Annotated in this window: 76 protein-coding genes and 6 pseudogenes (1 of these 82 running past the window's edge); 37 read left to right on the top strand and 45 right to left on the bottom strand. The window is 62.2% G+C overall.

The annotated features are described in order from the left end of the window. Positions 1-18: 18 nt before the first annotated feature. Complete coding sequence (locus ACY4LX_RS23345) at positions 19-717, bottom strand: glutathione S-transferase family protein (protein WP_463257974.1); 699 nt, start codon at positions 715-717, stop codon at positions 19-21. Positions 718-1,021: 304 nt separating this feature from the next. On the opposite strand from ACY4LX_RS23345, the gene ACY4LX_RS23350 reads away from it, so the two are divergent. Together ACY4LX_RS23350 and ACY4LX_RS23355 are read left to right on the top strand one after the other, a co-directional pair. Further along, positions 1,022-1,696: a histidine phosphatase family protein gene (locus ACY4LX_RS23350; protein WP_149661933.1), complete on the top strand. Its 675-nt coding sequence runs from the start codon at positions 1,022-1,024 to the stop codon at positions 1,694-1,696. Positions 1,697-1,788: 92 nt separating this feature from the next. Continuing rightward, positions 1,789-2,844 (top strand): permease, encoded by a 1,056-nt coding sequence (locus ACY4LX_RS23355; RefSeq protein WP_463257975.1) that lies wholly within the window; start codon positions 1,789-1,791, stop codon positions 2,842-2,844. A gap of 134 nt (positions 2,845-2,978) precedes the next feature. Here ACY4LX_RS23355 and mnmH read toward each other — a convergent pair whose 3' ends face one another. The 3 genes and pseudogenes from mnmH to ACY4LX_RS23370 all read right to left on the bottom strand — a co-directional run. Then, positions 2,979-4,082: a tRNA 2-selenouridine(34) synthase MnmH gene (gene mnmH / locus ACY4LX_RS23360; RefSeq protein ID WP_463257976.1), complete on the bottom strand. Its 1,104-nt coding sequence runs from the start codon at positions 4,080-4,082 to the stop codon at positions 2,979-2,981. Continuing rightward, positions 4,082-5,116, bottom strand: a complete 1,035-nt coding sequence (gene selD, locus ACY4LX_RS23365) for a selenide, water dikinase SelD (protein ID WP_463257977.1) — start codon at positions 5,114-5,116, stop codon at positions 4,082-4,084. The genes mnmH and selD overlap by 1 nt, the downstream gene beginning before the upstream one ends. A gap of 226 nt (positions 5,117-5,342) precedes the next feature. Continuing rightward, positions 5,343-5,768 (bottom strand): annotated as a pseudogene (locus ACY4LX_RS23370) (autotransporter-associated beta strand repeat-containing protein); the annotation flags it as partial. A 174-nt stretch (positions 5,769-5,942) separates the two neighbouring features. On the opposite strand from ACY4LX_RS23370, the gene ACY4LX_RS23375 reads away from it, so the two are divergent. Both ACY4LX_RS23375 and ACY4LX_RS23380 read left to right on the top strand, forming a co-directional pair. Then, positions 5,943-6,899: a nucleoside-specific channel-forming protein Tsx gene (locus ACY4LX_RS23375; RefSeq protein ID WP_463257978.1), complete on the top strand. Its 957-nt coding sequence runs from the start codon at positions 5,943-5,945 to the stop codon at positions 6,897-6,899. A gap of 63 nt (positions 6,900-6,962) precedes the next feature. Continuing rightward, entirely contained in the window at positions 6,963-7,997 is a 1,035-nt protein-coding gene (locus ACY4LX_RS23380; RefSeq protein ID WP_149661928.1) for a purine-nucleoside phosphorylase, read from the top strand. A gap of 124 nt (positions 7,998-8,121) precedes the next feature. Here the strand turns inward: ACY4LX_RS23380 and ACY4LX_RS23385 are convergent, their stop codons facing one another. From ACY4LX_RS23385 to ACY4LX_RS23395, 3 genes are all read right to left on the bottom strand, one after another. Further along, entirely contained in the window at positions 8,122-9,078 is a 957-nt protein-coding gene (locus ACY4LX_RS23385) for a quinone oxidoreductase family protein (protein ID WP_149661927.1), read from the bottom strand. Between the two features lie 31 nt (positions 9,079-9,109). After that, positions 9,110-9,283: a DUF1427 family protein gene (locus ACY4LX_RS23390; RefSeq protein ID WP_133840606.1), complete on the bottom strand. Its 174-nt coding sequence runs from the start codon at positions 9,281-9,283 to the stop codon at positions 9,110-9,112. A gap of 105 nt (positions 9,284-9,388) precedes the next feature. Further along, entirely contained in the window at positions 9,389-10,180 is a 792-nt protein-coding gene (locus ACY4LX_RS23395; RefSeq protein ID WP_463257979.1) for an AraC family transcriptional regulator, read from the bottom strand. Positions 10,181-10,325: 145 nt separating this feature from the next. On the opposite strand from ACY4LX_RS23395, the gene ACY4LX_RS23400 reads away from it, so the two are divergent. Beyond that, a complete protein-coding gene (locus ACY4LX_RS23400; RefSeq protein WP_133840608.1) occupies positions 10,326-10,553 on the top strand; it encodes a DUF6555 family protein in 228 nt (75 codons plus the stop codon). Between the two features lie 75 nt (positions 10,554-10,628). On the opposite strand, the gene ACY4LX_RS23405 is transcribed toward ACY4LX_RS23400, so the two are convergent. The 3 genes from ACY4LX_RS23405 to ACY4LX_RS23415 form a co-directional block, all read right to left on the bottom strand. Beyond that, positions 10,629-10,793 (bottom strand): metallothionein, encoded by a 165-nt coding sequence (locus ACY4LX_RS23405; protein WP_133840609.1) that lies wholly within the window; start codon positions 10,791-10,793, stop codon positions 10,629-10,631. Between the two features lie 76 nt (positions 10,794-10,869). Beyond that, the gene (locus tag ACY4LX_RS23410; protein ID WP_149661924.1) at positions 10,870-11,322 is read right to left on the bottom strand and encodes a DMT family transporter; all 453 of its coding nucleotides are present in this window, start codon (positions 11,320-11,322) and stop codon (positions 10,870-10,872) included. 2 nt (positions 11,323-11,324) lie between these two features. Beyond that, complete coding sequence (locus tag ACY4LX_RS23415) at positions 11,325-11,819, bottom strand: DMT family transporter (protein WP_149661923.1); 495 nt, start codon at positions 11,817-11,819, stop codon at positions 11,325-11,327. 270 nt (positions 11,820-12,089) lie between these two features. Between ACY4LX_RS23415 and ACY4LX_RS23420 the strand changes: the two genes are divergently transcribed. Continuing rightward, complete coding sequence (locus ACY4LX_RS23420; RefSeq protein ID WP_463257980.1) at positions 12,090-13,025, top strand: LysR family transcriptional regulator; 936 nt, start codon at positions 12,090-12,092, stop codon at positions 13,023-13,025. A gap of 144 nt (positions 13,026-13,169) precedes the next feature. Here ACY4LX_RS23420 and ACY4LX_RS23425 read toward each other — a convergent pair. The 3 genes and pseudogenes from ACY4LX_RS23425 to ACY4LX_RS23435 form a co-directional block, all read right to left on the bottom strand. After that, positions 13,170-13,682: pseudogene (locus ACY4LX_RS23425) on the bottom strand (methyl-accepting chemotaxis protein); the annotation flags it as partial. Between the two features lie 393 nt (positions 13,683-14,075). Beyond that, positions 14,076-14,852: pseudogene (locus ACY4LX_RS23430) on the bottom strand (cache domain-containing protein); the annotation flags it as partial. Positions 14,853-15,107: 255 nt separating this feature from the next. After that, complete coding sequence (locus tag ACY4LX_RS23435; protein ID WP_463260638.1) at positions 15,108-16,427, bottom strand: Na+/H+ antiporter family protein; 1,320 nt, start codon at positions 16,425-16,427, stop codon at positions 15,108-15,110. A 1,386-nt stretch (positions 16,428-17,813) separates the two neighbouring features. On the opposite strand from ACY4LX_RS23435, the pseudogene ACY4LX_RS23440 reads away from it, so the two are divergent. From ACY4LX_RS23440 to ACY4LX_RS23450, 3 genes and pseudogenes are all read left to right on the top strand, one after another. Further along, positions 17,814-17,960, top strand: a pseudogene (locus ACY4LX_RS23440) (HAMP domain-containing protein); the annotation flags it as partial. 102 nt (positions 17,961-18,062) lie between these two features. Continuing rightward, the gene (locus ACY4LX_RS23445) at positions 18,063-18,818 is read left to right on the top strand and encodes a methyl-accepting chemotaxis protein (protein ID WP_372242375.1); all 756 of its coding nucleotides are present in this window, start codon (positions 18,063-18,065) and stop codon (positions 18,816-18,818) included. A 286-nt stretch (positions 18,819-19,104) separates the two neighbouring features. Continuing rightward, entirely contained in the window at positions 19,105-20,787 is a 1,683-nt protein-coding gene (locus ACY4LX_RS23450) for an MFS transporter (protein WP_149661918.1), read from the top strand. 102 nt (positions 20,788-20,889) lie between these two features. Here ACY4LX_RS23450 and ACY4LX_RS23455 read toward each other — a convergent pair whose 3' ends face one another. Genes ACY4LX_RS23455 through ACY4LX_RS23470 form a run of 4 tightly spaced genes read right to left on the bottom strand, consistent with a single transcriptional unit; the run spans position 20,890 to position 23,485 of the window. Further along, positions 20,890-22,203 carry a sensor histidine kinase gene (locus ACY4LX_RS23455; RefSeq protein ID WP_463257981.1) on the bottom strand — a complete coding sequence of 438 codons (1,314 nt, stop codon included), beginning with the start codon at positions 22,201-22,203 and terminating at the stop codon, positions 20,890-20,892. After that, positions 22,200-22,868 carry a response regulator transcription factor gene (locus tag ACY4LX_RS23460; RefSeq protein ID WP_123409931.1) on the bottom strand — a complete coding sequence of 223 codons (669 nt, stop codon included), beginning with the start codon at positions 22,866-22,868 and terminating at the stop codon, positions 22,200-22,202. Before ACY4LX_RS23460 ends, ACY4LX_RS23455 begins: the two co-directional genes overlap by 4 nt. A 3-nt stretch (positions 22,869-22,871) precedes the next feature. Beyond that, the gene (locus ACY4LX_RS23465) at positions 22,872-23,177 is read right to left on the bottom strand and encodes a PepSY domain-containing protein (protein ID WP_463257982.1); all 306 of its coding nucleotides are present in this window, start codon (positions 23,175-23,177) and stop codon (positions 22,872-22,874) included. Then, on the bottom strand, positions 23,177-23,485 hold the full coding sequence (locus ACY4LX_RS23470) for a PepSY domain-containing protein (RefSeq protein WP_149661915.1): 309 nt from the start codon (positions 23,483-23,485) through the stop codon (positions 23,177-23,179). Before ACY4LX_RS23470 ends, ACY4LX_RS23465 begins: the two co-directional genes overlap by 1 nt. Positions 23,486-23,728: 243 nt before the next feature. Between ACY4LX_RS23470 and ACY4LX_RS23475 the strand changes: the two genes are divergently transcribed. The 6 genes from ACY4LX_RS23475 (at position 23,729) to codA (ending at position 29,560) form a co-directional block, all read left to right on the top strand. Next, the gene (locus ACY4LX_RS23475) at positions 23,729-24,808 is read left to right on the top strand and encodes a patatin-like phospholipase family protein (RefSeq protein WP_463260639.1); all 1,080 of its coding nucleotides are present in this window, start codon (positions 23,729-23,731) and stop codon (positions 24,806-24,808) included. A gap of 75 nt (positions 24,809-24,883) precedes the next feature. After that, entirely contained in the window at positions 24,884-25,240 is a 357-nt protein-coding gene (queD, locus tag ACY4LX_RS23480) for a 6-carboxytetrahydropterin synthase QueD (RefSeq protein WP_123409926.1), read from the top strand. Positions 25,241-25,351: 111 nt separating this feature from the next. Further along, positions 25,352-25,804 carry a GNAT family N-acetyltransferase gene (locus tag ACY4LX_RS23485; RefSeq protein ID WP_463257983.1) on the top strand — a complete coding sequence of 151 codons (453 nt, stop codon included), beginning with the start codon at positions 25,352-25,354 and terminating at the stop codon, positions 25,802-25,804. Positions 25,805-25,915: 111 nt separating this feature from the next. Continuing rightward, positions 25,916-26,728: an alpha/beta fold hydrolase gene (locus tag ACY4LX_RS23490; protein ID WP_463257984.1), complete on the top strand. Its 813-nt coding sequence runs from the start codon at positions 25,916-25,918 to the stop codon at positions 26,726-26,728. A gap of 302 nt (positions 26,729-27,030) precedes the next feature. After that, positions 27,031-28,302 (top strand): cytosine permease, encoded by a 1,272-nt coding sequence (gene codB / locus ACY4LX_RS23495; RefSeq protein ID WP_463257985.1) that lies wholly within the window; start codon positions 27,031-27,033, stop codon positions 28,300-28,302. A 13-nt stretch (positions 28,303-28,315) separates the two neighbouring features. Continuing rightward, on the top strand, positions 28,316-29,560 hold the full coding sequence (codA, locus tag ACY4LX_RS23500; protein ID WP_149661325.1) for a cytosine deaminase: 1,245 nt from the start codon (positions 28,316-28,318) through the stop codon (positions 29,558-29,560). 103 nt (positions 29,561-29,663) lie between these two features. Here the strand turns inward: codA and ACY4LX_RS23505 are convergent, their stop codons facing one another. Both ACY4LX_RS23505 and ACY4LX_RS23510 read right to left on the bottom strand, forming a co-directional pair. After that, positions 29,664-30,656 carry a diaminopimelate epimerase gene (locus ACY4LX_RS23505; protein ID WP_463257986.1) on the bottom strand — a complete coding sequence of 331 codons (993 nt, stop codon included), beginning with the start codon at positions 30,654-30,656 and terminating at the stop codon, positions 29,664-29,666. Between the two features lie 45 nt (positions 30,657-30,701). Further along, positions 30,702-31,481, bottom strand: a complete 780-nt coding sequence (locus ACY4LX_RS23510; protein WP_149661331.1) for an AraC family transcriptional regulator — start codon at positions 31,479-31,481, stop codon at positions 30,702-30,704. A gap of 92 nt (positions 31,482-31,573) precedes the next feature. Between ACY4LX_RS23510 and ACY4LX_RS23515 the strand changes: the two genes are divergently transcribed. Next, complete coding sequence (locus ACY4LX_RS23515) at positions 31,574-31,825, top strand: hypothetical protein (protein WP_463257987.1); 252 nt, start codon at positions 31,574-31,576, stop codon at positions 31,823-31,825. Positions 31,826-31,962: 137 nt separating this feature from the next. After that, a complete protein-coding gene (locus tag ACY4LX_RS23520; RefSeq protein ID WP_463257988.1) occupies positions 31,963-33,114 on the top strand; it encodes an MFS transporter in 1,152 nt (383 codons plus the stop codon). Between the two features lie 98 nt (positions 33,115-33,212). On the opposite strand, the pseudogene ACY4LX_RS23525 reads toward ACY4LX_RS23520, so the two are convergent. From ACY4LX_RS23525 to ACY4LX_RS23545, 5 genes and pseudogenes are all read right to left on the bottom strand, one after another. Continuing rightward, positions 33,213-33,401, bottom strand: a pseudogene (locus ACY4LX_RS23525) (hypothetical protein); the annotation flags it as partial. A 34-nt stretch (positions 33,402-33,435) separates the two neighbouring features. Next, the gene (locus ACY4LX_RS23530; protein WP_463257989.1) at positions 33,436-33,813 is read right to left on the bottom strand and encodes a c-type cytochrome; all 378 of its coding nucleotides are present in this window, start codon (positions 33,811-33,813) and stop codon (positions 33,436-33,438) included. A gap of 253 nt (positions 33,814-34,066) precedes the next feature. Then, the gene (locus tag ACY4LX_RS23535) at positions 34,067-38,566 is read right to left on the bottom strand and encodes a hemagglutinin repeat-containing protein (protein WP_463260640.1); all 4,500 of its coding nucleotides are present in this window, start codon (positions 38,564-38,566) and stop codon (positions 34,067-34,069) included. Between the two features lie 92 nt (positions 38,567-38,658). Then, positions 38,659-40,371: a ShlB/FhaC/HecB family hemolysin secretion/activation protein gene (locus tag ACY4LX_RS23540; protein WP_463257990.1), complete on the bottom strand. Its 1,713-nt coding sequence runs from the start codon at positions 40,369-40,371 to the stop codon at positions 38,659-38,661. Positions 40,372-40,491: 120 nt separating this feature from the next. Continuing rightward, entirely contained in the window at positions 40,492-41,613 is a 1,122-nt protein-coding gene (locus ACY4LX_RS23545; protein WP_463257991.1) for an MFS transporter, read from the bottom strand. Positions 41,614-41,714: 101 nt separating this feature from the next. Here ACY4LX_RS23545 and ACY4LX_RS23550 point away from each other — a divergent pair, with 101 nt between their 5' ends. The 3 genes from ACY4LX_RS23550 (at position 41,715) to ACY4LX_RS23560 (ending at position 45,280) form a co-directional block, all read left to right on the top strand. Further along, the gene (locus tag ACY4LX_RS23550; protein ID WP_463260641.1) at positions 41,715-42,479 is read left to right on the top strand and encodes an AraC family transcriptional regulator; all 765 of its coding nucleotides are present in this window, start codon (positions 41,715-41,717) and stop codon (positions 42,477-42,479) included. A 96-nt stretch (positions 42,480-42,575) separates the two neighbouring features. Then, positions 42,576-43,694: an HlyD family secretion protein gene (locus tag ACY4LX_RS23555; protein WP_463257992.1), complete on the top strand. Its 1,119-nt coding sequence runs from the start codon at positions 42,576-42,578 to the stop codon at positions 43,692-43,694. Further along, a complete protein-coding gene (locus tag ACY4LX_RS23560) occupies positions 43,691-45,280 on the top strand; it encodes a DHA2 family efflux MFS transporter permease subunit (protein WP_463257993.1) in 1,590 nt (529 codons plus the stop codon). The genes ACY4LX_RS23555 and ACY4LX_RS23560 overlap by 4 nt, the downstream gene beginning before the upstream one ends. On the opposite strand, the gene ACY4LX_RS23565 is transcribed toward ACY4LX_RS23560, so the two are convergent. From ACY4LX_RS23565 to ACY4LX_RS23575, 3 genes are all read right to left on the bottom strand, one after another. Then, positions 45,281-45,721 (bottom strand): carboxymuconolactone decarboxylase family protein, encoded by a 441-nt coding sequence (locus ACY4LX_RS23565; protein WP_149661315.1) that lies wholly within the window; start codon positions 45,719-45,721, stop codon positions 45,281-45,283. Between the two features lie 303 nt (positions 45,722-46,024). Next, positions 46,025-47,467: a mechanosensitive ion channel domain-containing protein gene (locus ACY4LX_RS23570; RefSeq protein WP_463257994.1), complete on the bottom strand. Its 1,443-nt coding sequence runs from the start codon at positions 47,465-47,467 to the stop codon at positions 46,025-46,027. 149 nt (positions 47,468-47,616) lie between these two features. Continuing rightward, the gene (locus ACY4LX_RS23575) at positions 47,617-48,483 is read right to left on the bottom strand and encodes a pirin family protein (RefSeq protein ID WP_463257995.1); all 867 of its coding nucleotides are present in this window, start codon (positions 48,481-48,483) and stop codon (positions 47,617-47,619) included. Between the two features lie 107 nt (positions 48,484-48,590). On the opposite strand from ACY4LX_RS23575, the pseudogene ACY4LX_RS23580 reads away from it, so the two are divergent. Continuing rightward, positions 48,591-48,761, top strand: a pseudogene (locus ACY4LX_RS23580) (PaaI family thioesterase); the annotation flags it as partial. 306 nt (positions 48,762-49,067) lie between these two features. Further along, a complete protein-coding gene (gene dkgB / locus ACY4LX_RS23585; RefSeq protein ID WP_463257996.1) occupies positions 49,068-49,871 on the top strand; it encodes a 2,5-didehydrogluconate reductase DkgB in 804 nt (267 codons plus the stop codon). Positions 49,872-49,878: 7 nt separating this feature from the next. On the opposite strand, the gene ACY4LX_RS23590 is transcribed toward dkgB, so the two are convergent. The 8 genes from ACY4LX_RS23590 to ACY4LX_RS23625 all read right to left on the bottom strand — a co-directional run bounded on the left by ACY4LX_RS23590 (position 49,879) and on the right by ACY4LX_RS23625 (position 61,461). Beyond that, positions 49,879-53,082 (bottom strand): transporter substrate-binding domain-containing protein, encoded by a 3,204-nt coding sequence (locus tag ACY4LX_RS23590; RefSeq protein ID WP_463257997.1) that lies wholly within the window; start codon positions 53,080-53,082, stop codon positions 49,879-49,881. A gap of 12 nt (positions 53,083-53,094) precedes the next feature. Next, complete coding sequence (locus ACY4LX_RS23595; RefSeq protein WP_149661310.1) at positions 53,095-53,715, bottom strand: response regulator transcription factor; 621 nt, start codon at positions 53,713-53,715, stop codon at positions 53,095-53,097. 143 nt (positions 53,716-53,858) lie between these two features. Further along, positions 53,859-54,293, bottom strand: a complete 435-nt coding sequence (locus tag ACY4LX_RS23600) for a response regulator (protein ID WP_463257998.1) — start codon at positions 54,291-54,293, stop codon at positions 53,859-53,861. Between the two features lie 76 nt (positions 54,294-54,369). Next, positions 54,370-55,575 carry an EAL domain-containing response regulator gene (locus ACY4LX_RS23605; RefSeq protein WP_463257999.1) on the bottom strand — a complete coding sequence of 402 codons (1,206 nt, stop codon included), beginning with the start codon at positions 55,573-55,575 and terminating at the stop codon, positions 54,370-54,372. Positions 55,576-55,700: 125 nt separating this feature from the next. Then, entirely contained in the window at positions 55,701-56,090 is a 390-nt protein-coding gene (locus ACY4LX_RS23610) for a hypothetical protein (RefSeq protein WP_149661307.1), read from the bottom strand. A 218-nt stretch (positions 56,091-56,308) separates the two neighbouring features. Then, positions 56,309-59,014, bottom strand: coding sequence for a magnesium-translocating P-type ATPase (mgtA, locus tag ACY4LX_RS23615; RefSeq protein ID WP_463260642.1), 2,706 nt, complete (start codon positions 59,012-59,014; stop codon positions 56,309-56,311). 495 nt (positions 59,015-59,509) lie between these two features. Next, positions 59,510-60,847, bottom strand: coding sequence for a lysine N(6)-hydroxylase/L-ornithine N(5)-oxygenase family protein (locus ACY4LX_RS23620; RefSeq protein ID WP_463258000.1), 1,338 nt, complete (start codon positions 60,845-60,847; stop codon positions 59,510-59,512). A 131-nt stretch (positions 60,848-60,978) separates the two neighbouring features. After that, the gene (locus ACY4LX_RS23625) at positions 60,979-61,461 is read right to left on the bottom strand and encodes a sigma-70 family RNA polymerase sigma factor (RefSeq protein ID WP_429515590.1); all 483 of its coding nucleotides are present in this window, start codon (positions 61,459-61,461) and stop codon (positions 60,979-60,981) included. A gap of 319 nt (positions 61,462-61,780) precedes the next feature. Between ACY4LX_RS23625 and ACY4LX_RS23630 the strand changes: the two genes are divergently transcribed. From ACY4LX_RS23630 to ACY4LX_RS23640, 3 genes are read left to right on the top strand one after another with little or no spacing between them, the layout of a single operon-like run. Next, positions 61,781-62,944 carry an efflux RND transporter periplasmic adaptor subunit gene (locus ACY4LX_RS23630; RefSeq protein ID WP_463258001.1) on the top strand — a complete coding sequence of 388 codons (1,164 nt, stop codon included), beginning with the start codon at positions 61,781-61,783 and terminating at the stop codon, positions 62,942-62,944. Beyond that, positions 62,945-64,918 (top strand): MacB family efflux pump subunit, encoded by a 1,974-nt coding sequence (locus ACY4LX_RS23635; RefSeq protein WP_149661302.1) that lies wholly within the window; start codon positions 62,945-62,947, stop codon positions 64,916-64,918. It begins immediately after the preceding gene. A gap of 7 nt (positions 64,919-64,925) precedes the next feature. Further along, on the top strand, positions 64,926-66,320 hold the full coding sequence (locus tag ACY4LX_RS23640; RefSeq protein WP_149661301.1) for an efflux transporter outer membrane subunit: 1,395 nt from the start codon (positions 64,926-64,928) through the stop codon (positions 66,318-66,320). Positions 66,321-66,386: 66 nt separating this feature from the next. Here the strand turns inward: ACY4LX_RS23640 and pvdP are convergent, their stop codons facing one another. Continuing rightward, entirely contained in the window at positions 66,387-68,012 is a 1,626-nt protein-coding gene (gene pvdP, locus ACY4LX_RS23645) for a pyoverdine maturation tyrosinase PvdP (protein ID WP_463258002.1), read from the bottom strand. Positions 68,013-68,222: 210 nt separating this feature from the next. Here pvdP and pvdM point away from each other — a divergent pair, with 210 nt between their 5' ends. The 5 genes from pvdM (at position 68,223) to ACY4LX_RS23670 (ending at position 76,185) form a co-directional block, all read left to right on the top strand. After that, the gene (gene pvdM, locus ACY4LX_RS23650) at positions 68,223-69,593 is read left to right on the top strand and encodes a pyoverdine-tailoring dipeptidase-like protein PvdM (RefSeq protein ID WP_463258003.1); all 1,371 of its coding nucleotides are present in this window, start codon (positions 68,223-68,225) and stop codon (positions 69,591-69,593) included. After that, positions 69,590-70,876: a pyoverdine-tailoring periplasmic protein PvdN gene (gene pvdN / locus ACY4LX_RS23655; RefSeq protein ID WP_463258004.1), complete on the top strand. Its 1,287-nt coding sequence runs from the start codon at positions 69,590-69,592 to the stop codon at positions 70,874-70,876. Before pvdM ends, pvdN begins: the two co-directional genes overlap by 4 nt. 68 nt (positions 70,877-70,944) lie before the next feature. Further along, positions 70,945-71,832: a dihydropyoverdine dehydrogenase gene (gene pvdO / locus ACY4LX_RS23660; protein ID WP_463258005.1), complete on the top strand. Its 888-nt coding sequence runs from the start codon at positions 70,945-70,947 to the stop codon at positions 71,830-71,832. Between the two features lie 108 nt (positions 71,833-71,940). Beyond that, on the top strand, positions 71,941-73,590 hold the full coding sequence (locus ACY4LX_RS23665; RefSeq protein ID WP_463258006.1) for a cyclic peptide export ABC transporter: 1,650 nt from the start codon (positions 71,941-71,943) through the stop codon (positions 73,588-73,590). Between the two features lie 114 nt (positions 73,591-73,704). Next, complete coding sequence (locus tag ACY4LX_RS23670; RefSeq protein ID WP_463258007.1) at positions 73,705-76,185, top strand: TonB-dependent siderophore receptor; 2,481 nt, start codon at positions 73,705-73,707, stop codon at positions 76,183-76,185. 193 nt (positions 76,186-76,378) lie between these two features. On the opposite strand, the gene ACY4LX_RS23675 is transcribed toward ACY4LX_RS23670, so the two are convergent. The 7 genes from ACY4LX_RS23675 to ACY4LX_RS23705 all read right to left on the bottom strand — a co-directional run bounded on the left by ACY4LX_RS23675 (position 76,379) and on the right by ACY4LX_RS23705 (position 105,423). Further along, positions 76,379-77,335 (bottom strand): alpha/beta hydrolase, encoded by a 957-nt coding sequence (locus ACY4LX_RS23675; protein ID WP_463258008.1) that lies wholly within the window; start codon positions 77,333-77,335, stop codon positions 76,379-76,381. Positions 77,336-77,414: 79 nt separating this feature from the next. After that, positions 77,415-90,992 (bottom strand): non-ribosomal peptide synthase/polyketide synthase, encoded by a 13,578-nt coding sequence (locus ACY4LX_RS23680; RefSeq protein ID WP_463258009.1) that lies wholly within the window; start codon positions 90,990-90,992, stop codon positions 77,415-77,417. Between the two features lie 13 nt (positions 90,993-91,005). Further along, positions 91,006-98,847 carry an amino acid adenylation domain-containing protein gene (locus tag ACY4LX_RS23685; RefSeq protein WP_463258010.1) on the bottom strand — a complete coding sequence of 2,614 codons (7,842 nt, stop codon included), beginning with the start codon at positions 98,845-98,847 and terminating at the stop codon, positions 91,006-91,008. Further along, on the bottom strand, positions 98,844-102,245 hold the full coding sequence (locus tag ACY4LX_RS23690) for an amino acid adenylation domain-containing protein (RefSeq protein ID WP_463258011.1): 3,402 nt from the start codon (positions 102,243-102,245) through the stop codon (positions 98,844-98,846). Before ACY4LX_RS23690 ends, ACY4LX_RS23685 begins: the two co-directional genes overlap by 4 nt. 142 nt (positions 102,246-102,387) lie before the next feature. After that, a complete protein-coding gene (locus tag ACY4LX_RS23695) occupies positions 102,388-103,371 on the bottom strand; it encodes a TauD/TfdA family dioxygenase (protein WP_463258012.1) in 984 nt (327 codons plus the stop codon). A 39-nt stretch (positions 103,372-103,410) separates the two neighbouring features. Further along, positions 103,411-104,151: a thioesterase II family protein gene (locus ACY4LX_RS23700; RefSeq protein WP_463258013.1), complete on the bottom strand. Its 741-nt coding sequence runs from the start codon at positions 104,149-104,151 to the stop codon at positions 103,411-103,413. Positions 104,152-104,250: 99 nt separating this feature from the next. Further along, positions 104,251-105,423 carry an MFS transporter gene (locus tag ACY4LX_RS23705; RefSeq protein WP_149661288.1) on the bottom strand — a complete coding sequence of 391 codons (1,173 nt, stop codon included), beginning with the start codon at positions 105,421-105,423 and terminating at the stop codon, positions 104,251-104,253. A gap of 186 nt (positions 105,424-105,609) precedes the next feature. On the opposite strand from ACY4LX_RS23705, the gene ACY4LX_RS23710 reads away from it, so the two are divergent. The 5 genes from ACY4LX_RS23710 to ACY4LX_RS23730 all read left to right on the top strand — a co-directional run bounded on the left by ACY4LX_RS23710 (position 105,610) and on the right by ACY4LX_RS23730 (position 111,034). After that, positions 105,610-106,410 (top strand): SDR family oxidoreductase, encoded by an 801-nt coding sequence (locus tag ACY4LX_RS23710; RefSeq protein ID WP_149661287.1) that lies wholly within the window; start codon positions 105,610-105,612, stop codon positions 106,408-106,410. After that, positions 106,403-108,229: a glycoside hydrolase family 15 protein gene (locus ACY4LX_RS23715; protein ID WP_463258014.1), complete on the top strand. Its 1,827-nt coding sequence runs from the start codon at positions 106,403-106,405 to the stop codon at positions 108,227-108,229. The genes ACY4LX_RS23710 and ACY4LX_RS23715 overlap by 8 nt, the downstream gene beginning before the upstream one ends. A gap of 216 nt (positions 108,230-108,445) precedes the next feature. Further along, complete coding sequence (locus ACY4LX_RS23720; RefSeq protein WP_149661285.1) at positions 108,446-109,327, top strand: PI-PLC domain-containing protein; 882 nt, start codon at positions 108,446-108,448, stop codon at positions 109,325-109,327. Between the two features lie 248 nt (positions 109,328-109,575). Then, positions 109,576-109,965, top strand: coding sequence for a hypothetical protein (locus ACY4LX_RS23725; RefSeq protein WP_149661284.1), 390 nt, complete (start codon positions 109,576-109,578; stop codon positions 109,963-109,965). Between the two features lie 166 nt (positions 109,966-110,131). Beyond that, positions 110,132-111,034: an alpha/beta fold hydrolase gene (locus ACY4LX_RS23730; protein ID WP_463258015.1), complete on the top strand. Its 903-nt coding sequence runs from the start codon at positions 110,132-110,134 to the stop codon at positions 111,032-111,034. Here ACY4LX_RS23730 and ACY4LX_RS23735 read toward each other — a convergent pair. Beyond that, the gene (locus ACY4LX_RS23735) at positions 111,003-111,986 is read right to left on the bottom strand and encodes a GlxA family transcriptional regulator (protein ID WP_463258016.1); all 984 of its coding nucleotides are present in this window, start codon (positions 111,984-111,986) and stop codon (positions 111,003-111,005) included. The genes ACY4LX_RS23730 and ACY4LX_RS23735 overlap by 32 nt on opposite strands. A 92-nt stretch (positions 111,987-112,078) precedes the next feature. On the opposite strand from ACY4LX_RS23735, the gene inhA reads away from it, so the two are divergent. Next, positions 112,079-112,762, top strand: a complete 684-nt coding sequence (gene inhA, locus ACY4LX_RS23740; RefSeq protein ID WP_463258017.1) for an isonitrile hydratase — start codon at positions 112,079-112,081, stop codon at positions 112,760-112,762. Positions 112,763-113,269: 507 nt separating this feature from the next. Next, positions 113,270-114,277, top strand: a complete 1,008-nt coding sequence (locus ACY4LX_RS23745; protein WP_463258018.1) for a hypothetical protein — start codon at positions 113,270-113,272, stop codon at positions 114,275-114,277. 382 nt (positions 114,278-114,659) lie between these two features. Here the strand turns inward: ACY4LX_RS23745 and ACY4LX_RS23750 are convergent, their stop codons facing one another. Continuing rightward, a protein-coding gene (locus ACY4LX_RS23750; RefSeq protein ID WP_463258019.1) for an aminoglycoside phosphotransferase family protein crosses the window boundary here: on the bottom strand, positions 114,660-115,343 show its 3' portion. It continues 117 nt past the right edge of the window; 684 of the gene's 801 nt are visible here — the last part of the coding sequence; its start codon lies beyond the right edge, outside the window — the gene reads right to left on this strand; it ends in the stop codon at positions 114,660-114,662.

The following is a 115,343-nucleotide window of genomic DNA, read 5'->3' on the forward strand; positions in this document are numbered from 1 at the left end:
TTCCTTGGCTCTAAAAACTTACTTGGGAATTTCCAGACCGCGCATGACCGCCGGCCGCGCCAGGAAGCGCTCCAGCACCCGCGTGATGTTCGGGAAGTTCTTGATACCCACCAGATCCCCGGCCTCGTAGAAGCCGATCAGGTTGCGTATCCACGGAAACGTCGCGATGTCGGCGATGGTGTAGCGCTCGCCCATGATCCAGTCGCGTCCTTGCAAGCGCTGGTCGAGCACGTTGAGCAGGCGCTTGCTTTCTTCGACGTAGCGCTCAAGGGGCCGCTTGTCTTCGTAGTCCTTGCCACCGAATTTGTTGAAGAAACCGACCTGGCCGAAGATCGGCCCGATACCGCCCATCTGAAACATCAACCACTGGATCGTCTCGTAGCGCGCCGCCGATTCCTGGGCCAGCAACTGGCCACTTTTGTCGGCGAGGTAGATCAGGATCGCCCCGGACTCGAACAACGGCAGTGGCTGATCCCCTGGGCCGTGGGGGTCGATGATCGCCGGGATCTTGTTGTTGGGGTTCAACGACATGAACGCCGGCGACAACTGATCATTGGTTTCGAAGCCCACACGATGCGGCTCGTACGGCAGACCGATCTCTTCCAGCATGATCGAAACCTTGACGCCGTTGGGGGTCGGCAAGGAGTAGAGCTGAATCCACTCGGGGTACTGGGCCGGCCATTTTTGGTGGATCGGGAACGCAGAGAGATCGGTCATGGGGTGATCCGCGCAGACATTGGAGCGCTGATCATAATGGAGGACCGGCCGATGCGGCATACGCAATCGTGCCAGCGTCCATAAATCCGCAACATCCTGTCGATAACCTTCGGCCAACCCAGCGAAGGTTGCGGCTAAAGTGCTGCGAACCCGCCGTCATCGAACCAATGGGCTTCAGAGGACTCTGAACATTGCCTTTTACGAAACGGACCGGCTTAACGACATGGAAAACACCCGCTGCTGGGAGCGCGCGGTGTAAAGGTTTGTCAGCCTTAATCGAATGCGCTGAAGATCCCTTTATTCAATGATGAACCTTTCGAAATTTGTCCAACGCTTCAAACGTCGCGCGTATGTCTTTCTGCCCTCGTTATTGGCGGCCAGCGCGCTGTTCCTGTCGCTTGAGTCCAGCGAAAGCCGCGCCCAACCGGCCGACGGCACCCAGACGCTGGTATTCCTGCGCCACGCCGAAAAACCCGACGGCGGCCTGGGCCAGCTCAATTGCCAGGGTTTGAACCGGGCGATCAACCTGTCCACCCTGCTCCCGGAAAAATTCGGCAAGGCCGATTACGTGTTTGCCGCCAACCCGACACGCAATGTCGAGGAAGGCGAACTGGACAATTCCTACAGCTACATTCGTCCGCTGATGACCATCAGCCCCAGCGCCATCAAGCTCGGCCTGCCGGTGAACATCGAATACTCGGCCAACGACACCAGTGATCTGGCGGACGAATTGCTGCACGACAAGTATCACAACTCGATCATCTACACCGCCTGGTCCCACGGCTACCTGCCGGAGTTGATCAACAAGGTTGCCGGCGACGCGGTGGGCAAGAAACAGAACATCACCGACGACTGGGAGTCCAGTGACTACGATTCGCTGTACGTGCTGACTCTGACATGGCACAACGGCAAGGCCAGTCTGGTCAGCCACACCTATAAACAAGGGCTGGATAACGGCTCGCAGAACTGTCCTACATAACAGGTCCCCCAGGTCCCACGCACTGTCGGGGCCACACGTACGAAGGCGCTGGGCTATCATGAACCCATCTCTCCTTTGTCCGGAACCTCGCCATGTCGCTCTCATCCACAGCCGTCCCCGCCCGGGGCTGGTCGTTCTGGTGGAAACCCGCCCTGTTCCTGCTGGTCGCCTGCGTCGGTCTCTACTACGTCAAGTGGTCGCCCTACTACCTCAAGGCCTTCGTCGCCGCTGACAACCACAGCATCGGCGCCTCGATCATCAATGACCAACTGTCCGATCCCCTGAGCGCCGCCCTGGCCTACGCCAAGGTGTATTTCCTGGCGATCTGGAAAGCCGCCGTCCTGGCGGTCATTCTCGGTTCCCTGCTGCAAGTGTTGATTCCCCGCGACTGGCTGCTGCGCCTGTTCGGTCGCGCCGGGTTTGCCTCGACCCTGCGCGGTGGCCTGTTCGCCCTGCCCGGCATGATGTGCTCGTGCTGCGCCGCCCCGGTGGCCGCCGGCATGCGTCGGCAGAACGTCTCGGTGGGTGCGGCGCTGGCCTTCTGGATCGGCAACCCGGTGCTCAACCCCGCCACGCTGGTGTTCATGGGCTTCGTGCTCGGCTGGGGGTTCACGGCGTTGCGCCTGGTGGCGGGCATCGTGCTGGTGTTCGGCGTGTCGCTGGTGGCCCAGCGGATCGCCGGCCCGGAGACCTTGCCTGAAGCCGCCGTCGAGGCCGTGGTCGATGCCAGCGAAACCAATACGCAACCGTTCCTGACCCGCTGGGGCCGGACGATCTGGCAATTGTTCTGGAGCACCATTCCGATCTACATCGTGGCGGTGCTGGTGCTGGGCGCGGTACGGGTCTGGGTGTTTCCGCACATCGATGGCGCCATGGCCAACAGCCTGCTATGGCTGGTGCCGCTGGCGATCATCGGTACGCTGTTCGTGATTCCGACTGCCGCCGAAATCCCGATCGTGCAAACCATGATGACCCTGGGCATGGGCACCGCCCCGGCGGTCGCGCTGCTGATGACCCTGCCGAGCATCAGCCTGCCGTCGCTGCTGATGCTGCGCAAGGATTTCGATACGCGGGTATTGGTCAGCGTGGCGCTGATGACGATGGGGATCGGGGTAATCAGCGGGTTGATCGGGGCGGCATTGCTTTAGGGCCGTTGGCGTCTGTGAGGACGCCTTCGCGGGCAAGCCTTGCTCCTACAGGTTCTGCGTCGGTCACATGATTCGGCACGACGCATGACCTGTAGGAGCATGGCTTGCCCGCGATAAGGCCGGCAAAAACACCCTCAAACCCGCTGACTGCCGCGCTGGCGCAGATATTCAAACACCGCCCCCCGCTCCCCGGCAAACTCGATCCGCGCGCCTTTCTTCTCGCGCTGGAACGCATACATCGGGTCGTAATACTCGCTCAACAATCCCTCGATCCAGCCCCGGTGCAAGTCCACCGCGCCACTGCGCGCCTGCTCGGCCAAGGCGTCTTCCATCAACAGCAACATCCGCCGATGACGCTCCCCGCCCAGGCGTTTCTGGACGTTATTCAGACTCTCCAGCAAGCGCTCGGAAAACAGCCCGAAGCCTTCCTCGCCGTGCACGCCGATAAACTCGGCACACAGGTCCACCACGTAATCCCGCAGGATCCGCTCGACCCGCCCTTCCAGGCTGTCTTCCAGCCAGACCATCGGAAACTGCTGCATGCCCTGATACAACGGCAACGGCAAGGCACAACTGCCCACCGCGCGACTCTCGTCTTCCAGCACGAATTGCTCGATGCCCCGGGCGCGCTTTTTCAGCAGGTCCACGGCCAGGCGGTTTTCAAAGTCGATGTTGGAGGGCTGGCCGGTGGCGCGTTTGCCGAAGCTCGACCCCCGGTGATTGGCGTAGCCTTCCAGGTCCAGGCCGTTGCTCAACTGCGTCAGCACTTCGGTTTTACCGGTGCCGGTCATGCCGCCGAGCAAGACGAAATCGCACTGGGCCACGGCCTGATCCGTGGTGTCCAGCAAGAAGCTGCGCATGGCTTTGTAGCCACCGCCGACCCGTGGATAGTCGATGCCTGCCTCGTCCTTGAGCCACTGCTGGACGATCTGCGAGCGCAAGCCGCCGCGAAAACAATACAAATACCCGTCAGGATGAGCCCGGGCAAAGTCGGCCCAGGCCTGGATGCGTTCGGCCTTGACCGCGCCGGACACCAACTGATGCCCCAACGTGATGGCCGCTTGTTGACCGTGTTGCTTGTAGCACGTGCCGATCCGTTGCCGCTCGTGGTCGTTCATCAGCGGCAGGTTGATCACGCCGGGGAACGAGCCCTTGAGGAACTCGACCGGCGCGCGCGCATCCATCATCGGCCGGTCGTTGAGAAAGAGGTCGCGGTAATCGGTGTAGTCGATAGACATCAAAACACCTCGACCGCGTTGGTCTGTCGCTCAACCAGTTCACCGATCGGCTCAAGGTTCAGGCCCAGCTCGGCGGCGACGGCGAGGAACTGTTCGTTACCCCCAGGCGTGACCGCAATCAACAGGCCACCGCTGGTTTGCGGATCGCACAGCACGCGTTTGTGCAGTTCCTGCAAGCGCCCGAGTTTGCTGGCGTAGCTGTCGAAGTTGCGCAAGGTGCCGCCGGGCACACAGCCCTGTTCGAGGTAATACTCGACGCCGGCCAGGCGCGGCACGCGGTCGTATTCGATGCGCGCGGTGAGCTGGCTGCCATCGGCCATTTCCACCAGGTGCCCCAGCAAGCCGAAACCGGTGACGTCGGTCATCGCGGTGACGCCGTCGAGTTTGCCGAAGCGGCTGCCGGGTTTGTTCAGGGTGCACATCCAGTCGCGGGCCAGGCCGATGTCGGCGTGGCGCAACTTGCCCTTCTTCTCGGCGGTGGTGAGGATGCCGATGCCCAGGGGTTTGGTCAGGTACAGCAGGCAGCCGGCCGTGGCGGTGTCGTTGCGTTTCATGTGTTGCTTTTGCACCAGCCCGGTGACGGCCAGGCCGAAGATCGGTTCCGGGGCGTCGATGGAATGCCCGCCGGCCAGGGGAATGCCCGCCTCGTCGCAGATCGAACGGCCGCCGCGAATCACTTCCCGGGCGATTTCCGGGGCCAGCACATTGACCGGCCAGCCGAGGATCGCAATCGCCATCAACGGATCGCCGCCCATGGCGTAGATGTCGCTGATCGCATTGGTGGCGGCGATGCGGCCGAAGTCGAACGGATCATCGACAATCGGCATGAAGAAGTCGGTGGTCGAGACCACGCCGCGCTCGTCGTCGATGGCATACACCGCCGCGTCATCGCGCGAGGCATTGCCGACCCAGAGCTTGGGGTCGAGGTTCTGCGCGCCGCTGCCGGCCAGGATCACTTCCAGGACTTGCGGTGAGATTTTGCAACCGCATCCTGCGCCGTGGCTGTATTGGGTCAGGCGAATCGGCTCGCTCATGGGGGTGCACCTCGTGGGATCAATGCGGGCGATTCTAGCAGAGCGCGGAGTGCCACCCATTAACGGTGGCGAGGGGGCTTGCCCCCGTTCGGCTGCGCAGCAGTCGTGAAACCAGTACAGGCGGTATGTCTGAATAAATGGCGTTTCTGGTTTTAGGGTCGCTTCGCAACCCAACGGGGGCAAGCCCGCTCGCCACAAAAAACCACATATCGCGGGGCAAAAAAACCGCCCCGGCGCCGCTGAGGTTGACGATCTGGTTCTGCAACTCGGCACCGGCCAGGCCATTGCGGCTCAAGGCCGAAGCCACGCCACGCTGATTGCCGGTCGCCGCGACGTCGGCGAAGGAAGCCTGGTTGCGACTGACGGTCAGATCCACTTCGTTGGCGCGGTAGATCAGCGCGGTATCGAGGAACGCGGTATCCGGCAGATCGGCAGCGCTGAACGCATGATCGCCCTCTAACAGCAGCGATCCGGCGCCTTGCTTGACCACATCACCGGTACCGCACCCGTTGCCGGTCTGGGCAAACATCACCCGCGCATTGTTGAGGATGCGACCCTGCAAGCTGGTGGTGTTACCGACCAACGTACCGCCGCTGACGGTGGTGCCGCCGCTGTAGGTGTTGGCGCCACTGAGGACCAGAACGCCGGAATCTCGTTAGCTGATCGAGAGGACAGAAAAAACCCCGATTTCTTCGAGTTTTCATGGAATTGAAACAATTGGTATGAGATGTGCAAACGTTTGCGAGTCGCCGATAACGGCATTTTCGCTACCTAACCGCGCAAGCCCGAAAAACCGGGCCTTCGATCCGCACGAAAAGGGACTTTTATGCATCGCACGTCCAGCCGCGTGACTTGCTCGCGCTCGTTTGCTGTTTCCTTGCTACTGGCCAGCGTTACAGGACTACTCAGCAGCACCGTTTTGGCGCAACCCGTCCTCCCCGAAGAGTCAGCCCAGGGCGAAGCGCTTAGCCCGGAAGCCAACCCGCCGAAAAAAGGCGCGTACCTGTCGGACTGGTTCAACCAGGACCTGACGGTCATCGGCAGCAAGGACATCAGCTTCGGCCCGCAACCTTCTGACGATGTGTACCTGGAGTACGAGTACTTCGGGCGCAAGGGGCCGTTTGAGCTGTATGGCTACGTCGACATCCCGAAGATTTTCGACATCGGCAACAGCCACGACAAAGGCGCGTGGGACCACGGCTCGCCGCTGTTCATGGAGCACGAACCACGGATTTCCATCGATTACCTGGCCGGCCGCAGCCTGGCCGTCGGGCCGTTCAAGGAATGGTACGTGGCGTTCGACTGGATCTATGACCACGGCAGCAACACCCGCAACCGCGCCAACACGCTGTACAGCGGTTTGGGCACCGACATCGACACCCACTCGCGGGTCTACCTGTCGGCGAACTTCTACGGGCGCTACCAGTGGGAAAACTACGGGGCGAGCAACGAATATTCCTGGGACGGCTACCGCGCCCAACTGAAATACATCGTGCCCATCAGCAGCTTCAGCAATGGCGCGTCGCTGACCTACATCGGCTTCACCAACTTCGACTTCGGCTCGGACCTGCACAAGGACAACCCGGCCCGCACCGCCAACGCCACCGTGGCCACCAACGTGTTGCTGTATTCGTTCACCCACCTGCGCTTCACCCTGGTCGGCCGTTACTTCCACAACGGCGGCAACTGGGAGGATGGCAGCGAGTTGAATTTCGGCGATGGGGACTTCAAGGCCCGTTCCAACGGCTGGGGTTACTACGCCGGCATCGGTTATCAGTTTTAAGCGGCAAGTTTCAAGCGACAAGCTGCAAGCGGTTTGTCATGCGTTCAGTCATGGAGATTTTTTATGCACGCAATTACTCGTCTTTCCCTGTCCGTTGGCTTGGCCTGCGGCACCCTGCTTTCTTCTGCTGTTTGGGCCGCCGAAGCACCGATCCAGCCGAAAGTGATGCTGATCACCATGTTCGCCCCCGAGGCGCAGCACTGGATCGAGCGCCTGGAACTCAAGCAGGAAATCCGCGTGCCGGGGCTGTCCGCCGAGTACCCGACGATTCGCTGCAACGCGCAGCAGGTGTGCTTGATGGTTACCGGCATGGGCCAGACCAACGCCGCGGCATCGACGTTGGCCCTGGCGCTGTCGTCGAAATTCGACCTGCGCAAAAGCTACTTCCTGATCGCCGGGATTGCCGGCATCAGCCCCAAGCACGGGACCATCGGTACCGCCGCGTGGGCGCATTACCTGGTGGAGTTCGGCACCCAGTGGGAGATCGATTCCCGGGATGCGCCAAAAGACTGGCCGACCGGTTACATCGGCATCAACACCAAGGGCCCGAACGAAAAACCGCCGCTGGACTACAAGACCGAAGTCTTCGAGCTCAATCCGAAGTTGCAGGCCAAGGCGTTTGCCCTGTCTCATAAAGTCGAGCTGGCGGAGAGCAAGGAGTCGGCGGCGTGGCGTTTGAAGTACCCGTCGGCCCCGGCCAATCTGGCGCCGGTAGTCACGAAGTGCGATACCGCGGCGGGCAATACCTGGTTCTCCGGCACGCGTTTGAGCGAGCGCGCCGAGGTCTGGACCAAGCTGCTGACGGATAACAAAGGCGAGTACTGCACGACCCAGCAGGAAGACAATTCCACCTACGAAGCCCTGCTGCGGGCCAGCCGTGAGGGGTTGGTGGATGTGCAGCGCCTGGCGGTGGTGCGCGCCGGTTCCGACTTCGACCGCCCGGCGCCGGGGCAGAGTGAAGTGGATAACTTGCTCAAGTACGCGGACCAGGGCGGGTTTGTGCCGGCGCTGGAGAATCTCTATCGCACCGGGAATCCGTTGGTGCAGGAGATTTTGAAGAATTGGTCGGCTTGGGAGAAAGGGGTGCCTGAGGCTTGAGTCCGGCTTGAGTCCGGCTTGAGGACGCCTTCGCGGGCAAGCCTCGCTCCTACAAGGGTTATGTGATCCCTGTAGGAGCGAGGTTTGCCCGCGAAGGCGCCAGACCCTTCAACACATCTATCGGCTATGGCAACAAAATCACCTTGTCGCCACCGCCCGCATTCACCTCGGCATAACGCTCCAATCCCTGCGCCAACGGCGACTCAACCAACCCCTGGGGCAACGGCAACAGATCCTGATCGAAGAACTGGCCAAACTGATCCAGCATCGCGGCACAGGCTTGAACGCCGTACAGCAGTGAATTGATCCCCACCACCGAACCGCCCTTGCGATACAACGCCAGCGCCGGCAATTGCACGTGACCGTCCACCGGCGCGGCGATGATCGCAATGCGGCCGAACGGCGCCAGTGCCGCAACCGAGGCCGGCAGCCAGAAACCGGTGGTGTCGAAGATCACATCGGCGCCGCCGGCATACACGGCATTCACCTGGGCGCCGAGGTCTTCGGGCTTGTCCAGTTGCAGGGTCTGATAACCCTGGGCCTGCAACTCCTTGACCTGCTCCACCCGCCGCGCCGCCGCCAGCACCTGGGCGCCGCGCACCTTGGCCAGCGCCAGCGCCGCACTGCCCACCGCCCCGCCACCGATCACCAGCAAGCGCGTACCGGACGTCACCAGGCTGCGTTCCAGTGCATCCCACGCCGTGGTGTAGGGCACGCCGAGGCTGGCGGCCTGGGCGAAACTCAGGTGCGTCGGTTTCAGTGCCACGCCGTTGGCCGGCAACTTGACGAATTGCGCATGGGAACCATCGGCGAAAAAGCCCAGCTCACGCCCGGTGCCCCAGACTTCCTGGCCGATCAGCGCCTGCGGTCCTTGCACCACCACCCCGGCGAAATCCCGACCGGGAATCCGTGGCAACGTGGTGTAGGGAAAACGCCCGAGCACGTTCTTCACATCGCTGGGGTTCAGGCCGGCAGCCTTGATCTGCACCAGCACTTCACCATCGCCGGCCACGGGGGTGGGGACCTCGACGTAGCGCAGGGCCGAGAGGTCGCCGGTTTTGTCGAATTGCAAAGCTTTCATGGGGACACGTCCATTGAAGGGTTGAAGGGTTTCAGGCGAACCAGCCGGCGATCAACTGCCGGCCCATGGGCCACAACTGCTCGCCAGCGAGCATGCCCAGCAGCCCCACCAGCGCGATGGCCGGGGGTGCCGGCGAGCGAAAATCCAGCGCGCCGTAGAGCAGACCGACGCCCAGGCCGATGGCCAGTGAGATGAGGTAGTTCATGGTGGACTCCGTGGCACAGGGGGTATGTGCAGAGTCTAGGGAAAGGCTGCGAAACCAATCGGCCAAGGGCTTCTGAATATCGGCCAAAGACCCGCAAACACCACCCTACCTGTAGGAGCGAGCGGTGCGACGATTCGCGTTGAATTGCGAAGGCGCAATGCCCAGTTCCCGGCGAAACATGTCGCTAAAGCTGCTCGGCGAGTACCCCAGTTCCCGGGCGATGGCACTGATCGACACTCCCTGGATCAACTCGGCCACCGCCGTCGCCAATTGCACCTGGCGTCGCCATTCGGCGAAGCCCATGCCCAAGCCGTCCTTGAACAACCGCGCCAGGGTGCGCACGCTGGCCCCGGTGTTTTCGGCGTGTTGTTCGAACGCGATGTCCAGGGACGGCGCGGCCATGACCGCCTGGCACAGGTTCAACAAACGTCGATCAGAATCGTCCGGCAACGGGATTTTCAACAGCGAGCGTTTGGCCCGCTTGAGTTCCAGCAGGGCCAGGCCGACCAGCGCCTCGTAGTATTCAGGCGCACCGTCGTCGCCCTGCTCCACCAGCCCGATAATCAACTCACGCAGCAGCCCGCCGACCTCGATCACCTGCACGCTGTCATCCAGGGTCGCCGCCAGCGTCGGTCGCAGGTAGATGTTGCGCATCTGCAAGTCCGACACCACCCGAATCCCGTGGGGCACGCCCGGCGGCAGCCACACCGCCCGTTGCGGCGGAACCACCAGGGCTTCGTGCGGCGTTTCGACCCACATCACCCCGCTCATCGCATACAACAACTGGCCCCAGACATGCTCATGGGGCTCAATGAACAAGCCGCGCGGGTAGGTCCGCGCCAGCGGTTGCACGGGCACATCGGTGTCAGTCAGGTCAGGCGGTGCGGCGAGGGCCATGGGCAGCGTTCATTGGGGTTGGCGGAAGTCGCCATGGTAACGAGGCGTCTGGCGCGCCGCCAGTGACACCGCCGTCTGACAATCCGAGTGAATTTTCCGCGCCGCCCGCGATCCCTCTATTACCACAGGGAGGAATACGGGCTTTATGAACAACGCAAAACTCTTCGTCATTGAATACACCCTTCATGGCGTCCCCAAGTCTTTCATTATCCGCCAGGACAAGATGGACAACGCGGAGGCTTGGCATTGGGCAAGTTGCGACGCCGGGGTCGGGCGAATACCACGATTCGGTCGTGAAAAAGTACAAAAAACCAGCAAACCGCTGGCGGAGAAATTTGGCGTCGAGAACGTCAAGTGGCGACCGGCGAGCTAATTTTCATAGGGAGGACAAGGAACGTCTGAAGCAAAAAATGGAGCCCAGTGGCTCCATTTTTTTTGCGACGAAGCGTCAGCCGTGGGCGCATTTGCAGCCCTTGCCGGTACATTCTTCACCGCCGGCGTGGTGCTTGGCGCAGGCTTCGCAGCAGTAGTGCTTGCCGTGGCGCGCAATGGGATGTTGGCCCAGTTTGCAGGAGCATTTGGGGCAGTCGCAGGTACTTTCGCTGTCGATCATGGGACGGACTCCAGGGTTGTGGTCGTCCAGTGCGACGGGGCCGCACCGTATTAACCAGTGTAGGAGTTGACCGCCGTTATGCCTGGCGAGTGCTGCTGCGATACATGAACACCAACGCCAACGCCAGGCACACCATCGCCAGGACCCGGCTGCCGGACAACTCAATCGCCGGGTTGCCGAGCCAGCCGAAGTTATCGATCAGCATGCCCATGCCCAGTTGCCCGACGATCACCGCCACGGTCGCCACCGCCGTCCCGACTCGCGGCACCGCGCCGACCATGACCATCATGTACACCACGCCGAACAGCGCGCCGCTGAGCTGCCATTTCGGCACATCCAGCAGGCTCACGGCATGGGCCGGTTCGAAAAACAGGATCAGCAACCCGGTGACAATCGCGCCGACCACAAAGGTCAGCAAACTGCTGCGCAACACGCCGACGGTTTCCCCCAGGCGCCCGTTGATCGCCGCCTGGACACTCAACACCGCGCCAGCCGCCACGACCACCGCCAACAAAATAATCAGATTCATCATCAACCCCTTGCGATCAAAACGAGTGCCGCGACGATCAGCAGCAAGGCGAGCCAACGTTCACCGTTGACCTTTTTGCGTGTCGCACCGAACCAGCCGAAGTGGTCGATGAGCACGCTTTTACCGACCTGCCCGGAGAGGATCGCGATCATGGTCATGGCGATGCCGATAGAGGGCGTGGCCAGGGTCAGCACCACCACGTAGATCGGCCCGAGAAAACCGCCGATCAACTGCCAGCGCGGCAATTCACTCAGCGCCGGCCCTTGCTGCGGGCCGCTGAACAACAACAGCAGAAACAGAATCGCCGAGCCGACGCCGAAAATGCTCAGGGTTGCCCACAGGTGCCCGACCTGAACCCCGAGCGGCCCGAGCAAACCGGCCTCCACGGACAGGCCCATGCCGGCCAGGATGACCAGGGGCAGCAGCAACAGGCGCAACCCGGGTTTGGTGGTTGGCGCTGTAGCAACGCCGATGTCATCGATTGAAGAAGATTGCATAAGAAAAACCTGCGAGTTTTCAGTTAAGACGCGGTCCATGTGGGAACGGGCATTTGTGGCGAGGGGGCTTGCCCTCATTGGACTGCGCAGCAGGCCTGCTTTTTCAGGACCGCTTCGCGCTCCAACGGGGGCAAGCCCCCTCGCCACAAAAGCTCACTTCCACAGGATCCGCGGCGTTAGAAGTGGCGCGCATTATCGGCTGGCGATCCTTTGCGATAAATGGGATCATCCAGACAACACTTTTGCGCAACCCGCACAGCAGGAATAACCATGCACGGCCTCAACGAGCTGGGATTCAAGGCACTTCGGCTATTTGTCGCGGTGCTCGACCACGGCAGTTTTTCCGAAGTCGCCCGCCGCGAAGGCCTGGCGCCCTCTTCGATTTCCCGGCAGATCCAGTTGATGGAACAGGCGCTGAACCAGCAATTGCTTTACCGCCACACCCGCGCGGTCACGCCGACGGAAGCCGGACGCATGCTCGGCCATCACGCGCGGCTGGTGCTGGTGCAACTGGAAGAGGCCGAGCAGGCGTTGCAGGAACAGCAAAGCGAACCCAGCGGCCTGGTGCGGATCAATGCGCCCGTGGTGTTTGGCCAGCGGCATCTGACGCCGTGGCTGGGGCAACTCTGCGAGCGTTACCCGAAGCTGCAACTGGATATCCAGCAGACCGACAGCTATGTCGACCCGTTGCAGGAAGGTGCTGACCTGCTGTTCCGCATCGGCCCGCTGCACGATTCGAGCATGCAGGCGCGGATCCTCGCCCCCCATCGCTTTCAAGTGGCCGCCAGCCCCGCGTATTTAGAACGCCATGGCATCCCGCAACACCCCGAAGACCTCGCCACTCATCAATGCCTGGCCTACAAAGGCGTGACCGGGCAGCAGCGCTGGTTCTTTCGTCAGGGTCAGCAGGACTGGACGCCTTACACGGTGCGAGGTCCGATTACCGGCAACCACGCCGACACCCTGACCCAAGCCGCCGAACAGGGGCTGGGGCTGGTGATGTTTCCGTCGTGGCTGATTGGCGAAGCGGTGCGTGCGGGGACGCTGGTGCCGGTGCTGAAGGACTATCAGGTGTCCAACAGCCTTGAGCCGCAGCAGATTGCCGTGCTGTGGCCGGGGAGCCGCCGGTTGTCGGTGAAGGTCAGGACGGTGATCGATTTTTATGTGGAGTGTTTTGGGGTGGTGCCCTACTGGGACAGACCCTGACAACAATGCAAATTGCTTTCTGTAGGAGCCAGGCTTGCCGGCGAAGGCGCCCTCAAGTACGCCTTCGCGAGCAAGCTTTGCTCCTACAGTCGGTGGTCGCACAATCTGCTCTTGTAGGAGCATGGCTTGCCCGCGATGAGGGATTCAGATCCGGAACTGGCCGACCAGTTTACCCAGCCGTTGACCAAGGTCCGCCAGGCTGCGCGAGGTCTGCGCGCCGAGCTGGGTTTCATCCGCCACGCTGTCCACCGCCACCGCGATCTGATGCACGCTGCGGTTGATCTCTTCCGCCACGGCCGTCTGTTCTTCGGCGGCGCTGGCGATCTGGGCGTTCATCGAGTTGATGGTGCCGATCAACTGCGCCATGGTGTCCAGGGAAGCACCCGCCTCATTGGCCTGGGCCGAAGTGCCGTCACCGGCCTCGCTGGAACGGCGCATCGCTTCCACGGCTGACTGAGTTCCCGCCTGCAAGCGATCGATCATGCCCTGGATTTCCTGGGTACTGATCTGTGTGCGACTGGCCAGCGCCCGCACTTCGTCCGCCACCACCGCAAAACCACGCCCGGCCTCACCGGCGCGGGCGGCTTCGATGGCGGCGTTGAGGGCCAGCAGGTTGGTCTGCTCGGCAATCGAGCGGATCACCCCGAGCACACTGACAATCGACGACACGTCTTTTTGCAGGCTGTCGAGGGACACGCCGCTGGTGCGGATGTCATCGACCAACGCATGAATCTTCACGATGCTGCCGGCCACCACACGCTTGGCGGCCTGGCCTTCAGCGTCGGTTTGCTGGGCAGCGACGGCGGCGTTTTGCGCGCTCTTGGCCACTTCCTGGGCGGCGGCGGACATTTCGTTGATCGCCGTGGCGACTTGATCGGTCTCGTGACGCTGACGCTCCATCGCCTGATCCGAGCGCTGGGCTTGATCGGACACCTGATTCACCAGCCCGGTCAGTTGCGAAGTCATTTCGGTGATTTGACGCACGAGGCCATGGATCTTGTCGACGAAGCGGTTGAACGAGCCGGCCAGTTGCCCGAGTTCGTCTTCGCTGGTGATGGTCAGGCGCCGGGTCAGGTCGCCCTCGCCCGCCGCGATGTCGTCGAGGTTGGCTTTCATCAGGTTCAGCGGCCGCAGAATCGCATTGGCCAGCAGCATCCCCGCCGCCGCGATCACCAACAACACGATGACCGCAATCCCGACGATGCTCAGCACCACGCCTTCCATCCGTTCGGTGACCTTGGCCTGCACCAGCGCCACCTGGGCTTCAATGCCATCGAGATTGACCGAGGTGCCGACCGCCATGTCCCACTTGGGCAGGTATTCGGTATAGCCGAGCTTGGGCACCAGCACCTGGCTGTTGCCGGGCAGCGGCGAGCTGTATTGCAGGTAGTGGGTGCCGTCCTTCGCGACTTTCACCAGGTCGCGGTTGACGTAGACACCGTTCGGGTCGCGGTTATCCTTGAAGCTCTGGCCCACGCCTTCGGGGCTGTTGGCCTTGAACAGGCGCACGGTGTTGGAGTCGTAGCCGAAGAAGTAGCCGTCCTTGCCGTAGCTGATGCTCGACAGCAACTTGACCACTTGCGCCCGCGCGGCGTCATCGCCGGGGGCGGCGGCGTCGTAAAGGGGCTTGATCGCGGTCATGGCCACGGCGACGTAGCTTTGCAGGGTCGCCTTGGCGTCCTTGAGCAGGTTCTGACGGGTTTCCTCGACTTCCTTGCGCGCCTGTTCTTGCAGGATGAACAACGTGGTCAGGCTGATGACGAGGGCAAAGAGCAACACCGGGAGAACGGCAAGGGACAGGACTTTAGCCTTCAGGCTCATGCGCATGACGGTTCACTCTTTTGATTTTATTGGCGTGGTTAAAGGCTGTAACGGCAGGCCAGATCAAAAGTTGAATGCGGTCATGGTGGGAGCGAACTTTGTGGCGAGGGAGCTTGCTCCCGCTGGGGTGCGAAGCCCCCCCAAAACCTGAGCTCGCAGTCTGTCAGGCACACCGCATATGAAGGATTGCGGCTGCTGCGCAACCGAGCGGGAGCAAGCTCCCTCGCCACAAAAAGCCCTGCCACAGGGGATCTCTGGTGGTTAGAGAACCATCGCCGCCACCCAGCCAAACGCCAGCAGCGGCAGGTTGTAATGCAGGAAGGTCGGAACCACCGTGTCCCAGATATGGTGATGCTGACCGTCGATGTTCAGGCCGGAGGTCGGGCCCAGGGTCGAGTCCGAGGCCGGCGAACCGGTATCGCCCAACGCACCGGCGGTGCCGACGATGCACACGATCGCCATCGGGCTGAACCCCAATTGCACGCACAGCGGCACGAAGATCGCCGCCAGGATCGGTACGGTGGAGAACGACGAACCAATGCCGATGGTGACCATCAACCCGACCAGCAGCATCAGCAGCGCACCAATGGCCTTGCTGTGATCGATCCACGCCGCCGCGCTTTCCACCAGCGTGCGCACTTGCCCGGTGGCCTTGAGCACTTCGGCAAACCCGGACGCGGCGATCATGATGAAGCCGATCATCGCCATCATCTTCATGCCTTCGGTGAACAGGTCGTCGGTTTCACGCCACTTCACGATCCCCGAGGCCGAGAAAATCAGGAAACCCGCCAGGGCACCGATGATCATCGAGTCCAGCAGCAACTGAATGATGAACGCCGCCGCAATCGCCAGACCGGCAATACAGAGCGTCAGCGGGTTGTAGGCCACGCTGACCTGCTCCACCTGCTCGATCTTCGCCAGGTCGTAGACGCGTTTTTTGCGGTAGCTGAAGAACACCGCCACCAACAGACCGAACACCATGCCCATCGCCGGGATCGCCATGGCGTGCGTGACGTTGATCTGGCTGATGTCGACGCCGCTCTTGCTGACGTTGGCCAGCAGGATCTGGTTGAGGAAGATATTGCCGAAGCCCACCGGGAACACCATGTACGGCGTGATCAGACCAAAAGTCATGACGCAGGCGATCAGGCGCCGGTCCAGTTGCAACTTGGTCAGCACATATAGAAGCGGCGGCACCAGCAACGGAATAAACGCGATATGTATCGGCAGAATGTTCTGCGAAGCGATGGCCACCACCCACAGCAAACCGATCAACAGCCACTTGACCTGCCGCCCGCCGCTGGCGTGTTGGCGGTCGACCATCAGCAGCGCCTTGTCCGCCAGGGCATGGGCCAGGCCGGACTTGGCAATCGCCACCGCGAAGGCGCCGAGCAAGGCGTAGGACAAGGCCACCGTGGCGCCGTTGCCCAGGCCACTGTTGAAGGCTTTGAGCGTCGCGTCGATGCCCAGGCCACCGGTCAGGCCACCCACCAACGCGCCGACGATCAGCGCGATCACCACATGCACGCGGGACAGGCTGAGCACCAGCATGACGCCGACCGCGGCAATTACAGCATTAATCATCGTTACCTCAAGGCAAGCGGAATGAGCTCCGCCGGCAGTCTGCGAAGCGCCGCCAGCGAAATAAGGAATGGGTTTTATTAGAGGGCGCGCACTGTGAAGGAAGCAGCCGCAAGCTGCAAGTCTGAAGCTGCAAGCTTTTGTGTTTCTCGCTTGCCGCTTGCAGCTTGTCGCTCAAGAAAGCTGCTTTTGCGCCGTTACAGTGCAAAGTCTCAGATAAATATCGAATAAGGACGTCTCTCCATGTCGCTCAGACAACTCTCCATCCAATGGAAAATCACCCTGCTGGCCGGGCTGTGCCTGGCGGGTATCGTGACCCTGCTGGTGGGTCTTTCGCTGTATCGCATGGAGCACAGCTCCGCGCTGGTGAAGGCGTCGAGCATGGAGATGCTCACCGAATCCGCCCAGGCGCGGATCGAGTCCCAGGGTGAAAACCAGGCGCTGGGGATTCGCCAGCAGTTCATGGACGCCTATCAATATGGCCACGGCTTCTCGCGCCAGGTGCTGTTCCTGCGCGAGCAGGCCGAGAAGCGTTTTCTCGATGCCTTCGACCTGCGCGAAGACCTGACCCGCCAGGTCAAGTCGGCGCTGCAAGCCAACCCGGAACTGCTCGGGCTGTCCCTGGTGTTCGAAGCCAACGCGCTGGACGGCAAGGACGAACTGTTCGCCGGTCAGGCCGAGCTCGGCAGCAACGACAAGGGCCGCTTTGCCCTGTACTGGTCGCAGCCGACACCGGGCAAACTGACCTCGATGTCGCTGCCCGAAACCGACATGGCCGACACCAGCGCCGGCCCCAGCGGCGAAGCGGCCAACGCCTGGTTCACCTGCCCGCGCGCCACGCTCAAGCCGTGCGTGATCGAACCCTACTTCTATGTGATCGACGGCCAGAACGTGCTGATGACCAGCATCGTGTTCCCGCTGATGGTCAACGGCAAAGTCATCGCCTCGTTGTCGGTGGACATCAACCTCAACAGCCTGCAAGCGGTCAGTCAGGGCGCGAGCAAAAAGCTCTATGACGGCCAGACCAGCGTCAGCATCCTCAGCCCGGTCGGGTTGCTCGCCGGTTACAGCCCGGACGCCAGCAAGCTCAGCCAGCGTCTGGACGCCGTGGACAAAATCAACGGCGCCGAGCTGATCCGGATGCTGGGCACCAGCAGCAAAACCACCAGCCTGCACAGCAACGAGCAGTTGAAAGTGCTGTCGCCGTTCCAGCCGATTCCGGGCGGCAAGTCGTGGGGCGTGTTGCTCGATGTGCCGGAGAAAGTCCTGGTCGGCCCGGCCGAAGCGCTGGAAAAACAGCTGGATGAAAGCAACCGCGCCGGCACCCTGGTCGAACTCGGCCTGGGTGTGCTCGCCGCGTTGATCGGCCTGTTGCTGGTGTGGTTGATGGCGCGCAGCGTGACCAAGCCGATCCTCGGCGTGGCGCACATGCTCGAAGACATCGCCAGCGGCGAAGGTGATTTGACCCGGCGCCTGGCCTACGACAAGAAGGACGAACTGGGCCAGTTGGCCGGTTGGTTCAACCGTTTCCTCGACAAGCTGCAACCGATCATCGCCGAGGTGAAACGCTCGGTGCAGGACGCGCGCAGCACGGCGGATCAATCCTCCGCCATCGCCACCCAGACCAGCGCCGGCATGGAGCAGCAATACCGTCAGGTCGATCAGGTGGCCACCGCGTCCCACGAAATGAGCGCCACCGCCCAGGACGTCGCCCGCAGCGCGGCCCAGGCGGCGCATGCGGCGCGCGATGCCGATCAGGCCACCCGTCAGGGCTTGACCGTGATCGACCGCACCACCACCAGCATCGACAACCTCGCCGCCGACATGAGCGCGGCGATGGTGCAAGTCGAAGGCCTGGCGGCGAACAGCGAGAAGATCGGTTCGGTGCTGGAAGTGATTCGTGCGATCGCCGAGCAGACCAACCTGCTGGCCCTCAACGCCGCCATCGAGGCGGCCCGGGCCGGTGAAGCCGGTCGCGGTTTTGCCGTGGTCGCCGACGAAGTGCGCAACCTGGCGCGGCGTACCCAGGAATCGGTGGAGGAAACCCGTCAGGTGATCGAGCAATTGCAGAGCGGTACCCAGGAGGTGGTCGGCTCGATGAACAACAGCCATCGCCAGGCCCAGAGCAGCGTCGAGCAAGTCAGCCAGGCCGTGACTGCCCTGCGCCAGATTGGTGATGCGGTGACGGTGATTACCGACATGAACCTGCAGATCGCCAGCGCCGCCGAGGAACAGAGCGCGGTGGCCGAGGAGATCAACAACAACGTGGCGACCATCCGCGATGTGACCGAATCGTTGTCGGGGCAGGCGAATGAATCGGCCAGAGTGAGTCAGTCGCTTAACAGCCTGGCCAACCAGCAGCAGAGTTTGATGGATCAGTTCCGGGTTTGACCTGAGGTAACTGATCGTTCCCACGCGACCCGTGGGAATGCAGCCCGGGACGCTCCGCGTCCCATTCAAACGCGGACGCGGAGCGTCCATTGAGGCATTCCCACGCAGAGCGTGGGAACGATCGACTGACTGGCATTCGGGTTTGCGGGCCGGCGAGTGGATATTTGCGCGAACCTGATTATGCTTCTAAGGGCAATCTGACAACATCAGCCCCAGGGCCTGGGTGCGGCAACACGGGTATTTTGAGGTGCTCCGGCCTACAACAAGAGCAAGACGGAGAAGACCCATGGCCGTAATCGACAGCACAACCACGGGCACAGGCAGCGCGCCCCACCACGGCATCACCAAGGAGGAGCGCAAGGTTATCTTTGCCTCGTCCCTGGGCACTGTGTTCGAGTGGTACGACTTTTACCTCTACGGCTCCCTCGCCGCGATCATCGCCAAGCACTTCTTCGCGGGCGTCAACGAGACCACCTCCTTCATCTTCGCCCTGCTCGCCTTCGCCGCGGGTTTCGCCGTGCGGCCCTTCGGCGCGATTGTGTTCGGCCGCTTGGGCGACATGATCGGGCGCAAGCACACGTTCCTGATCACCATTGTCATCATGGGTGTCTCCACGGCCGTGGTGGGTTTCCTGCCCGGCTACGCGACCATTGGCGTCGCGGCACCGGTCATCCTCATTACCCTGCGCCTGCTGCAAGGCCTGGCACTGGGCGGTGAGTACGGTGGCGCGGCGACCTACGTGGCCGAGCATGCGCCGAAGGGCAAACGCGGTTACTTCACGTCGTGGATTCAAACCACCGCGACCCTCGGCCTGTTCCTGTCGCTGCTGGTAATCCTCGCCTGCCGCACCGCCCTGGGCACCGAAGCCTTCGAAGCCTGGGGCTGGCGGATTCCGTTCCTGCTGTCGATCCTGCTGCTGATCGTCTCGGTGTACATCCGTCTGCAACTCAGCGAGTCGCCGGTGTTCCTGAAGATGAAAGCCGAAGGCAAATCCTCCAAGGCACCGCTGACCGAATCCTTCGCCCGCTGGGAGAACCTGAAAATCGTGATCATGGCCCTGCTCGGCGGCACCGCCGGCCAGGCGGTCGTGTGGTACACCGGGCAGTTCTATGCACTGTTCTTCCTGCTGCAAACCCTGAAGATCGACCCGCAGACCGCCAACCTGCTGATCGCCGGCTCACTGCTGATCGGCACGCCGTTCTTCGTCATCTTCGGCAGCCTGTCCGACCGTATCGGACGCAAGGGCATCATCATGGCCGGCTGCATCCTCGCGGCCGCGACCTACTTCCCGATCTTCCATGCGCTGACCCAGTACGGTAACCCCGACGTGTTCATCGCCCAGGAGAAGAACCCGGTGACGGTGATCGCCGATCCCGATCAGTGCTCGTTCCAGTTCGACCCGGTGGGCAAGGCCAAATTCACCAGTTCCTGCGACCTGGCCAAGACCCTGCTGGCGAAGCGAGCGATCCCCTACACCAACGTAAAGGCTGAGCCGGGCACCGTCGCGCAAGTGCGCATCGGCGACAAGGTGGTCCCGAGCTTCGAAGGCTCCAGCCTGCCTGCCGCCGATTTCAAGACGCGCAACGACGCGTTCACCGCGTCCCTCGGCACCAGCCTGAAAGAGGCCGGTTACCCCGAAAAGGCTGACCCGGCCAAGACCAACTACCCGATGGTGCTGTTGCTGCTGACGATCCTGGTGATCTACGTGACCATGGTCTACGGCCCGATAGCCGCATGGCTGGTGGAATTGTTCCCGGCGCGGATTCGCTATACCTCGATGTCGCTGCCCTATCACATCGGTAACGGCTGGTTCGGTGGTTTCCTGCCGACGGTGGCGTTTGCGATGGTGGCGGCTACCGGGGATATCTATTACGGGTTGTGGTACCCGATTGTGATTGCGGTGATGACGGCGGTGCTGGGGATTTTCTTTATGCCGGAAACCAAGGATCGGGAGATTCATCACACGTAGACGACGTTTCGTACCCCCCTGTAGGAGCAAAGCTTGCTCGCGATGGCGTCCTTGAAACCGCCATCGCGAGCAAGCTTTGCTCCTACAGGGGGTGGTTCTGGATCAGCGCTTGGGCAATTCGATCACGACCTTCAACCCGCCCCACTCGCTTTGCTGCAACAGCAACGTGCCGCCCCAGGTGTCGACGATGTCGCGCACGATGCCCAATCCCAGCCCATGCCCATCCGTCTGTTCATCCAGCCGCGTCCCGCGACTGAACACTTGGTCGCGCTGGTCTTCGGGAATCCCCGGGCCGTCGTCTTCCACGCTCAGTTCAAACTTTTCGGGCATTTCGACCACGCTCAAGCGAACCTCGGCGTCCGCCCATTTGCAGGCGTTGTCCAGCAGGTTGCCGAGCAGTTCCAGCAAGTCTTCGCGATCCCAGGGCAGCAGCAAACCGGCCGGGGCGCGGTAGCTCAGGTCCAGGTGTTCGCCATGAATCATGTTCAACGTGGCCAGTAACCCCGGCAGCTCCGCATCGCAATCAAACAACACCCCCGGCAACGCGTCACCGGACAACCGCGCGCGGTTGAGTTCGCGATTCAAGCGATTCTGCACCTGCTCAAGCTGTTGCTGGATGACCTTGCGCAGTTCGGGATGGGTGTCGAGTTTTTCGCTGGACGCCAGGCTGAGCAACACCGCCAGCGGGGTTTTCAACGCGTGGCCAAGATTGCCCAGGGCATTGCGCGAACGCTTGAGGCTGTCTTCGGTATGGGCCAGCAGATGATTGATCTGCGCCACCAGCGGCACCAGCTCCACCGGCACCTGATCATCCAGTTGAGAGCGCTGGCCCTGTTGCAGTTGGGCGATCTGTTCACGGGCCCTTTCCAGCGGACGCAAGGCGCGGCGCACGGTGATGCGTTGCAGCAGCAGAATCAGCAGCAACCCCGCCAGACCGAGTGCCAGACCGACCTGTTGCATGCGCATGAAACTCTCGCGCACTGGCGTGTAGTCCTGGGCCACGCTGATGGAAATCGACTGGCCAAGCCGCCGGTAGTCCGAGCGCAACACCAGCAACTGCTGACCTTCCGGGCCCAATTGCAGATGGCTCTCAAGGCCTGGGGTTTCGAGACGCGGCAGTTCCTGGTCCCACAACGAACGGGAGCGCCAATGGCTGTCGGCAAAATCGATGCGGAAGTAATGCCCGGAAAACGGCCGTTGATAGGCCGGCGCCAAATGTCGTTCATCCAGTTGCAAACCTTGGGGCCCGCGCACCAACGCGGCCAGCAGGTTTTCACTGTCATTGCGAAGCCCGGCTTCGAGGTAGCGCTGCAAGCCCATTTCGAACAGCCACAAACTGGTTTGCGCCAGCACCAGGCCGACGATCACCATCACGCTGATCAGGCCCAGGCTCAAGCGGCGCTGGATCGACCTCACTGCGCTTGCCCGCCGAACAGGTAACCCTGGCCGCGACGGGTTTCGATCACGCTGCGCCCGAGTTTGCGCCGCAGGTGGTTGACGTGGACTTCGAGCACATTGGAATCGCGCTCGGTTTCCCCGTCGTAGAGGTGTTCGGCGAGGTGGCTTTTGGAGAGGATCTGTTCCGGGTGCAGCATGAAGTAGCGCAGCAGGCGGAACTCAGCGGCGGTGAGCTGGATGTCGGCACCGTCGCGGGTCACGCACTGGCGGCCTTCATCCAGGTGCAAGCCGTTGGCCTTGAGCGTCGGCTGGTTGGCCTGGCCGTGGGACCGGCGCAGCAACGCCTGGACCCGCAGGTGCAGTTCTTCGGGGTGAAAAGGTTTGCTCAGGTAATCGTCGGCGCCGGCCTTGAGACCTTCGATGCGCTCGGCCCAGGAATCCCGGGCGGTGAGGATCAACACCGGGGTCGACAAGCCGCCGGCGCGCCATTGGGTCAGCACCTCAAGCCCCGGCAAACCCGGCAGGCCGAGGTCGAGGATGATCAGGTCATAGGGCTCGCTGCTGCCCTGATACACCGCGTCGCGCCCGTCGGCCAGCCAGTCCACGGCGTAGCCCTGGCGGTTGAGGCCCGCCATCAATTCATCGGCCAGGGGCACGTGGTCTTCCACCAGCAGCAATCGCATCGGTCAATCTTCCTTGTCTTTCAATAAACGGCCGGTTGCGGCCTCGATGTCCAGTTCACGGACCACGCCCTCGGTGGTCAGCAGCTCGACTTCATAAAAGTAGACGTCGTGTTTTTCTTCCAGCTCGGCTTCCAGCAATTTGGAGCCGGGATAGCGGTCCAGCGCCTGCTGCAACAGCTGCTCCAGCGGCAGGATCACGCCCTGCTGCCGCAAGCGCAGCGCCTCGTCCTGATCCAGGTCGCGCGCCACGACCACCGAGCAAAACGTCAGCAGCACCAACGCCATGCGTGAAAATGAAAGCACCTTCATTACGTATCCTGATGATCCTTGAGAACCTGCCCGCTGACAGCGTCCAATTCCAGGTCCCACTCAACGCCCTGCGGGTCGCGCATTTCCACCTGATAGATGTACTTGCCGTACTCTTCTTCCAGTTCGGTTTCGGTGATTTTGGAACCGGGGTGTTTGGTGAGTGCGGTGGCGTTGAGCTTCTCGAAAGACACAATGGTACCAGCGTCGCGCAGTCTCAGGGCTTCGTCGGGGCCCAGGTCACGGGCGTGGGCCAGGCTGGCGGTCATGGCGATGATGGACGCGGTGAACAGGGCAGTCAGGGTTTTCATGGGGTGTCTCCGTATTTTTTTAGGTGTTGCGTACGGCGTGCACCTTAACGGGGCAAACTTAATTGAAACTGAATTGCCATCATTGGTCATGACAACACAGCACACCAGGCCAACACAAAACCCTGCAGGAGCCAGGCTTGCCGGCGAAGGCGTCCGTGAAATCGCCTTCGCCGGCAAGCCTGGCTCCTACAGGTCATAGAACACATGTCTATAATCCCCCGCTTGCCCGACATCGAGACCGGTATGACCGCTATCCACATCAAGTTCCCTTCCCTGACCCTCAAGGCCGGCCCGCGGGCCTTTGCGCGGATTCGTGAAAACGGCCTGGACGCTGCCGACGTCGGCACGCTGCCGGGCGCGGCCGGTGGGCCCAAGGCGTTGGGGATTCAGGGTCTGGACCTGGCGCTGTTCGGCGAATGGCTGCCGGCGGCGCCTCGGGAGCGTTCGCTGATTGGTGCGTCGGTGGGTTCCTGGCGGTTCGCCAGCGCGTGTCTGCCGGATGCCGCCGAAGGCATTCGCCGCCTCGGTCATCTGTACACCGAGCAAAACTTCGACAAGGGCGTGACCATGGCGCAAATCAGCCAGAGCTCACGGCGTATGCTCGATGAGCTGCTGGACGGGCGCGATGCCTTGATCCTCGACAACGCCCATTACCGACTGAACATCATGGTGGTCAAAAGCCACGGCCTGCTCGCCCATGATCATCGCGGCCGCCTCGGGCTGGGCCTGTCGTCGGTGATCGCCGACAACCTGCGGGGCCGCGCGCGGCTGTCGAAACATTTCGAACGACTGATCATCCACGACCCGCGCCTGGCGCCGCCGGTCAATGCGCTGAACGACTTCCCGTCGCGCTTCGTCGCCCTGAACGCCGGCAACCTGCGCCAGGCCTTGCTTGCCTCAGGCTCGATCCCAATGGTCATGGAAGGCGTGCGCGATTTGCCGGGTGCCGGTGCCGGGACGTTCCGCGACGGCGGTCTGCTGGACTATCACCTCGACCTGCCCTACAGCGGCACCGACATCGTGCTCTATCCGCACTTCACCGACCGGGTGATTCCCGGCTGGTTCGACAAGACTTTGCCGTGGCGTCGTGCCTGTTCGACGCGGTTGCAGGATGTCCTGCTGCTGGCGCCGTCGAAGGATTACCTGGCGCGCCTGCCCTACGGCAAATTGCCGGACCGCAACGACTTCAAGCGCTTCATGGGCGATGCGCCGAGCCGGCAGAAATACTGGCGCGCGGCGATGGATGAAAGCCGGCGCATGGGCGACGAGTTCCTGGAGCTGGCCGCCAGCGGTCGCCTCGGCGAGCGCTTGCTGACCCTTTAGTCAGGACAAACTGGTAAACTCGCCGCCTGCCCACATCGCCGCGGCGATCGCCACCTGACAGAGCTGAAAATCACTGTGGAAATCTTCAAAGAGTTTACGTTCGAATCTGCCCACCGCCTGCCCCACGTACCCGAAGGCCACAAGTGCGGTCGCTTGCACGGTCACTCGTTCAAGGTGGCAATCCACCTGAGCGGCGACCTCGATCCGCACACCGGCTGGATCCGCGACTTCTCGGAAATCAAGGCGATCTTCAAACCGCTCTACGAGCGCCTCGATCACAACTATTTGAACGACATTCCTGGCCTGGAAAACCCGACCAGTGAAGTGCTGGCCAAGTGGATCTGGACCGAGCTGAAGCCCTTGCTGCCGGAGCTGAGCGCGATTCGTATCCACGAAACCTGCACCAGCGGCTGCATCTATCACGGTGAGTAAAACCACCTGATTGAAAAGAACCACCGGCGACGGTGGTTTTTTTATGCCTGTCGTTTCAGGCTGACGCCGAGTACAGTCAGGCCCCATCCTTGGCCCAAAGGAACCCGTCCCATGTCTCCGCTTATCCGCCCCGCTACGCTTGAGGACATCGCGCAGATCGAGGCCATCGTCGAGGCGGCTTACTCGCCTTACATCGAACGCATCGGCCGCAAACCCGCGCCGATGCTGGACGACTACGCCAGCCAAGTGCTGGCCCGGCGCGTCCATGTCCTCGCCCATGAAAAGAACCTCAGCGGTTTCGTGGTGCTGATCGACACCGAAGAGTACTTGCTGCTGGACAACATCGCGGTCAGCCCGGCGATCAAAGGGCAAGGTTATGGCCGGCAGTTGCTGGACTTCGCCGAACGCCATGCGCTCGACGCGGGTTACCCGTCCATTCGGCTCTACACCAACGAAGCGATGAGTGAAAACATTGCGCTGTACCTGCGCCGGGGGTATGTCGAAACCCACCGGGTCGAAGAGAACGGTTTACGGCGGGTGCACATGCGCAAGACGTTGGGCTGAGCCGTCGCACACCGCGTTATGCGTTTCGTCAGTTAGTCCAAAAACCACCTTCAGCGGTGGTTTTTTTATGCCTATGCTTTTTGGCTCCCATCTGCCAAGAGGCCCCCCCCGATGACTGACTGGCCGCTGCCCCAGACCTATCGCTTCAATGGGCATTCCGTACGCTTTGCCGTACGCGGTGACGGCCCGCCGTTGGTGTTCGTGCATGGCACGCCATTTTCTTCCTGCGTGTGGCATCGGATCGCGCCGCATTTCATCGCCACCCATCGCGTGCATTACTTCGATCTGCTGGGGTACGGGCAGTCCGCGCAACCCGACGGCGACGTGTCCCTGGGTGTACAAAACGAACTGCTGACGCAATTGCTCGAGCACTGGGGCCTGGACAGCCCGGATGTGGTGGCCCACGACTTCGGCGGTGCCACCGCCCTGCGCGCGCATCTGCTCAACGGCAAAAACTACCGCAGCCTGACCCTGATCGACCCGGTGGCGCTCACGCCCTGGGGCTCGCCGTTCGTGCAGCACGTGCGCCAGCATGAGGCGGCGTTCAGCGGTTTACCCGATTACATCCAGCGCGTGATTGTGCCTGCCTATATTCGCGGGGCGATCCAGCGCGAAATCCCCGACTCTGAGCTGGCGCCGTATGTGCAGCCGTGGCTCGGTGATGTGGGGCAAGCGGCGTTCTATCGGCAGATCGCGCAGATGGACGAGCGCTACACCCTTGAGGCCGAAGGGCTGTACCCGACCATTCGTTGCCCGGTGCAGATCCTGTGGGGGGAAGATGATCAGTGGATTCCCATCGAACGCGGGCGGGCCTTGCATGGAATGATTCCAGGGTCACGGTTTCAGGCAGTTCCGAATGCAGGGCATTTGGTGCAGGAGGATGCGCCGGAAGCGATCGTCGCGGCGTTGCTGAGGTTTATTTAAAGATCAAAAGATTTGATCGTTCCCACGCTCTGCGTGGGAATGCCTCAAGGGACGCTCCGCGTTCCAGCTCTCGATTTGGGACGCGGAGCGTCCCGGGCTGCATTCCCACGCAGAGCGTGGGAACGATCAAAGACAGGTTTTGTGTCTGCCTCATTACGGTGTCGAGCTTCACGACTTCGCACTGCTTTCGTACTCCCTTCCCGCCCCCGCTCCGGCGCTGGTCTATAAATAACCCCACCACCCGCACCTGGCACGACCACTGCAACCCTCCTCCGCGTCTCTCACTCAGCAAGGAACGCCCCATGACGCAGAACGCCCCCGGTAACGATTACCCCCTCAGCGAAGTCCCGATGCACGCCCGCAAAGGCCTGGCCTCCACGGCCATGGTGTTGCTGGGTTTCACTTTCTTTACCGCAACCATGTTTGCCGGCGGCAAGCTCGGGGTGGCGTTCAGTTTTGGCGAGATGATGGCGGTGATCATCGTCGGCAATCTGCTGCTGGGGATTTACGCCGCTGGGCTGGGCTACATCGCGTTCAAGAGCGGCCTCAACTCGGTGTTGATGGGGCGGTTCTGTTTCGGTGAAGTGGGCAGCAAGCTCAGTGACCTGATCCTCGGTTTCACCCAGATCGGCTGGTACGCCTGGGGCACGGCCACAGCGGCGGTGGTGTTGGGCAAGTATTTCGAGCTGGACGACGGCACGGTGCTCGGGCTGATGGTGTTGTTCGGCCTGGTGTTTTGCGCGACGGCGTATGTCGGTTATCGCGGGCTGGAGATTCTGTCGTACATCGCGGTGCCGGCGATGATGTTGCTGTTGATGCTGTCGATGTGGGTCGCCACGGTGAAGGTCGGCGGACTCGACGGCTTGTTGGCCGTGGTACCGAGCGGCACGCTGGATTGGTCGACCGCGATTACGTTGGTGTTCGGCACCTTCGTCAGCGGCGCGACCCAGGCGACTAACTGGACGCGCTTCTCGCGCTCGGCGCGGGTGGCGGTGTTGGCGAGCCTGATCGGTTTTTTCATCGGCAATGGCCTGATGGTGCTAATCGGCGCCTACGGAGCCATCGTCTATCAGCAGCCGGACGTGGTCGAAGTGCTGCTGTTGCAAGGTTTCGCCATGGCGGCGATGGCGATGTTGCTGCTCAATATCTGGAGCACCCAGGACAACACCATCTACAACTTCGCCGTCGCCGGGTGCAACCTGCTGCGTACCGGGCGCCGCAAAACCGTGACCCTGGCCGGCGCGGTGATCGGCACGCTGCTGGCAACGTTGGGTATGTACGACATGCTGGTGCCCTACCTGATCCTGCTGGGCACAGTGATTCCGCCGATCGGCGGGGTGATCATGGCGGACTTTTTCTTCCGATATCGCGGTCAATATCCTCGTCTGGCCGACGCTCGCCTGCCGGCCTTCAACTGGTCCGGCCTGAGTGCATACGCGGTCGGCACGGTCGCCGCCTTCAGCTCGCCGTGGGTCGCGCCGCTGGTAGGCATCGCTGCTGCCGCGCTAACGTATGTGATATTGACCGGCGTGCTGGGTGTCCGCACTGCCGATGCAGCACTACAAGATCTCTAAAAGGATTCGCCTGATGCACATCATCAACGCCCGCCTGCGCAACCAAGAAGGCCTGCATGAGTTGCACCTGGAAAACGGCCTGATCGGCAACATCGCCCGGCAGACCGAAGCTCCGACCCTGGGTCCCGACGACCTCGACGCCGGCGGCAACCTGGTGGTGCCGCCCTTCGTCGAGCCGCACATTCACCTCGACGCCACCCTCACCGCCGGCGAGCCGCGCTGGAACATGAGCGGCACGCTGTTCGAAGGCATCGAATGCTGGGGCGAACGCAAGGCCACCATCACCCTCGAAGACACCAAGACTCGCGCCAAAAAAACCATCCAGACCCTGGCCGCCCACGGCATCCAGCATGTGCGCACCCACGTCGACGTCACCGACCCGACCCTGACCGCGCTCAAGGCGATGCTCGAAGTGCGCGAGGAAAGCCGGCACCTGATCGACCTGCAAATCGTCGCGTTCCCCCAGGAAGGCATCGAGTCCTACCGCAACGGCCGCGAGCTGATGGAGGAAGCGATTCGCATGGGCGCCGATGTGGTCGGCGGCATTCCGCACTTCGAATACACCCGCGATCAAGGCGTCAGCTCGGTGAAGTTTCTGATGGACCTGGCCGAACGCACCGGTTGCCTGGTGGACGTGCATTGCGACGAAACCGACGACCCGCACTCACGCTTCCTCGAAGTCCTGGCCGAAGAAGCCCGCAGCCGCGACATGGGTTCGCGCGTCACGGCCAGCCACACCACGGCCATGGGCTCTTACGACAATGCGTATTGCGCCAAACTGTTCCGCCTGCTCGGGCATTCCGGCATCAGCTTCGTCTCCTGCCCCACCGAAAGCATTCACCTGCAAGGCCGCTTCGACAACTTCCCGAAACGCCGCGGCGTCACCCGGGTCAACGAGTTGCTCGAAGCGGGCATGAACGTGTGTTTTGGCCAGGACTCGATCGTCGACCCGTGGTACCCACTGGGCAACGGCAACATCCTGCGCGTCCTCGAAGCCGGTCTGCACATCTGCCACATGCTGGGTTATCGCAACCTGCAAAGTGCACTGGATTTGGTGACGGACAACAGCGCCAAAGCCATGGCCCTAGGGGATCGCTACGGACTGGAGCGCGGGCGGCCGGCGAACTTGCTGATCCTGTCGGCGGACAGCGATTACGAAGTGATTCGCAGCCAGGGCTTGCCGCTGTATTCGATTCGCGGCGGTGAGGTGTTGATGAAGCGGCAGATGCCGGTGGTGGAGTGGCCGCAACAGGTCTGAATGTTCGCTGACTGGGCGGGCCTCTTCGCGGGCAAGCCTCGCTACTACGGGGATCACGCTGTACTTGTAGGAGCGAGGCTTGCCCGCGAAGGCGATCTTGAACTCACCCCATCAACCGCGCCGCACCGAACAAACTCACCCGACTCAATTCACCGCCCTGCTCTTTCAACAAAATCGGCGCTGTGCCGCCGGGCATGACCACCTTCACCTCGCCCGCCTTCACCCAACCCACTCGCCACGCCGCGCACGCCACCGCACTGGCGCTGGTGCCTGATGATGCGGTCGGCCCTTCCCCGCGTTCGAACACTCGGGCCACGATTTGTCCTTCGGATTCAAGCACCGCCCATTGCAGATTCACCCCCGCCGCACAGGGGTGCCCGGTGCCGGTCGGCGTGGCGTAGGCGATGCGGGTCAGTCCTTCGGATAACGCCGGTTCGCGCATTTTCGCGTTGCTCGGCAGTGCTTCGGCTTCAGCGACCAAGGTCACGCAATGGGGATTGCCGATCCGCACAAACTGGCTGCGCGCCCAGGCTGGATTGAGCGCCGACAATGGCTGCACATGGTTAAGGTCGCGCCCGTTCAACGTCACGCTTTCAACCCCTTGGGCGCCCACCGCTTGCGGCCCGAACGAGGGTTTGCCGAGGTCGAGCCAAAACCCGTGAACGCCATCGATCTCGGCAGGTTTCACCGACGTTTCTACCGGCGAAACAGCATCGTTTTTGTCGTGATGAACCCGCAGCACGCAGGCCTCTTCACTCGGCAGCAACCCTTGCTCACTGAGCGACTGAGAGAAAATCGTCAAGCCGTTGCCACTGCGCTCGGCGAGGGTGCCGTCGGTGTTGACGATCAGCAGGTCAAAGGGCGGTGCTGCTTGAAACGGGCCGATCAGCAGGCCGTCGCAGCGATGGTCCTTGCTGCCGGGCGGCTGTGTGCCGGGCGCCCAGCCGCAGAACGCCTCGATGGCCGATAACGCCCAATGCTCGCGGGTTTGTGCGGCACGGCTGGCCTGTCCGGGTAGATCGATACCGCTGTGACGCACCGCGTCAGGCGTTACAACCGCGTAGATATTGCCCCGGGCATCGTAAAACGGCGTCATGGATCGGTCCTGAAGTCAGCGTGAAAAGTGCCTGTACTGTAGGCGTCAAAGCCCGTCGATGAAATACCGCCCCGGCGTCACCCCAAACGTACGGCGAAACATCGCAATAAACGCGCTGACATTGTCATATCCCAACTCCAGCGCAACTGTCGTCACCGCCGCCCCTGCCGCCAGCAACTCCAGCGCCCGCAACAACCGCGCGCGCTGGCGCCATTGGCTGAAGGTGAAGCCAGTTTCGCTGACGAAGCGTCGGGCCAGGGTTCGTGCCGATAATCCGCCCCACTGCGCCCATTGTTCCAGTGAGCGGTTGTCGGCCAGGTCGTCGACCAGTGCCTGGGTGATCCTCAGCAGTCGCGGGTCGTGGGGCAGCGGCAGGCCAAACGGTTCGGCGGGTGAGACGGCGATTTCGTCGAGGATGAGTTGGCCGATCCGTTCCTGGCGTTGATCCCGTACGCCCTCATCCCACGTCGCGGCGCGGTCCACGGCTTCGCGCAGCAATCCCGAAGTGGCGATGATGCAAGGTTGCTGCGGTAACCCGAAGCAGTCAGGCGCCGCCACATAAACGCTCCAGCCATGGAACGGACCATGGGAGTGCAAGCCGTGCAGGCAGCCCGGCGGAATCCACACCGCATGGGTGGCCGGCACCACCCAATGATGATCCGCCGCATCCACCGACAACAAACCACGCCGCGCGCCGAGCAATTGGCCACGGGCATGTTGGTGCAAGGCGCTTTGGCGTTCGACCGGGCTGTCCAGCGTGACGGCAATCACCCGCGCAGCGGTCGAGGACTGCGCCAGTTCGGTGGAGATCAGCGGTTTAACCATTGGCAGTTTCACGTTATCGAATGACCTGGATGACGCAGTTTAGCCAGGTTCAACACTTTAGGCTGAACACTCACTCAACAGGAGTCACCGATATGCGCGCCGAAGACCTGCTTCCCGACGATCTCGACCAAGGCCAATTCAACGGCACCACGGTGCGCAAAGGCACGGTCGGGGCGTTTCTGATCAATGCGCGAATGCTCGCCAATCCACAGGCCACCGATGAACAGCAGTGCCAGGCCAGGCAGGACATCGTCGAGGCTTTGCCCGCGCTAAAAGCGCTGGGATTGTTCGAAATCCTGCAAGTGCGCGACGAACACCTGCGCCGATTGTGCGAGGGCCAGTGACACCCGCACTCGCGATGGAGGGCCGGGCTGTGCAAGGATGTCGCCCTGCCTGACCGCGAACCGCTGCGGACGCTGATCGAACCTGACCGGTAAGTCACTGTCCCTTGGGTACGCGACGTTTTTTGCCAAGGATCGATATGACCAACCTCAACACGCAAGCCGCCTTTGTTCCCGGACGCCTGGAACAGATGTCCACCCGCATCGCCTTTTTCATCGCCGGTTTCGGCATCGCCGCGTGGGCGCCGTTGGTGCCGTATGCCAAGGCGCGGGCCGGGCTGGATGAAGGGACCCTCGGTTTGCTGCTGTTGTGCCTGGGGGTGGGGTCGATTATTGCGATGCCGGTGGCGGGGATTCTGGCCACGCGGTTTGGCTGTCGCCGGGTGGTCAGTGCCGGGGTGTTGCTGATCTGCGCGGCGCTGCCCATGTTGGCGACGGTGTCGTCGATTCCGGCGTTGATCGCGGCGCTGTTCATGTTTGGCGCGGGGCTGGGCACGGTGGATTCGACGGTCAACCTGCAAGCGGTGATCGTCGAGCGGGCCAGCGGCAAGACCATGATGTCGGGCTTCCACGGCTTGTTCAGCCTCGGCGGGATCGTCGGTGCGGCGGGTGTCAGCGCTTTGCTCGGCCTGGGGTTTTCGCCGCTTGGCGCGACGCTGGTGGTCGTCGTGATGCTGATCGTGGCCTTGCTCAAAGCCGTACCGCATCTCTTGCCTTATGGCAGTGAAAGTTCCGGCCCGGCGTTCGCCGTGCCCCATGGCATCGTGCTGTTTATCGGCATGATGTGTTTCATCGTGTTCCTCACCGAAGGCGCGGTACTCGACTGGAGCGCGGTATTCCTGGCGTCCGAGCGCGGGATCGATACGGCGTATGCCGGGCTCGGTTATGCGGCGTTTGCACTGACCATGACCGCCGGGCGTTTGACCGGGGATGCAATTGTGCGGCGCCTGGGCGCGACGAAGGTGATGGTCTTTGGCGGGCTGACGGCCGCTGTGGGCCTGGCGCTGGCGACGTTTGCACCGACCTGGGAGGCGGCGCTGGTGGGCTATGCGCTGGTGGGCGCTGGGTGTTCGAACATCGTGCCGGTGCTGTACACGGCGGTGGGCAAACAGACCGTCATGCCGGAAAGCATCGCCGTGCCAGCCATCACCACCCTCGGTTACGCAGGGATTCTCGCCGGGCCTGCGCTGATCGGGTTTATCGCCCATGGCAGCAGTTTGAGTTTTGCGTTTGGGTTGATGGCGGTGTTGCTGGTGGCGGTGGCGATTGGTGGGAAGGTGCTGAAGGTTTGAATTGTGGCGAGGGGGCTTGCCCCGTTGGGTCGCGCAGCGGCCCTGAAATTACGACTGCTTCGCAGCCGAACGGGGGCAAGCCCCCTCACCACAGGGAACTAGGACCCGACGCTGGCCTGCGCAAAGAATGTGCGCGGCGCACCCACGTATATGCCCGAATTGTTGTCGCTGGAACGGGTGAAGTACGGGTAATCGAACACGTTCTTCACCCCGGCGCCCGGCGAGTGCTGCTTGGACTGGGCGACACCGTCGATGTTGTAGGCCCAGCGATCGACGTCGTAACGCAGGGGGTCGATGCCGGTGCTCGTCTCTCATCTCAGATCATCGTTTTTGCGAAATCAAACCACTCATGTATTCATGTAAATCGCGCAGATCATTAACGCTCCAGGCGTGCGGCGGTATCTTTACCCCATTCTCCCGCAACGTTTTTGGAATCAAGTTTCCATTGGGGCGGAGTATTACCGAGGACACAATAACGCCCGGATAATCATTTAGCCGTTTCTTGAAAACGGAGGTTGTAAGATCAGGTGTTGGTGGGTTGCTTTTATTAGCCAATGGCCCTGTCCCCTTGATATCTGCGCCATGGCACACGGAACATCTCTGTAAATAGAGATTCTTCCCATTGAGATTATCTGCAAAGGATTGTGATGCTTGAACAAGTAATAAAACTCCCAGTAAAACAATGAAGTTTATTTTCATTTCCATATGACCTTGTTGGATAAATCAGATCTGAATCAAGGGCAAACCCCAGAAGTGCCACTCTTTCGCATTTGCTTCTGGATAAGTCAATATTCAAAAAATCAAATTGACAAGGCCTTCACTGGAAGAGACTTCGTAACGGCGAACCGCGCCCTCGCGTTATTTCTAAGTAACCTGATTGTGGGCGCAGGAAAAGCTCGACCCACCGAACCAGGTGAGCCGAGCTTGAGCGTCGCCGCAGGCGATGTGGTGCTTAGATATTTTCCTCGTCAATCCCGGCCTGTAGCGACTGGCTGTCGTAATGACCGCCGATTGTCACGGGGCCGAGTTTGACGCTGTGTTCACCCACAAGCGAAACCTCGGGTGTGCTGCCCTCGGCTTTCGGTTTCTCCGGCAGATCGAGACCGGCCGTTACGCCGTAGTCGCGATTGCTCAGGTCGGTGGAACTGACTTTCGAGCCCCCCAGATCGACCCGGCCTTCTGTCGAAGCAATCCGTGCACCGGTCAGCTGCGTGGCGCCACCGACGTTGAGGTTAACGCCTTGCGTGCCACTGATACCGGAAGCCTGACTGACACTGTCTTTATGCTCGTAACCGCCGTCGATCTTCAGTGTTGGCTTGTAGTCAGTCCCGCCCTTGGCAACGTTTTCCTTCTCCGCAGGCGCTGCTTTCTTGCCAGTCACGCCCAGATCGATATCCACCTTGGCGCGGGTCTGGCTGTCCTGACGACTTTCCACGCTCAAGTCACCGCCAACCTTGCCACTGACCTTCGCCGCATCAATCCGCGCGCCGGCCAGATGCACATCCCCAGCGCTGTTCAATGCCACGCTGTCAGCCTTGATCAGGCTGTTCTGCTGAGTGGTGCCTTGCAAGTAATCAATGCCAACCTTGGCCCCGGCATTGAAGCCGTGATCACTCGTGGCGACGTTCTTTTCATCCACGACCGTCGGTGTGCTGTTGCTCAGGTTACCGCCGGCATTGAGCGCGAGATTCCAGTTAGTACGGTTCTGCGTGGACTGCGCCGACTCCTGATGGATCCCGCCCTTCTGCGCATCAAGGCTCACGCTCGGGGCGCTGACCTGGGTGCCTTGCAGATGGATCGCATCGCCACTGAGGGCGATCTTGTCCTGGCTGTTGAGCTGGCCACCGGTCAAAGTCCGGGTGTTTTCGTTGACCCGGCCGATGTTGAAATTGGCGCTGAGGTTGCCGCCCTGATCAGCACTTTTCTCCGTGCTGGTTTTGCTGCCACCGGCCTTCAGCCCGCCGCCAAGATTGCTGCCTGTGGCGGTATGGGTGTCGGTCGCCGCTTGCAGGTCGAGTTTGCCACCGGCCTTCAGGTCGATGGCACCCACGGTGTCGACCTTTGTCCCTTGCAGGACTTGATCGCCGCCGCTGCTCAACAGCACCGGGCCCTTGCCCTGAATGCTCGCCACCTGAGCCTGGCTGTCCTGAGTCTGCTTGCCAGTGTGATCAAGCTGGAAGCCCGCACCCAGATCGACATTGGTGCCGTTGGTGCCGGGCGCCGTACCGACATTCAGCGAGCCGTTTCCACGCAGGCTGGAGGTGTCGCTGCTCTGCCGGTCGTTGGCCTGGTTCAACGCCAGCTCACCGCCAGTCTTGATCGAAACACCGCCCTGCCCGCCATCGAAATGGCTGCCTTCGAACTGACCGTTCCCACGCAGGTTGATGTTCACCCCTTCGCTGCCGGCATAGCCGCCGACCACAGCGGTGGAGCTGTCCTTGCGGGTCTGGCTGCTGCCGCCCGCGCCGCTGGCGGCCACGTTCACGTCCTCACTGGTCTTGGTGTAGACCCGCACATCAGCCTTGGCGTCCAGCGCCTGATCACTGCTGCTGTGAGTGTTGCTTGCGGCGTTCGCCACCAAGGAATCGGCGCTGATGTTCACCTTGCCCGCGCTCGCCTGGTACTGCGTGCCTTGGTCCTGCAACGTGCCGTCGACCTTCACGTCCACGGTGCCGCCCTTGAACTGGCTGACCACGGCGTTGGTGTTCTGCTCGGTGTGGCTGGCCTCCTGATGACCGATGGCGACGTCGATGCCGAGATTCGGCTGCCCAAGATTGGCCAGTGCATTCTTGTCCGGCACCTTGGCGTTGAGCACGTCTTTGATCACGCCAGCAATCGGTCGGGCGATGTCTTTGTATTCGACATTGGCGCCGATATCGGCGGACCAGTTGCTCTCTGTATGCATGCTGCTGTCGGTGTTGCTCGCAGCCCGATTATCGACCTCGACCGTCGCGACATTCAGCCCTTTGCCGGCATCGACGCGTGCGCCCTCGGTGGTGAGTTTGCCGGTATTGATGTTGAGGTTGCCGCTGCTCTGTACACCGGTGGTTTGCGCCGTGGTTTTACCGGTGGTGTCTTGCGACGTGGTGTGGGCGAAGTCGATGCCACTGCCCGCACGATCGAGGCCACCGGTGTAGTAAAAGCCGCCGCCGGTGCTGGTTTTATCGGTCGTAGTTTTGTGGCTGTCCTGCTCGGCCAGCAGCGAGACGTTTTTGCCGGTCAGGGTTGTGTCGCCATGAGTGGCTTTGACCTCGGCGCCTTTGAGCGTCAGGTCACCGCCCGCCGCCAGTTGCACCGTGGCGCCGCTGAGGCTGGAGCCCTGCTGATTCACATCGTTGCGGGTCACGGTTTGCTGCTTGTCCTCGTAATGCACACCGGCGCGGTACTGGCCGGCGTCCGGGGCATTTTCCCTGGCATAGGCGTCGAAGCCACGGGTCTGGGTGGTCTTGCTGGTCTCACTGGTGTTCTGGGTGGAATGCACTGTCACATTCCCCGCCGCTTCTGCGCTCAGGGTGCCGTCAGCCTTGACCGTGGCGCCGGCCACTTCGATGTCCTTGGCGCTCTTGAGCTTGAGGTTGCTGTCCGAGGTCAGTTCACTGCGCACCGTGGTGCTGTCCTTCGTGTTCTGCCGGGATTCGTCCTTGGTGATGCCGAAGAACTTGCTGTCCTTGTCGTGGCTGTTGGCGTGGGAGGTGTCCTGCACGCCATCGATGACCAGCGAACCCTTGTCGCTGATCACACTGGCCTCGGTGCCGCCGCGCACCTGGCTGCCGCTGATGCGCACGTCGTCGGCCTTGACGATCAGTTTGCCGGCGGCATTGACCTTGCTGCCCTGATTCTGCGTCTTGCCCTGATCGGCGTCGCCGGTCTTGCCGAAGAAACCGCCACCGACCAGATCGCCGGAATAACGGTTGTCACTCGTGCGCTGGGTGCGGCTGGCGCTGGTGATCTCGACCTGTTTGCCAGCGAGGTTAATGTCGCCCTTGCTGGTCAACGCCGCGCCTTCGGAACGCAGCAACGCCGCCGAGGCCAGGGCGATATTGCCGCCCTTCAACTGGCTGGTGACACTGCGTTGCTCTTCGCTGCTGCTGTTCCAGTCGGCTTTCCACAGGTGTTTGCGGTGGTTGCCCTGGTCGGTTGTGGTGTGGCTTTCAGTGGCGGCGTTCAGGCGCAGATCGCCGCCGCTCTGGACGCTCAGATTGTTCGCCGCTTCAACCTTGGCGGCTTTGAGTTCGGTGTCGCCACCGGACGACAACACTGCGTCGCGACTGGCGAGAACCTGGCTGCCATGTTGACGCGAATCGCTGTCAGTCTGGGTCCGATCGTAGGTTTCCCAGGTGATGCCGATGGTGCTGTTGTTCCAGTTTTCGCGGGTCTGCTGTAGCTTGCGGCTTTCGACGGTGCTCAGGGTCAGGTTGCGTTTGGCGTCGAGCTTGACGTCGCGGCCGCTGACGTCGGCAGCGGCCAGGGTCAAGTCCTTGCCGCTGTGCAGGGCGACATCGCCCTGGCTGCTGCGCACGCCGGCACGCACCACGTCGAGGCTGTCCGGAACCGCTTGGCCACTGATGCTCAGGTCACCGGCAGAACGAATCTGCACGCCGTCGCGACCCGCCACTTGCACCGGGCCGACCCGCACACCCGCGCCTTCGGCGGTGCTGACGATGTTGATGCGCCCGGCCTGCATGGCGCCAAACAGGCTGGCGTCGATGCGTTGGTCGGTGGTGTTGCCGGCCGGGTCCACGGTATTCACCTGGCCGCTGGCGTAATCCACCTGATTGCGCCCCACCGTGAGATTGAGTTGATCACGGGCCGTAAGGCTGCCCTGGCTGTCGATGCGCGGAGCGATCAGGTTGATCGAGCCTTCGCGGTTTTGCAGGCCCGCGCCTTGTATCTGCAACTGTCCCGTGGCGTCGCGGGTGCTCAGGGCTTGCAGCTTGCCGTCGTTCAACTCGGGGCGACCGACCACCAGATTGGCGTTCGGCGTGTTGATGAAGCTGCCGCCATTCACCGAAATACCGTTGGGGTTGGCCAACACGTAATCGGCGGACTTGCCGAAGATTTCCTGGGCGCCATTGAGGGTCGAGGCGTTGCGGCTGATCACTTCGTTGAGGATCACGCTCGCGGCCTGGCCCTGGAGTTGCGGGTTGGCCGCCAGTTGCCCGGCGAGTTGGGATTGCCCGGCCTGCAAGGCGTTGTTCAACACCAGGCCCTGGCGGTCGACGTTGTAGTCGAGAAACTGGTTATGCGACAGGCCCGAACCATTGGGCGCAACGATATTGACGATGGGCACGCCACCCTGGGTTTGCAGTTGCGCGGTGCCGCCGGGACCTGGCGCGACCACCACGCCACCGGCGAGGGCACTCGGCAGGTGGGCAATCAGGAACAGGCTGGCAATCGCCCAGCGCAGTTTGCCCCGAGGGGACAGATGGAACGCAAATGTCTGTGCAGGCATAAAAACCTCTCGATAAAAGTGCGGCATCACGTGACGCGCCGAGTTGTTGGCCGTGGTTGTGGCGCACAGGTCCGACGGCTGTTTGCTGGTATTCATAGTTGCAACCCCACGCGCATCAGCCAGGTCTCGGGCTCATGCTGCAAACCGCGGGGGGTGTTGAGGCTGTGCTGGTAATCGACGTCCACTTGCAGGTTTTTCCAGCCCAGGTTGACCCCGGCGCTGGCCCCGCTCAGGCGTTGGCCCTGGGCGCCGTGGTCGGCCTTGATCCAGCCGTTGTCCAGGCCCAGGCGCGGGGTGATTTGCAGCGCAAGATCGTTGCGTAACGGCAGGCGCAAGGTGTTGCGCCAGATCGCGCCGCTGGCGCCGGACGCGCTGTTGACCCGGTAACCGCGCACCGCCGAATCGTCGGTGCCCAGCAGTTGCTCGATGGCCGGCAGCGGATCGGGGCTGTATTGCACGTTGAGCTGGCTCTGCCATTGCCACGTCTGCCGGCCGAACTGGCCATTGCGCCATTGGCTGAGGCCGGCGCGGTACTTGCGAAACTGTGACTTGGGCTGGTTGTTGACCTGGCGATTGGCGTCGTCATCGGCACCGAGCCAGCGCAGGCCCTGGGCCACATTCACGTCGAGGTTCCACACCGCGCTGTTGAGCCAGAACAGGTTCAACCCGGCTTCGGCCACGGTCAGGGTCGGGCTCTGGATGCCGAGGCGCACGTTCTCCAGATAACTGTCGACGTCCTTGTGCGCCAGTTGCAGGTTGGCACTGAGCTGACGGCTCTGGTCGCGCCACAACACCCGATCGGCGCGCAGGCTGAGTTGGTCGGTGATGCCGGTGCTGTGAAACGTCACGCTAGGGAGTTTGAACGGCGCACGGTATTCGGCGTGGCTGGCGAATGCACTGAACGTCCAGTAGCCGTAAGGGATCGCGTAATACAGGCTGGCGTTGCGGCTGTAGCGATCGCCCTGGTTGAGGGTGTCGCTGGCGCTGAGGTTGAGGGAGTCGTTGAGTTCCAGCGGGCTGTCGAGGCTCAGGCTCAACGTGTCGCGATCACGCCCGGTGCTGGCGCTGCCCAGGTTGTCCACCCCCAGGCCCAAGGCCCAGCGCGATTGGCCGTTGGTGCGCGTACGCAGGATGATCCGCGAGGCGCCGGGCTGGCTGCCGGGGGCGATGTCGGCGGTCAGGTCTATCGAGCGCAGGCGGTTCAACTGGTCCAGGCCCTGCTCCAGATCCCGCAGGTTCAGCGGCTTGCCGAGCATGCCGGGGAAGGCGCCGCCGAGGGACACCGGCAGGCTCTGGTCGGCCAGTTCGATGGACTCGATATAACCTTCATCGACCACGATATCCAGCGATTGCCCCGCCGCTGGCGCGCTGCTGAGCGATGGACGGCTGGCGATATAACCAGCGTCCACGTACAGCGCGGTGATGGTCGCCAGCAGATGATTGATCTGGCCGACGCCCATGCACGCCGACAGTTGCGGCTTGATCTGTTCGTTGAGCTTTTTGCTGCTGATCAGGGTAACGCCGCCGATGCGCGTACCGCTCAGGGGCCAGCAGCGTTCATCCGGAGTGACTTGGGCGGGCAGCGCTGGCGTGACTGGCGGCGCACCGAAGCTGCCGCGTTCGAGTTGCCGGCGGCGTTGTTCCAGTTGCAGCTGTTGCAGGTCGCGCTGCTGCTGTTGCTGCTGGCGCAACACTTCCTGGCCTGGCGCAGCGGGCTCTGCGGCCTGAAGTGACGAAACACCCAGACTCGCCAGCAGAGCCGGCACCCACATACGACGCAGCACAGCGCAAAACGAATACGGCACTCAACATCCTTGCGATCATCAAATGGCTTAATGCCATTTCATCAATTTGCGTGATAGTCAGATCCATCCCACGCAAATGCAAGACGTGTCCTACAACGCTTACATTTCTTAAACAATTGTTCAGTTTTTCCACCAGGACAGCAGCAAGGCCAATGCGCCGCACAGCATCAAGGTTTCGCCCAATGCCTGGGACCAGCCGACCAGCATCAGCCCAGCGCCGATCAACAGGTAATACATCAAGCCAAACAGCGCGCCGGCCGTGCCCAGTCGATCAGCGTAATTGGCCAGGGCCGAGCCGAGAATGTTCGGGATCGCCATGCCGAACGCCAGTACCACCAGCAGCATCGATAACACAAACAATCCGCTGTCTTGCAGCAGCCACACACCGATGCCGCCGAGCAATGCCACGCCCGCCGCGAGACGGATCAGGCCCAATCCCGTGAACCCTCTGCGCAGCAACCGTCTATTGAGCCAGGCGCCAAGACCGGAGCCCAGGGCCAGGATCACACCGCTGTAGCCGAACAGTTGCCCACTCAATCCCAGCCGCTCAAACATAAAAGGACCGAGGCTGTAGTAACTGAACAAGGCGATGTTGAACAGCGCGACCAGCAACGTCGAACGCCAGATGTCCCGATCTTGCAGCATGTGCCTCAGGGTCCCGAACAGGCTGGCATTGGTCAGGTGTTGCGGTCGGGTTTCCGGCAGGGTTCCCCAGCACCACAGCCACAACCCCAAGGACAACAGCAACAGACACCCAAGCACACCTCGATAGCCGAAGGCGTGCACCAGGCTCGCCCCGCTGAACAGGCCGAGTGCGGGACTGGCCGCCAGCGCAATGCCCATCAGGGAAAATACCTGAGCCAGTTCGGTGCCCTGGAAGCGATCGCGCAATAGGGTTTGCGTCACCACCGAGCCCACCGCAGCGCCGAATGCCGCCAGCGCTTGGGCCATCAACAGTCCGTTGAAGGTGCTGACCTGCAACGCCAACATCGACGCGCCAACGTACAACGCCAAACCGACAAGCATCGTCGGCCGCCGCCCGATGCGGTCGCACACCCGCCCCCACACCACCACGCCGAACGCAAAGGCCAGGAAATACACCGACAGGGTTTGCCCCGCCGCTTGCGGGCCAACGCCGAAGGCCTGGCCGATATCCGCCAACGCCGGGCTGTAGAGGGTTTGGGCGATCTGCGGGAACATCAATAACGCAATCGCCAGCACCAACAGGTTTCGGGAATTCATCACAGCGTCACTCTTCAATAAAAACTGGCGAGGAGTTTAAGAAGCACTGACTGACGTATTATCCGAACCCTGACACGTTATCGATGAAATCGGACATCTTCATGGCCTGGCTGGATTCCCACGCAACGTTCGACCCCGATCACTACCCGGCGAGTGTCATCGGCATCGCCTCCCACCTCGGTGACCACGATTCCGGCCTGCATCAACATCAGCGCGGGCAACTGCTGTTCACCCGCCGGGGCTGCATGCGCATCACCCTCGCCCAGCAGTTGTGCTTGCTGCCACCCTCCCGCGCCGCGTGGATTCCCTCCGGCGTGGCCCACCGCGCGGTGATGCAACGCAGCGTGGACTATCGATCGATTTACCTTGCGCCAGCGTTGTGTGTCGACCTGCCGCAACAGGTTTGCGTGATTGAGGTCAGCCCACTGCTGCGCGCCGTGCTGGAACCGATGGCGCTGGCAGATTTCGCCACCGATTGGCAGCAGGGCAAATTCGTCCACCTGCTGGGCCTGTGCCTGAGCGAAATTCGCGAGGCCGCGCAACAACCGATGCTCCTGCCCCTGCCCCGGGATAAACGCCTGGCGCCGTTGCTGGCGACACCCGAACGCCTGCCACCGGAACTTCAGGTGCTGGAACAACAGATCGGCGCCAGCGGGCGGACCATCGGCCGCATCTTCCAGCGCGAAACCGGCATGAGTTATCAGCAGTGGCGCCAGCAATGGCGTTTGATGCGCGCCATGGAACTGCTCGCCACCGGTCGCAGCCTCGGTTACACCGCTTTTGAACTGGGGTTTGCCAGCGACAGCGCGTTCATCGCCTTCTTCAAGGACATGACCGGCGTGACGCCCGGCACCTGGCTTAAATAATCAACTGACGACCGGCAGCAAAAATAAATTGCCACAATATATTACCTACGTCATATTACATCCGTAATAAACACCCGATTCCCACAGGTATCTCCCATGACCAGCATGCCCACCGTTGAACCCGACCTGGCTGTCCCGGTGAACACCAAGCCACCCGTGCTCAAGCGTTTGATGCTGCTGACCGTGGCCCTCGCGGCGCTGGTCGGTCTTGGGCTGTACGGCGCCCACTGGTGGAGCGCCGGGCGTTTCCTTGAAGAAACCGACGATGCCTACATTGGCGGCGACGTGACGGTGATCGGGCCAAAAGTCGCGGGTTATATCGAAGAGGTGCTGGTCACCGACAACCAGAAGGTCAAGGCCGGCGACGTGCTGGTGCGCCTGGACTCGCGCGACTACCGCGCCAACCTGGCCAAGGCCGAAGGTGCAGTCGCCGCCGAAGAAGCCCTGCTCGCCAACCTCAACGCCACCGAACAATTGCAACACGCGGTGATCGGCCAGGCCCGCGCCGGGATCGATGCCGCTGGCGCCGAGACCGCCCGTTCCCGGGATGACGATGCGCGCTACAAAAAACTGGTGGGCAGCAATGCGGTCTCGGTGGAAAGCGCGCAACGCGCCAATGCGACCTTCAAGACGGCCCAGGCGATCAGCGCCCGGGCCCAGGCGGAATGGCTGGCCAGTCAACGTCAGCTGGACGTGATCGAAACCCAGAAACAGCAAGCCCGCGCCGCACTGATGCAAGCCAAGGCTGAACGGGATCTGGCGCAGTTGAGCGTCGGCTACACCGAACTCAAAGCGCCGGTGGACGGCGTGGTCGGTAATCGTCGGGCGCGGGTGGGCGCTTATGCCCAGGCCGGTTCGCAATTGCTGTCGGTGGTGCCGTCCAGTGGGCTGTGGGTCGATGCCAACTTCAAGGAAGATCAACTGGCGCGGATGACCTCCGGCCAACGGGTGATCATCCGGGCCGACGTGCTTTCAGGCCAGGTGTTCCATGGCCATCTGGACAGCCTCGCCCCGGCCAGTGGCGCGCAGTTCAGCGTCTTGCCGCCGGAAAACGCCACCGGCAACTTCACCAAAATCGTGCAGCGGGTACCGGTGCGCATCGTCCTCGATCCGGCGGATGGCGTGCTCGGCCATTTGCGCCCGGGGCTGTCGGTGACCGCTGAAGTGGACACCCGCGCCGACGATAAAACCCCCGCCGTGGCCAGCGCACCATGAGCACCGTCGCCGCCCCCGCGCAGCCTTTCAATGTTGCCAACATGGCGACGGCGACCAAGGTCTTCGCCTTCGCTAGCATGTGCATCGGCATGTTCATTGCGCTGCTCGACATCCAGATTGTCTCCGCTTCGTTGCGTGACATCGGCGGCGGACTCTCGGCGGGCACCGACGAAACCGCTTGGGTGCAGACCAGTTACCTGATCGCTGAAATCATCGTGATTCCGCTGTCGGGCTGGTTGTCCCGGGTGTTCTCGACCCGTTGGCTGTTCTGCGCCTCGGCGGTGGGCTTCACCCTGGCCAGCCTGCTCTGCGGCGTGGCCTGGAACATCCAGAGCATGATCGCGTTCCGTGCCCTGCAGGGGTTTCTCGGCGGCTCGATGATCCCGTTGGTGTTCACCACCGCGTTCTTTTTCTTCACCGGCAAACAACGGGTGATCGCCGCCGCGACCATCGGTGCGGTGGCTTCGCTGGCACCGACGTTGGGCCCGGTAATCGGTGGCTGGATCACCGACATTTCGTCCTGGCACTGGCTGTTCTACATCAACCTGGTACCGGGGATTTTCGTCGCGGTGGCGGTGCCGATGCTGGTCAAGATCGACCAGCCGGAATTGTCGCTGCTCAAGGGCGCCGACTACCTCAGCATGGTGTTCATGGCGCTGTTTCTCGGCTGCCTGGAATACACCCTCGAAGAAGGCCCACGCTGGAACTGGTTCAGCGACAGCACCATTTTGATCACTGCGTGGATCAGCGGCCTCGCCGGCCTGGCCTTCATCAGCCGCACGTTGTACGTGGCCAATCCGATCGTCGATCTGCGCGCTCTGAAGGACCGCAACTTCGCCCTCGGTTGCTTCTTTTCGTTCGTCACCGGGATCGGCCTGTTCGCCACGATTTACCTGACGCCGCTGTTTCTCGGTCGGGTGCGTGGCTACAGCGCGCTGGACATTGGCCTGGCGGTTTTCTCCACCGGGGTGTTCCAGATCATGGCGATTCCGCTGTACGCCTTTATGGCCAATCGCATCGACCTGCGCTGGATCATGATGACCGGCCTGGGGTTGTTCGCGTTGTCGATGTGGGATTTCAGCCCGATCACCCATGACTGGGGGGCCAAGGAATTGATGCTGCCGCAAGCGCTGCGCGGGATTGCCCAGCAACTGGCGGTGCCACCGGCGGTGACCCTGACCTTGGGCGGCCTGGCGCCGTCGCGGCTAAAACATGCTTCGGGGTTGTTCAACCTGATGCGCAACCTGGGCGGCGCGATTGGCATTGCGGCGTGCGCCACCATCCTCAACGACCGCACCAACCTGCACTTCACGCGCCTGGCGGAGCATTTGAACAGCACCAACGAAGCGCTCAACCAGTGGCTGTCCCAGGTTGGCAACAACTTCGCCGCCCTCGGCCAAAGCGGTGACGCGGGTGTCACCGCCAGCCTGCATCAGCTGTGGTTGCTGACCTACCGCGAAGCCCAGACCCAAACCTATGGCGACGCGTTTTTGATGATCATGGTCTGCTTCATTATCGCGACGCTGATGGTGCCCTTGATGCGCAAGGTGCAACCACCGGCCGCGCCGTCAGCAGACGCGCATTGATCAGGCTTGTGGCATTTTGCGGAAACCAATCGCCAGGCGGTTCCAGGCGTTGATGGTGGTAATGGCCACGGTCAGGTCGACCATTTCCTTGGGGCTGAACTCGGAGGTGGCCAGTTCGTAGTCTTCGTCCGAAGCGTGGGTCTGGCTGATCAGGGTCAGGGATTCAGTCCAGGCCATCGCCGCACGTTCACGCGGGGTGAAGAACGGCGTTTCGCGCCAGGCCGACAAGGTGGCCAGACGACGCTCGTCTTCGCCGCCTTTGCGGGCATCGGCGCTGTGCATGTCGAGGCAGAAGGCGCAGCCGTTGATTTGCGAGGTGCGCAGCTTGACCAGTTCAATCAGGTTCTTTTCCAGTGGCAGTTTCGACACCGCGGTTTCCAGGGCGATCATGGCTTTGAGGGCGTCCGGGGAAGCGGTGTAGAAATCGATACGAGGTTTCATGGCAGGGCTCCGTCACAAGGGGGGTGTGGCGTTAAGTTAATCCCGCCCGTGGTTTCGACAAATAGCCAATATTCGGGAAGACGAGGAGGCCATTGAAGGGCCGCCCCAAAAACCTGTTATCGGGCATTGGCGGCTATAGATTTCTGATCGGTCCGGGATTTGTTGCGGGGCTGACATTGCTTTCGCGGGCAGGCTTCGCTCCTACAGGATTTGTGTCGTGCCGACATTTCGCGGCAAATAGCTAACCTGTAGGAGCGAGGCTTGCCCGCGAACCGCGCAGCGGCCATCCACCGCAAATCCCACTCACGCGCGATGACGCAACCACTGCAAAAACCCCTTCTTCGGCACCACCACCGGTTCGTCCTGGGTCAAGGTCCGCGCCTTGTGCAAGCGGAAATCCAGCAAGGCTTTCATGGCATCGTTGATGTCGTGACGAGCGTCCAGGCACGGTTTGAGGTAGGCCTTTTCGATGCGGTACAGGGCGCAAAAGGTCTTGGCGGTAAACGCGGCGGGTACCGAGGTATCGGACAGGATGCCGGCCTCGCCAATCACCTCGCCAGGGCCCATGCGTCCGGATTCGAACGGGGTGCCGTGACGGGTCAGGGTCACCGAAATAACCCCGGATTCAATGATGAACAAATGATCGCTGACCTCCCCCGCCGCCAGAATCGTCTCGCCGGCACGGAAGGTTTGCAGGGTCATGTTCTGGCTGAAGGTCTCTTTCTCTTCCTGGCGCAGGGTCGAGAAAATCGCCGAGCTTTCCAGCAGCGCCCGTGGTCGGGAGAAACTGTTCGGCGCCAGGGGTTCCACGCTCGACAGCATATTGATGCCGGAGGCCTGCAAGTGCCGGTACGCCAGGTCAAACAACAGATTGCGCACCGCGCGCTTCTGGTCCATCGAGACCACAAATCCACTGATTTCGTATTCCACGCCGGTGCTGCTGGAGCTTTTTAGCGCAACACTCGGCGCCGGGTGATCCAGCAGCAGGCGGCAACCCTGCATCGCCCGTTCAAGGGCTTCGACCACGGTGTTGGGCCGCGCGTGCGGGCTCAGTTGCAGGCTGATGGACACGCCGAATATGTCGCTCGGCCGACTGAAATTGATGATCTTGGCCTTGGCCGCCAGGGAGTTGGGAATCACCGCCAGACTGCCTTGGGCGGTTTGCATGCGCGTGGCGCGCCAGTCGATGTCGGTGACCCGGCCCTCGGTGCCGTCGATGGAAATCCAGTCATCGATTTGATAAGGCTTGGTGGTGTTCAAAACGATGCCGGAGAACACGTCGCTGAGGGTGCTTTGCAGCGCCAGGCCGACGATGATCGCCACCGCGCCGGACGTGGCGAGCACGCCCTTGACCGGCAGGTCGAGCACGTAGGCCATGGCCGCGATGATGGCGATCAGGAAAATCACCGCGCCCAGCAAATCCTGGAGCAAACGCCCGGTGTGCCCGACCCGTTGCATCATCACCGCGCCGATCAGCACCGTCAGGGTCCGCGCACCGAATAGCCACCAGCCGATCTGCAAACCGGTGGCCGCCAGGTGCAGCGGCACGTTGTCGGCCCAGGGCGCCGGCTCCATCGGGTTCAGGCCTTCGTTGAACAGCAGGACGCTGAACAAGCCGAAAATCACCAGCCGTACGACCAGTTTCCAGTTGCTGCCATTGGTGCTGATCAAGCGCCACAGCCCCAGATCGATGAGGATCAAAGCTACGGCGACGAGCAGAGGGTGAGTGGTGAGCAGTGACAGCATCAAGCAACTCCAGCGAGGGCCAATAGCGCGAAGATCTCACACATTGTAGGAGCTGGCGAAGCCTGCGATCTTTTGATCCTGATCTTTTTGAGGTAGCCCAAACCAAAGGCCGGATCAAAGATCGCAGCCTTCGGCAGCTCGTTGGGTGGTTACCCTTGCATCCGCCCAAACCGCCCCGACTGGAAGTCGGCAAAGGCCTGGTGGATTTCCTGCTCGGTGTTCATCACGAACGGCCCGTGACCGACGATGGGTTCATCGATCGGTTCGCCGCTCAGCAGCAACACCACCGCGTCACCATTGGCTTCGAGGGTGAGCTGAGTACCGTCGCGCTCGAACAGCGCCAACTGCCCTTCCCGCGCCAGTTCCAGGCCATTGACCTGCACCGTGCCGCGCAGCACCACCAGCGCGGTGTTGCGACCTTCGTGCAGATCAAGGGTCAGCAACTTGCCGGCGTTCAGGCGAATATCCCAGACGTCGATGGGCGTAAAGGTGCGGGATGGGCCAGTGTGGCCGTCGAACTCACCGGCAATCAGGCGCAGGCTGCCCGCGTTATCCGGCAGCGGGATGCTCGGGATGTCGCGGTCGAGGATCGTCTGGTAACCGGCGTCGGCCATTTTGTCCTTGGCCGGCAGGTTGACCCACAGTTGCACCATCTCCAGTTTGCCGCCGCGTCGGGCGAAATCTTCGGAATGGAACTCCTCGTGGATGATCCCCGAGGCCGCCGTCATCCATTGCACGTCGCCAGGGCCGATGGTGCCGCCACTGCCGGTGGAGTCCCGGTGTTGCACTTCGCCGTCGTAGACGATGGTCACGGTTTCAAAACCGCGGTGCGGATGCTGGCCCACACCACGGCGCTCAGTGGTCGGGGTGAATTCAGCGGGGCCGGCGTGATCGAGCAGCAGGAACGGGCTGATGTGTTTGCCCAGGGTGTCGTAGGAAAACAGCGTGCGAACCGGAAAACCGTCGCCGACCCAATGGGCCCGTGGACTGGTGTAGATACCGATGATGTTTTTCATCGTGCCTCCGAAAAAGGTGGGTGAAACATGAACCCAGCTTAAATCTGCGCTCAATTCAGCACTAGAGGGCAACAACCAGCCTCAGCGTTCCACCAGTAGGACAATGCACGCCATTGAAGAAAGGCCAGGGCTACACGACGCTGTATTTGCGCATCAGTTATGTCCGCGCGTTGACCGGCGCCAGAGGACCGGGGCGGGCCGAGGGCAAGATTGTGCATCCGGGACGTTCGACGGCGCTGGCCGAGGGGCGGATTTATGACGTGGATGGGCGGTTGTAGGCGACCGGGTCGACGACTTGCATGATTCTTGAGGCGCGGGGGTAAGGCTCAGAAACCGCGTTACGGCTATCGCGGGCAAGCCTTGCTCCTACAGGATGTGTGTCGTGCCGATATTTTCGCGAAAAATCTCAAACCTGTAGGAGCGAGGCTTGCCCGCGAACAGGCCAGACCAAACACCCACAATTTCATCGACCAGCCACCCATTCATGACTTCCCGTCAACATTGACTTGACCCACCTGCGGTTTTTCCCGAGGGCATCGGCGCGGATACTGGTGGCCATTCCCACTGCAACCCTGGAGTCATTGATGTCTATTCCCGCATTCGGTCTTGGTACGTTTCGCCTGCAAGGCCAGGTGGTCATCGATTCGGTGAGCACTGGTCTTGAACTGGGCTACCGGGTCATCGACACCGCGCAAATCTACGAGAACGAAGCCGAAGTCGGCCAGGCCATCGCCGCCAGCGGTGTCCCGCGTCAAGAGTTGTTCATCACCAGCAAGATCTGGGTCGCCAACTTCGCCAAGGACCGCTTGATCGACAGCCTCAAACAGAGCCTGCGCAACCTGCAGACCGACTACCTGGACCTGACGCTGATCCACTGGCCGTCCCCGGAAGACCAGGTGCCCGTCGAAGAATTCATGGGCGCGCTGCTTGAAGCCAAAAACATGGGCCTGACCCGCCAGATCGGCGTGTCCAACTTCACCGTCGACCTGATGAAACAGGCGATCGCCGCAGTCGGCGCCGAGAACATCGCCACCAACCAGATCGAGCTGCACCCGTACCTGCAAAACCGCAAGGTCGTCGAATTCGCCCAGAGCCAGGGCATCCAGATCACCTCTTACATGACCCTGGCCTACGGCGAAGTGTTGAAGGACCCGGTGATCCAGCAGATCGCCGAGCGCCTGCAAGCGACCCCGGCACACGTCACCCTGGCCTGGGCCATGCAGTTGGGTTACGCGGTGATCCCCTCCTCCACCAAACGCGCCAACCTGGAAAGCAACCTGCAGGCCTGCGCCTTGACCTTGAGCGACGCCGACATGGCGCTGATCGCCGGTCTGGATCGCGGTCAGCGCTTGACCAGCCCTAAAGGCATCGCGCCGCAGTGGGATTGATCGTGCGCTAGCCAAGACTCTGGTCGAGGCGCGCCATGCTCTGCTGCAAGCGTTCGACGGCCTCGTCGATCAACACCGCACGGCCTTCGGCGCAAGCCATTTCCAGTTGCTCGCAACACTCGACCAGCCGGATCGCCCGGACCATGCGCGCACCGCCCTTGATGCGGTGCGCCAGGTCTTGGAGGTCCTGGCGATTGCCCGCCGCGTGCGCCTGAAGCAGGTGTTGACGATCCTCACGATTGGTCACCGCCAGATCGTGCACCAGGCGATTGATCAAGGTGCGGTCGCTGCCGACGTATTGCTCAAGGCCACTCAAGTCAATCTCTGATGCCGGTGGTGACGGAATATCCGCAGCGTTCAATTCGCCCGGAAACCTGGCCGCCAGCCACGCGCTCAGATCCCCCAGACGAATCGGTTTGAACAGGCAATCATCCATGCCGGCCTCAAGGCAACGGCGCTTTTCCTCGGGCTGGGCATTGGCGGTAAAGCCCAGGATCAGCGTGGCGGGCAAGCCTTGGGCGCGTTCTTCATCACGAATCGCCATCGCCAGTTCATACCCACTGAGCACCGGCATGTTGCAGTCGGTGATGAGCACATCGAGCGGCTGGCGGCGCCATTGCTCCAGCCCCTGTTCGCCGTCCTCGGCCTCCAGCACCCGGTGCCCCAGATAACTCAGTTGTCGCGACAGCAACAGCCGATTGGCCGGGTAATCATCGACCACCAGAATCGTTAACTGCCGGGTCGGCAGTAACAATCCATTGGGCGGCACAACGTCGCCAACCAAGGGTTGAAGGACTGGCACATCCAGACTGACCTCAACCTGCGTGCCCCCATCCAGCGTGCTGTAAAGCTGCAATCGCCCGCCCATCATTTCGCACAAGGAACGGCTGATCACCAAGCCCAGCCCTGAACCGCTGCGGCCGGATTGCGGCGTCTTGCCCGCCTGGACGAACGGGCTGAACAGCCGCTGCTGGTCGGCGGCGCTGATGCCGATGCCACTGTCTTCAATCACCACGCTCACCACCCGATGGCCGGAGATCCCGGGCTCGGCGCGCAAGGTCAGGCTTACCTGACCTTCTTCAGTGAACTTGATGGCATTGCTCAACAGATTGGACAGCACTTGCTTGAAACGCAGGGGGTCGATCAACACATCGCAGTCACTGTGCTCGTCCAGTTCGACCCGCCAATCCAGCCCTTTCTGCCGCGCCAGCCCTTCGAAAACCCGGCACACCGATGCCGTCAATTCGTGCAGATTGGCCCGTTCCGGCGTCAGCGACAAATGCCCGGACTCGATGCGGGCGATGTCCAGAATGTCGCCGATCAACGCCAGCAACTGCTGCGCGGAACCGGACGCCACCTCAATGGCGAAACGGTCGGTGATGCCCTCTTCGGAGCGTTTGAGGGCCAGTTCGAGCATGCCGATCAGGGCGTTGATCGGCGTGCGGATTTCATGGCTCATGGTCGCCAGAAACGTGGTTTTTGCCCGGTTGGCGTCGTCGGCGGCGTCCTTGGCGTCCTGCAACTGCTGCAACCATTGTTGGCGTTGGCGAATCTGCCGGCGCTGCCAGACGATCCAGCCCAACGCCAGTAACAGCAAGGCGCCGACAGCGGCAAAACCTTGAAAAATGGCGCGGCGATGACGCAGCCAATAACTGTCGTCCACCACCTCGTTGTTGCTCCAGCGCGCCACCAGTTCGTCCAGTTCCTGGGGCGGAATGCTCAGCAAGGCCTTGTTCAGAATCGAGTGCAGCTCAAGCGCACCGCGTTCGGTGGCCAGGGTGATGCGCGCCGGTTCGTCGCCCACGGTACTGTTGATCCGCAAGCGCTCGCGGTAATGCCGGGCAATCAGGTAACGGGTCAGCATCAGTGAACTGAGGGCCGCATCAGCCTGCCCTTTGATCACCGACTCCAGGCCCTGGGCCGGGCCTTGCACCTCCACCAGGCGAATGTCCGGCGCGCGCGCCCGAATGTACTCGCGCAACGGATGACTGTGGTAGATCGCCAGGCGTTTTCCGGCCAGATCATCCAGGGTTTTCGGGCTGCCCGGGGTCGCGCTGCTGACCAGCACGAACGGGTTGCTCAGGTACGCGCGGGTGAAGCGCAACTCGCCTTCCCATTCGCGGCTGGGAATGATCGCCGGCAACAGGTCAATCTCCCCGGCCTTGAGTTGCTGGACCTGCTGATCCAGTGAACGGCTGCGCAGGACCTTGAAGGTCAAGCCGCTGCGCTGGCTGATCAAGGTGAGTAATTGCGCGGTCAAGCCGCTGAAGCGCCCCTGGGCATCGAAAAATGTCAGTGGCGCGAAGTCTTCGACAACGCCCACGGTTAACGTCGGGTGCAGAGCCAGCCAGTGTTGTTCGCTGGGGCTCAATCGAACACGTTGCTGGCCGGAAATGTTGGCCCGGTCCGCACTCCAGCGCCGCTCGATGGCATCGCGCCGGTCCATGGGAATCGCGGCCAGTGCCTGATCGACAATCCTCGTCAGCCGCGCATTGCTGCGGGCCAGGGCAAAGCCAAACGGATTGGCGTCCAGCCCGGAGGGCCCCGCCAGGTGAACGTTGTTCAGGTAGTTATTGTTGATCAGGTAATTGGCGCTGATGAAGTCGCCCAGGTAGACGTCATCCTGGCCGAACGCTACGGCGCCGATGGCTTCAAGCGTCGAGGGATAAAGGTGCAGACTCGCCTCGGGATAGAACGCCGTGATGCTTGCGGCGGGCAGATAGTCATCGACCATGGCGATGCGCTTGCCGGCGAGGTCCTCGGGCACTTGCTCGTCCAGCCGGGTGACCAGCATGGGTTGATCTTCGGCGTAGGCCCGCGAACTCATCAGTTCGGGATCGGCCGCCTCGAAGTTGTTCGACGTCCCGAGCAGATCCAGCTCATCGACCTTGAGTGCCTGCATGGCGGCGTCGCGCGTGGCGTAACGCCGGACCTCGATCTTGACGTGCAGCAGTTGAGCCAGCAGATCGGCGTAGTCGGCGGTGATGCCTTCCAGTTCATCGTGATTGCGCGTCACCTCGAACGGCGGGTAGTCCGGGCCCGTTACACCGAGACGCAAGACCCGCTTGTTGCGCAGCCATTCCCAGTCTTTGTCATCGAGGCGCACATCGTAGCCGTCCACGGTGGAGCGTCCGAGCAGGTGCTGGCTGACCGGCTCGGCCGCTGCATGCGTCATGGTCAACAGCATCAGCAGCAAAAGACAGGCACGCATGGTCTGGCTCGTTCAGATCAGATGGTTGCGTTTGGCAAATTCACGCAAGTACACCGACGAAGGCACTCTGAGTTTTTCAGTCAGGCGCGTCTTGTAGGTGCTGACGGTCTTGTGGCTCAGGTGCATGACCCTGGCGATGTCCTTGTTGCTCATGCCGCGAGCCAGGTGCTGGCAGATGGTCAGTTCGCGATTGGAGAGTAAGTCGATCAGTTGTTTTTCGGTACTTTGCAGACTGTCCCGCGACACCGCTGGCAACTGGGTGAAATAGGTGTAGCCGGCCATGAGCGCGTGCACCGCTTCGTGCAAATGCCTCAAGTCGTTGGTTTTGGAGACATAGGCCAGGGCCCCGGCACGCATGCAACGCTCTTGAAAATGCTGCGGGTCCAGGGACGAGAAAACCAGCACCCGGCACGACTGATCACTGGCCCTGATTCGCTCCAGCACATCAAGCCCGTCGAGGGACGGCATGACCAGATCGAGCACCAACAGCTCCGGCGAATGCTCGCGCAACAGCGACATCACCTCGCTACCGTTCGACGCCTCAAAAATGCGTCTGAAGCCCTTCTGCTCAAGGACAATTTTGACTGCGGCCCGTACCACCGGATGATCGTCCACAATCAACGCTGACTTCATGGCAACTCCTTGTGCAAAGACATGACGACTGCACACCGAATACCACCGGGATTAGCCCGGTGTAGACGCAACGGCTGTGCAATGACTTTTGCATGGGAGATCAGGCAAAACCACCTGTCAGATCTGACAGTTCCGACGAACGGTCAACCCTGCTGTTGCTTGTACAACCGGGTCAACCAGGGTTGGTCTTCAGCCGGCATCGGCGGATCGACCACCGTCATCAAATGCACCAGGGTGCCCAGATCGGGCAGTACCCCATGGCTGACCTGAACCTTTTGTTGCGCACATCCCGGAATCGGCGGCAATTGGGCCCGCTCACCGTCATAGATCAAGGCGTAATGAACTTGCGGGTTGTTCAGAAAGAACCCCAACCAGTCCAGCGCCCCGTGCGCCATGGCGGCATTGACCACCACCAGATCGAACGGCTCGCAACCGTACTCCACCAGGGTCAGCAGTTCTTCGAGATTTTGCGCGGGTGCAACACGGAAGTAATCGAGTTGATTGAACAGCCGCTCGACTTTCATCCGATGGAAATGCTGCTCGTCGGCGATCAGTATTCGTAAGGCTTTATTCGGCATCATTGCCTCGGGAGAGTGAGAGATTCATGTCGCGCAAGGCTACGGAACACCTGTTGAATTTTCTGTAGGACCTTTCCTAAAAATCACTTCTCACCGCCCCACGCAAAGGCAACCATTGCAGCAAATCCTCACCGCTCATGGGTCGCGCGTACCAGTAGCCCTGCCCTTGGGTGCAACCCAGCGCCAACAATTGCTGGCGTTGCGCCTCGGTTTCGATGCCTTCGATGACCACCGACATCCCCAACGCCTCACCTAACGCCAGGGTGCTGCTGATCACGGCGCGGCAACGAGGTTCGTGTTCCAGGGTGCGGACAAATTCGGCATCGAGCTTAATCTCGTTGAACGGCAACTGACACAGGCGTTGCAGCGAGGAAAACCCGGCACCGAAATCGTCGATGGACAACCGACAGCCCATCATCCGCAAACGCACCAGGCTTTCGAGGCTGGTGGCCGGGGCCTCCAGCAGACCGCTTTCGGTGAGTTCAAACGTCAGGCTCGCGCCCACGGTGGCGTGCCGGGCCAGGATGTCCTTGATGGTGAACGTCAACTCGCTATTGGCCAGTTGCGAGGTTTGCAGGTTGAACGCCATGTTCAGCGTGAAGCCATGTTGCCTGGCCTGTTGTTGCAGGCTCAACGCCTGATCCAGTTGGGCAAACAGCAACTCATCCATCAACCCGCACCGCTCCAGCACCGGCATGAACACCGCAGGCGACAACACACCCTTGAGCGGATGCAACCAGCGGCATAGCACCTCGACCCCACACACGTCACCGGTTTGCAGGTTGAACTTGGGTTGATACCAGGCCTGCAATTGCCGGGCGGCCAGCGCCCCACGCACTTCCTGCTCGGTGGCCAGCTCCGGGATTTGCATCGACCAAGGCTTGGCAACCGGGCTGTTGAGGTATTTGTTCAACAATTGCGCCAGCACCTCACCATGCAACGGTTTGCCCACATCGCCGAGCAGCGCCAGGCCCGACAGCGACACCATCTGATGCACGGCCCGACGCAAATCCGCCGACAACACACTGCTGATGATGATCGACTTCACCTGCCCCGAAGCGCCGACCCGCTGCAAAAAGGCCAGGCCGTCCATGCCTTCCATCTGCAAGTCGCACAGGGCGATATCCACCGCGCCGACCGCGTCCAGGACCTCCAGCGCTTCGGCGCCGTCGCTGGCTTCGAATACCTCGTGGCAACCCAGCGTGCGCAACATGTTCACGGCGACGGAACGCTGAAAGGTGTGATCTTCGAGCACCAGGACACGCAGAGGCAGGTTAGGCATGGAAGGCGTCGACTCGTCGGTTGGGGTGCGACGATTGTCCAGGAACCACGGGGCAAGCTAATTAGGAAACGTCTGAAACTCTGTAGGAAACGTCCCATAAACCTTCTAGTGCCGGTAGAACTGGATCACCACTCAAGGCTTTGCATAAAAGCCTGGAGCGTTTGCCGATCCGGCGTACGAATGAGGCTCAGTTGTCGTCGGCACGAGGTAAACAGCAGCTCGGGCTTTTCCTGGCCGCGACGTGCGTCATGGATCAAACCGTGGCGGACCTGCGCATTGCGCATGAAAAACCGGTGAGGATCGGCACCGGCGCTGCTCAGTAACTCGCCGTTGATGATCAGCAGGTCGAATGCCTCGAAGGGTTCGTAGGAATAGTGGGTCAAGTCCAGAAGTTCGCGCAGGGAGGTCACCTGGGTGATACGTCGATAGCCCAGTTCGTTGAGGTGTCTGGCCATGCGTTGTTGCAGAAGTGGCTGGGGTTCGGCGATCAGGATGTGCAGGGGTTGAAGCGACATGGGTTTCGACTGGTTCGGGGTTTTCCTAACGCTAGACGAAACACCTTGAAACCGATGTAGGACGCTTCTGAAATGTGTCTTCAGCAGGTCCCACACCGATGTGGCATTGGCGCAACACCTGTGGCGAGGGAGCTTGCTCCCGCTGGGCTGCGAAGCGGCTCCCTTCGACGACGGCTTCGCCGCCGAACGGGAGCAAGCTCCCTCGCCACAACAGCGTTTTATTGCCAGCCAAACCGGCGAATGTAGAAGCCCTTCACCGCCTGGGTCAGGCTCATGTACGCCAGCAGAATCACCGGCAAAAACACGAAGTACAGCGACGGCAGCGCCTGCAGTTTGAAGTAGTGCGCGAACGGCCCCATCGGCAGGAAGATACCGATGGCCATGATGACCCCGGTCATGATCATCAACGGCATGGCCGCGCGGCTTTGCAGGAACGGGATCTTCGGTGTGCGGATCATGTGCACGATCAGGGTCTGGGTCAGCAGCCCCACCACAAACCAGCCGGACTGGAACAACGTCTGGTGATCCGGGGTGTTGGCGTCGAACACGTACCACATCAAGGCAAACGTGGTGATGTCGAAGATCGAGCTGATCGGCCCGAAGAACAGCATGAAGCGCCCGACGTCCGCCGGTTGCCAGCGTTGGGGTTTCTTCAGCATCTCGGCATCGACGTTATCGAACGGGATGGCAATCTGCGAAATGTCATACAGCAGGTTTTGCACCAGCAGGTGCATCGGCAGCATGGGCAGGAACGGGATAAACGCACTGGCCACCAGCACCGAGAACACGTTGCCGAAGTTCGAACTGGCGGTCATCTTGATGTACTTGAGCATGTTGGCGAAGGTCCGCCGTCCTTCCAGCACGCCCTCCTCCAGCACCATCAGGCTTTTTTCCAGGAGGATGATGTCGGCCGCTTCCTTGGCGATGTCCACCGCGCTGTCCACCGAAATGCCGATGTCCGCTGCGCGCAACGCCGGGGCGTCGTTGATGCCGTCGCCCATGAAGCCGACCACGTGACCGTTGCCTTTGAGCAGACGCACAATGCGTTCCTTGTGCGATGGTGTCAGTTTGGCGAAGACGTTGGTGGTTTCCACCGCCAGCGCCAGTTCGGCGTCGCTCATGCGTTCGACGTCGTTGCCCATCAGCAGGCCTTGTTGCTCCAGGCCGACTTCGCGGCAGATCTTGGCGGTGACCAGTTCGTTATCGCCGGTCAGCACTTTCACCGCGATGCCATGCTCGGCCAGCGCCCGCAGGGCCGGCGCGGTGCTTTCCTTCGGTGGATCGAGGAAGGCGACGTAGCCGATCAGGGTCATCTGTTGTTCATCGGCGATGCTGTAGACCGCCTGATCCTTGGGCGTGTGCCGCGCCGCCACGGCCACCACGCGCAAGCCTTCTTCGTTGAAAGACGCGGTGACTTCACGGATCCGCGCCAGCAGCTCATCGGTCAACGGTTCGTCGTTGTCGCCGTGGCGAACCCGGGTGCAACCGGCGAGGATTTCTTCCACCGCGCCTTTGCACACCAGCAAATGGTGCTGTTGATCATGCTCGGCCACCACCACCGACATGCGTCGGCGGGTGAAGTCGAACGGCACCTCATCGACCTTGGCAAACGCCGTGGCCACTTCCAGCTCCCGGTGCACTTCGACGTGTTGCAACACCGCCACGTCCAGCAGGTTTTTCAGGCCCGTCTGGTAGTAGCTGTTGAGGTAGGCCATTTCCAGTACGTCATCGGACTCTTCGCCCCAGACGTCCACATGCCGGGCGAGGAAGATTTTGTCCTGGGTCAGGGTCCCGGTCTTGTCGGTGCACAGCACGTCCATGGCGCCGAAGTTCTGGATCGCGTCCAGGCGCTTGACGATGACTTTCTTGCGCGACAGGAACACCGCGCCCTTGGCCAACGTCGAGGTGACGATCATCGGCAGCATTTCCGGGGTCAGGCCCACGGCAATCGACAGCGCGAACAGCAGCGCCTGCATCCAGTCGCCCTTGGTGAAGCCGTTGATGAACAACACCAGCGGCGCCATCACGAACATGAAGCGGATCAGCAGCCAACTGACCTTGTTCACGCCGTTCTGGAACGAAGTCGGCGCCCGGTCGGTGGCGCTGACCCGCTGGGCCAGGGCACCGAAATAGGTGCTGTTGCCGGTGGTCAGGATCACCGCAATGGCTGAACCCGACACCACGTTGGTGCCCATGAACAGAATGTTGTCCAGGTCCAGCGGGTTGGCGGTGTCGCGGTCCTGCTGGCGCGGGAATTTTTCCACGGGCATGGATTCGCCAGTCATCGCCGCCTGGCTGACGAACAGGTCCTTGGCGCTGAGTACCCGGCAATCGGCGGGGATCATGTCGCCGGCCGAAAGCACGATCAGGTCCCCGGGCACCAATTGCTTGATCGGCAACTCGATGCGCTGCGCGCCCTGGCGCAGCACGGTGGCGGTATTGCTCACCATGGCCTTGAGCGCGTCGGCGGCCTGGTTCGACTTGGCTTCCTGCCAGAACCGCAGCAAGGTCGAGAGCACCACCATGGAGAAAATCACCACGGCGGCCTTGATGTCTTCGGTGAACCACGACACCGCCGCCAACAAGGTCAGCAGCAGGTTGAACGGGTTTTTGTAGCAGTGCCACAGGTGCACCCACCACGGCAGCGGCTGTTCGTGCTCGACTTCGTTGAGGCCGAATTGCTCGCGCAGGGTGTCGGCTTCGAGTTCGCTCAAACCATCGCTGTGAGTGCCGAGGCTGTCCAGCAGATGGCCGGTGTCGCTGTTGGCGGCGGACACCAACGTCTGCGCCAGGGTCGGCGGTACTTCACGGCTGACCGTGGTGTCGTTGATGCTTTCCAGCAAGGCCAGGCGACGGAAGTGCCGGGCGATGTGGCGGGTGCGCAGGAATCCGGCGAAGAATTCCTTGAGCAAGGTCAGGTTCATGGCAGTTGCCCCCAGGTCAGCCGGGAAACCGTCGAGCAGGCGCGTCGAGTCGCCGCGATGACGACATGAAAGTCGAACATCACGCACGGTTCAGCGTCGATGAGAGGGACCTCGGGTATCGCGCCGCCACTGGCCGCGATCGGGATGCCGCTACTCGCTTGTCAGCAAGGTAACGGCACAAAAAAATTGCGCGTTAGCTTGCCGAGAAAAGGCCGGTCACTGAAACCGGCCGACGACTGTCACTCGAACAAGTACCCACTGTGGGTCTCCGCTATTGATGAAAACGCGCGAAGCTTACGCCCCGATTTCTGGAGAGTAAACGATGCTTGGGCGAGTGCCGGGGGAATCGGCAGGTTCTTCAGGAAGGGTTCAGGATGATGATCGTTCCCACGCTCTGCGTGGGAATGCAGCCCGGGACGCTCCGCGTCCCATTGGAACGCAGAGCGTCCCTGGAGGCATTCCCACGCGGAGCGAGGGAACGATCAGGGAGAGGGGTTAGCTGGCAGTGGCGAGTAACAAATCCATCACCGAACGAGTATGCCCACGGGACTTGCCATGGTCATGCAGCGACCCGGCAATCTCATCGGCGCGAATCGGCAGGATCGACAGCAAGGTATCGCTCAAGCCGTGGCTGGCCTGGCAGAAGCCCTGCATGTAGATGCCGGCCTTGCAGCGCTCGTCGGTGATCAGTTTGTAATGGCGGTCGACTTCGAAGTCGCCCAGGTACGCCTCCAGCGGCGCCAGCAGCTTGCGGTGCATCTGCCGCTCGTAACCGGTGGCCAGCACCACCGCGTCGTAATGTCGAACCGTGACTTCGCCCGTGGCATTGTTGCGTACCGCCAGCTCGATACCTTGCTCGGTGGCGGTGGCTTTCTCAATCGTGGTCAGGGTGCGGAACGCATGGCGCGCAATCCCGGAAACCTTCTGGCGATAGAAGATGCCGTAGATGCGTTCGATCAGGTCGATGTCCACCACCGAGTAGTTGGTGTTGTGGTACTCGTTGACCAGGCGCTCGCGCTCACTGCTGGCTTGCTGGAACACCAGGTCGGTGAACTCCGGCGAGAACACTTCATTGACGAACGGGCTGTCGTCCGCCGGCTTCAGGGCCGAGCCGCGCAGGATCATGTCCACCTGCACCGACGGGAAGCTGTCGTTCAGGTCGATAAAGGCTTCCGCCGCACTCTGCCCGCCGCCGATGATCGCGATGCTCATCGGTTGGTTGTCCACGCACGGCTGCTTGGCCATCTGCGCCAGGTACTGCGAGTGGTGGAACACGCGGCCATCATCCTTCAGCGCTTTGAACGCCTCCGGAATACGCGGGGTTCCGCCAGCGCTGACCACCACTGAACGGGTGGTGCGCACGTGTTGCTGGCCCTGAGTATCGCGGGAGATCACGCGCAGCGCTTCGACGTGCTGGTTGTGCAGCACCGGCTCAATGGTCAGCACTTCTTCGCCGTAGCGGCTCTGCTCGGTGAACTGCCCGGCGACCCAGCGCAGGTAGTCGTTGTACTCCATGCGGCACGGGTAGAAGGTGCCCAGGTTGATGAAGTCCACCAGGCGCCCGTGGTGCTTGAGGTAGTTGACGAACGAGTACGGGCTGGTCGGGTTGCGCAGGGTCACCAGGTCCTTGAGAAAGGAAATCTGCAACTCGCTCTGGGTCGACAGCGTGTTGCCGTGCCAGCTGTACGTGGCCTGCTTGTCGAGAAACAGTACATCCAGTTCACCCTGGCTCGGCACGCGCTCTTGCAGGGCGATGGCCAGGGCCAGGTTCGAAGGGCCGAAACCGATGCCGATCAGGTCGTGAACGATGGGCGATGCAATTGCCTGTGTCATTTCCAGTGTCCTCTGGATGAACCCCGGAGCAGCGGGGATAAAGCCTGGGTGACCTGACCGGCCTTGGGGGGACAGCAGATCGTCTGTTGAGTAGGAACGAGGACAATGAAAAAAAATTTAATGGGTGTGGATCAATGGGCGTCCCATTGCTTGATACGCACCCGGCAATGTTTCATGGCGTTGACGATGTGTTTTTCCACCAGCGCCCGGGAAATCCCCAGGTGTTCGGCGATCTCGGGGTGCGACAGGCCATCGATCTTGCGCAGCAGAAAACTCTCGCGGCACAGCCTGGGCAATTCCGCCAGCGCGCGCTGGAGCATGGCCAGACGTTGCCCGTGATCGAGGCTGGTATGCGGTGACGGCGTGAAGTAGCGCTCTTCGGTATCGAGCACTTCCAGGGATTCGACTTGCCGCAGGGCATTGCGCCGATGGTCGTCGATCACCAGGTTGAGCGCGGTGCGATAAAGGAAGGCCCGGGGCTGCTCGATCGGCGTGTCACTGGAACGCTCCAGTACCCGCAGATAAGCGTCATGCACCACATCTTCGGCCACCTGACGGTTGCCCAGCTTGGCGTTCAGAAAGCACACCAGCTCGCGATAGTAGTTTTCCAACATGACTCCCGGCCGCACGCAGGCGGTTTCTATCCTTGAGCCAGATCGGCGACCGCCAAATGAGCAGTAGCACGATGGTGGCAATTTGAGTCGCGTAATTTATAGTAATTCTCATATAGATTTAAAGTACTTGATCCATTTGCCGGAGAAATAGCCTGGTAGCGCAGCTGTAACCCCCTGTATCAAGGCTTAAATTCCCGGCCAGGGTTCTCGTTTACAGGACAGCTTCCCGTGTCTGTCGGCCGACCGACAGCGTCCAGTTGCGCGCCAAACGGTGTGCGCCGCCGCACGACGGGCCGATTTACTCTGGCTGGAACCCTGCATGAAACGTCCCCGTCCGACCCGACGCGCCCTGCTTGTAGCACTCTGCCTGATCCCCGCGATCGCGGTCGCCGCCTGGCAAGTGCTGCCCCCCGGGCGCGAAAAACTGGCCACGGCCCAGGTCACCCGCGCCACCATCGAAACCAGCGTGACCGCCCTCGGCACCCTGCAACCCCGTCGTTATGTCGATGTGGGTGCCCAGGCTTCGGGGCAGATCCAGAAAATCCACGTCGAGGCTGGCGATGAGGTCAAGGAAGGCCAGTTGCTGGTCGAGATCGATCCATCGACGCAGAAAGCCAAGCTCGATGCCGGGCGTTTTTCCATCGACAACCTCAAGGCCCAACTGCAAGAGCAGCGCGCCCAGCACGACCTGGCGCAGCAAAAATACCAACGCCAGCAGAATCTGGCCGCTGGGGGCGCCACGCGCGAAGAAGACGTGCAGACCGCGCGCGCCGAAGTGCGCGCCACCCAGGCCCGCATCGACATGTTCCAGGCGCAGATTCGCCAGGCCCAGGCGAGCCTGCGCAGCGACGAAGCCGAACTCGGCTACACGCGGATCTTTGCGCCGATGACCGGCACGGTGGTGGCAGTAGGTGCCCGGGAAGGCCAGACACTCAACGCACAACAACAAACTCCGCTGATCCTGCGCATCGCCCGTTTGTCACCGATGACCGTGTGGGCGGAAGTCTCCGAAGCCGATATCGGCCAAGTCAAAGCGGGCATGACGGCTTATTTCACCACGCTTAGTGGCGGCACCCGCCGCTGGAGCAGCACCGTACGACAGATCCTCCCGGTGCCACCGCGCCCGCTCGAACAATCCCAGGGCGGCAGTCCCACCAGTGGACGCAGCGGCGCCGAACGGGTGGTGCTTTATACCGTGCTGCTCGACGTCGACAACGCCGACAACGCGTTGATGACCGACATGACCGCCCAGGTTTTCTTCGTCGCGCAACAGGCGCAGAACGTCCTGACCGTACCGACCGCCGCACTGCAGAGAGGCTCCGAGACCGACACGCAGGTGGCACAAGTGGTCGCGGCCAACGGCGATGTGCAGCCGCGACAAGTGCGCACCGGCATCAGTGACCGACTGCGCACGCAGATCCTCAATGGCCTGGCCGAAGGCGATCACGTGCTGAGCGCCCCGGCCACCGGCAGTGGAGGCTGAATGCAAACGCCCCTGATTGACCTGCGCGGTATTCGCAAAGCTTACGGCGGCAATGACAGTCCCCTGGTGGAAGTGCTGCGGGGCATTGACCTGTCGATTCACGCCGGTGAATTTGTGGCGATTGTCGGGGCCTCCGGCTCCGGCAAATCGACGCTGATGAACATTCTCGGCTGCCTCGACCGCCCCACCAGCGGCGAATACCTGTTCGCCGGCGAAAACGTCGCCCGCCTCGACAGCGATGAACTGGCCTGGCTGCGCCGCGAAGCGTTCGGCTTCGTGTTCCAGGGCTATCACTTGATCCCTTCCGGCTCGGCCCAGGAAAACGTTGAAATGCCGGCCATCTATGCCGGCACCCCGGCGGCCGAACGTCACGCCCGCGCCGCCGCCCTGCTGGACCGCCTGGGCCTGGCCAGCCGCACCGGCAACCGCCCGCATCAGCTGTCCGGTGGCCAGCAGCAAAGGGTCTCGATTGCCCGGGCACTGATGAACGGCGGCCACATCATCCTCGCCGATGAACCCACCGGCGCCCTCGACAGCCACAGCGGTGCCGAGGTCATGACCCTGCTCGACGAGCTCGCCAGCCAGGGCCATGTGGTGATCCTGATCACCCACGACAGGGACGTCGCTCAACGCGCCAACCGCCTCATCGAAATTCGCGACGGCCTGATCATCAGCGACACCGCCGACGCCCCCTCGGCACCGCCGCGCAGCGCCAGGCCGGGCGCCTTGCAAGCCGTGGACCTGCGCCAGCGCCTGAGTGTCGGCAGCGAGAACACCGGGGCCTGGAAAGGTGAACTGGTGGATGCCGTGCAAGCGGCCTGGCGGGTGATGTGGATCAATCGCTTCCGCACCGCGCTGACCCTGCTGGGGATCGTCATCGGGGTCGCGTCGGTGGTGGTGATGCTGGCGGTGGGCGAAGGCAGCAAACGTCAGGTCATGGCGCAAATGGGCGCCTTCGGCTCCAACATTATTTATCTGAGCGGCGCCGCACCCAATCCGCGCACGCCGCCAGGGATCATCACCCTCGACGACGTCGCCGCGCTGGCGGCGTTGCCGCAAGTGCAACGCATCATGCCGGTCAACGGCGCGACGGCCGGCGTGCGTTTCGGCAACGTCGACCACACCAGCTATGTGGGAGGCAACGACACCAACTTCCCGGTCATTTTCAACTGGCCGGTGGTCGAGGGCCGTTACTTCACCCAGGCCGATGAGGACACTGGCGCCGCAGTTGCGGTGATCGGCAAAAAGGTCCGCGACAAGCTGCTCAAGGACGTCGCCGACCCCATCGGCCAATACATCCTGATTGAAAACGTGCCATTCCAGGTGCTTGGCGTCCTCGCCGAAAAAGGCTCCAGCTCCGGCGACTCCGACAGTGACAACCGCATCGCCGTGCCCTATTCGGCTGCCAGCGTGCGCCTGTTCGGCAACCGTAATCCCGAATACGTGGTGATTGCTGCCAAGGATGCCCGCAAGGTCAAGGAGGCCGAGCAGGCCATCGAACAAACGATGCTGCACCGGCACAAGGACAAAAAGGACTTCGAGCTGACCAACAACGCCGCGATGATCCAGGCCGAGGCCCGGACCCAGGGCACGCTGTCGCTGATGCTCGGTTCCATCGCGGCGATTTCGCTGTTGGTGGGCGGTATTGGCGTGATGAACATCATGCTCATGACCGTGCGCGAACGGACCCGCGAGATCGGTATTCGCATGGCCACCGGCGCCCGTCAGCGCGACATCCTGCGCCAGTTCCTCACCGAAGCGGTGATGCTCTCGGTGATCGGCGGACTCGCCGGGATCGGCCTGGCGTTGCTGGTCGGCGGCGTGCTGCTACTCAGCGATGTGGCTGTGGCATTCGAGTGGATCGCCGTGTTCGGCGCCTTCGGTTGCGCGCTGGTCACCGGTGTCATTTTCGGCTTCATGCCTGCCCGCAAGGCTGCCCGGCTCGACCCGGTCACGGCCCTTACCAGTGAATGATCGACCTATGAAAGCCCACTTGACCCTCCTGGCCGCCAGCCTTTTGCTGGCGGCCTGCAGCAACCCTGCGCCGCGTCCCGACAGCGGCTTGCAACCCCCCGCTGCGTGGCAGTCGCCGAATAACGCCGAGGCCGCGCACGGCAATCGGCAATGGTGGACCCACTTCGGCAGCCCGGAGCTGGATCGCCTGATCGAACAAGCGCGATTGGGCAGCTATGACCTCGCTGCCGCAGTTGCCCGCGTCCGGCAAGCCCAGGCCAGCGCGACCATTGCCGGTGCGCCCCTGCTGCCCGAGGTCAAGGCCGGACTCAATGGCAATCGCCAACGCCTGCTGCACGGCAAGGGCTACAGCCAACTGGACGTCAACCCGAACAATCGCTCACTCGATTACTACGACGCCGAACTCAGCGCCAGTTACGAAATCGATTTCTGGGGCGGCAAACAGGCCGCCCGGGACAGCGCCGTATTCGGTGTGCAGGCCAGTGAATTCGAGCGCGCCACCGTGGAGCTGACCTTGCAAAGCGGTGTCGCCAACAGCTACACCCAGACCCTGTCGCTGCGCGAACAGGCGCGGATCGCCGAGCTGAACCTGGCGAACGCGCAGAACGTCCTGCATCTGGTGCAAACCCGCTACGACGCCGGCAGCGCCACCGCACTGGAACTGGCCCAGCAAAAAAGCCTGGTCGCCGAACGGCAACGCACATTGCCACGGGTGCACCAACAGGCGCGGGAAGCCCTGATCACACTGGCCGCGCTGCTCGGCCAACCGGTACAAGGGTTGGCACTGTCGCCGCAACCGTTCGAGCAACTGCAATGGCCAGAAATCGCCAGCGGCGTGCCCAGCGAGCTGCTACGCCGCCGCCCGGACATCGCCAGTGCCGAAGCCAGACTCGCCGCGGCCCAGGCGGACGTGACGGTCGCCCGCGCGGCGATGCTGCCCAAGGTCACCCTCACTGCCAGCCTCGGCACCGGTGCCGATATGGCCTCGGACCTGCTGCGCACGACGTTCTACAACCTGTCCTCGGGGCTGGTGGCGCCGGTGTTCAACAATGGCCGCTTGAGCGCCGAGCGCGACAAGGCCACGGCGCGCCAGCAAGAGCTGCTGGAAACGTATCGCGGTGCAATCATTAACGGGTTCGCCGATGTCGAAAAAGCCCTCACCAGCATTCGCGGCCTCGACGAACAACGTCAGTGGCAAACCGAAGAACTGATCCAGGCACAAACCGCTTTCGACATCGCCCAGAGTCGTTACCAGGCAGGCGCCGAAGACTTGCTTACCGTGCTGCAGACCCAGCGCACGCTGTATGCCGCCCAAGACATGAATGTGCAACTGCGGTTGTCGCGGCTGCAGGCGAGCATTGCGCTGTACAAGGCGCTGGGTGGGGGTTGGCAGGTTATCTGACGGGGTGAATCCTGATACCCCTTTCGCGAGCCGGCTCGCGATTGAACGATAACGCGGACTGGAGGATTAAACCCTCCAGCCCTTGACCTTCAGATGTCGCGCATACCACGGCCGTTGCGGCACCTTGCGGAACAGGTCGGTCATGTTGTCTTCGTCGCCAAAGGTAATGCGCAGCGCCAGCTTCATGGTCTCCGGGTCCATCTCCACCGAGCGCCCGATCTGCAATCCCGCAACGGAACTGCAGCCATGGGTATCCGGCCCGAGCCACGGGTCATCGACTTCCACCCAACGCCCCGGCGCAAACCACGGCACGCCGTTGACTTCCAGGCGATTCAGCTCGCCCGGATGAAAGCGTTCATGGGCGCGGAACCAATCCTCGATGCGATCATCGATCCAGCCGTGGAAACGCCAGAACACCGGGTTCACATGAGACGAAAACGGATCGCCGAGAAAGTCGTTTTCCGGGGCGTACCAGCGGGCGGCGAAGTCCGCCTGATCTCGGGCCATTGGCACCGCGATGTCGTTGGAGGGGTCACGCGCCACCGACGCCCAGCGCATGTGCAGCCAGTCGTGCAAGCCCAGTTCGACTTCCGAACCGAACTGGCCCAGGGTCAGCTTCGATAGATAACGCGGGTCACGGTACTGCGACTCCCAGACCTGGAAGTTGCTGTGGTAGGTCTCGGCGGCTTTGATGTCGCTGACCCACTTGGTGTATTCGTCGTCGCCCTCCGTCAACCAGGTTGGCGGCAACGCGTTGCCATCGTGGTTGTCGAAATAACGGGCGAAACCCTGGCGGTCGCGCTCCAGCTCGGGTTGCGGCATCGGGAAGGCCGACCACGACGGTAGATCCTGTTTGGAACGAGCCAGCCCCAGCATGCGCCGGTGCATGAAGAAAAAGTCGATGCCGGAGCCGTTGCGATCCTTGCGCGGGCCGCGGGCATCGCGTTCCTTGTCTCGTGGGCCGGGTTGCCAGCCGATGCCGCGCAACGCGTCGCGCTTTTTTTCCGAGAGCTTGTGCCATTTGTCCCGGGACGCATGCCACAGCTGATGAAACAAACGGTGCTCGGGCGCCACCAGCCACGCCAGCAGCTCCGGGTTCAGGCCGGTTCGCTCCCGCGCCTCGGGAAACCGCCGCTTGATCGCGATAAAACGGTTGTCGAGGTCCGGCAACGCAAGCGGCCGATCAAGACGCATGACCTGACCGCTGAACGTGCCGCTACCGGCATTGCCGAACGCCGCCCAGACCTCGTCGAGTTTGACTTTGAATTCATAAACGGGCGGCGCCATCGGCGTGTCGGTGCGTATCAGCCGCCAGTACAACTCGGCGCCATTGCCCGGCGCCAGATCACCGATCACTTGATAAACCGGCGCCTGTTCAGCGCGCAGCCGGGTACCGGTGTCGAGGTAGCCGCGCATACCGCGCCCGCGGTGGGCGATGTCAATAAACAGCTCCAGCCCCTCGTGCGGCAGGCTTTCGAGCCCGGCGTCGGTGCCGCTGAAACGGATATCCCAGACCCCGCGCAGGCTGTCAGCCAGGTGTTGACCGGCAGTGTCCGCCAGATCGACCGTGGCCTCCCCCGGGGTAATGGGCTCTTCCTCGCGGGTCAGCTCACGATGTGCATAAAAAACGGCAGGCAGCGCAGCGCCCGTGAGTGCCAGGCCCGCCATGAACCAGCGTCGAGAAATCGTCATTGCCCTACCTGTGTCAGCCATGAAGCAGGCTTTATCCAAGCTAGAACGTTTGTTCGCGGGGGAAATTTATGGCCACCGTGAAAGAGAGTGCCCATCGCTCACAGCGATGTTTTCAGCGCGCACCTAAATTCCCTCGCCAGCCGCTCGTTCTTCCCAGATAGCAAAGGCCCCTGCGCCTGTACCTCGACGGCGAACCTGACTGAGATGGCAATGACAAAAACTCGTTCGAAAAAGGCTGTGTACCTTGGCCTGCCACTGGCCCTGGCCCTCGGTGCAGGTGCTGGCTTCCTGGCCTGGGATTACTGGTTCCGGGACAACCCCGGCTATCCGGTCAAGGTGATGAAACAGGCCAGCGAACTGCAGGAGCGGATCCTCTCTTTCGACAGCCACATCACCGTACCGCTGAGCTTTGGCGCCCATGGCAACGAGGCCGACAAGGATGGCTCCGGCCAGTTCGACCTGGTCAAGGCCAGCCGCGGGCGCCTGTCCGGCGCCGCGCTCACGGTGTTCGGCTGGCCGGAAATGTGGAACGGTCCGAATGCCCCGCACCGCCCCACCGAGGGTTTTGTCGAAGAAGCTCGCAATCAGCAGGAGGTGCGCTACAAGATCATCTCCGGGCTGGTGCGCGACTTCCCAAACCAGGTCGCGATCGCCTACACCCCTGACGACTTCCGCCGCCTGCACGGCGAAGGCAAGTTCGCCATTTTCATCAGCATGCTCAACGCCTACCCGCTGGGTAATGACCTGAGCAAACTGGACCTGTGGGCCGCCCGCGGCATGCGCATGTTTGGCTTCAGCTACATCGGCAACAACAGCTGGGCCGACTCCTCCCGGCCGCTGCCGTTCTTCAATGATTCGCCCGATGCCCTCGACGGTCTGTCGGACATCGGCAAGCAAGCGGTGCACCGGCTCAACGACCTGGGCGTGATTATCGACGTCTCGCAGATGTCGACCAAAGGCCTGGAGCAAGTGGCGCAATTGAGCCGCACGCCGATGGTCGCCTCGCACTCGGCGCCCCGGGCGTCGGTGGACATCCCGCGTAACCTCAGCGACAAGGAATTGCAGCTGATCAAGAACAGCGGCGGCGTGGTTCAAGTGGTGGGCTTCTCGCAATACCTCAAGCCGCTGACCCAGAGTACCCAGGACAAACTCAACGCCCTGCGCGCACGTTTCGACCTGCCGCCCTTGCCTGACCTGGCCATGGCGCTGATGCCGGGCGATCCGATTATCACCGCCTGGTCCGAACAAAAACTCGGTCAGTACGCCAGCGGCCTGTACGCGATTCTCGAAGAAGAACCCAAGGCAACGCTCAAGGACCTCGGCGATGCGATCGACTACACGGTGCGCAAGATCGGCATCGACCATGTCGGCATCGCCTCGGACTTCAACGACGGTGGCGGGATCAAGGGTTGGGAAAACGTTGGCGAAATCCGCAACGTCACCGCCGAGCTGATTCAGCGCGGTTACTCCGAAGCCGATATCGCCAAGCTCTGGGGCGGCAACTTCCTGCGGGTCTGGGAACAGGTACAAAAAGCCGCGAAGCCAGCGCTGTTATCTCGCCAGGATTCAGCCAAGCCATGAGTGATCGTCGCACGTTTCTGAAACAGGCCGGCGTTCTGGCCGCCGGCCTGCCGCTGGGCGCCAGCCTCGGTCACCCGGCGCTCGCCGCCCCCCAGCCAGCCCTGCCCCGGGACAAGTGGGCGCAATTGCGTCAACTGTTCAACCAGGACCCGGACTGCATTCACTTCGCCAACTTTCTGGTGACCTCGCACCCAAGGCCTGTGCGCGAGGCCATCAACCGGCATCGCGCGGCGCTCGACCTGAATCCGGGGCTGGCCATGGACTGGGAGCTCGGTGTGACCGAGCAGCGTGAAGAAAACGTGCGGATCTGGGCCGGCAAATACCTGCAGGCCACACCGAAGCAGATTGCCCTCACTGGCAGCACCACCGAAGGTTTGGCGATGATTTATGGTGGCGTGCACGTGCGCCCCGACCAGGAAATCCTGACCACGGTTCACGAGCATTACTCGACCCGCAACATCCTCGATTTTCGCAATAAGCGCGACGGCACCCAGGTGCGCAAGATCACGCTGTTCGACAACCCGCAGAGTATTTCGACGGATCAGGTCCTCGACACCATCAACCGCAATATCCGCCCGCAAACCCGAGTGCTCGGCATGACCTGGGTGCATTCGGGCAGTGGCGTGAAGCTGCCGATCAGCGACATTTCGCGCCTGGTGGATGAACACAATCGGCAACGCGACGACAAGGACCGGATCATCTACGTGGTCGACGGCGTGCATGGTTTTGGGGTCGAAGATCTGCGTTTCCCGGCCATGAACTGCGATTTTTTTATCGCCGGCACCCACAAATGGATGTTCGGACCACGCGGCACCGGTCTGGTGTGCAGCCGCAGCGAAGAGCTGAAGTACGTCAGCCCGAGCGTGCCGACGTTCTCCGAAGCCACGCATTTCTCCAACACCATGACCCCGGGCGGTTATCACGCTTTCGAACACCGCTGGGCCGTGGATGAAGCCTTCAAGTTGCACCTGGAACTGGGCCCGGCCGAGGTGCAGGCGCGCATCCATCAGCTCAACAGCTACTTGAAGCAACGCCTGCAGGAGCAACCTCAGATCGAACTGGTAACCCCGGCCGATCCGCAGTTTTGCGCCGGGTTCAGTTTCTTCCGGGTCAAGGACCAGGACAGCGATGAAGTGGCCGCGTACCTGATGAAAAACCGCGTCATCAGCGACGCGGTCAGTCGTGACGTCGGCCCGGTGATACGCACCGCGCCCGGCCTGCTCAACACCGAGAACGAAGTGGACCGGTTCATGGCGATCCTCGGCAAAAAGCTGAAGGCCTGAACCGCCGCCACAGGGTTGCGTGGCGCCCCGCTCTTTGCAGACACAGCTTCCTTTACTAGAGACGACTTATGAAAAAGCCCCTCCTGTCATCCTCCCTCAAGACCTTGTCAGCCCTGGCGCTGACGGCCCTGCTCGGCAACCTCATGCCCGCTGTCGCCCAGGCCTCCACCCCGCCGGCACCGGGCAACGTGTTCAAGGACTGCAAGGACTGCCCGGAAATGGTCGTGCTGCCCACCGGCAGCTACACCATGGGCACGCCGGACGATGAGGTCGGACGCGAGCCGGATGAAGGCCCGCGCCACGAAGTGACCTTCACCAAACCCTTCGCCATCAGCCGCTTCCAGGTGCTGGTCAGCGAATGGGACGCCTACGTCAAGGCCACCGGGAACAAACCCTACGATTTCGATGATCGTCCGGGCCGCCGCTGCACGGCCGGCAAACCGACCTTCGCGCAAACACCACGGGACCCGGCGGTGTGCATGAACGTTGCCGAAGCCCAGGGCTACATTGACTGGCTGTCGAAGAAAACCGGCCAGGCCTATCGCCTGCAGAGCGAATCGATCCGCGAATACGCCGCCCGTGCAGGCAGCACGGGTTCATTCCCGTTCCCGTTCGATGAAGGTGCCGACTATCAGATTTCCAGACACGCCAACACCTACGGCGCTGCCGATGGCTACAACTTCACCTCACCGGCAGGCACCTTCCCGGCCAACGCATTCGGCGTGTACGACCTGCACGGCAACGTCTATGAATGGACCGCCGATTGCTACCACAAGGACTATTCCGGCGTACCCACCGACGGCAGCCCGTGGGTGCAGGCCAACTGTGAACGCCAGGTCATGCGCGGCAACGATTGGGGCGAAGCCCCGGTGTTCTCCCGTTCCGGCAATCGCAACAGCAGTTGGCCGACCAGCAAAGGCGACTGGCTGGGCTTTCGCGTAGTCCGCGATCTCTGATGCAACCCCTGACGACCGTAGCCTTGTCTGCGGTCGTTTAAAGAAACAGCGCAATCGTTCGTTTTTCCAAGTACCGGCACTCCCTCCGCATCGAAGCAGGAATCCTCCATGACCAAGCCAACGCGTGGGGCGATCAACGAATTGTTCGCCCTGCTCAAGCCCTTCCGCCTGATCGTCTCTGTGTCCATCGTGCTCGGCATGATCGGAGGCCTGAGCGTCACCGTGTTGCTGGCGACCATCAACAACGCCCTGCACTCTGCCGACGGCCTGACCCGCACCGTGGTCATGATCTTCGCCGGCCTGTGCGTCGTGGCGTTGCTGACCCAGATCCTGTCCGACATCGGCACCAACTATGTCGGCCAACACATCATTGCCAGGCTGCGCAAGGAACTGGGGGAGAAAGTGCTGTCGGCGCCGATCGACCAGATCGAGCGCTACCGCAGCCACCGCTTGATTCCGGTGCTGACCCATGACGTGGACACCATCAGCGACTTCGCCTTCGCGTTCGCACCGCTGGCCATTTCACTGACCGTAACCTTCGGTTGTCTCGGCTATCTGGCCATGCTGTCCTGGCCGATGTTCCTGATGATGCTGGTGGCGATTGCCATCGGCACCACGATCCAGGCGATTGCCCGGGCCAAGGGCATGCGCGGTTTTTATGCCGCGCGGGACTCCGAGGATGAACTGCAAAAGCATTACAACGCGATTGCCGAAGGCGCCAAGGAACTGCGTATCCATCGCCCGCGGCGCCAGCGCATGTTCGTGGCCGGTATCCAGAAAACCTCGGAAAAAATCTGCGACACCCAGATCAAGTCGATCAATACGTTCGTGATCGCCAAGTCGTTCGGCTCGATGCTGTTCTTCGTGGTGATCGGCCTCGCGCTGGCCCTTCAATCGTTCTGGCCGAGTTCCGACAAAGCGGTAATGAGCGGTTTTGTGCTGGTGCTGCTGTACATGAAAGGGCCACTGGAGCACTTGGTCAGCACCCTGCCGATCATCAGCCGGGCGCAGATTGCCTTCCGCCGGATTGCCGAGCTGAGCGAGCAGTTTTCCTCGCCAGAGCCGCACCTGCTGCTGCAAGACCAGGGCCGCAAGGCCGGGCCGGTGAACAGCCTGGAGTTAAGCAACGTGCGCTACGCCTTCCCTGCCGTGGAAGGCAGCGAACCGTTCCGTCTCGGCCCGGTGAATCTGCGAATCGAACAAGGCGATATCGTCTTCATCGTCGGCGAGAACGGCTGCGGCAAGACCACCCTGATCAAACTGCTGCTGGGCCTGTATGCGCCGACCGAGGGTGAGATCCGCGTCAACGACCAGCCGATCACGGCGTTGAACCGTGACGATTACCGACAGAACTTCACCACGGTGTTTGCCGACTACTACCTGTTCGACGACCTGATCCAGGGCGATCAACAAGTGCCGCAGGATGCCACGCGCTACCTCGAACGCCTGGAGATCGCGCACAAGGTCAGCGTCCGCGACGGCGCCTTCAGCACCACCGACCTGTCCACCGGGCAACGCAAGCGCCTGGCGCTGGTCAATGCCTGGCTCGAGGAGCGTCCGGTGCTGGTGTTCGATGAATGGGCGGCCGATCAGGACCCGACGTTCCGACGGATTTTCTACACCGAGTTGCTGCCCGACCTCAAGCGACTGGGCAAGACCATCATCGTGATTTCCCACGATGACCGCTACTTCGACGTCGCCGATCAACTCGTACGCATGGAGGCTGGCAAGGTCAAAAGCGAACTGCAACCTGCTTGATTGAAGACGCCGCGGATCAACCGGAAAAATAGTTTTCCGGTTTACCGCGGCGTCCTCGTCTTAATGAGATGAATAAGAACCATTAACAACTATACCTGCCAAGGTCTTAACCTCATGTCCGCATCCCGTTTCATGCTCCGCCCTCTGACCCGAGCCTTGCTGCTGCAAGGCGCAACGCGCTCCCGACTGGCCAGCACCGGCCTCGGCCTGGCGATGTCCATGGCCATGACGCCGTATGTTCAGGCCCAGGAATGGACCTTGAACATCCCGGCCCAGCCGTTGGCCCAGGCCCTGCAAGTGCTGGGTCAGCAGACCAGCCTGCAAATCATCTACAGCCCTGAAAGCATCCAGGGCCTGCGTTCCAGCGCACTCAACGGTCGTTATAACGACGATGATTCGCTCAGTGCGTTGCTCAAGGGCACCGGCCTGCGTCACCAGCGCGATGGTAACTCCGTGACCTTGCTGGCACCCGCAACCGGCAACGCGATGGAACTGGCGCCGACCAGCGTCACCGGTCAGCAACTGGCAGCCACCACCGAGGGCAGCAACTCCTACACCACGGGTGCGGTGACCATCGGCAAGGGTGAACACTCCCTCAAGGAAACCCCGCAATCGGTCACGGTGATGACCCGCAAGATGCTCGATGACCAGAACCTGAACACCATCGAACAGGTCATGGAAAAGACCCCGGGCATCACCGTCTACGACTCGCCGATGGGCGGCAAGTATTTCTATTCCCGCGGTTTCCGCATGACCGGCCAGTACCAATACGACGGCGTGCCTCTGGACATCGGCAGCAGCTATGTGCAGGCCGACAGCTTCAACAGCGACATGGCCATTTACGACCGCGTCGAAGTGCTGCGCGGCGCGGCCGGGATGATGAAAGGGGCCGGTGGCACAGCGGGTGGCGTCAATTTCGTGCGCAAGCGCGGCCAGGATACCCCGCACACTCAACTGCAATTGTCCGCGGGCACCTGGGACAACTATCGCGCCCAGGTTGACACCGGCGGCCCGCTGAATGACTCCGGCACCATCCGTGGACGCGCCGTGGTCACCCAGCAGACGCGCCAGTACTTCTACGACGTCGCCAGCCGCAAGGATCAAATCTACTACGGCGCCCTGGACTTCGACCTCAGCCCCGACACCACGCTGGGCCTGGGCATCTCATATGAAGACGTCGATGCCACCCCGTGCTGGGGCGGTCTGCCGCGCTACGCCGATGGCAGCGACCTGCACCTCAAGCGTTCCACTTGCCTGAACACCGCCTGGAACAACCAGCGCAGCAAGCGAGCCACCTACTTCGGCGACCTGACCCACCGCTTCAACGACGACTGGGCACTGAAAGTGGCCGGGGTCTACTCGCGCAACACCCAGGACATGGAATATGCGTTCCCGAGCGGTTCGGTGCCGGTCGGCGCCACCAGCTCCAACACTCTGATGCTGGGCAGCACGTACGACTACGATCAGGTCGACTACGGTTTCGATACCTACGTAGACGGCAAATTCGAGGCGTTCGGCCTGGAGCACGAACTGACCGTCGGCGCCAACGCCAGCCGTTCCCACAAGGACGACTTCTACGCCGTGGCCGCCCTGCCCCAGCGCCAGAACGTCCTGAACCCTGATCACCACCTCCCGAAACCCGACGATAGCTATTACCTGGCGAATGCGTCCCGCGGTGGTCCGGTGGACATGCGCATCGAGCAATATGGCGTCTACTCCACCGCTCGCCTGAAGCTCGCCGAACCGCTGACCTTCGTATTGGGCAGCCGCGTGAGCTGGTACAAATCCGAAACCGACTCCGTTCAGTTCTTCCGCGGTGAAGGCACGCCCGTCAACACCAAGGCGACTGAAACCGGACAAGTCACACCGTTTGCCGGGTTACTGTTCGACATCAACGACAACCTGACGGCCTACGCCAGCTACTCGGACATCTTCACCCCGCAGGGCGGCTACAAGACCCTCAACGGCAGCACCCTCAAGCCGTTGATTGGCCAGAGCTATGAACTGGGGATCAAGGGCGCCTGGTACGACGGTCGCCTCAACAGTTCCTTCAACCTGTTCCGCACGATCCAGAAAGACGCCGCCCAGGACGACCCGGCGTGCGAAGACGGCAGCTGCTCCATGAACTCCGGCAAGGTCCGCGCCCAGGGCTTCGAAGCGGAAGTCAGCGGTGAAGTCATTGATCGCCTGCAACTGCTGGCCGGCTACACCTACACCCAGACCAAGGTGCTGGAAGACGCCGATGCCAGCCAGGACGGCCTGTCATACAACTCGTATGTGCCGCGCCACCTGCTGCGCGTATGGGGTGACTACAGCCTGAGCGGTCCGCTGGATCGTGTAACGATTGGCGCCGGCGTCAACGCCCAGAGCGATAACTACCGCACCTCGCCTACCAGCGGCAAAAAGATCACTCAGTCCGGCTATGCCGTCTGGAACGGTCGCATCGGCTACCGCATCGATGACACCTGGTCGGTGGCACTCAACGGCAACAACCTGTTTGACAAGCGCTACTACTCCACCATCGGTACCGAAGGCTTCGGTAACTTCTATGGCGATCCGCGCAACTTCGTGATGTCGGTCAAAGCCGACTTCTGATACCCCCCATAAAAAACGCCCCGCATTGCGGGGCGTTTTTTTATGCCTGTGTCTTGGAACCCACCCAACGCTGCTTTTAGCGTTTATGAGGGGGCCGGTTTGCTCGCCAAAGCGGTGTTCCAGCCGATATTGATGTCGCCTGATACCCCCTCTTATCGCGAGCAAGCCCACCGGGAGCGGTGTTAATTCCGGTTTACTGCAAATGCCGGCTCAGCGCACGGCTCAAGGTTTCGTGCACGGCCAGGACATCCGGCATCACCGAGGCCATGCGCAGCAAGTCATGGGTCAGACCGGGGCAATGTTCGAGCTCTACACTGACGCCCTGCTCACGCAGTTTGTCGACATACGCCTGGCCTTCGTCCAGCAACGGATCGAAGCCGGCCAGCAGCACAATTGCCGGCGCCACACCGCGCACATCCTCGGCCAGCAGCGGCGAGAAGCGCCAGTCCAGGTAGTCTGCCGGCGTGCGGGCGTAGTGCTGGTAGAACCAGTCCAGCGTCTCGTCCTCCAGCAAATAACCTTCGCTGAACAAGGCCCGCGAATCACGGGTGCGCGAGGCATCGGTGACCGGGTAACACAGCAATTGGGCTTTCGGCGCGATGGCCACGGTGTGCGGCTGGACCACCGCCTGCAACGCCAGCACTGTGGCCAGTGTCGCCCCGGCGCTGTCGCCGCCAAACGCTACGCGACTGACATTCAGACCCAGTGCGAGCGCGTGCTCGGCCAACCACGATAAAGCGTCCTCGCCATCCTCCAGCGCCGTCGGGAAGCGGTGTTCCGGCGCCAGGCGATACCCCACCGAGAGCACGGCACACGGCGTGCGCCGGCAAAACTCGCGGCAGACGCCATCATGGGAGTCCAGGCTGCCAACCACAAACCCGCCGCCGTGAAAGTACACCAACACCGGCATCGACGCCGGCGCACCGTTGGGCCGATACAAACGCAAAGCCAGAGGTGCGCCATCGCGGGCCGGCGTGTTGACCTCCAGCACCTCAAGGTCCTGGGGCGCGGGCCAGCGCAACTGCGCGGTGGTTTGTTCGAAGGTGTCCCGGGCCTGGGCCGGGGTCAGTTGATGCATGGCCGGCAAGCCCGCGTCCTGGCTGTCTTGCGCCAGGTCGAGGAAGGCTTCCAGATCAGGGTGTAACGCCATCGATAAAATCCTCGTACCCACAAAATAGAAAAACGGTGGGAGCGAGCCTGCTCCCACAAGATTGCCGGCTGACGACCGATCAATTGACCCGCGCCATGCAATGCTCGATCAACGCTTCCAGCTCGTGCTGATAGCCCTGCATGAAGCCGTCCATGGTCTGTGCCCGGTAGCGCTGGGTGCTGTAGATGCAGCGCAATGCCAACTGACCGTCATAGACCTGGCCGACGATTTCCAGCCAGTTGCCCAGGTTCGCCTTGAGGCTGTAGTTGTCGCCGGTTTCCTCCAGTGCCGGCACCAGCAGCGCCTGTTCATCGAAGCTCTGATCAAACTGCCCCAGGTAGTTGAACGTCACGCGGGCCTGCGGCAGCCCGGCCAACTGGGTGGCCAGTTGCGAACCGGCGAGATGACGCAACACGCCATAACCAATGCCCTTGCCCGGCACCGCGGCCAGTTGCGCCTGCACATTGATGATCGACGCACCGATGTCCTCGCTCGGGTTCAGGCGCACCGGGAACATGCTGGTGAACCAGCCCAGGCTGCGGCTCAGATCGATGCGCTCGAACAGGTCTTCGCGACCGTGCCCTTCCAGCAGAATCAGCGCCGATGACTGTTCGCTCCAGCGGCACAATGCACGGCTGAGTGCGGTCAGCAGCAAATCGTTGATCTGCGTGCGATAGACCGCCGGGGCCTGCTTGAGCAACTGTTCGGTGTGCTCGCGGGACAACTTGAGCCGCGCCTGCGCCTGCTGCCGCACCTGGTTCTTGCCTCGCAGGTTGTCGCACGGCAGATCCACGCCTGGCTGATCGAGTTGCTCCAGCCAATACCCGAGTTCTTGCTCGGCAATCACCGGTGCCTGCGCCTGCAAGGCCTCGGCAAATGCTCGATAGCTGCTGGTGCGAATCGGCAACTGGGGTTCAAGGCCCATGACGCAAGCCTCGTACGCCACTTTCAGATCGTCGAGCAGAATCCGCCAGGACACCGTATCGACCACCAAATGGTGAATGACCATCAACAGCCGTGCCTGGCCGTCCGGCAACGCGATGTGCACCGCGCGCCAGGCCGGGCCGTCATCGAGTTTAAGGCTGCGCTGGGTCAGGTTCGCCAGGGCTTCAACCTGCTCGCTGTCCTGCGCCTCGCGCCGCCACAGCAGCGGCTCGCGTTGATCGGTCGGCGCCGCGTATCGCTGCAACCAGCGCCCGCCTTCCTGGCAGAAGCGCAGGCGCAGCGAATCGTGGTGTTTTTCGATCCAGCCCAAGGCGTGTTCCAGTGCATCCAGGTCCAACGCCTGACGCGCACTCAACAACAGCGACTGGTTGTAGTGGTGCGCCTCGGACATGCCTTCGGCGAAGAACCACTCCTGGATCGGCAACAGGTTGAACAGGCCTTCGCTGGCCACATGGGTGATGTCCTCCGACAGCTGTTGCGTGGCCGGTTTCGCCCCGTCCTGCTCGACAATCCCGGCGATGGTTTGCAGACGCATCAGGTCGCGCAGCTTCAGGTCCATCTTCAACGTCGGGTGGTTGCGCACCCGGGAAATCACTTGCAGGCTGAGAATCGAATCACCGCCCAGTTCAAAGAAGTTGTCGCTGATACCGACCTGCTCCACCTGCAGCACCTGGGCCCAGATCTCGGCCAGCAGTTGCTCCTGTTGATTGCGCGGCGCGACATAGTCTTCGCTTTTGAACTCCGGCTCTGGCAGTGCCTTGCGGTCCAGTTTGCCGTTGGGCGTGACCGGGAAAGCGTCGAGGCAGACAATCTGCGCCGGCACCATGTACTCCGGCAGCGTCGCCCGCAGACCGGCCTTGAGCGCATCGCCCAGGTCCTGTCCGTCAGGGGTGACGACGTAACCGATCAACTGCTTGCCACTGGCATTGTCCCGGGCGATGACCAGCGCATCGCTGACCTGCTCGAGTAGCCGCAAGCTGGCCTCGACTTCACCCAGCTCGATACGGAACCCGCGCACCTTGACTTGATGGTCGATACGCCCGACGTAGTCGAGCACGCCGTCAGGCCGCAGACGCACCAGGTCGCCGGAGCGGTAGAGCCGCTCGCCGGCCGCGAACGGGTTGGGCACGAAGCGCTCCCCGGTCAGGTCCGGCCGATGGTGATAACCACGGGCGATACCGTAGCCGCCAATGTACAACTCGCCGGAAAAACCGGGCGGCAGCGGATTCAGGTCTTCGTCCAGCACATACAGCGAGCGACCACCCACGGCTCGGCCAATCGGTGCATAAGCCGCTTCACAGCGCTGGCTTACCGGCACTTTCCACAGCATCGGCGTGACCACCGTTTCCGTCGGGCCATAACCGTTGGTGAAGTACTCGGGGCGCAGCGCCGCCTTCACTTGTTCGAACGTCTGATCCGGCACCGCGTCGCCACCGAAGCAGTAGATGCGCACGGGCGGTGGCGCGATGCCACTGGCGGCGGCGTATTCGGCCAGTTGCTTGAGGTAGGCCGGCGGGAAGCAGGCAATCGTCACACCGTACTCGTGCAGGGCCTGATAAGTCTGTTCGGGGGTCCACAGGCAACCGTCACGAATCACCAGGCGACCACCGCTGTAAAGCGTACTCAACCAGCGTTCATGGGCACCGTCGAAGGCGAAGGACATGAAGTGCAATTCGCAACTGTCGGTGTCCATTTCATACAGCTTGGCGATCGCCTGGCAATGCATGCTCAACGGACCCTGGGTCACCGCGACGCCTTTTGGCCGACCGGTGGAACCGGAGGTGTAGACCAGATAGGCCAACCCCTGCTCCTGGACGCGGCAAACAGGGGCCGCATCGGTGTAACGGGTTTCGTCGAGGTGATCGATTTCCAGGCGCAGCAGGCCTTCGGCGGCCGGCAACGTGCCGCGCAGGCTGCTTTGAGTCAACAGCAGCGCCATCCGCGAATCTTCGATCATGAACGCCAGGCGCTCCGGCGGATAATCGATGTCCAGTGGCACATAGGCCGCCCCGCTCTTGAGCACCGCGAGGAAGCTGACCACCATTTCCAGGGATCGCGGCAGTGCCACGCCGATGACCACTTCCGGGCCGGCGCCGTGTTCGATCAGGCAATGCGCCAGACGATTGGCCCGCTGTTCGAGTTCGCCATAGCTGAGGCTCAACCCGGCACATTGCAGCGCGATCGCCTCGGGCTGGTGCAGCGCATGCTGGCTGATCAGTTGCGGCAACAGCGTCGCCTGATGATCAGCGGCCGGTTCTGCGCTCCAGGCCTGCATCGCGTGCCACTGCTCGCAGGACAAACGCTGCAAGTTACCCAGGCGTTCGTAAGGCGCGCTCATCATCGCCTCAAGGGTGTTTTCCATTGTCAGGCGAATGCCTTCCACGGCCTCGGCGCTGAAGTGGCTGCGCAGGTACAGGTACTCGATGGACAACTCGTCGCCGAGCATCACCGCCAGGTCCATCGGCACGTTGGTCACACCATGGCCGATGGATTTTCCGAAGGTCAGCTCCGTGTCGTTTTCCTCTTGCAAGCGGTCATCGATCGGGAAGTTCTCAAACACGATGATGCTGTCGAACAAGCCCTGGCCGCCCAGGTTGGACCAACGCTGCACATCAGCCAGCGGGACCTGGGAATAATCGCGAATGTCCAGGTTGCAGGCCTGGACCTGGTTGAGCCAGTCGGCCAGGCGCTGATCCGGTTCCGGGGTCTGGATGATCGGTAAGGTGTTGATGAACAGCCCAAGCATGTTGCCGACATTCGGCAGGCTCTCGGGACGCCCGGACACCGTGGCGCCGAAGGTGACCGTGCGCTGGCCGGTGTAGCGCTGCAACAGCAACAGCCACGCGCCCTGGATCAAGGTGTTGGGGGTGATCCGCAGGTCGCGGCAGAACTGTTGCAAGCGCGCGGTCTGCGACGTGTTCCAGTTCGAATAAATCGCATCGTGCCCGGACACATCGGCCGAGAAGCGCGGGTGCATCGCCTGGCTCAGCGCCGTCGGTTCGTTGACCGGCGCCAGGCGGGCTTTCCAGAACACCTCCTGGGCATCCTGGTCCTGGGCTTGCAGCCAGCCGATGAAGTCGCGGTAACGCCCGTTCTCTCCACTGACCTGACCTTTGGAGTAGTACTGCAACACCTCACCGAACAGCCGCGAACTGCTCCAGCCGTCCATCAGAATGTGGTGGCTGGTCCAGATCATCTGGAACTGCTCGTCACTCAGGCGCAGCAACGTTACCCGCTGAAGACATGCCTTCGACAAGTCAAATGCGTTCGCACGGTCCACGGTGGCGAACTCGGCGATCTGCGCTTCGCTGACCTCCCGATCACGCCAGTCGAGCACTGCCATTTGCAACGGCGCATGGTAATGGACGATCTGCAACGGTTTGGCCAAGCCGTCCTGCCAGTGGAAACTGGTGCGCAGAATGGCCTGGCGCTCGATGATGAATTCCCAGGCGCCACGGAAGCGCTCCACGTCCAGCCCTTTGACCGGCAGGCTGACCTGTTGCATGTACAGGCTACTGCCGTTGTCGGACAGGGTGTGGAACAACATGCCTTCCTGCATCGGCGACAACGGATAGATGTCTTCGATGTCCGCCGCCGTCACCGGCAGCGCGTCGAGCTGGGCCTGATCGAGGCCCGCCAGCGGGAAGTCCGATGGTGTCAGGCCACGGCTATCCGGCTGGCAGCAGTGCTCGGTCAATGCACGCAGTTCCTGCACATACTCGTGCGCCAGGCGCTGGAGGGTCGAGGCATTGAACTGCTGCGGGTTGAACGACCAGCGCAGCTGCAACGCACCGTTGTGCAACTGTGCATCGAGGCTCAGGCACTGGCTGGAAGGCGCCGACAGGTGCTCGAAGGCGTCATCGTCCGCCACCAACACGCCATCGCCCACCCAGTCGAGGGTGTCGTGGAAGGTGAAACCGATACAAGGCACCGGCCCATGCAGGTGATCCTGCAACAAGCCATGGCCAATGCCCTGATCCGGCACCGCCCGCAGTTGTTCCTTGATCTGTTTGATCGAGTCCGCCATCAGCGCGTCGGCCGTCAAGCGTACCGGGTAGCGATGACGGAAAGCACCGACGGTGCGGCTCAGGTCCAGCGCCTCGCCCAACGCCTGACGCCCGTCGGCCTCAAGCTCGAAGACAACCGTCGGCTGACCACTCCAGCGCGAGATAACCCGCGTCAGTGCGGCCAGCAGCAGTTCATTGCGCCCGGTGCGGTAAGCGTCTGGGGCTTGGGTAAGCAGTTGCTGGGTGGCGGCTGGATCGAGCGCAGTGACCCGCGTCGCCGCGGTGGATTGACCTTGCGGCGAATCCAGCGGCAACAGCATGGCATCGCCGCTGTGCTGCGCTTGCCAGAACGGCACTTGCGTCAGCAACGCATCGCTGCGGCCAAACTCCAGCAGTTGCTCGCTCCAGCGCTGGAACGAGGTGGTCTTGACCGGGAACGTCACGCGGTCACCGGCCAGCAGTTGCCGGCAAACACGCTGCAAGTCCTGCAACAGCAGCGACCATGATGCGTTGTCCACCGCCAGCCAATGAGCGACCACCAGTACGCGTTGTTGACCCTGCGGCAGCTCGAAGAGCACCGCGCTCAACAGCGGGCCGTGTGCCGGATCCAGCTCCGCTTGCGCCTGTTCAGCGAGGCGTTGCAGTTGCGCAAGATCGCTCACCCGCTGTTGTCGCACCCGCGCGGCACCTGGCTCTTGATAACGGGCAACGCCGTCGGCGAACGCCAGGCGCAGGCTGTCGTGCTGACCCACCAACGCTTGCATTGCCTGTTCGAGCAACGCCAGAGTCAGCGGCACCTGCGGTTCAAGCCGTATCGAGCAATGGCGCGGACGCTGTGTTTGCGGGGTCTGCAAATACCATTGCTGCAACGGCAGCAACGGCGTGCTGCCCATCACGGCGCCTTGTTCGGCCGACAGCAGCGCCGGATCGAAGGACACCACGGTCGCCAGCCCCTCCACGGTCTGCTGCTGGAACAGGTCTTTGGGCGTGAAGCGAATGCCCGCCTGGCGCGCACGGCTGACCACCTGGATGGAAATGATCGAATCGCCGCCCAGGCTAAAGAAGTTGTCGCCCACCCCGACCCGGTCGATTTTCAGGATGTCTTGCCAGATCTGCACCAATTGCTGTTCCAGCGCCGTGCGCGGTGCCACGTAATCGCGCGACAGGGGGTTGGCGTCCGGGGCCGGCAAGGCCTTGCGGTCGAGTTTGCCGTTTGGAGTCAGCGGCAACTGGTCGAGGAACAGCCACTGCGCCGGCACCATGTACTCGGGCAAGTGCGCCTTGAGCGCGGCTTTCAGGGCCTCGCTCAGTTCGTCTTGCTCCTGCAGGCTCAGGTCGGTCTGCACGGGCACCACGTAGGCCACCAGTTGCTGGCCATTGTTGCCCTCCACCGCCAGTACCACGCCTTCACGCACGCTGGCATGAGCCAGCATTCGGGTTTCGATTTCCCCCAGCTCGATGCGAAAACCACGGACCTTGACCTGATGGTCGATGCGTCCGACGTATTCGATCACGCCACCGTCCTGCAAGCGAGTCAGGTCGCCGGTGCGGTACATGCGCTCGCCGTTGCTCGCCAACGGGTCAGGCACGAATCGTTCGGCGGTCAGGCCTGGACGGAACAGGTAGCCCCGGGTGATGCCGTCGCCAGCCAGGTACAGTTCGGCCGCCACGCCGATGGGCGCCGCCTGCAGTTGCGCGTCGAGCAAGTACGCCGTGGTGTTGACCAGCGGCCGGCCAATGTTGGCCAAACCGCCGGCGTCGCGACGGGTCCAGGTCGAATAGGTGGTGTCTTCGGACGGCCCGTACAGGTCGTAGACGTGCTGCACCGACGTGTCGCGGTACAGGCTGTCGACGAGGGTCTGCTTAAGCGGTTCACCGGCGAGGTTGATGATCCGCACACCCGGCGGGATCTGCCCGGTCCGCTGCAACGCCGCGATGGCTGATGGCACGGTGTTGATCAGGCGCACCTGATCGCGCTCCGGCAGGTCCGGCAGCTCCAGCGCATTGCGGGCGACGATCATCGAGCCGCCGCGCGCCAGGGTGACGAAAATCTCCCACACCGACAGGTCGAAACATACCGATGTCGAGGCCAGCACGCCCTGCAGGTCTTCATCGCTGTAGACCTCGAGGGACCAGTGAATCAGCGCCTGGACATTACGGTGGGCGATGGCCACGCCCTTGGGCTTGCCGGTGGAACCGGAGGTGTAGATCACGTACGCGAGGTTGGCGCAATCACCCCGGGGTTCCAGGTTGTCCGCGCCGAGGTCAACAAACGCCAGGCCACCCGCCTCCACCAACACCACATGGGCCTCGGTAGACGGCAATTGGGCGAGCAGCGCCTGCTGGGTCAGCAGGACTTTCGCCTGGCTGTCCTCGAGCATGTACGCCACGCGATCGGCCGGGTAGTCCGGGTCCAGCGGCACGTAGGTGCCACCGGCCTTGAGCACCGCCATCAGCGCAATCACCAGTTGCGCCGAGCGCGGCATCGCCACGCCCACGCGCACTTCAGGGCCAACGCCCAACTGCACCAGCCGCCGGGCCAACTGGTTGGCCTGGCGGTTGAGTTCGGCGTAGCTCAGCGCCACGCCGCCATGACTCAAGGCCAGCGCCTGCGGCCGGCGTTGCGCCTGGGCTTCGAAGCCGTGATGAATCAGCGACTGCCTCGGGTATGGCGCTTGATGGTCGTTCCATTGCGCCAGGGTGTGCAGTTCGCTGGACGACAACAGGCCGATTTCACCCAGCAGACGCTGCGGCGCTTCGAGGAACTGAAGCAGCACGGCTTGCAGATGCCCCGCCAGGCCGACAATGCTGCGCTCGGCGAAGTGTGCTGTGAGGTAGTTGAAGTCCAGGCTCAAGACCTCGCCGGCACCGGCGATCAGGGTCAAGGCATAGTTGGTTTGCTCGCGGTGTTCCAGGCTGCCAAAACCCAAGCCGCCCGGATTCGCCTCGAGGGTTTCCGAGACCGGGTAGTTTTCGAACACCAGCAACGTGTCGAACAAGGCTTCGCCATTGAGTTCTGCCAGACGCTGGATATCCTGCAACGGCGTCTGCTCGTAGTCGCGCAGCTGCAGGTTCTTGTCCTGTACGCTGCGCACCCAGTCGCGGACGCTGCTGGTGGCTTGCGGACTGGCGATCACCGGCAAGGTGTTGATGAACAGCCCGAGTTGTTGCTCGATACCCGGCAAATCCACCGGACGCCCAGACACCGTGGCGCCGAACGCGACGCTGGCCTGACCGGTGTAGCGTTGCAACACCAGTAGCCACGCCGCTTGCACCAGGCTGTTGAGCGTCACTTGTTGCTGACGGGAGAAACCGTTCAGCCGTTGCGTGAATGCCGCGTCGAACGTCAGGCGATGCACGCCCTTGCCCGGCCCCGGCACGGTCTGCCCGTGACAGGCGCACGCCAACCGGGTCGGTTCGCTCAGCTGCGCCAGTTGCCCGCGCCAGAAGGCTTGCGCCGCGTCTTTGTCCTGGCGTTGCAGCCAGGCCAGGAAGTCGCGGTAACGGCCCTGGGCACTGGGCACCGGTTGACCGGCGTAATCCTGCAGCACTTCGCCGAACATCCGCGAGTTGCTCCAGCCATCCATCAGGATGTGGTGGCAGGTGAAGATCAACCGGTGCCGATCATCCGCGGTGCGCAACAGACACAAGCGCAGCAACGGCGGGTTCTGCAGATCGAAACCGCGCTCCAGGTCAGCCCGCGCCCGCGCTTCGAGGGCGGCGGCCTGATCCGGTTCGCCGCGCACATCCACTTCCGGCATTTCCAGGGTCAACTGGCGATAGATCACCTGCAACGGCGTATCGAGGCCATCGCTACCCCAGATAAAACCGGCCCGCAGCACTTCATGGCGATCCACCACGCGCTGCCAGGATTGCTGGAAGCGCGGGACGTCCAGACCGTCGATATCCAGCAGCATCTGATAGACGTAGGCACTGGCATCGGCGTCGTACAGGCTGTGGAACAGAATCCCCTGCTGCATCGGCGCCAGCGGATAAAGGTCCTCGATCCGCTGCGCGGCAATCGGCAGGCTGTCCAGATGCGCCTGGGACAACCCGGCCAGCGGCACGTCGGAGGGTGTCAAACCACCGCTCGGGTGGTTCAGGCAATGATCGATCAACTCGCCCAGCGCCACTTCATAGGCACGGGCCAGGGCATTGATGGTGCTTTCTTCAAAGACATCACCGCTATAGGTCCAGGTCAGGCTCAACTGCCCTTGGTAAACCCGGCCATCGATGGTCAGCCAGTTACTCATCGGCGCCTGTTCATCTTGCCCGGCGCCTTTGTTTTCGGTGGCCGGCACCCACAGCGCGGCCTCATCGAAGTTGTTGTCGAACTGGCCGAGATAGTTGAACGTGACCTTCGGTTGCACCAGATCGCGCAAGGCCGCTTGCGATTCGGCGCTGCCCAGGTAACGCAACAGCCCGAAGCCGATGCCCTTGTTCGGGACCGCCCGCAGTTGTTCCTTGATGCCCTTGATCGACGCTTCGACACTGGCCTGGGGTTTGAGGCGCACCGGGAACATGCTGGTAAACCAGCCGACGGTGCGGCTGAGGTCGAGGTCGTCGAACAGGTCTTCACGACCATGGCCTTCGAGTTGCACCAGGGCGCTGTCGGAAGCGGTCCAGGCACACAGGACCTGAGCCAGTGCGGTCAGCAGCAGGTCATTGACCTGAGTGCGATAGACCGCCGGCGCCTGTTGCAGCAATTGCCGGGTGCGCTCGGTATCAAGGCGAGTGTCGACGCTGCGCTCGAAGCGGTTTTGCAACTGGCCGTGGGGACGGTCCAGCGGTAAATCGACCGGGGCGGCGGCCAGCTGCTCGCGCCAGTAAGCCAGTTCGGCCTCCAGCGTGGCACTGCGGGCATACCCTTGCAGGCGTTCGCCCCAATCCTTGAACGCGGTGGTCTTGGCCGGTAGCTTCAAGGCCTGGCCGGCGCTGATCTGCTGGTAAGCGCTTTGCAAGTCTTCGAGCAAAATACGCCACGACACGCCATCGACCACCAGGTGATGAATCACCAGCAACAGGCGTTGGCTGGCATCCGGCAAGTCCACCAACACCGCGCGGATCAACGGGCCGTCGCTCAGGTCCAGGCTGCGTTGCAGCTCCAGGCACAGCGCCGGCAAGGCGGCGCTGTCGTGCAGGGTGACCGTGCGCAGCAACGCGGTGGGCTGATCGACCGCGGCATGCACCTGGCGCCAGGCACCGGCGGTTTCACGGTAGCGCAGGCGCAAGGCATCGTGATGCCGTTGCAGGTGCAGCAGCGCCTGTTCCAGCGGCGCCGCGTTCAGCGGCTCGGCCGGGGTCAGCAGGATCGACTGGTTCCAGTGTTGACGCTGGGGAATCCCGGTGCCGAAAAAGTACTGCTGGATCGGTGTCAGCACGGCCTCGCCGACGACATCCCCTTGCATCGCCAGCACCGCATCGCTCTGTTGCGCGACGGTGGCCAGACGCCGCACGGTCTGGTGCTGGAAGATGTCCTTGGGCGAAAAACGGATTCCCGCCTGACGCGCCCGGCTGACCACCTGAATCGAGATGATCGAGTCACCGCCCAGCTCGAAGAAGTTGTCGTTGAGCCCGACACGCTCGACCTTCAACACGTCCTGCCAGATCTCGGCCAGACGTTGTTCCAGCTCATTGCGTGGCGCGGCGTAAACCTCCTGCACCTGAATCACGTCCGGGTGCGGCAATTGCTTGCGGTCCAACTTGCCGTTGGCCGTCAGCGGCAGACGCTCCAGGAACGCCCAGTTGAACGGCACCATGTAGTCCGGCAACGTCTCGCGCAGGTGCGCCTTGATCCCATCGCGCAGCGCGGCGTGGGCATCATCCGGCAGCGCCTCGTTCGGCACGATCCAGGCCGCCAGTTGAGGACCGCTCAGCCCTTCGATCGCCAGCACCACCGCCTCGCGCACGCCCGGGTGCTTGAGCAGTTGGGTTTCGATTTCCCCCAACTCGATGCGGAAACCACTGATCTTCACTTGATGGTCGATACGACCGATGTACTCGATCACCCCGTCGCCGCGCAGCCGCGCCAGGTCGCCGGTGCGGTACAGGCGCGCCCCGCTTTGCGGGTTGAACGGGTCAGGCACAAAACGCGTGGCGGTCATGCCCGGCTGGTTCAGGTAACCCCGGGCCAGGCCATCGCCGGTAATGTACAACTCGCCGATACAGCCCTGGGGCACCAAGCTCAGCGCGCCATCGAGCAAGTACCAAGACAGGTCGACAATCGGTTCGCCGATCGGGCTGGCGTGGCTTTGTTGCAAATCCGCCAGGGACAACGGGCGATACGTCACGTGCACCGTGGTTTCGGTAATGCCGTACATGTTGACCAGCCGCGGCGCGCGGTCGCCGAAGCGCTCGAACCAGGGGCGCAGGCTTTGTACTTCCAGGGCTTCGCCACCGAACACCACATAACGCAGCGCGTGGTGGCGCGACGAGGCGCTGGCCACTTGCACCAACGGCTTGAACGCCGACGGTGTCTGGTTCAACACGGTGATCTGTTCATCGCAGAGCAAGGTGTAGAAATCGTCCGGGGAACGGCTGACGTCGTGGGGCACAACCACCAGTTTGCCGCCGTGCAGCAGCGCACCGAAAATTTCCCAGACCGAAAAGTCGAAGGCGTAGGAATGGAACAGCGTCCAGCTGTCATGAGGGCCGAAACCGAACCAGTGGTCGGTGGCGCTGAACAGGCGCATCACATTGCTATGGGGCAGCAAGGCGCCTTTCGGTTTGCCGGTGGAGCCCGAGGTGTAAATGACATAGGCCAGGTTGTCCGGCGTGGTCAGGCAGACCGGGTTGCTGCTGTTGTCCTGCTCCGGCGGCTGATTCAGGTCGAGGCAGTCGAGCCCCTGCGGGATCGGCAGTTGCGCCAGCAGATGCCCCTGGGCCAGCAATAATTCGATGCCGCTGTCTTCGATCATGTAGCTCAAGCGATCGTGCGGGTAACTCGGGTCTAGCGGCACATAGGCCCCACCCGCCTTCAGCACCGCGATGATGGCGACGATCATGTCCAGCGAACGCTCGACCGACACCCCTACCCGCACGTCCGGGCCAACGCCCCGCGCGATCAGGTGATGCGCCCATTGGTTGGCGCGACGGTTGAGTTCGGCGTAGCTCAGGCGCTGTTCGCCACACACCACGGCGACCGCCTCGGGATAACGCTCGGCCTGCGTCTCGATGGCTTGATGAAGACACTGGCTGACCGGGTGGGCAACCCGTGCCGGGTTCCATTGCGCAAGCAATTGCTGCTGCCGGGCGGCGCCGAGCATCGGCAATTGGGCGATACGCTGGCTCGGGTCCTGGACAATCGCCCGCAACAGCTCAGACCAATCCTCGGCCAGGCGTTCAATGGTGGCCGCATCGAACAGGTCAGTGGCGTATTTGAGCACCGCTTCGATGCCATGGGCCTGCTCGGTGGTGTTGAGCACCAGGTCGAACTGCGCCGTCTGGCTTTGCCATTGCAGCGGCTCGATGTGCAACCCGTTCAGACGAGTGTGCACACTCGCCCGACGTTCTGCGGTGTGGTTGAACATCACCTGGAACAACGGACTGTGACTCAGGCTGCGGCCCGGCTCCAGGGCTTCCACCAACTGCTCGAACGGCAGATCCTGATGCGCCTGGGCTTCTTGCGCGGTGAGCTTGACCTGACGCAGCAAATCGACAAAACGGCTTTGCCCATCGACGTCAGCCTTGAGCACCTGGGTGTTGACGAAGAAACCGATCAGACGCTCGATTTCCACCCGGCCACGGTTGGCCACCGGCACGCCGACGCGAATGTCGGCCTGACCGCTGTAACGGTGCAACAGCGCCTGGAAAGCCGTCAGCAACACCACGAACAGCGTGACGTTTTCCTGGCGGGCGAATGCCTTGAGGCCATTGCTCAGTGCCGGGTCGAGAATCAAATTGTGGCTGGCACCGGCAAAGCTTTGATCCACCGAACGCGCTCGGTCGGTGGGCAGCTCCAGCACCGGTTGTTCACCACCGAGCTTTTGTTGCCAGTAAGCCAACTGACGCGCTTGCTCGCCGGCCTCCATCCACTGCCGCTGCCACAGGGCATAGTCGGCGTATTGAATCGGCAAGGCGGGCAAGCCGGCGGCGTGGCCGAGGTTGAAACCGGCGTACAGCTGCACCAGCTCCTCGATCATGACTTGCAGCGACCAGCCGTCGGAGACGATGTGGTGCAGGGTCAGCACCAACACGTGGTCATCGGGGGTAACTTGCAGCAGGGCTGCGCGCAACAGCGGGCCGTGCTGCAAATCGAAAGTCTTCTGGCTCTGGGCCTGGACGAACGCCTGGATGGGTTCATCCGGGGCGCTCGCCTGCGCAGGGCTCAATTGATGGGTATCAAGGGCAAAGGGTCCTGCGGGCAGGATCACTTGCAAAGGTTGCTCGGCTTCCTGGGTGAACACCGTGCGCAAGGTTTCGTGTCGTTCAATCAATGCCTGGATGCTGCTTTGCAGCGCGGCCACATCCAGCGGCCCCTGCAAACGCAGGGCCGTCGGGATGTTGTAGGCGGCGCTGTGCGGCGCCCATTGCCAGAGGAACCACTGGCGCTGTTGAGCGTAGGACAGCAGCAGCGGCTCTTCGGCCGTGCGCTTGAAAACCGGGGCAATGTCAAAGAGGTTGACGCCTTTCTGCTTGAGCAGAACCGCCAGGGCCTTTCTTTGCTTAGCCGAAAGTTGTCCTACCGACTCGATTAACTCTTGCACGCGTTGTTCCCTCTCAAGAAATCAGTTTTTCCAGATCATCGAGGGATAGACGTTTGAGGGCCTCCAGGGATTTAGCCAATTCGTCCTGAACCGGCGATAAATCGACGCGCAATGCCTCGATACGGTTGCAGAACGCGTGCAGCGTGTCCGCTTCGAACAGTTCCTTGAGCGCCACTTTGTCGCCCAGGCGTTCCTTGATCCGGGTGACCACCAGGGTCGCCAGCAACGAATGCCCGCCCAACTGGAAGAAGTTGTCTGTCAACCCGACCTGCTCGACCTCAAGGACTTCCTGCCAGATCGTTGCCACTTCCCATTGCAGCTGCGTGTGCGGCGCTTCGTAGCGTTGCCGGGCCGGGCTGCCGCCCAGCGCCATCAGGGCCTTGCGGTCCAGCTTGCCATTGGGGGTCAGCGGCACGGCGTCAATAATGTGCAGGTGTGCTGGCACCATGTGCGCCGGCAAACGACTGATCAACGCCGCCCGCAAGCGCTCTGCCAGCCAGTGCGAATCCGCGACCGGTGGCACCGCCACGACATAGGCGTGCAAGTGTTTGCCGGCAACGCCGTCCTCGGCCAGGACCACCGCTTCGCGGACCTCTGCCAGCTCCAGCAGTCGCGCTTCGATTTCACTCAACTCGATGCGGAAGCCGCGGATCTTCACCTGATGGTCGGCACGGCCGATGTACTCGATCTGCCCGTCCGCCCCCTGGCGCACCAGATCGCCGGTGCGGTACAGGCGCTCGCCGTTGCTGGAGAACGGGTCTGGCACGAAGCGTTCAGCGGTCAGCCCCGCCCGCATCAGGTAGCCTCGGGTCACGCCGGCACCGGCCAGGTACAACTCGGCGGCGACCCCGGCCGGCAGCACGTGCAACTGACTGTCGAGCAGGTAGGCCACGGTGTTTTCCAGCGGCCGGCCGATGTTCGCCTGGCCCTGGGGTGTGCGCAGGGTGAAGGTCGAGTAAGTGGTGTCCTCGGAAGGCCCATACAAGTCGTAGACTTGCTTGACCGACGTGGTCGCGTACAGCGTGTCCACCAGCGTTTGCTTGAGCGGTTCACCCGCCAGATTGATGGTGCCGACCGATGCCGGAATCTGCCCGGAGCGCTGCAACGCGGCGATCGCCGACGGCACAGTGTTGATCAGCGTGACCCGTTCGCGGGCCGGCAAATCCGCCAGCGCCAGGGCATTGTCAGCCAGCACCATGCACCCGCCGCACGCCAGGGTGACAAAGATTTCCCAGACCGACAGGTCGAAGCAAATCGAGGTCGAGGCCAGCACGCCGAGCAATTGCTCATCGCGGTACACACCCGCAGACCACTGGATCAGCGCCCCCAGGTTGCCGTGGGTAATCGCCACGCCCTTGGGCTTGCCGGTGGAACCGGAGGTGTAGATGACATAGGCGAGGTTGTGCGCCGCAATGCTGATCGACGGCGCGGTGGACGGGTAGTCGCCGAGCCAGTCGCTGCGCTCTTCGACCACCAGTACCTGCGCGCTCAACGCCGCGGGCAACAGCGCCTGGGCCACCGACTCGGTCAGCAGCACGGCCGCGCAACTGTCGTCGAGCATGTGCAGCAAGCGCTCCTGCGGGTACTCCGGGTCCAGCGGCACATAAGCGCCACCGGCCTTGAGGATCGCGAGCAAGCCGACCAGCATGTCCGGCGTACGGCGCATGCACACGCCGACCCGCACTTCCGGTCCGACACCCAGCGCTTGCAGCTTGTGCGCCAGGCGATTGGCCCGGGCATCGAGCTGCTGATAATCGATCTGCTGCTCGGCAAACAGAATCGCCGTCGCTTGCGGTTGCCGTTGAACCTGCGCGTCGATCCGCTCAAGCACCGTGCGCGAATCCAGCGCCGTGGTGTCAGCCCGACCCCATTCGAGCGCGGCCTGCCGTTGCGCTTCATCCAGCAGGTGCAAGGCACCCAGCGGCTGCGTGGCATCGGCGAGGAACTGCGTCATCAGGCTTTCGAGTTGCGCGGTCAGGCCGACGATGCTGGCCTGATCGAAACAGGCCTGGTCGAAACTCAACCCCAGGCTCAGCTCACGTCCGGTGACGGCCACCAAAGTCAGCGGGTAGTGGGTCTGCTCCTGACGCTGGATGGCCGAGAACACCAGGCCCGAGGCCGGCGCCTGCTCCAGGGCTTCGGCCATCGGGTAGTTCTCGAACACCAGGATGCTGTCGAACAGTGAGCCCGCACCCAAGCCAGCCCGGCGCTGGATTTCATAGAGCGGCGTATGTTCGTGCTCGCGCAGGGCCAGGTTGAGGCTTTGCACCTGCTGCAACCATTGACCTACCGACAACTCGGCGGACGGTGCGGCCACCACCGGCAAGGTATTGATGAACAAGCCGATCTGTTGCTCGACCCCGGGCAAATCGGTCGGGCGACCGGCCACGGTCGCGCCGAAGGCCACGGTGTCCTGCCCGGTGTAGCGTTGCAACAGCACCAGCCAGGCCGCTTGCATCAGCGTGTTGAGCGTGACTTTCTGCTCACGGGCAAAGCGGTTCAGCTCAACCGTCAGTTGCTCGCCGAACACATGCTGATGTTCGGCATAGCCGCTGCCCGGCTCCTGACGCGGCGGCATGGCGCTGGCCAGTCGGGTCGGCTCTTCGAGGCTGGCCAGCGCCGTGCGCCAGAAGTCGCGGCTGGCCTGTTGGTCGCGTTGCCCCAGCCATTCGATGTAGTCGCGATAACGCCCGGCGCTAGCGGTCGGGGTCATGCCGGCATAGCGTTGCAGCACTTCGCCGAACAGCTGCGAGGTGCTCCAGCCGTCCATCAAAATGTGATGGCTGGTGTAGATCAGGTGATGCACCGACTCACCGGTCTGCACCAATTGCACGCGCAACAGCGGCGCCTTGCTCAGGTCGAAACCGCGCGCCAGGTCTTCCTGTGCCAAGGCATCCAGCGCGGTGTCGAGGTCGGTACGCGCGCGCCAGTCTTGCACGCGCCACGGCATCTGCGCCGTTTGGCAAACCACCTGCACGGCTGCGGCGGCGTCTTCAGGCCAGACAAACACTGTGCGCAGAATCTCGTGGGCGTCGACGGTCTGCTGCCAGGCCTGCTGAAAGCGCCCGGCGTCCAGCTGCCGCACATCTACCCGCAATTGATTGGTGTACGCCGGGCCGTCCGGTTCGTTGATGCTGTGGAACAGGATGCCCTGCTGCATCGGCGACAACGGATAGAGATCAATGATCTCCCGCGCCGGTACCGGCAAGGCCGAGAGTTGCGCCGGGGTCAGGGTTACCAGGCTGAAGTCCGACGGCGTGACGCCGGCCTGTTCGGTGTCGCAGCAATGCTCGATCAGCCGCTCCAGCTCAAGGCGATAGGCATCAGCCAGGGCTTGAATGGTTTGCGGGCGGAACATGCCCTCGCCAAACGTCCAGGTCAGTTCCAGCTCGGCGCCATACACCTGACCGTCGATGCTCAGCCAGTTGGCCAGCGGCGCATCCGGGTCCTGATTGGCCCCGGAGCTCTCCCCGCTCGGGAGGAACAACGCGCCATCAGCGGCACTGAACGAACCGTCGAACTGGCCCAGGTAGTTGAAAGTCACCCGTGGTTGCACCCACGGGGTCAGCGGCTGATCCGGAGTCAGGTAACGCAGCACGCCGTAGCCAATGCCTTTGCCCGGCACGGCGCGCAGTTGTTCCTTGATCGCACACAGCGACGCACCGGGCTCGGCCTCTGGCGTCAACCGCACCGGGAACAGGCTGCTGAACCAGCCGACCGTGCGACTCAAGTCCAGATCGTCGAACAGGTCTTCACGACCATGTCCTTCAAGCTGGATCAGCACCGAGGACTGCTCGCTCCAGTCACACAGCACCCGCGCCAGGGCCGTGAGCAACAAGTCGTTGATCTGCGTGCGGTAGGCGGCGGGCGCGACTTTGAGCAGTTTGTGGGTCAGGGCCTTGCTCAGTCGCGAAGTGCCCCTGGCCGCCTGACGCTGAACCTGAGCCTGCGCAGTCAGCGGGAAGTCCTGAGGCAGTTGCGCCTCGACGCCGTCCAGGGTCTTGATCCAGTAATCACGTTCGCCAGCCAGGGTTTCACTGCGGCCGAACTGATGCAGGTGTTCGGCCCAGCGCTGCAGCGAACTGCTCTTGCCCGGCAGGGCCGGCGCCCTGCCCGCCGCCAGCGCGGTATACGCCTGCTGCACATCTTCCAGCAGGACCCGCCAGGATACGCCGTCCACCACCAGGTGATGGATGACCAGCAGCAAACGCTGCGCACCGTCCGGCAGGTTCACCAGCACCGCTCGCACCAGACGGCCCTGTTGCAGATTGAGACTGCGCTGGGCTTCGTCCGCCAGCGCCGGCAACTGCGCCAGGTCACTCAGCTCGCGCACCCACAAGACCTCAGGGTCGCGCTCGGTCTGGAACATCGCTTGCCAGCGATCGCCACAGGCCTGGAAGTTGAGGGTCAAGGCATCGTGATGTTCGATCACCGCCAGTAACGCCTTGTGCAGATGGCCGGCATTGAGGGGCGCTTGTGGTTGCAACATCACGGACTGGTTCCAGTGATGTCGCCGGGCAATGTCCATCTCGAAGAATCGCGCCTGGATCGGCAGCAACGCCAACGTGCCACTGATCTGTTGCGGGGCGGTCAGCGCCGGCTTGGTTTCGATCAACTTGGCCACCGCCGCCAACAGGCCAATGGTCTGCTTTTCGAACAACTGCTTGGGGCTCAACTTGATTCCCTGGCGCTTGGCCCGGGCAATGATTTGCAGGCTCAGGATCGAGTCACCGCCCAGTTCGAAGAAATTGTCGGTGCTGCCGACGCGCTCAAGCTTGAGCACCTCGGCCCAGATCGCGGCCAGTTTCTCTTCGATTTCACCCACCGGCGCCACAAAGTGCTGCGTGACCACCCCGGGCACCGGCAAGGCACGCTTGTCGAGCTTGCCGTTGGCCGTGAGGGGCAGGTGCTCCAGAAGCACCATCTGCGCCGGCACCAGGTAGTCCGGCAGGCAAGCTTGCAACTGCTGACGCAGGCCATCGATTTGCAGGGTCATACCCGCCGCAGCGACGCAATAGGCGACCAGTTGCAGCCGCGATTCATCGCCGTCCAGCGGCAAGGCCAGCACCGCCGCCTCGCTGACGCCGGCCAGCCCGAGCAACACCCGGGCGACTTCGGCGGGTTCCACACGGTAGCCACGGACCTTGACCTGATCGTCGGCGCGACCGATGAATTCCATCGCCTGCTGGCGATTACGGCGCACCCGGTCACCGCTGCGATACACCCGCGCACCGGCCGGGCCAAAGGGGTCCGGCACGAAGCGTTCAGCGGTCAGGCCTGGCTGCCCGAGGTAACCCAGGGCCACGCTGTCGCCACCGATGTACAACTCGCCCGCGACCTTGTCGGCGACAGCATTCAACACGTCGTCCAGCACGTAGGCCTGAGCGCCCGGCAATGGCCGGCCGACCGGCACGCCCCGGGCGCTCGGGTCGAGGTCGACGACTTCGTGAGTCAACACCCCGACCGTGGTTTCGCTGGGGCCGTAGTGGTTGATGAAACGGCATTGCGGCTTGAGTTGGCGCACCCGCTCCAGCAACGCTGGCGAGCAGGCTTCGCCGCCTACGATCAGCGCATGTTCGGGCAAGACATCGGCTGGCCGCGAAGCCTGCAACAGCGCCGCCAAATGCCCCGGCACGATTTTCAGCACGCCCACGCGGTGTTCGCTCATGTACTCGGCAAAGCGGTCCGGATCAAAACCCAGTTCTTCCGGCAACACATGCAGCAGGCGCCCCGAACACAAGGCGCCGAACAGCACGGTAAAGCCCAGGTCAGCGGCGATGGTGGAGACCAACGCCATGCTCGCGTCCGGCGCCAGGGCCAGCCGTTCCAGCGCGCCACGCACATAACTGGCGAGCGCACCGTGACTGACCAGCACGCCTTTCGGTTGCCCGGTGGAGCCGGACGTGTGAATCACATAGGCCGGCGACTCCGCCGACAGCGTCAACGCAGGGCTCGATGCAGGCTGGTCCTGCCAGTGCGACGGGGCAAAGGCCAGGCCCTGGCAACCGGCGACCGCCAGGCGGGTGACGCGTTCATCACCGTCTGCGCACAACAGCACCGATGCCTGCGCGCCTTCCAGCATCTGCTGCAAACGCGCCGCCGGGGCCTTGATGTCCAGCGGCATGTACACCGCCCCCGCCTTGAAAATGGCGAGGACGCTGATCAGCCAGTCCAGCGAGCGCTCCATCAGCACCGCCACCGGTTGAGCATCGCGCACGCCTTGCGCACGCAAATAATGCGCGAGGCGATTGGCCGCTTGATCCAGCGCCTGAAAACTCAGGGCCTGCTGCAAATCCCGTGCGGCCAGCGCCTCGGGTTGCCGCGCCACTTCGCGCTCCCAGTGCTGCAACACTTGCAATGCCGACGTCTGCGACGGTTCGGCCAGCGCCAATGCGCCAGTCGCATTGCTGTGCAGCGGCGCTTGCGGGGTCTTCAACAGTTCGTCGAACAGGCTGAGCAGCGCCGGTATAAAGCCTTCAATGGTCGAGCGCTGGTAGAGGTCGCTGGCGTAGGTCATTTGCCCGTGGATCAGCGCGCCATCGTCGGTGATGTCCAACGCCAGGTCGAAATGCGTGCCTTGCTTGTCCAGCGTGTATTCGGCAACGCTCAGGCCCGGCAGGTCCATCGAGCGTTGTTTCTGCATGCCGACGTTCTGGTTGAACTTGGCCTGGAACAACGGATTGTGGCCGAGGGTGCGCTCGGCCACCAACTCGTCGACCAACTGCTCGAACGGCAGCTCCTGATGCGCCTGGGCACCGAACGAAGCCTCGCGCACCTGTGCCAGCAGATCATTGAAACTGCCACGCTCATCCACCTGGCAACGCAGTACCTGGGTGTTGACGAAGAAGCCGATCAGCCCTTCGACTTCGGCGCGACCGCGGTTGGCGTTGGGCACGCCGACGCGGATATCGCGCTCCCCGGCCTGACGCGACAGAAACAGCGAAAACCCGGCCAGCACCAGCATGAACAGACTGGTGCCCCGAGCGCGGGCGAACGCATTGAGCTGGCGCGACAGCCCAGTGCCGAAATCAAAGCTCAGGGTCTGACCCTCAAAGCTTTGGGTCAGTGGCCGGTCGAAGTCCGCCGCCACCGCTAACAACGGATGCTCTTCACCCAACTGCTGGCGCCAGTAATCGAGTTGACGCTCGCCTTCGCCGGCCTCCAGCCAGCGACGTTGCCAGATGGCGTAGTCGGCGTACTGCAGGGTCAGCGCCGGCAGTTGCGGCTCGCGCTCCAGGCAAAACGCCTGATAGCACTGCACGAACTCCTTGACCATCACGTCCATCGACCAGCCATCGGAGACGATGTGATGCATGCTCACCACCAGCACCCACTCGTCCTCGGCCAGGCAAAACAGGCTCGCGCGCAGCAAGGGGCCGTGGCGCAAATCGAACGGCTGCGCCGTGACCGTGCGCACCCGTAGCGCCAGTTCGGCTTCGCGCTCTTGCGGGGCAATACCCGAGAGGTCGATGCGTTCCAGCGGCACCTGTTGCTGATCAAGGATCACCTGACGCGGCTGATCACCGTCGGTATGGAACACCGTACGCAGCACTTCATGCCGCGCCACCAGGTGATCGAACGAACGCAGCAACGCCGGCTCATTCAATTGCCCGCGCAAGCGCAGGCCGGCAGCCATGTTGTAAGCAGCGCTGTGGGGCTCCAGTTGCCAGAGAAACAGCAAGCGTTGCTGGGCGAACGACAGCGGGATCAGCGGGTTGTCGTGACGGCTGACCGGCAGCGGCAGCAGGCTGAAATCCTTGCCGTCCTCACGCAATTTGGCCAGAAACTGTCGACGCTGCTCCAGCGGCAAACCGACGAACCTTTTAGCGATGCGTTCCGCCATAGTGCCGCTCATGCTTCTACTCCTTCCAAAGAACTCATGAACTGGTCCATGTCCGACCAGTCGTTATCCGCCGCACTGCCCGCCAACTGCGCCACGGTCAGGGCCAGATCACCCAGCACGGGTTTTTCGAACAGGTTGCGCAGCGGCAGAATCACGCCCAGCTGGTTTTTGATCCGGCCGATCACTTGCGCGGCCAGCAGCGAATGACCGCCCAACTCAAAAAAGTGATCGTCGACCCCGACCTGGGGTACTTGCAGCACGTCCATCCAGATGTTCGCCAGGCACACCTCGGTGTCGGTTTGCGGGGCGCGATAGGCGACCTGCAATTGACTGGCGTGCGGCGCTGGCAAGGCCTTGCGATCCAGCTTGCCGCTGGGGGTCAGGGGCAAATGCGGCAACAGCAGCAGATGGCCGGGGACCATGTAGTCCGGCAGGCTGGCTTGCAACGCAGTGCGGGTTTGCTGACGGAACAGCGCCTGCTCGGCCACGCTGTCGAGCACCGATTCCTCGGGAACCAGATAGGCCACCAGTTGCAGGCCTCCGGTCAGCGGCAACGCCAGCACCACCGCCTCGCGAACCCCCGGACATTGCTGCAGGCGCGATTCGATCTCGCCCAGCTCAATGCGAAAGCCGCGAATCTTCACTTGGTGGTCCACCCGTCCGATGTATTCCAGCGCGCCATCCACCCGCAGGCGAGCGCGATCGCCGGTGCGGTACAGGCGCTCGCCGGTGGCGAACGGGTCGGCGATAAAGCGCTCGGCGCTGAGGGTCGGCTGCCGGTGATAACCGCGCGCCAGCCCTGGGCCGCCGATGTACAACTCGCCCACCGCGCCTTGAGGCAGCAGATTCAAATCGTCGTCGAGCACGTACACCCGACGTTGCGCCAGACCGTGGCCAATCGGAATCCCGCGCCACGACACGGCTTGCGGCGTCAGCGCGGTGCAATCGTGAATGGTCGAGACCACCGTGGCCTCGGTCGGGCCGTAGGTATTGAGCAAGCGCACATGGCCCAGCCCGGCCAGTTGCCACAGGCGCAGGCCGTCCACCGCCATGGCTTCGCCGCCGACATGGATCTGGCGCAAGGCACCGAAGTGCGCTGGCGGATTGGCCGCGTAGTCCTGCACCAGCCAATGCCAGTACGCCGCAGGCAAGTCGGCCAGGGTCACGCCGTGTTCGAGAATGACCTGATGCAACGTCGCGCTGTCCCACAACCGTGAGTCGCGCAAGACCACGCAAGCGCCATGGCACAGCGCCGGGAAGAATTGCTCGACGAAACCGTCGAAGCTGCTGGTTGCGAACTGCAACACCCGGTCACCTTCGCGCAGGTCGCTGTAGTCGATGGCCCGCTCGATGAACTCGCTCAGCGCACCATGACTGATCGCCACGCCTTTCGGGCGTCCGGTGGAGCCGGAGGTGTAGATCACGTAGGCAAGGTTCTGCGGATCGACCGCCACGTTCAGATTGTCCTGGGCCGCGTTGGTCGGCAAACGGTCCACGCACAGGCACTCGATGCCATTGAGCGGCGGCAGGCTCGGCAGCCATTCGCTGTCGGTCAGCAGCAGTTTCAGCCCGCTGTCGTCGAGCACATGACGCAGGCGCTCGGCCGGGGTCTGCGGGTCCAGCGGCACGTAGGCGCCGCCGGCCTTGAGCACCGCCAGCAGTGCGACGGCCAGCTCCAGCGAACGACCGAGCGCCACGCCAACCAAGACGTCGGGGCCGACACCCTGGGCGCACAACTGATGGGCCAGGCGATTGCTGCGGGTATTGAGTTCGGCGTAGTTGAGCGAGGGCGCATGATCGTGCGCAAGGATCAACGCCGCCGCGTCCGGGGTGCGCGCGACGTGCGCTTCGAACACCTGTTGGAAGCAGGCGATGCGGGCCGGGGCCTCGCTGGCCTGGATCAAGCCGTCGTGCTCGGCTTCGGCCAGCATCGACAATTCGCCCAGCGGCTGCTGCGGGTCGCGGCACACCGCCGCCAACAGGTTGTGCCAATGCCCGGCCAGCGCGGCGATGGTCGATGGGTCGAAGATGTCGGTGGCGTAGGTAAACGCCGCAAACAACTGCTCGCCCTCCTCCCGGGTATCGAGCATCAGGTCGCTGGTCGCCGCATGCTGACGACCGCAGCCCGCCAGTTGCGCTTCGCTCAGGTAACCGACCTGCAAACCGCAGTCGAGTCGCACATCCTGTAAATCGGTGACCAGCGGTTGGTGATTGAACATCACCTGAAACAGTGGGTTATGGCTCTGGCTGCGGGCCGGTTGCAGGGCCTCGATCAACGCGTCGAACGGCAATTCCTGATGGGCCTGGGCACCGAGGGCTGACTGGCGCAGGCTCTGTAGCAAGTCGGTAAAACGGGTTTGCGCCGTGACCTCGCTGCGCAGGATCTGGGTGTTGACGAAGAAGCCGATCAGGCCTTCGGTTTCACTGCGGGTGCGGTTGGCGATCAGGCCGCCGACGCGGATGTCGGTCTGGCCGCTGTAGCGGTGCAGCAAGGTCTTGAACGCTGCCAGCAGGACCACGAACAGCGTGACACCCTGGCGCTGCGCGAGGTTTTTCAAGTCCTGGCGCAACGCCGCGTCGATGACTTTTTCCAGGCGTGCGCCCTGGTGGCTGGACTGGGCCGGATAGGCGCGATCCGTCGGCAATTCGAGGATCGGGTGTTCGGCGCCCAACTGTGTGCGCCAATAGTCGAGCTGGCGCTCACGCTCGCCGGCCTCCAGCCAACTGCGCTGCCACAGGGCGTAGTCACGATAGTGCACGGTCAGCGCCGGCAATGTCGGCTGCTGGCCGGCGACAAGAGCGTCGTAGGTCTTCATGAACTCGTCGATGAGGATGTTCATCGACCAGCCATCGGCAATGATGTGATGCAGCGTCAACAGCAGCACGTGCTGCTGCTCGGCCAGGCGCAACAGGCGCAGGCTCAGCAACGGGCCTTGTTGCAGGTCGAACGCCTGGGTGGCTTCGGCCATCATGTGCTGTTGCGCACGGGACCAGCGCTGCTCTTCGGGGACCGCACTCAGGTCGGTGACCGCCAGGGTCAGCTCCTCGGGTTCAGCCACGCGCTGGAAGGCACGCTCGCCCTCCTGACCGAAGGTCGTGCGCAGGCACTCATGCCGCGTCACCAGAAGACTGAACGCACGCTCCAGCGCCTTGGGCTGCAACGGGCCATCGAGGCGCACCGCCATCGGCAGGTTGTAGGCCGCGCTGTGGGGGTCCAGTTGCCAAAGAAACCACATGCGCTGCTGGGCATAGGAAAGACCGTCGCGCTCGGCGGCGCCGACACAGGCCGTCATGGGAAGCTGAGCAAAATCGATGCCTTCGCGGGCCATGCCGGCGAGGAACAAGCGGCGCTTGTCCTGTGGCAACTCGATAAAACGGCGGGCTAGTTTCTGTGCATCTGCGGCATTCATGCGTGGGGTCCTTGCTGATCGGCGGCGTGACCAGGAGGCCCGGTCGTATCAACAAGAACGAATGACAAACGTGATGATTTAGCGAAGGGCGACGAAGAACCTCATGCAGGAGCGGGCAAACCCGCTCCCACAGGGCGCAGAGTTAGAACTCGTCCTGCGAGTGTCCCTGGGCCATGGCGACGATGACTTTGCGCGGCCCTTCGAAGGGCGAGCGGGCATGGGCCGAAAGCATGTTGTCGAGCATCAGTACATCGCCTTCCTGCCACGGGAAGCTGATGGCGCAGTCATCGAGAACCGCACGGATCTCGCTGAGCACATCGTCTTCGATCGGCGAGCCGTCGCCGTAGTAGACGTTACGCGGCAGGTCTTCTTCATCGACGATGTCCAGCAGGCTCTCACGCACTTCCGCTTGCAGGTTGGAGATATGGAACAGATGCGCCTGGTTGAACCAGACCCTCTCACCGGTCACCGGGTGGCGGGCGACGGCCTGGCAGGTCTGGCGGGTACGTAACTCACCGTCCTCCTTCCACTCGCAGAGGATGCCGTGGGCCTTGCAATAGGCTTGCGCCACTTCGCGGTCTTCGGTGTTGAACACGTCTTCCCAGGAAACATCGAGCCCATTGCCGAAGTTGCGCACGTACATCAGGCCTTTGCTGACAAAGCGCTCGCGGATCGCCACCGGGATGCGCCGATAAACTTCCCGACTATCGGCAATCGGCGTCTCACCGCCGGACCTGGCCGCGATCATGCTGTAGAACCAGATCTTCATCGGCCAGTCGCGGGAGTAGGCCTGCTCGTTATGCAGCGGAATACTTTGATGCGCCGGGTATTCGGTGGAGGTGTAAACCCCCTGCGTCACGCTGGTGCGCGGCGTGGAGCCGAACTCGTAGTTCAGCAACGGGTGACCGAAACCGGCAGCGAACTGCCGGAACGGCTCGGCGCCGCCCAGCTTGAAGCCGCGAAACAGAATCCCGCCGTCGCGCAGCAGGTGCTCATCCACCAATTCTTTCAATTCGTCGAACACCGCCAACAGGCTCGTGTCCGGCTGCGTCGCTTCCACCAGCAACGGCAAGCGACCCCGCGCCGGCATCAATGGCCGGACGGCAAATCCCACAGCAACACCCATGACGGGCCTCCCGTAAACACTCGAAAAGTGATTCGCGCGCTAATAAGCCGGCGCCGCCAACTGCGCATGTCGCCGGTGATGGACTTCCAGATGATTCTTGATAATCCGGATGACCTTGGCCTCATGCTCGTGAATGAAAAAGTGCCCGCCGGTCATCATGTCCACCGAGAAACTGCCGAGGGTTTCTTTGCTCCAACCGATCAATTGCTCGGTGGTGGCCTTGTCTTCCTTGCCACCTAGCACGTGCACCGGGCATTTGAGCAAGGGCCGCTCCATCGGGCGGAACCGTCCGCACAACATGAAATCGGCGCGCAGGATCGGCAGCGTCAGGCTCATCAGCTCCTGATTGCCCAACACCTCTTCGCTGGTGCCCTGGAAGGTGCGCAACTGGTTGATCAACTGCTCGTCGCTCTGGGCCTCGGCAAAGCCGCGGTCGTAGTCGCTGCGCATGCTGGGCGCAGCCGTGCCCGAGGCAAAAAGTGCCACGGGTTCAGGCGCGCCGAGGGCGCGAAACGCATGGCCCATCTCGCACGCGAGCAACGCGCCCAGGCTGTGCCCGAACAAGGCATAGGGCGCCTGCAAGCCCGGCAGGTGTTCCCGGGCCAATTGCAGGGCCAGGGCGCGCATATCGGTTTGCAAGGGTTCGTCGTAACGGGCACCCCGCCCCGGCAGTTCTACCGGTTGCAGGTGCAGCCACGGCGGCAGTTGACGCCGCCAGCGGCTGTAGACCATGGCGCTGGCGCCCGAATAGGGCAGGCACAGCAGTGTCAGTTTTGTCACCGCATTTACCTCAATGGGTTATCTGTAAAAGAGAACGGATGAGGGGCGGTGCGAATTAGTCGGTGAGCGCGTGCAAGCGCCCACCGCCGACGTTTGACATCATTTCAGATGGCGCAAGCCCTGCACCGCCGAGCCCAGCACTACGGCCCCTGCCGCGATCGCCACCCAAAACCCGCTGCGCGCGCCGAACGCATCCACCAGCCAACCCGAACTCGCCGCACCAATCGCCACACCGATGCTCAACCCGGTGATCAGCCACGTCAGGCCTTCGGTCAGTTTGGCTGGGGTCACGATGCGTTCCACAAGGGCCATCGCCACAATCAGCGTCGGCGCAAAGAACAGCCCCGCGACGAACATCGCCAGGGCCAAGCCGAGAATGTTCGTCGCCAATAACAGCGGTAAGGTGGTCACGGCGGTCATCACACCGCCATACAGGAACAATCGCGGCAGCGGCGCTTTCGAGCGCAACGCGCCGAATGCCAACCCGGCCAGGCACGAACCGATGGCGTACACCGACAGCACGATACTCGCCGCCGCCGGCTGGCCCTGTTGTTCGGCGAAGGCGACGCTGACCACGTCCACCACGCCGACAATGACGCCCATGGCGGTCATCAACAGCATCAGCAACTGGATTTTCCCGGAGCGGATAATCGAGCCTTGATGATGAATTTCATGGAGATGCACGGGCGGTTCGGTGGCGCGCTGCAGCACGAAGGCCGGCACCCCGATGGCCAGCGCCAGCAGCGCCACCAAGGGACCGGCCTCGGGGAACGCCACCACGCTCAGCCCCACCGACAGCGGCGGCCCAACAATAAAGCAGACCTCGTCCAGCACCGACTCCAGGGCATACGCGGTTTGCAATTGTGGCTGGCCACGGTAGAGCTCGGTCCAGCGCGCCCGGACCATCGCCGACATACTCGGCATGCACCCGGCCAGCGCGGCGAACACGAACAGTGTCCAGTGCGGCGCCTGCAAGCGAGTGCACACCAACAGCAGCAACAGCGAACCACCGCCCAGCAGCGCCGCCCATGGCAGGATTCGCCCCTGGCCATAACGATCCACCAGACGCGAGACCTGCGGTGCACAAAACGCCGTGGCCAGAGCGAAGGTCGCCGCCACCGCGCCGGCCAGGCCGTAGCCGCCCTGCAATTGCGAAAGCATGGTGATCAGGCCGATGCCGGTCATGGAAATCGGCATGCGCGCGATCATCCCGGCCAGCACGAAGGCCCGGGCGCCAGGGGCGTTGAACAGTTCGCGGTAGGGGTTTGCCATGGGTTGCGAGCCTCGTTTCGGGCCTGCAAGTTGCCATAAAGGCGGGTTGAGGGGAAAGCGGGGAATTGTTGGCGGAATGTGAAGGCGCCCGCTCATGAAGAGTTCTTCACAGTCGACCCGCAAATGAACTCTCGCCCTCCCAAACCAGTCAGCTACTTAGGCCCTCACCGCAAGGCGCTAACCTTCATGCAGATTTCCCTCGATCAACAAGTCGCCCTGGTCACCGGCGCCAGTTCCGGCATCGGTGCCGGCGCCGCCAAAGCCCTGGCCGCCGCCGGTGCGGCCGTGGTGCTCAACTACAACTCCGAAGCCGCCCCCGCCCAGGCACTGGCCAAACAGATCAACGACAGCGGCGGCCGGGCCATCGCCATCGGCGCCGATGTCTCGAAAGAAGAAGACGTTGAACGCCTGTTCGCCCAGACCCTGGACGCTTTCGGTTTCCTCGACATTCTGGTGGCCAATTCCGGGATGCAGAAAGACGCCAATGCCGTGGACATGACCCTGGCCGACTGGAACCAGGTGATTGGTGTCAACCTCACCGGCCAATTCCTCTGCGCCCGCGCCGCCCTGCGGATTTTCAACCGGCAAGGCATTCGCCAGGGCGTGTCCCGGGCGGCCGGCAAGATCATCCACATGAGTTCGGTGCACCAGCGCATTCCATGGGCCGGGCATGTGAATTACGCGGCGTCCAAGGGCGGCGTCGACATGCTGATGCAGACCCTGGCCCAGGAAGTCAGCCACCAGAAGATCCGCATCAACGGCATCGCGCCCGGGGCGATTCGCACGGCGATCAACCGCGCCGCCACCGAGGGCGACGCCGCGCAAGAACTGCTCAAACTTATTCCCTATGGCCGCATCGGCGACGTCGACGACATCGCCAGCGCCGTGGTGTTTCTCGCATCTGATGCCTCCGACTACATCGTCGGCACCACCCTGTTTATCGACGGCGGCATGAGCCTCTATCCGGAGTTCCGTGGCAATGGCTGATCATCATCCCGAACGACAAAGCGCCATCGACGCCCACGGCATCATTGGCGACATGCGCAGCGCGGCACTGGTCAACGACAAGGGCAGCGTGGATTTCTTCTGTTGGCCGGAGTTCGACAGCCCGTCGATCTTCTGCTCGTTGCTGGACACCCCCGAGGCCGGGATTTTCCAGTTGGCACCGGACCTGCCCGACGCCCGCCGCGAGCAAATCTACCTGCCGGACACCAACGTCCTGCAAAGCCGCTGGCTGAGCGATCGCGCCGTGGTTGAAATCACCGACCTGCTGCCCATCGGCGACAGCGAGGATGACTTGCCGATGCTGATGCGCCGGGTGCGGGTGGTCAGCGGCAGCGCGACGATGCACATGCGTTGCGCAGTGCGGCACGACTACGCCCGGGCGAAAACCCGTGGCCGCATGGACGCAAAGGATGTGCTGTTTGACGCCGCCGACCAGCCGTCACTGCGCCTGACGTCGGACCAGGCCTTGAGCCTCGACGGCAACGCCGCCATCGCCGTATTCACCCTTGAACAAGGCCAAAGCGCAGAATTTCTGCTGGGTGCCAGCGACGACCCGCGCTTCCAGGAAGGCGCCGCCGCACTGTGTGTGGAACGCACCCTGAAGTTCTGGCGCGACTGGATCGGGCAGTCCAACTACCGCGGGCGCTGGCGGGAAATGGTCAACCGCTCTGCCCTGGCGCTCAAGCTGCTGACCTCGCGCAAACACGGCGCGATCCTCGCCGCCGCGACCTTCGGCCTGCCGGAAACTCCCGGCGGCGAACGCAACTGGGATTACCGCTACACCTGGATCCGCGACGCCTCGTTCACTGTCTACGCCTTTATGCGCCTGGGCTTTGTCGATGAAGCCAACGCCTACATGAAATGGATGCGCGGCCGGGTCAGCGATTGCCACGGCAAGCCGATGAAAATCAACATCCTCTACGCCATCGACGGCCGCCAGGAACTGCCGGAAACCGAACTCACCCACCTGAGCGGCCACGGCGGCGCAACACCGGTGCGCATCGGCAACCAGGCTTACGATCAGATCCAGCTCGACATCTTCGGCGAGTTGATGGACGCGGTGTACCTGGTCAACAAATACGGCGAAGCGATTTCCCATGAAGGCTGGAAGCACACGGTCGAAGTGGTGGATCAGGTCTGTGAAACCTGGCAGAGCGAAGACGTCGGCATCTGGGAAATGCGCGGCGAGCAGCATCACTTCCTGCACTCGCGCCTGATGTGCTGGGTGGCGCTGGACCGCGCCATTCGCCTGGCCTCCAAACGCTCCCTGCCCGCCCCGTTCGCCCGCTGGGACCAGACGCGCCAGGCGATCTACGCCGACATCTGGGAAAACTTCTGGAACGAAGAACGCGGGCACTTCGTGCAGCACATCGGCGGTACCGCCCTGGATGGCTCGATGCTGCTGATGCCGCTGGTGCGCTTCGTCAGCGCCAAGGACCCGCGCTGGCTCTCGACCCTGGAAGCGATCCAGAAAACCTTGGTGCGCGACGGCATGGTCTACCGCTACCGCAACGACGACAGCCAGATCGACGGTTTGTCCGGCACCGAAGGCGCCTTCGCCGCGTGTTCGTTCTGGTACGTCGAATGCCTGGCCCGGGCCGGTCAGGTGGAAAAGGCGCACCTGGAGTTTGAACAGTTGCTGCGCTATGCCAACCCGTTGGGGTTGTATGCCGAAGAATTCGACAGCCATGCGCGGCATTTGGGGAATACGCCGCAGGCATTGACGCACCTTGCGTTAATTAGTGCAGCCAGTTTCCTCGATCGAAAGTTGAGCGGCGAGAAGAACTTCTGGCAACCATGAGAGACGTCGCCGGTTATTACCCTGGTGTAATGCCGGCGATTAATTAGTTCAACTCAATAAAATAACAGCCGCCGTTCTATTGAATCTTATTGCCACACTTTCCAACTTTCTTTCCATCCGCCCGTCCGATTATAAAGTGCTCAAGCCCGAGACCTGCACAACACATCAGAAGTAAGGCTTACTACTTTTATAAACCATTCAATAGAACTATTTAGCATGAGCAATTCAATCACCCGCAACAACTACGCCAACTGGATGAGCACCACACCAGACATTGATCATTTAAACATTGGACTGTTTGTATGGCCTGGTTGCCACAATGCCGGCATGGACTGGGACATCGGTCATCCGTTCCCGGAATCGACAACCGCCAACTGGGCACTTTGTCAGAACCATGACTTACTGTGGCAAATGAGGAATGGTGCACGCTCGTTTGATCTGCGCATCATGAAGCGCAACAATGAATTCATGACTTTTCACGGATCCATCCGTGGCCGGCGACTCAGGGAAATCATCGCCTCGGCCAATACCTTCCTTGATGAAAATCCTGATGAGTTCATTATTCTCGACTTCAATACATTGCAAAGCGAAGTCGATAACCGGTTTGATTTTCAGGCGTTCGAAAAAGAACTGCTGCAGGGGCTAAAAGAACGCCTGATTCCCCGTCACAACAGGCACCTCACTTTCGCACAACTAAAAAACGCCAGCCAAAAACAGCGAATCATTCTGTCTGTCGCCTATTATCAAATGTTCTATTCCGACCTGTTCTGGCCTGAATTTGAGAATCGCTGGCAAGGGGATACATTCGTTTCAACCCAAGACCTCGCAAAGTACGTCGTTAACGTCATGCAAAATCCACCGACGTCCAGCTACCCGTGGCGGTTATCCATGACTCAATACACACTATTACGCGGCCCGACTAAGCTGACCAAAGAAATCAACACCTGGTTTGATTTGGACAGTTACCTGCTTTACCGCTCCAGCATTGTCAGTGTCGACTTCTTTGAAGAAACTAAACTCGTTGAATACTGCATCGCCGTCAACAGCCGCCTGGTCCGGGATCCCGACTTGAAACGACCTTACCGATTAAGCGTTTAAACCGATCGTGAGGGTCATACCTAACCAGCAAACGTTGTCGCAAATGTGTCTTTTTTGATCAGGCTCTGTAGGAGCGGTTCTTTAGATCGTTCCTTACAGCCGTTAAACAGCACCTTGGGATTCACTGCACGCAACGTCCGTCCGACACTCGGAAATACCTTGTTGCCAGCTGTTACATCCGCCCCTAACATCCACCGTCAACGGGTACAGCGGAGCTGTCCAACAAAACCCGAATTCAAGGAAACAGAATGATCCAGCGCATCCACCGCAGCATCGACGCGCCACTGCGTTCCGGCCTGAACCGGGACGAACTGTGGGAAGCCCATGACAAGGGCCTGATCAAATGCTGGGAAATCGGCCGCCAACGCGCCACCCGCTTCCCCGACATGGCCCAACAGTGCCTCGCCGGCGAACTCCCGGTGCTGGGTTGGAAGGGTGGCGTCAGTCGCAGCCTGAAAAAACTCGAAAAATACGGATCCCTCAAATACCTCGCGCAATGGCAGGGTTTGCGTGGGGAGGATCTGGATATTGATTTGGCCACGGAGCGAGTGTTGACCTGTTCCCGGACGAAAATGGTGGTGACGTTTACGCCGGATCGGTCGAAGTATTTCAATCAGGTGGCTGAAACAGAAACCTGAGACGCTCACGTTCTGTGGCGAGGGGGCTTGCTCCTGCTTGGCTGCTCAGCAGTCGCAAAGATATTGGGGGCGCTTCGCACCCCAGCGGGAGCAAGCTCCCTCGCCACAGCCCCCCCCCCACAAGATGATGTAGTGTTCCCGAATGCCAATGCTCAGGAGTTCGATCATGAACCCGTCGCCCGTCATTCAGCACATTGAAACGCCCAGCCTGACTATCGCCTACGAACACCACGGCCCCACCACTGGCGAGCCAATCATCCTGCTCCACGGCTTCCCTTACTCCCCCCGCGCCTTCGACGAAATCGCTCCAGCCCTGGCAGCCCAAGGCTATCGCGTCATCGTCCCGTACCTGCGCGGCTACGGCCCGACCCGTTTCAACAACCCTGACACCCTGCGCTCCGGCCAACAAGCGGCCCTCGCCCAAGATCTGCTGGACCTGATGGACGCCCTCGCCATCGCGCAAGCCGCGCTCTGCGGCTATGACTGGGGCGGCCGCGCGGCGTGTATCGTGGCGGCGTTGTGGCCGGAGCGGGTTCGCTGCCTGGTCACGGGTGATGGCTACAACGTGCAGGACATTCCCGGCTCAACCCAGCCACAGACCCCGGAGACCGAACATCGCCTCTGGTATCAGTTCTACTTCCATACCCCGCGCGGTGTTGATGGCTTGACCCAAAATCGCCGGGCCTTTTGCGAACTGCTGTGGCGTCTGTGGTCACCGACCTGGGCCAGGAATGCCGAGCGATACCCCTTGAGTGCGCCGGCCTTCGATAACCCGGATTTCGTCGAGGTGGTGATTCACTCGTATCGGCATCGCTTCATGTACGTTGCGGGCGATCCGGCGCTGGAGTGGATGGAGGAAGCGCTGGCCAGGCAACCGCCCATCAACGTGCCAACGATTTCCCTGTGCGGCGCCGATGATGGCGTGGGACCTGCGACGGAGGTCGACGAAGACGTCGAGCACTTCACCGGCCATTACGAGCGCCGCGTGTTGGCGGGCGTCGGGCATAACATTCCCGAAGAAGCCCCCGAAGCGACGATCAAGGCATTACTGGATCTACTGAAAGGCTGACGCTGAAGCGCTCGCGATAGGCCTGCGGCGTCACGCCCATGGCCCGCAGGAAACTGCGGCGCAGGGTTTCTTCGCTGCCGAAGCCGCATTGCACCGCGACCCGCTTGATCGGCACGCCGGTGTCGCTGAGCAGCCGGCGCGCGGTTTCAACGCGAATCAATTCGATGGCCCGGGCGGGGGTCTGGCCAGTGTCGGCGCGGTAGTGGCGGATAAAGCTGCGCTCGCTCATGCAGGCCTGCTGGGCCAGGGTCGGGACGCCGAGGTCCTTGGTGAGATTTTCGCTGATCCAGGCGTGAAGTTCGTCGAAGCGGTTGCCTTCCTGTTGCAGGGACAGGGTCACGCTGAACTGCGACTGGCCGCCCGGGCGCTTGAGGAACACCACCAGTTGCCGGGCGACGTCCAGGGCCATGGCGCGGCCGAGGTCTGCTTCGACCATGGCCAGCGCCAGGTCGATGCCGGCGGTGACCCCGGCCGAGGTCCAGACCGGACCGTCGTTGATGAAGATCGGGTTGGGTTCGACTTGCAGGCGCGGGTGCTTTTGCGCCAGCTCTTCGCAACGGGTCCAGTGGGTCACCACACGCCGGCCATCGAGCCAACCACTGGCCGCCAGCAAAAACGCCCCGGTGCACACCGAAGAGATCCGCCGACAACCCATCGCGTGTTCACGCACCCACGTCACCAGAGACTGATCCTCCGCAGCCGCGTAAACGCCCCAACCGCCAGCGATGATCAACGTGTCGCTGCCGCCCGAGGGCAGCGGTTCAGCCAGCAGCGCCAACCCCGCCGACGACATCACCGCCCCGCCACCACTGGCAATCACCGACGGCGCATAGGGCGCCGGCATGCCCCGTTGACGGGCAATATCATTGGCCGAGGCGAACACCTGCAACGGCCCGGTGACGTCCAGCAGTTGTACGTTGGTGAACGCGAGCACATGAATGACTTTGGGCATGATTGGCGTAATTCGTGGGGTTATTGGCGGATACGCCAAAGCCTACGAGCCTACAGTGAAGCCGTCCACCCCCCAACCCGGAGAAAAACACCATGACGTTGCAGATCGGTTTTCTGTTGTTTCCACAGGTTCAACAGCTGGACCTGACCGGCCCCTACGACGTGCTGGCCTCGCTGCCGGACGTGAAAGTGCATTTGATCTGGAAGGATCTGGTGCCCGTCACCGCCAGCACTGGCCTGGTGCTGAAGCCGACCACCACGTTCGACGATTGCCCGGCGCTGGACGTGATCTGCATTCCCGGCGGCAGCGGCGTCGGACCGTTGATGGAAGATGAAGTCACCCTGGCGTTCATCAAGGCGCAGGCGGCCAACGCCCGTTATGTGACATCGGTGTGCACCGGCTCACTGGTGCTCGGTGCGGCGGGTCTGCTCAAGGGCAAGCGCGCCACCACGCATTGGGCTTACCACGATCTGCTCGCCACTTTGGGCGCGATCCCGGTGAAGGATCGGGTGGTGCGCGACGGCAACCTGCTGACCGGTGGCGGGATCACCGCGGGCATCGACTTCGCCCTGACCCTGGCCGCCGAGTTGTTCGACAAGGACACCGCGCAAGTGATTCAGCTGCAACTGGAATACGCGCCGGCGCCACCGTTCCAGTCCGGCAGCCCGGAAACCGCGCCGCAGGGCATTGTCGAAGAGGCGCAACGGCGAGCGGCCCCCTCATTCGTGCAACGCAAGATGATCACCGAGCGGGCGGCGGCCAGGCTCGGCCTTTGATCCTGAACGCAACGTAATCCGTAGGAGCAAGGCTTGCCCGCGATGAACGATGACGCGGTTCTATCTGGACCACCGCGTCAGCTTCTTCGCGGGCAAGCCTTGCTCCTACACAAGCAAAAGCGTGGTGTTGCCGATGCTTTTCGGCAGACAAAAAAAACCCGCCGAAGCGGGTTTCTCAAGACCATTGCGACATCCTGTCGGCAGCCATCCTGGCTAATGGTCGATCATCCGTGATCTGTAGGAGCAAGGCTTGCCCGCGATGAACGATGACGCGGTTCTATCTGGACCACCGCGTCAGCTTCTTCGCGGGCAAGCCTTGCTCCTACACAAGCAAAAGCGTGGTGTTGCCGATGCTTTTCGGCAGACAAAAAAAACCCGCCGAAGCGGGTTTCTCAAGACCATTGCGACTTCCTGTCGGCAGCCATCCTGGCTAATGGTCGATCATCCGTGATCCTGAGCACTTCCTGTGCTGTAGGAGCGAGGCTTGCCCGCGAAGGCGGACTGTCAGTGATTACGATGCTGGATGTGCCGCCGTCTTCGCGGGCAAGCCTTGCTCCTACACAAGCAAAAGTGTGGTGTTGCCGATGCTTTTCGGCAGACAAAAAAAACCCGCCGAAGCGGGTTTCTCAAGACCATTGCGACTTCCTGTCGGCAGCCATCCTGGCTAATGGTCGATCATCCGTGATCCTGAGCACTTCCTGTGCTGTAGGAGCGAGGCTTGCCCGCGAAGGCGGACTGTCAGTGATTACGATGCTGGATGTGCCGCCGTCTTCGCGGGCAAGCCTTGCTCCTACACAAGCAAAAGCGTGGTGTTGCCGATGCTTTTCGGCAGACAAAAAAAACCCGCCGAAGCGGGTTTCTCAAGACCATTGCGACATCCTGTCGGCAGCCATCCTGGCTAATGGTCGATCATCCGTGATCCTGAGCACTTCCTGTGCTGTAGGAGCGAGGCTTGCCCGCGAAGGCGGACTGTCAGTGATTACGATGCTGGATGTGCCGCCGTCTTCGCGGGCAAGCCTTGCTCCTACACAAGCAAAAGCGTGGTGTTGCCGATGCTTTTCGGCAGACAAAAAAAACCCGCCGAAGCGGGTTTCTCAAGACCATTGCGACATCCTGTCGGCAGCCATCCTGGCTAATGGTCGATCATCCGTGATCCTGAGCACTTCCTGTGCTGTAGGAGCGAGGCTTGCCCGCGAAGGCGGACTGTCAGTGATTACGATGCTGGATGTGCCGCCGTCTTCGCGGGCAAGCCTTGCTCCTACACAAGCAAAAGCGTGGTGTTGCCGATGCTTTTCGGCAGACAAAAAAAACCCGCCGAAGCGGGTTTCTCAAGACCATTGCGACTTCCTGTCGGCAGCCATCCTGGCTAATGGTCGATCATCCGTGATCCTGAGCACTTCCTGTGCTGTAGGAGCGAGGCTTGCCCGCGAAGGCGGACTGTCAGTGATTACGATGCTGGATGTGCCGCCGTCTTCGCGGGCAAGCCTTGCTCCTACACAAGCAAAAGTGTGGTGATTGACCATTGGTGGCCAAAATCCATGCTCGTCCACCCTGTAGGAGCGAGGCTTGCCCGCGAAGGCGGCGGCATATCCAGCATCGATATCACTGAAAGACCGCTTTCGCGGGCAAGCCTCGCTCCTACAAAAAACGTGGTGTTACGGATGCTTTTCGACAGGCCAAAAAAAACCCGCCGAAGCGGGTTTTTCCCAAGACCATTACGACTCCCTGTCGGCAGCGTGTCCTTGCTTATGGTCGATCATCCGTGATCCTGAGCACTCCCTGTGCTTCAGTTGATGAGGCTAGATTACGCTTCGGATCCAATGTGCAATAGACGACATAGCTACTACAGCGTGTAAGACATTCGCCATAGCGCCCCTTCCGAAAACCCTTAGACGCATCAGGCCTTCAGCCTGCAAGCCGCGAGTTCAGCGACCTGCAGCTGACCTTCGGCCGCCAGGGTGTCGCCGTCTTCCAAAAACCACGCCGCCGACAATCCGGCAAAGGCGAACACCCATTGCAGCAAGCGCCGACGTTCAAGTCCCGCCGCTGCGCAAACAACCCCGACTTGCCGTTCAAAGCGTAGAGGATCTGTCGCCGTAGGCAGTTCGGGGTTGCAGATCAGGTTGGCGTAGTCGTAGCCGCGCTCGCCGGTCACCCGTTTCGGATCGATGGCCAGCCAGCCGCGGGGGCCAAAATCGAGAATATTGTCGTGATGGATATCGCCGTGCAGCACCACCACGTCTTGCGGCTCGGCGAGCAAGGCTTCGGCCGTGGTCAGGCAAAGGGAATAGCGGCCACCGTGTCGTTCGGCGGCCAGGCGTAACGATTCAAACCATTGCACCAGCGGCACCAGCGGCGGCAAAGGCGATGGACGCGGCGCATGCAAGCGCGCCACCGCCGCACACATGATCCGGCTGGCTTCGTCGTCCTGCCCGTTGAGCGCCATGTGCATCAGCGAACGCTCGCCCATGGCACGCTCCATCAGCAACCCGTCGCCGTGTTGGGCGAACACCTGGGCCGCGCCCTCGCCGTCCCACCAGGTCATCAGCAGATTGCCGAATTTTTCCTCGACGTCCACCGC

The organism is Pseudomonas sp. Emmai (genome assembly GCF_055179735.1).

What these genes read in the sequence shown, in the direction of transcription:
- ACY4LX_RS23345 (WP_463257974.1), bottom strand. Translation starts at nt 717, where the DNA reads ATGACCGATCTCTCTGCGTTCCCGATCCACCAAAAATGGCCGGCCCAG.
- ACY4LX_RS23350 (WP_149661933.1), top strand. Translation starts at nt 1,022, where the DNA reads ATGATGAACCTTTCGAAATTTGTCCAACGCTTCAAACGTCGCGCGTAT.
- ACY4LX_RS23355 (WP_463257975.1), top strand. Translation starts at nt 1,789, where the DNA reads ATGTCGCTCTCATCCACAGCCGTCCCCGCCCGGGGCTGGTCGTTCTGG.
- mnmH (WP_463257976.1), bottom strand. Translation starts at nt 4,082, where the DNA reads ATGTCTATCGACTACACCGATTACCGCGACCTCTTTCTCAACGACCGG.
- selD (WP_463257977.1), bottom strand. Translation starts at nt 5,116, where the DNA reads ATGAGCGAGCCGATTCGCCTGACCCAATACAGCCACGGCGCAGGATGC.
- ACY4LX_RS23375 (WP_463257978.1), top strand. Translation starts at nt 5,943, where the DNA reads ATGCATCGCACGTCCAGCCGCGTGACTTGCTCGCGCTCGTTTGCTGTT.
- ACY4LX_RS23380 (WP_149661928.1), top strand. Translation starts at nt 6,963, where the DNA reads ATGCACGCAATTACTCGTCTTTCCCTGTCCGTTGGCTTGGCCTGCGGC.
- ACY4LX_RS23385 (WP_149661927.1), bottom strand. Translation starts at nt 9,078, where the DNA reads ATGAAAGCTTTGCAATTCGACAAAACCGGCGACCTCTCGGCCCTGCGC.
- ACY4LX_RS23390 (WP_133840606.1), bottom strand. Translation starts at nt 9,283, where the DNA reads ATGAACTACCTCATCTCACTGGCCATCGGCCTGGGCGTCGGTCTGCTC.
- ACY4LX_RS23395 (WP_463257979.1), bottom strand. Translation starts at nt 10,180, where the DNA reads ATGGCCCTCGCCGCACCGCCTGACCTGACTGACACCGATGTGCCCGTG.
- ACY4LX_RS23400 (WP_133840608.1), top strand. Translation starts at nt 10,326, where the DNA reads ATGAACAACGCAAAACTCTTCGTCATTGAATACACCCTTCATGGCGTC.
- ACY4LX_RS23405 (WP_133840609.1), bottom strand. Translation starts at nt 10,793, where the DNA reads ATGATCGACAGCGAAAGTACCTGCGACTGCCCCAAATGCTCCTGCAAA.
- ACY4LX_RS23410 (WP_149661924.1), bottom strand. Translation starts at nt 11,322, where the DNA reads ATGAATCTGATTATTTTGTTGGCGGTGGTCGTGGCGGCTGGCGCGGTG.
- ACY4LX_RS23415 (WP_149661923.1), bottom strand. Translation starts at nt 11,819, where the DNA reads ATGCAATCTTCTTCAATCGATGACATCGGCGTTGCTACAGCGCCAACC.
- ACY4LX_RS23420 (WP_463257980.1), top strand. Translation starts at nt 12,090, where the DNA reads ATGCACGGCCTCAACGAGCTGGGATTCAAGGCACTTCGGCTATTTGTC.
- ACY4LX_RS23445 (WP_372242375.1), top strand. Translation starts at nt 18,063, where the DNA reads ATGGAGCAGCAATACCGTCAGGTCGATCAGGTGGCCACCGCGTCCCAC.
- ACY4LX_RS23450 (WP_149661918.1), top strand. Translation starts at nt 19,105, where the DNA reads ATGGCCGTAATCGACAGCACAACCACGGGCACAGGCAGCGCGCCCCAC.
- ACY4LX_RS23460 (WP_123409931.1), bottom strand. Translation starts at nt 22,868, where the DNA reads ATGCGATTGCTGCTGGTGGAAGACCACGTGCCCCTGGCCGATGAATTG.
- ACY4LX_RS23465 (WP_463257982.1), bottom strand. Translation starts at nt 23,177, where the DNA reads ATGAAGGTGCTTTCATTTTCACGCATGGCGTTGGTGCTGCTGACGTTT.
- ACY4LX_RS23470 (WP_149661915.1), bottom strand. Translation starts at nt 23,485, where the DNA reads ATGAAAACCCTGACTGCCCTGTTCACCGCGTCCATCATCGCCATGACC.
- ACY4LX_RS23475 (WP_463260639.1), top strand. Translation starts at nt 23,729, where the DNA reads ATGACCGCTATCCACATCAAGTTCCCTTCCCTGACCCTCAAGGCCGGC.
- ACY4LX_RS23485 (WP_463257983.1), top strand. Translation starts at nt 25,352, where the DNA reads ATGTCTCCGCTTATCCGCCCCGCTACGCTTGAGGACATCGCGCAGATC.
- ACY4LX_RS23490 (WP_463257984.1), top strand. Translation starts at nt 25,916, where the DNA reads ATGACTGACTGGCCGCTGCCCCAGACCTATCGCTTCAATGGGCATTCC.
- codB (WP_463257985.1), top strand. Translation starts at nt 27,031, where the DNA reads ATGACGCAGAACGCCCCCGGTAACGATTACCCCCTCAGCGAAGTCCCG.
- codA (WP_149661325.1), top strand. Translation starts at nt 28,316, where the DNA reads ATGCACATCATCAACGCCCGCCTGCGCAACCAAGAAGGCCTGCATGAG.
- ACY4LX_RS23505 (WP_463257986.1), bottom strand. Translation starts at nt 30,656, where the DNA reads ATGACGCCGTTTTACGATGCCCGGGGCAATATCTACGCGGTTGTAACG.
- ACY4LX_RS23510 (WP_149661331.1), bottom strand. Translation starts at nt 31,481, where the DNA reads ATGGTTAAACCGCTGATCTCCACCGAACTGGCGCAGTCCTCGACCGCT.
- ACY4LX_RS23515 (WP_463257987.1), top strand. Translation starts at nt 31,574, where the DNA reads ATGCGCGCCGAAGACCTGCTTCCCGACGATCTCGACCAAGGCCAATTC.
- ACY4LX_RS23520 (WP_463257988.1), top strand. Translation starts at nt 31,963, where the DNA reads ATGACCAACCTCAACACGCAAGCCGCCTTTGTTCCCGGACGCCTGGAA.
- ACY4LX_RS23530 (WP_463257989.1), bottom strand. Translation starts at nt 33,813, where the DNA reads ATGAAAATAAACTTCATTGTTTTACTGGGAGTTTTATTACTTGTTCAA.
- ACY4LX_RS23535 (WP_463260640.1), bottom strand. Translation starts at nt 38,566, where the DNA reads ATGCCTGCACAGACATTTGCGTTCCATCTGTCCCCTCGGGGCAAACTG.
- ACY4LX_RS23545 (WP_463257991.1), bottom strand. Translation starts at nt 41,613, where the DNA reads ATGAATTCCCGAAACCTGTTGGTGCTGGCGATTGCGTTATTGATGTTC.
- ACY4LX_RS23550 (WP_463260641.1), top strand. Translation starts at nt 41,715, where the DNA reads ATGGCCTGGCTGGATTCCCACGCAACGTTCGACCCCGATCACTACCCG.
- ACY4LX_RS23555 (WP_463257992.1), top strand. Translation starts at nt 42,576, where the DNA reads ATGACCAGCATGCCCACCGTTGAACCCGACCTGGCTGTCCCGGTGAAC.
- ACY4LX_RS23560 (WP_463257993.1), top strand. Translation starts at nt 43,691, where the DNA reads ATGAGCACCGTCGCCGCCCCCGCGCAGCCTTTCAATGTTGCCAACATG.
- ACY4LX_RS23565 (WP_149661315.1), bottom strand. Translation starts at nt 45,721, where the DNA reads ATGAAACCTCGTATCGATTTCTACACCGCTTCCCCGGACGCCCTCAAA.
- ACY4LX_RS23570 (WP_463257994.1), bottom strand. Translation starts at nt 47,467, where the DNA reads ATGCTGTCACTGCTCACCACTCACCCTCTGCTCGTCGCCGTAGCTTTG.
- ACY4LX_RS23575 (WP_463257995.1), bottom strand. Translation starts at nt 48,483, where the DNA reads ATGAAAAACATCATCGGTATCTACACCAGTCCACGGGCCCATTGGGTC.
- dkgB (WP_463257996.1), top strand. Translation starts at nt 49,068, where the DNA reads ATGTCTATTCCCGCATTCGGTCTTGGTACGTTTCGCCTGCAAGGCCAG.
- ACY4LX_RS23590 (WP_463257997.1), bottom strand. Translation starts at nt 53,082, where the DNA reads ATGCGTGCCTGTCTTTTGCTGCTGATGCTGTTGACCATGACGCATGCA.
- ACY4LX_RS23595 (WP_149661310.1), bottom strand. Translation starts at nt 53,715, where the DNA reads ATGAAGTCAGCGTTGATTGTGGACGATCATCCGGTGGTACGGGCCGCA.
- ACY4LX_RS23600 (WP_463257998.1), bottom strand. Translation starts at nt 54,293, where the DNA reads ATGCCGAATAAAGCCTTACGAATACTGATCGCCGACGAGCAGCATTTC.
- ACY4LX_RS23605 (WP_463257999.1), bottom strand. Translation starts at nt 55,575, where the DNA reads ATGCCTAACCTGCCTCTGCGTGTCCTGGTGCTCGAAGATCACACCTTT.
- ACY4LX_RS23610 (WP_149661307.1), bottom strand. Translation starts at nt 56,090, where the DNA reads ATGTCGCTTCAACCCCTGCACATCCTGATCGCCGAACCCCAGCCACTT.
- mgtA (WP_463260642.1), bottom strand. Translation starts at nt 59,014, where the DNA reads ATGAACCTGACCTTGCTCAAGGAATTCTTCGCCGGATTCCTGCGCACC.
- ACY4LX_RS23620 (WP_463258000.1), bottom strand. Translation starts at nt 60,847, where the DNA reads ATGACACAGGCAATTGCATCGCCCATCGTTCACGACCTGATCGGCATC.
- ACY4LX_RS23625 (WP_429515590.1), bottom strand. Translation starts at nt 61,461, where the DNA reads ATGTTGGAAAACTACTATCGCGAGCTGGTGTGCTTTCTGAACGCCAAG.
- ACY4LX_RS23630 (WP_463258001.1), top strand. Translation starts at nt 61,781, where the DNA reads ATGAAACGTCCCCGTCCGACCCGACGCGCCCTGCTTGTAGCACTCTGC.
- ACY4LX_RS23635 (WP_149661302.1), top strand. Translation starts at nt 62,945, where the DNA reads ATGCAAACGCCCCTGATTGACCTGCGCGGTATTCGCAAAGCTTACGGC.
- ACY4LX_RS23640 (WP_149661301.1), top strand. Translation starts at nt 64,926, where the DNA reads ATGAAAGCCCACTTGACCCTCCTGGCCGCCAGCCTTTTGCTGGCGGCC.
- pvdP (WP_463258002.1), bottom strand. Translation starts at nt 68,012, where the DNA reads ATGACGATTTCTCGACGCTGGTTCATGGCGGGCCTGGCACTCACGGGC.
- pvdM (WP_463258003.1), top strand. Translation starts at nt 68,223, where the DNA reads ATGACAAAAACTCGTTCGAAAAAGGCTGTGTACCTTGGCCTGCCACTG.
- pvdN (WP_463258004.1), top strand. Translation starts at nt 69,590, where the DNA reads ATGAGTGATCGTCGCACGTTTCTGAAACAGGCCGGCGTTCTGGCCGCC.
- pvdO (WP_463258005.1), top strand. Translation starts at nt 70,945, where the DNA reads ATGAAAAAGCCCCTCCTGTCATCCTCCCTCAAGACCTTGTCAGCCCTG.
- ACY4LX_RS23665 (WP_463258006.1), top strand. Translation starts at nt 71,941, where the DNA reads ATGACCAAGCCAACGCGTGGGGCGATCAACGAATTGTTCGCCCTGCTC.
- ACY4LX_RS23670 (WP_463258007.1), top strand. Translation starts at nt 73,705, where the DNA reads ATGTCCGCATCCCGTTTCATGCTCCGCCCTCTGACCCGAGCCTTGCTG.
- ACY4LX_RS23675 (WP_463258008.1), bottom strand. Translation starts at nt 77,335, where the DNA reads ATGGCGTTACACCCTGATCTGGAAGCCTTCCTCGACCTGGCGCAAGAC.
- ACY4LX_RS23685 (WP_463258010.1), bottom strand. Translation starts at nt 98,847, where the DNA reads ATGAGCGGCACTATGGCGGAACGCATCGCTAAAAGGTTCGTCGGTTTG.
- ACY4LX_RS23690 (WP_463258011.1), bottom strand. Translation starts at nt 102,245, where the DNA reads ATGAATGCCGCAGATGCACAGAAACTAGCCCGCCGTTTTATCGAGTTG.
- ACY4LX_RS23695 (WP_463258012.1), bottom strand. Translation starts at nt 103,371, where the DNA reads ATGGGTGTTGCTGTGGGATTTGCCGTCCGGCCATTGATGCCGGCGCGG.
- ACY4LX_RS23705 (WP_149661288.1), bottom strand. Translation starts at nt 105,423, where the DNA reads ATGGCAAACCCCTACCGCGAACTGTTCAACGCCCCTGGCGCCCGGGCC.
- ACY4LX_RS23710 (WP_149661287.1), top strand. Translation starts at nt 105,610, where the DNA reads ATGCAGATTTCCCTCGATCAACAAGTCGCCCTGGTCACCGGCGCCAGT.
- ACY4LX_RS23715 (WP_463258014.1), top strand. Translation starts at nt 106,403, where the DNA reads ATGGCTGATCATCATCCCGAACGACAAAGCGCCATCGACGCCCACGGC.
- ACY4LX_RS23720 (WP_149661285.1), top strand. Translation starts at nt 108,446, where the DNA reads ATGAGCAATTCAATCACCCGCAACAACTACGCCAACTGGATGAGCACC.
- ACY4LX_RS23725 (WP_149661284.1), top strand. Translation starts at nt 109,576, where the DNA reads ATGATCCAGCGCATCCACCGCAGCATCGACGCGCCACTGCGTTCCGGC.
- ACY4LX_RS23730 (WP_463258015.1), top strand. Translation starts at nt 110,132, where the DNA reads ATGAACCCGTCGCCCGTCATTCAGCACATTGAAACGCCCAGCCTGACT.
- ACY4LX_RS23735 (WP_463258016.1), bottom strand. Translation starts at nt 111,986, where the DNA reads ATGCCCAAAGTCATTCATGTGCTCGCGTTCACCAACGTACAACTGCTG.
- inhA (WP_463258017.1), top strand. Translation starts at nt 112,079, where the DNA reads ATGACGTTGCAGATCGGTTTTCTGTTGTTTCCACAGGTTCAACAGCTG.